The organism is Thauera sp. (assembly GCF_047601425.1).
GTDB lineage: Bacteria > Pseudomonadota > Gammaproteobacteria > Burkholderiales > Rhodocyclaceae > Thauera.
In genome coordinates, this window is sequence record NZ_JASGJL010000001.1 from 2713710 (window position 1) to 2829052 (window position 115343).

Here is a 115343-nt window from a genome sequence, read left to right on the forward strand (position 1 = left end):
TGACCCATTATACAAAAGGTACGCAGTCACCCCTTTCGAGGCTCCCACTGTTTGTATGCATGCGGTTTCAGGATCTATTTCACTCCCCTCCCGGGGTTCTTTTCGCCTTTCCCTCACGGTACTGGTTCACTATCGGTCGATCACGAGTATTTAGCCTTGGAGGATGGTCCCCCCATCTTCAGACAGGATTACACGTGTCCCGCCCTACTTGTCGCACGCTCAGACCCGCCACCGGCTTTTCGCATACGGGACTATCACCCTGTATCGTCGGACTTTCCAGACCGTTTTGCTAAGCTGATGGTTTAGTCGTGCAGGCTACTCCGCGTTCGCTCGCCACTACTTGCGGAATCTCGGTTGATTTCTGTTCCTGCGGCTACTTAGATGTTTCAGTTCGCCGCGTTCGCCTCCTCTGGCCTATGTATTGAGCCAGGGATGACCCTTGCGGGCCGGGTTTCCCCATTCGGACATCGTGGGATCAAAGCTCTATTGCCAGCTCCCCCACGCTTTTCGCAGGCTTACACGTCCTTCATCGCCTGTGATCGCCAAGGCATCCACCACATGCACTTAGTCGCTTGATCCTATAACCTTGGTGCCTCAATGAAGCACCCCTGTCACAGGTCGAACTCGTTTGTGCGGCCCAAACTGTGCTGACAACGCAGTCTGAGCCAATGCAATCACACAACTGCAGTACGCACCGGCTCGATGCGTACTACACTTCTTCCACTTTGTTAAAGAGCAAACCTCAAACCGGCTTCTCGCCGATCAAGAAGTCAGAGATGGTGTCTATCCAAACACCATCTCTGACTTCCCGAAACACACATGACCTGGTGGAGCTGGTCGGGATCGAACCGACGACCTACGGCTTGCAAAGCCGCCGCTCTCCCAGCTGAGCTACAGCCCCCTTGTCTCAAGCAAACTTGATTCGGAGCAACCTAAAACTCTGGTGGGTCTGGTTGGGTTCGAACCAACGACCCCCGCCTTATCAAGACGGTGCTCTAACCAGCTGAGCTACAGACCCTCTCATGCACTTCGAGGCTCTTCGCCTGAACAACCGATAAGTTGTGGATACTTGGCAACCATGACCTCTTTTCTCTTGAAAGGAGGTGATCCAGCCGCACCTTCCGATACGGCTACCTTGTTACGACTTCACCCCAGTCATGAATCTCACCGTGGTAAGCGCCCCCCCGAAGGTTAAGCTACCTACTTCTGGTGAAACCCACTCCCATGGTGTGACGGGCGGTGTGTACAAGACCCGGGAACGTATTCACCGCAGCATGCTGATCTGCGATTACTAGCGATTCCGACTTCACGTAGTCGAGTTGCAGACTACGATCCGGACTACGATCGGCTTTAAGGGATTGGCTCCACCTCGCGGCTTGGCAACCCTCTGTACCGACCATTGTATGACGTGTGAAGCCCTACCCATAAGGGCCATGAGGACTTGACGTCATCCCCACCTTCCTCCGGTTTGTCACCGGCAGTCTCACTAGAGTGCCCAACCAAATGATGGCAACTAGTGACAAGGGTTGCGCTCGTTGCGGGACTTAACCCAACATCTCACGACACGAGCTGACGACAGCCATGCAGCACCTGTGTTCTGGCTCCCGAAGGCACTCTCGCCTCTCAGCAAGATTCCAGACATGTCAAGGGTAGGTAAGGTTTTTCGCGTTGCATCGAATTAATCCACATCATCCACCGCTTGTGCGGGTCCCCGTCAATTCCTTTGAGTTTTAACCTTGCGGCCGTACTCCCCAGGCGGTCAACTTCACGCGTTAGCTGCGTCACTCAGTGCATTGCTGCTCCGAACGACTAGTCGACATCGTTTAGGGCGTGGACTACCAGGGTATCTAATCCTGTTTGCTCCCCACGCTTTCGTGCATGAGCGTCAGTACAGGCCCAGGGGGCTGCCTTCGCCATCGGTGTTCCTCCACATCTCTACGCATTTCACTGCTACACGTGGAATTCCACCCCCCTCTGCCGTACTCTAGCCTGCCAGTCACAAGCGCAGTTCCCAGGTTAAGCCCGGGGATTTCACGCCTGTCTTGGCAAACCGCCTGCGCACGCTTTACGCCCAGTAATTCCGATTAACGCTCGCACCCTACGTATTACCGCGGCTGCTGGCACGTAGTTAGCCGGTGCTTCTTAGTCCGGTACCGTCATCCACACCCTCTATTAAAAGATGCGATTTCTTCCCGGCCGAAAGAGCTTTACAACCCGAAGGCCTTCTTCACTCACGCGGCATGGCTGGATCAGGGTTGCCCCCATTGTCCAAAATTCCCCACTGCTGCCTCCCGTAGGAGTCTGGGCCGTGTCTCAGTCCCAGTGTGGCGGATCATCCTCTCAGACCCGCTACAGATCGTCGCCTAGGTGGGCCTTTACCCCACCTACTAGCTAATCTGACATCGGCCGCTCCAATCGCGCGAGGCCCGAAGGTCCCCCGCTTTCTCCCTCAGGACGTATGCGGTATTAGCACATCTTTCGATGTGTTATCCCCCACGACTGGGTACGTTCCGATGCATTACTCACCCGTTCGCCACTCGCCGCCAGGCCGAAGCCCGCGCTGCCGTTCGACTTGCATGTGTAAAGCATGCCGCCAGCGTTCAATCTGAGCCAGGATCAAACTCTTAAGTTCAATCCTACAAAGTACTCAAAATACTGACTTGCAGTATGAGCACCTAATCATTGTGAAACCGTGGCCGAAGCCACCGAGACCACAACCACCAAGCACCCACACTTATCGGTTGTTCAAGTTTTTAAAGATCCGTGCCGGTCAGCACAGAAGCGAGATTATGATCAACATCCAACAACCTGTCAACCACCCGGGAAACTTTCTTCAACACAACAAAAAAAGAAAACCCGAAAAAAACCGCTTCCAAAACCAACCGCAACCCCCGCAACACCCGCCAAAATCACCCGGGCACCGCGAGAAAGATCGGCATTATAGACACCAACACAAAACCGTCAAGAACTACACGCAACAGAAATATCTATTCAACCATCAGAGGCTCGCAACCCACCAGGCAGCAGACGCAGAATGGGGCGGACCGCACAGGTTGAACGAAGCCAAATCCATCACCGTCCGACCACCTCCACTCCCCGCAAACGATGGGCGTCGCCCGCAGCTCTACCCTATCGTGCCCCGGCCAGCGTCAGAAACCCTGGCCCCCCGCGTAGTTCTCGAAACGCGTGTTCTCGCCGATGAAGGTCAACCGCACCGTGCCGGTCGGGCCGTTACGGTGCTTGCCGATGATCAGCTCCGCCGTGCCCTTGTCCGGCGAGTCCGGGTTGTAGACCTCGTCCCGGTAGATGAACATGATGATGTCCGCATCCTGCTCGATGGCGCCCGACTCGCGCAGGTCCGACATCACCGGGCGCTTGTTGGGGCGCTGCTCCAGACTGCGGTTGAGCTGGGACAGCGCGATGATCGGCACGTGCAGCTCCTTCGCCAGCGACTTCACCGAACGCGAGATTTCCGACAGTTCGGAGGCGCGGTTGTCGCCTTCCCGGGTGCCGCTCATCAGCTGCAGGTAGTCGATCACCACCAGCCCGAGCCGGCCGCACTGCCGCGCCAGCCGGCGCACGCGCGCGCGCAGGTCGATCGGATTGAGGCCGGGAGTCTCGTCGATGTAGAGCGGCGCATCGTAGAGCTTGCCCATCGCCATCGTCAGCCGTTGCCAGTCGTCGTCGGTCAGGCGGCCGCTGCGGATCTTCTGCATGTCGATGCGTCCGACCGAGGAGATGAAGCGGGTCGCCAGCTGCGTGCCAGGCATTTCCATCGAGAAGATCGCCACCGGCAGGCGCTGGTCGATGGCGATGTGTTCGGCAAGGTTCAGCGCAAACGTGGTCTTGCCCATTGCCGGGCGGCCGGCGACGATGATCATGTCCGACGGCTGCAGCCCGGAAGTCTTCTCGTCCAGATCCACCAGGCCGGTCGGCACGCCGGTGACTTCGGACGGATTGTCGCGGTCGTACAGCTCCTGCACCCGGTCGACGACCTGCTTCAGGATGGGCTGGATCGAGACGAAGCCGCTGGCATGGCGCGCACCGGCTTCGGCGATCTCGAACACCTTGGCCTCGGCTTCGTCCAGCAGCGCCTTGGCGTCCTTGCCCGACGGGCTCAGCGCGCTCGCGGCAATCTCGTCGCCCACCGCCACCAGCTTGCGAAGGATCGCCCGCTCGCGAACGATCTCGGCATAACGGCGGATGTTCGCTGCCGACGGCGTGTTGTTGGCGATTTCCGCGAGATAGGCCAGCCCGCCGGCCTGCTCCGCCTCACCGCTCTTTTCCAGCGACTCGTAGACCGTGACGACGTCGGCCGGCCTGCCCTGATCGACCAGCTTGGTGATGTGGCGGTAGATGCGGCGATGGTCGTCCCGGTAGAAATCCGCCTCGTTGGCCAGGTCGGCAACACGCTCCCAGGCCTGGTTGTCGAGCAAGATGCCGCCGATCAGCGACTGCTCCGCCTCGAGCGAATGGGGCGGGAGCTTGATGTGCGCGATCTGCGGATCAGGCAGGTAATCAGGAAAACCGGAAGACGAAGAACTCATCACGAACATCCTTGGGGAGCAGCACCCCGCATTCTATTCACTCGATGCCGCGCCCGCATTGCCTCCCAGCGCGGCGGCGATGCCAGGCACAAACACTGGACCAGGAAGCAAAAAGGGCTGCCCCGAAGGCAGCCCTTTTCATCTGCGCAAGAAAACCCGCAGGAATTACTGCTGATCGCCGACCACGGCAACGGTGATGGTAGCCAGCACATCGGCGTGCAGGCCGATCTCGAGCTGGACTTCACCGACTTGCTTCAGCGGACCGTCCGGCATGCGGATGGCAGCACGATCGATGTCGAAGCCTTGGGCAGCCAGCGCTTCGGACACGTCGGCATTGCCGACCGAGCCGAACAGGCGGCCGTCCATGCCGGCCTTGCGCGCGACCTGGACCGACACGCCTTCCAGCTTGCCGGCCAGTTCCTGGGCGGCGGCCAGCTTTTCGGCCTGGACACGTTCCAGTTCGGCACGGCGGGCTTCGAACTCGGCCAGGTTGGTTTCCGTGGCGCGCTTGGCCTTGCCTTGCGGGATCAGGAAGTTGCGGGCATAGCCGTCCTTGACCTTGACCACGTCACCCAGGGCACCGAGGTTGACGACCTTCTCGAGAAGAATGATCTGCATGTGTTCGCTCCTCTCTTACTGGTGCAGGTCGGTGTAAGGCATCAGGGCCAGGAAACGGGCACGCTTGACGGCGACCGACAGCTGGCGCTGGTAACCCGCCTTGGTGCCGGTGATGCGCGCCGGCATGATCTTGGCGTTTTCGGTGATGAAGTCCTTCAGGATGTCCACATCCTTGTAGTCGACTTCCTCGATCTTCTCGGCAGTGAAGCGGCAGAACTTGCGGCGCTTGAACAGGCCACGACCACCACGGTCATCCTTCTTCTTGAACTTGGACTTGGGCTTGAAAGCCATTTCAGTTTCCTTCCAGATATTCGATTGTATTCAGGTGCAGCACCGGGCTTCGACTGCGCAGGCTCCTCGCCGCGAGGAAGCCGCTGATCCGCACTGCCGCCCCGGGTTTCGCCGCTGCCAGCACGCCGGCGAGATCGCCGACCGCCACCGCCTGCATCTCGACCGAAACGTCGCGGGCCAGGCCCGCCTCGGTCTGCTTCGATTCGTGCGCCAGCACACAGCTTGCAACCGGCACACCAGCAGGGGTTCGACGCAAGGGCAGCAACTCTGCCACGCGCGCGTCGAGGCGCAGTTCGTTCAACCCGGGATCAGGCAACTCAGGCGGCAGCCGCTTCGCTGTCGGCCGGCTTGTCTTCGGACGAAGTGCTCAGCGAGCGCGACTTCTCTTCCTTCATCATCGGCGAAGGCGTGGTGACGGCCTTCTTCATCTTGATGGTGAGGTGGCGCAGCACGGCATCGTTGAACTTGAAGGCGTGCTCGAGTTCGGCCAGCGTTTCGCCGTCGCACTCGATGTTCATCAGCACGTAGTGGGCCTTGTGCACCTTCTGGATCGGGTAGGCCATCTGGCGGCGGCCCCAGTCTTCCAGGCGGTGGATCTGGCCGCTGCGGCCGGTCACGATGGTCTTGTAACGCTCGACCATCGCCGGCACCTGTTCGGACTGGTCCGGGTGGACGATAAAGACGATTTCATAATGTCGCATGCAGACTCCCTTGCGGTTGGTTGTTGCAGCTCCCCGGCATGCGGTCCGGTGGAGCAAGGAAAGCCGGGCAGTCTATCAAGAACGGCTGAAAAATCAAAGTCTGCATCGAAACCAGAAGACAGCGGCTCCTCACACAGGCACATCCCCACGGCTGTCCGACAAAGCCTGCTTACACTCCGCCTCTGCGCCGTAGCCCGCATCTCGCCTACTATCCGGAGCCATATCGGGGCGCGGCCCCGATCACCTGACTGAACGAGGCAGCCCATGACGCCCTCCCTTGCCCGCAGGATCGCCACCACCCTGATCTGCGGCACACTTTTCGCAGCTGCCGGCCAAGCCGTTTCCGGCCCGCCGGTGGTAGTGGCCGAACGCGGCCATCGCCACTGGAACGACAGGCATCCGCCCAGGCCCGACCACGGCTGGGAACGCCGCAACTGGGATCGCCATGACCGGGGCCGCAGCGTGTACCGTGAAAAAATCGTCATCCGCGAGCTGCCTCGCCGCATCCGCGAACGCGAGGTACACCACCACTACTACGCTCCACCTTCCTACTACGATCGCCCTTACCGGGCCTACGGCCACAGCGCTCCGCCCGCCGTGGTGATCGGCATCGACGTTCCGCCCATCGTCATTCCGCTGCGCTGACGAAACGGCAGCCGGCCCTGCTCAACGCGGCCGGCTGTCCCAGATTTTCTGCAGGCGCTTGGCCGATACCGGCATCGGCGTGCGCAACTCCTGTGCATACAGTCCGACGCGCAGTTCTTCCAGCAGCCAACGGAACTCCTCCAGCGCCGGATCCTCCACACCTGCACGGCGGCGAGCCTGGCACTCCCGCTCCCAGGCCTGCGCCAGGCCTTTCCATTCCGCCATCGACTGCGCATCACGCACCGGATTGTTGCGGAGTTTGTCCAGCCGTACCGAGGCGCCTTTCAGATAGCGCGGGAAATGCGCCAGCCGCTCCCATGGGAAGGCCAGCAGGAAATCCTTCGGCAATAGCGCCACAAGCTGAGCCTGGATGTCCGCCACCGCCTCCGGGAAGGTCTTCAAGCCCGCCATGCGCTTCTGCAGGGCCGCATGCTCGGCCAGCAACTGGCCGGTCAGGCGCATGAACTCCTGCGCAATCAGGCTGATACGCGGCTTGGCTTCGGCGCAGCGCCGGGTGAAGTCATCGGCACTCATAGGCATGGGGTCGAGCAGGCAGCAGCGGGCCAGCGTCGCCTCGACCAGGCGCGCCTTCAGTTCGGCCTCGGTGCCGAAGCTCATGTACTGCAAGGCCAGCTCACGCAGGCCGGGCAGGCGCTCGACTGCCTTCACCTGATCCTTCAGATTGAGCGCGAACAAGCGCGCCAGGCCGCGCCGATGCACCCGTGCCGCTTCCTCCGGCGTGTCGTAGGGGCGCAGCGACACGCTGTCACCATCGTCGTGCAAGGCAGGGAAACCGATCACTTCCCGGCCGGCGACACGCACTTCCAGCAATTCGGGCAGATCGCCGAAAGACCAGGCGGTGAAGCCGGAGAGGGTTGGCGCCGGGGTTTCGGCCGCCGCTGCAGAATCCTCTGGCCCGGCGCGCCGCTGCTTGGCGCGCCCCTGTTGCTCCATCCTGTCCGCCGGGGCCTTCCCTGACGCATCCGGCGCCGCAGCCGCTCGCGCCTCGCCCGCCCGGCCGGCCATGGAATGCTGCGCAGCTTTTTCCCCTCTCTGTCCGGCCACCCCCGCCCCGGACAGTGCCTCCGCCATCGCACCGCCGATCTTCGCCGCAGAGAAGCGCGCCGCCACCTGCTCGCGGAAGCGTGCGCGCAGCTCCATCAGGTTGCGCGACTGCCCCATCACCCGGCCGTGCTCGTCAACGATGCGGAAGTTCATGAAGCAATGCGGCTTCAGATTCTCCGGCCGGAAGCTCTCCAGCGGCAGCTTCAGCTGCACGCGCTCCTCGACGAAACGCTGCAGCATCTTCAGCAGGGGCTCGTCGGTATCGAACTCGCCCGCTTCATAGACCGCCATGAAGGCCGCCGCGCTGTCGGGCACCGGCTGCAGGCGGTGGCGGTGCTTCTGCGGCACGGTCTTCATCAGCGCCGCGACCTTTTCTTCCAGCAGGCCGGGCACCAGCCACTCGCAGCGGTTGGCGGGAATCTGGTTCAGCATCGCCAGCGGCACCGCCAGCGTCACGCCGTCGTCGGCCTCGCCCGGCTGGTGCAGATAGGCCAGCTTGAGCTTCTGGCCGAGCACTTCCATCGCGGCCGGGAAGCGGTCGGTGGTGACGCCTTCGGCCTCGTGCCGCATCAACTGCTCGCGCGACAGGTGCAACAGCTTGGGTTCGGCCTTCTCCGCCTTCCTGCGCCAGGCTTCGAAACCGGCCACATCGCAGACATCCTCCGGCAGCTTGCTGTCGTAGAAGGCCTCGATCAAAGCCTCGTCCACCAGCACGTCGGGACGGCGCGACTTGTGCTCCAGCCGTTCGATTTCCTCCACCAGGCGCCGGTTGTGGGCCAGGAAAGCCATGCTGCGCGCGGCGCCGTCGGCGATCTCGCCCTGCACCAGCCCCTCGCGGATGAAGAGCTCGCGGCACAGCGCCGGATCGATGTCGCGGTAGGCCACGCCCCGGCGCGGATAGATCACCAGCCCGTACAGCGTGCCGCGCTCCCAGGCCCGCACCGCGCCGGACGATTTCGACCAGTGCGGCTCGAACACCTGCCGGCGCAGCAAGTGGGCGCCGACCTCCTCGACCCATTCCGGCTCGATGCGGGCGATGCAGCGGCCGAACAGGCGCGAGGTTTCGACCTGCTCCGCCGCCATGATCCACTTGCCGGCCTTCTTCGCCAGCGCCGAACCGGGATGCGGCCAGAACTTGATCCCGCGCGCGCCGAGATAAGAGCCTGCCTGCTGCCCCGAGGCGTCCTCGATGCGGCAGCCGACGTTGCCGAGCAGGCCGGCGAGCAGCGCCTTGTGGATGGCTTCATAGTTGGCCGGCTGGTCGTTCTCCTTCCAGCCGTGCTCGGCACACAGTGTGTGCAGCTGGGCGAACACGTCGCGCCACTCGCGCATCCGCATGGTGTTGAGGAAGTGTTTCTTGCACCAGGCTTTCTGCTTGCTGGACGACTCGTGGCGCTGCACTTCGTCCCAGGCCTTCCACAGCTGCCAGTACCAGAGGAACTCCGATTTCTGGTCCTGCTCGCCGCCGCGGAAGCGGGCGTGGGCCTGGTCGGCCACGCCGGGGCCGTCCTGCGGGCGTTCGCGCGGATCCTGCACCGACAGCGCGGCGGCGATCACCAGCACTTCGGCCAGCGCGCCGCGCTCGCGCGCGGCCAGGATCATGCGGCCGATGCGCGGGTCGAGCGGCAGCTTCGCCAGCTCGATGCCGCTCGGCGTCAACCTGCGCTCATCATCGTCGGTGACCGCGCCGAGTTCGGCGAGCAGCGCATAGCCGTCGCCGATCAGGCGCGAGCCGGGCGCGTCGATGAAGGGAAAATCCTCCACCGCGCCGAGCTTCAGCGACTTCATGCGCAGGATCACGCCGGCCAGCGAGGAACGCAGGATCTCGGGATCGGTGTGCGCCTGGCGGCGCTTGAAGTCGTCCTCGTCGTAGAGGCGGAAGCAGATGCCGTCCATGACCCGGCCACAGCGGCCGGCGCGCTGCTGCGCCGCCGACTGCGCGATCTTCTCGACCTGCAGCTGCTCGACCTTGTTGCGCGCCGAATAGCGCTTGACCCGCGCCAGGCCGGTATCGACCACGTAGCGGATGCCGGGCACGGTCAGCGAAGTCTCGGCGACGTTGGTCGACAACACCACCCGCCGCCCGTTGGACGGCGAGAACACCCGCGCCTGCTCCTGCGCCGACTGGCGCGCGAACAGCGGCAGGATCTCGGTGCCGGGCAGGTGGTGCGCCTTTCTCAGCGCTTCGGCGGCTTCGCGGATCTCGCGCTCGCCGGGCAGGAAGACCAGTACGTCGCCCGGCCCGCAGCGCTGCGCCTCGTCGACCGCATCGACCAGCGCATCCAGCAGATCGCGGTCGCGGCCCCTGCCGCCATCCTCCCGGCGGCGCTCCCCCCTCGCCGCCGCTGGCGCCGCATCGTCGCTCTCCACCGGCCGGTAGCGCAGCTCGATCGGATACAGGCGGCCGGAGACCTCGATCACCGGCGCCGGCCGGCCTGCGGCATCGGCGAAATGTTTGGCGAAGCGCTCCGCGTCCAGCGTCGCCGAGGTCACGATCAGCTTCAGGTCGGGCCGGCGCGGCAGCAGCGTCCTCAGGTAGCCGAGCAGGAAGTCGATGTTCAGGCTGCGCTCGTGGGCCTCGTCGATGATCAGGGTGTCGTAGGCCGCGAGCAGCGGATCGGTCTGGGTCTCGGCGAGCAGGATGCCGTCGGTCATCAGCTTGATGTGGCTGCGCTCGCCGGTCTTGTCGGTGAAGCGGATCTTGTAGCCCACGGCCTGGCCGAGCGGGCTGTTCAGCTCCTGCGCGATTCGGCTCGCGGTGGCGCGCGCCGCCAGCCGGCGCGGCTGGGTGTGGCCGATCAGGCCGGCCACGCCGCGTCCCAGCGTCATCGCGATCTTGGGCAACTGGGTGGTCTTGCCCGAGCCGGTTTCGCCGCAGACGATGATGACCTGGTGCGCGGCCATGGCCGACGCGATCTCGTCGCGCCGCGCCGACACCGGCAGCTCCGGCGGGAAATCCGGCACCGGCAGGGCCGCGCGGCGGGTCGCGAAGGCGGCGCGCGAACGCTCCAGCAGGGCATCCAGATCGGCCTGCAGGCGGGCATGCCGCTCCTGCGCCTTCGGCTCCGCGCCCGGCCGGCGCCCCAGTTCGCGGCTCAGCCGCCGCAGGCGCGGGCGGTCGGCACTGAGGCAGTCGCCGAAAGCCTCGTCGGCTTTCCGCGCGTCGGACGGGCGGCGTGCGCCCCGGTGTTCAGCCCTCATTGGGTGGTCGGTCGTTTTCATCAGGCCGCGCATTATCTCCCGCATCGTCCTCCGCGGGCACGGCGGTGCGACAATGGCGGCGCACCTTCGCCTACAGCTTCCGCGCCCGACCATGACCGCCCACCCGCTCGCCGCCATCGTCTATGCCCCCGCAGACAACATCGAACTGCTGCTCGCCGAGGCGACCCGCCGCCTCGCCGGGCGCGGGGTGAAGCTGGGCGGCGTCCTGCAGCACGACGTCGCGGACGCCAACGCCACCAGCTGTGGCATGGAGCTCGAGAACCTCGAGACCGGCGAACGCATCCCGCTGTCGCTGGACCCGGGCAGCAGCGGCGATGCGGTGGCCTGCCGCCTCGACCCCGACGCACTGGCGCGCGGCGCGGTCGCGGTGCGCAAGGCGCTCGGCCGCGGCGCCCAGCTCATCGTCATCAACAAGTTCGCTTCACAGGAAGTGTCGGGCGCCGGCCTGCGCGACGAGATCGGTGAATCGATGCTCGCCGGCGTACCGCTGCTGACCGCCGTGGGCGAGCGCTTCCTCGACGAGTGGACGGTTTTTACCGGCGGCGAGTACGCCCGGCTGAAGCCCGAGCTCGACGACATCCTGGCGTGGTGGGACGCCGTGCAGGACGGAGCCTGACTTGGAGTGCCGCGCCGGCTGCGCTGCCTGCTGCATCGCGCCATCGATCAGTTCGCCGATTCCCGGCATGGAAGGCGGCAAACCCGCCGGCATGCGCTGCATCCAGCTCGACGAAGACGACCGCTGCCGCCTATTCGGCGACCCGCGCCGCCCCGCGGTATGCGGCAGCCTGCCGCCGTCGCTGGAGATGTGCGGCCGTGACAGGGAACACGCCATGAGCTTTCTTTCCCGGCTCGAAGCGATGACATCGCCCTGAGCCCGGCCGCAGTGCAACATTCCGGACGCTATAATCGCCCGCTTCCTCTCCAGTCCCTCCCCTCAGCCGCATGGACCTCCCTCTCCTCCTCGTCGCACTCATCCTCGGCATCGTCGAAGGCCTCACCGAATTCCTGCCGGTATCGTCCACCGGCCACCTCATCATCGTCGGCGACATGCTTGGCTACAACGACGACACCAGCAAGGTGTTCAAGATCGTCATCCAGCTGGCCGCCATCCTCGCCGTGTGCTGGGACTACCGCGAACGCCTGATCAAGGTCGCCACCGGCCTGCCCACGCAGCCGGCCGCACAGCGCTTCGTCGGCATGCTGTTCGTCGCCTTCCTGCCGGCCGCGATCCTCGGCCTGATGTTCCATTCCACGATCAAGGGCCTGCTGTTCAACCCGATCACGGTCGCCACCGCGCTGGTGGTCGGCGGCCTGATCATCCTGTACGTGGAAAAGCGCGCCTACCACCCGCGCATCAACGACGTGGACGAGATGGGCTGGGGCGACGCCCTCAAGGTCGGCTTCGCCCAGGCGCTGGCGATGATCCCCGGCACCTCGCGCTCGGGCGCGACCATCATGGGCGGCGTGATCTTCGGCCTGTCGCGCAAGACGGCGGCGGAGTTCTCCTTCTTCCTCGCCATCCCGACGATGTTCGCCGCCACCGTCTATGACCTGTACAAGAACTGGGAACTGCTGCGGCTGGAAGATCTGCCGGTGTTCGCGGTCGGCTTCGTCGCCTCCTTCGCCGCAGCGATGTGGGCGGTGAAGAGCTTCATCAAGTTCGTCTCCAACCACACCTTCATCGCCTTCGCCTGGTACCGCATCGCCTTCGGCCTGTTCGTGCTGGCAACCTGGTATTTCGGCTGGGTGGAGTGGTCGGAAGCCTGACGGAGGCTGCACGATGATCGTCTATCTGCACGGCTTCCGCTCGGCGCCGGCCTCGATCAAGGCCCGGGCGCTGAAGGCGCGCATGATCGAATGCGGACTCGGCGAGTATTTCTGGTGCGAACAGCTGCCGGTGTCGCCGCGCGCCGCGATCGCGCTGGCCGAAAGCGCGATCGATCGTGCCCGGGCGGCCGGCCTCGTGCCGACCGTGGCCGGCAGTTCGCTCGGCGGCTACTACGCCACCTGGCTTGCCGAACGCCACGGCCTGCGCGCCGTGCTGGTCAATCCGGCAGTCGTTGCACCCTTGTCGCTGGAAGCCTACGTCGGCATCCAGGACAACCTCTACACCGGCGAGCGCTTCGAGTTCACCCACGGCCACATCGACGAACTGCATGCCATCGAAGTGCCAGCCATCAGCCGGCCCGAGCGCTACTGGCTGCTCGCCGAGACCGGCGACGAAGTGCTCGATTACCGCCATGCGGTCGAGAAATACGCCGGCGCCCGCCAGACCGTGCTCGAAGGCGGCGACCACGGCTTTTCGCGCTGGAACGGCTACCTCGACGCCGTCATCGATTTCGCCGGCCTCGGCGATACCCGGCGCTGATATAGTCTCGCCGGACATGGCTTCGCCCTCCGAACCTTCCTCCGCAGCCGGTTTCGATGCCCGCCGCTTCAAGGCGATGGAGCGTGCCGGCTTCAACCGCATCGCCGCGCGCTATGCCGACGGCGCCCACCTGCGCGCCGAACTGGCCGCGGCACTGCTCGACGCCGCCGCGCTCGAACCCGGCCTGCGCGTGCTCGACCTCGCCAGCGGCCCCGGCCTGCTGGCGCGCGATGCCGCCTTGCAGGTCGCGCCGGGCGGCAGCGTGCTCGCCACCGACATCGCCGAAGCGATGCTCGCCGAAGGCGCCCGCCGCTGCGGCGGGCATGCCGACGCGCCCTGCTTCGCCGCCGCCGACGCCGAACACCTCTGCCTCGCCGACACCAGCGTCGACCGCGTGCTGGCCGGCCTCGCGCTGTTCATCTTTCCCCACCCGGAACGCGCGTTGGCGGAGATGCGCCGCGTGCTCGTGCCCGGCGGACGCGTCGCGCTGTCGGTGTGGGGGCCGCGCGAGAGCGTGCCGCTGATCCACCGCGCCCAGGACTGCATCACCCGCCTGCTGCCGCCGCCCAAGGTGGCCCGGCCCTCGGTGTTCCGCTTCGGCGAAGCACAGGTGCTGCAGGATCTGCTCACCCAGGCCGGCTTCGTCGACATCGAGATCCGCCCCTGCGAATTCAGCTGCCACTTCGACGGCGCCGACGCCTACTGGCAGGCTTTCCTCGATCTCGCCGGCGGCGCGGCCGAAGCCATCGGCCGCCTGCCCGAAGCCACCCGGCAGGCCCTGCGCGCGGCCGTCGCCGACGACCTGACCAGCCATGCCGACGGCCATGGCGGCTTCAGCGTACCGGCCCGCACCCTGGTCGCTGCCGCGCAGCGGCCGGCCTGACTTCCGCACAGGCGTCCGGCTCCTCTTTTCTCCCTTGGCACCCATGACCACTCCCGCCATCGAGCAGGCCGAAAGGCGCCGCGGCATATTGGCCACACTGTCCGCGTTCTCCATCTGGGGCCTGTCGCCGCTGTATTTCAAGGCCATCGGCAGCATCCCGCCGTTCGAGATCGTCGCCCACCGCATTCTGTGGTCGCTGCTCTTCCTTGCCGGCCTGCTCGCCTTCCTGCCCTTCACCGGCGGCTTCACGCGCGTCCGCGAGGTCTGCCGCCAGGCGCGCCTGCTCGGCCTGCTGGTACTCACCTCGCTGCTCACCGCCAGCAACTGGCTGGTGTTCATCTGGGCCATCGACGCCGGCCGCCTGCTCGAAGCCACGCTCGGCTATTTCATCAACCCGCTGGTGAACATCGCCCTCGGCGCCGCCATCCTCGGCGAGCGCCTGCGCCCGCTGCAGCGCATCGCGGTGGCGATCGCGATCGCCGGCGTAGCCTGGCGGGTATGGCAGCTCGGCAGCCTGCCGTGGATCTCGCTCTACCTCGCCGGCACTTTCGGCCTGTACGGCCTGCTGCGCAAACGCGCGCCGATCGAGGCCGTCAGCGGGCTGTTCATCGAAACATTGCTGGTCGCGCCGCTGGCCATCGCCGGGCTGGCCTGGATGCATGCCGGCGGATCGCTCGGCTTCGGCACCGGCGCCATCGCCGACTGGCTGCTGCCCTTGAGCGGCATCATCACCGCGCTGCCGCTGATGCTGTTCACCGCCGGCGCCCGCCGCCTGCCGCTGGCGACCATCGGCTTCATGCAATACCTCGCCCCCAGCCTCGGCTTCATCATCGCAATCAGGATCTTCCGCGAGCCTTTCGACTCCGGCCAGTTGATCGGCTTCCTGCTGATCTGGATCGCGCTGGCGATCTATTCGGTGGACATGGTGCGCGCCGCGCGGCGGCCGCGCTGACATCCGCCCGTGCAACCGCCGCACCGCACGGCGGTTGACACGGCTTTAGGGCAAGCCGCCCGAATCCAGTAAACTACGCAGCTTGCTTTTTTCAGGCGGATGCCGATGTTCGTGCTGTATGAAGAGGACGGGGCCTTCAAGGCCGGTACCATCCTCGCCGACAACCAAGCCACGCTGCAGGTCGAGAACACCCACGGCAAACGGGTGAAGCTCAAGCGTGCCAACGTGCTGCTCGAATTCCGCGAGCCCGGGCCCGCCGACCTGCTGGGCCGCGCCGAGGCCGGCGCCGAGGAACTCGACATCGAGTTCCTGTGGGAAGTGTGCGGCGACGACGAATTCGCCTTCACCGACTTCGCCGCCGAGTACCAGGGCCACCCGCCCAGCGCGGTCGAAGCCGCCACCCTCCTGCTGCGCCTGCATTCGGCGCCGATCTGGTTCCACCGCAAGGGCAAGGGACGCTTCCGCAAGGCGCCGGCCGAGATCCTGCAGGCAGCGCTCGCCGGCCTGGAGAAGAAGCGCCAGCAGGCCGCGTTGATCGAGCACATGCGCGCCGAACTGGTCGAGGGCCGGCTGCCGGCCGAACTGGCGGCGCTGCTGCCGCAGGCGCTGTACCGCCCCGACCGCAACCGCAACGAGATCAAGGCGCTCGAAGCCGCCTGCGTCGACACCGGGCTGTCGGCCGCGCGCCTGCTGCTGAAGTGCGGCGCGCTGGGCTCGAGCTACGACTTCCACTACAACCGCTTCCTGTTCGAGCATTTCCCCGAGGGCGCCGACTTCCCCGCCTTCGCCCCGGCGATGCTGCCGGCCGGACTGCCGCGCGCCGACGTCGCCGCGTTCTCGATCGACGACGCCTCGACCACCGAGATCGACGACGCCTTCTCGATCACGCCGCGCGCCGAAGGCGGCTGGCGCATCGGCATCCACATCGCCGCGCCGGCGCTGGGTTTCGCCCGCGGCACCGAGCTCGACGCGATTGCCCGCCGCCGCCTGTCGACCGTCTACATGCCCGGCGGCAAGATCACCATGCTGCCCGACGAAGTGGTGCAGACCTTCACCCTGAGTGAAGGCCGCGACTGCCCGGCGGTGTCGCTGTACCTCGACATCACCCCCGGCCTGGCCATCGTCGGCGAGGAGAGCCGGGTCGAGATGGTGCCGATCGCCGCCAACCTGCGCCATCACGACATCGAGCCGCTGTTCAACGACGACACCGTGCATGGCGAGGGCCCGGATTTCCCGTGGAAGCGCGAGCTGACGCTGTTGTGGGATCTGGCCACCGTGCTCGAAGCCGGCCGCGGCAAGGCCGGCGGCAACGAGGACCGCATCGACTTCGGCTTCAGCGTCGACTGGAACCAGCACACCGCCGACGGCCCCGGTTTCGTCAGCATCGGCCGCCGCCTGCGCGGCTCGCCGATGGACAAGCTCGTCGCCGAGCTGATGATCCACGCCAACGTCACCTGGGGCCGCCTGCTCGACGAAGCCGGCGTGCCCGGCCTGTACCGCGCCCAGGGCGGCGGCAAGGTACGCATGACCACCGTCGCCGCGCCGCACGAAGGGCTGGGCGTGGGGTGCTACGCCTGGTCGAGTTCACCGCTGCGGCGCTACGTCGACCTGGTCAACCAGTGGCAGATCATTTCGGTACTGCAAGGTACCGAGCCGGCCTTCGCGCCGAAGTCGGCCGACCTGATGGCGGCGCTGCGCGACTTCGAGCTGACCTATGCCGAATACGCCGAATTCCAGCGCGGCATGGAGCGCTACTGGTGCCTGCGCTGGCTGCGCCAGCACGGCCGCGGCGAAGTCGATGCCACGGTGCTGCGCGAGAATGTCGTGCGCCTGAACGAGATTCCGCTGGTATTCCGGGTCCCGTCGCTGCCGCTGCAGATCCCGGGCAGCCAGGTACGGCTGGTGGTCGAGCGCACCGACCTGCTCGACATCGAGGTCGACGCGCGCTTCCAGCGCACCCTGGCCGAACCCGAGCAGCAGGACGAAAGCCAGACCGCGGACGCCTTCGGCCCGCTCTGAGCCCCGGCGATGGCACAGGCCCTAAGCCCCCTCCCTCGAGCGCCATCGGCAGCCGCCATGGACAAAGGCAGCCGCCTGCTGATGGGGGCTTTCGCCTTCTCGCTGGCGGTGCACGCCCTGCTGCTGAGCCTGCAGTTCCGCATGCCGGAGGCCAAGCCGCCCGCCAGGGACAAGGGGCTGGAGGTGGTGCTGGTCAACGCCCGCCATGCCAGGGCGCCAGAGAAGGCCGACGTGCTGGCGCAGGCCAACGTCGATGGCGGCGGCACGTCGGAGCAGCAGGAAGCCCGCCCCACCTCGCCGCTGCCGCCCCAGCCGGCGCAGCGCGAAGGCGATGCACTGGTCGAAGCCAAGCGGCGCACGCAGGAGCCGGTGCGCGAACAGAAGCAGGTCATCACCCGCGAGAAGTCTCCCGCCAAGGTCGCCGCCACGCCGACCACGGTCGAACAGCCCGCCCCGGCGCCCAGGCCCAGCGGCCTCGACCTGCTCGACAGCGCGTCCGCCGCCGCCCGCCTGGAGGCGGAAATCAGCCGCAAGCTGGACGAGATCGCCAAGCGCCCGCGCCGGACCAGCATCGGCTCCAAGGCCAGGGAATACCGCTTCGCCCAGTACGTCGAGGACTGGCGCCTGAAGGTCGAACGCATCGGTACGCTCAACTATCCCGAGGCCGCGCGCGGCCGCATGTATGGCAGCCTGCTGTTCACCGTTGCGATCAAGGCCGACGGCAGCGTGGAGCAGGTCGTCATCACCCGCAGCTCGGGGCACAAGGTGCTGGACGATGCCGCCGTGCGCATCGTGAAGATGGCCGCCCCCTATGCCCCCTTCCCGCCCGACATCCGCCGGGACACGGACATCATCGAAATCAGCCGCACCTGGACCTTCACCAACAACAACCAGGTTCGCGCCAACTGAGACGCCCGCCATGGACCGCTACGCCGTCATCGGCCACCCGATCGCCCACAGCAAGTCGCCGCAGATCCACGCCGCCTTTGCCCGCCAGACCGCGCAGGACCTGTGCTACGACGCCATCCTCGCGCCGCTCGACGGCTTCGCCGCGACGGTGGCGGACTTCCGCAAGGCCGGCGGCCGCGGCATGAACGTGACCGTGCCCTTCAAGCTCGAAGCCTTCGCCCTCGCCGACCGCCTGACGCCGCGCGCGCAGGCCGCCGGCGCGGTCAATACCCTGGCCTTCGGCGGCGACGGCATCCTCGGCGACAACACCGACGGCGCCGGTCTGGTGCGCGACCTGACGATCAACCTCGGCTGCACGCTGACGGGCCGGCGGGTGCTGCTGCTGGGCGCGGGCGGCGCCGCCCGCGGCGCGCTGCTGCCGCTGCTTGCTGAAAAGCCGGCGGTGCTGGCGATCGCCAACCGCACGGCCGGCAAGGCCGCAGCGCTCGCCACCGCCTTCCTGTCCGGCGCGGGGGAGACGCAGCTGTCCGCCTGCGGTTTCGATGCCCTTGCCGGCCGGCATTTCGACCTCGTCATCAACGCCACCGCCGCCAGCCTGGCCGACGAAGCGCCGCCGCTGCCGCCCGGCCTGTACGCCGGCGGCGCCTTCGCCTACGACATGATGTACGGCCGCGGCGACACGCCTTTCATGGCCGCAGCCCGCGCCGACGGCGCCGTCCGCGTCGCGGATGGCCTCGGCATGCTGGTGGAGCAGGCGGCTGAAAGCTTCACCCTGTGGCGCGGGCTGCGACCCGACAGCGCCACCGTCCTCGCCGAGCTGCGACGCCAGCTCGACGCTGGCTGAAATCCTCATGCCCAGCCTGCCGAGCTGGCTCGGAGTGCTCTGGCGCGGGCTGCTCGTGCTCGCGCTGCTGTTGCTGTTCTGGCAGCTCGTGCTGTTCACCCAGGTCATCTGGTGGAGCCGCTTCGATCCGGGCAGCACCAGCTTCATGCGCATGCGGCTGGCCGAGCTGCGCGAGGCCGACCCCAAGGCCACGCTGCGCCACCAGTGGGTTGACTACGAACGCATTTCCATCCACCTGAAACGCGCGGTGGTCGCCGCCGAGGACGACCGCTTCCTCGATCACGAAGGCTTCGACTGGGAAGGCATCCAGCGCGCCCTGGAAAAGAACGAGCGCCAGGGCCGCTTCGCCGCCGGCGGCTCGACCATCAGCCAGCAACTGGCCAAGAACCTGTTCCTGTCGCCGTCGAAGAGCTGGCTGCGCAAGGGCCAGGAAGCCGTGCTGACGGTGATGATCGAGACCACCTGGGACAAGCGCCGCATCCTCGAGGTCTACCTGAACGTGGTCGAATGGGGCAACGGCATCTTCGGCGCCGAAGCAGCGGCACAGCGCTACTACGGCACCTCGGCCGCAAACCTGGGGCCGGCTCAGGCCGCGCGGCTGGCAGTGATGCTGCCCAATCCCCGCCGCTACGAGCGCAACTACGGCCCGCGCCTGGCCGCCCACGCAAACCGCGTCCAGCGGCGCATGCAGGCCTCGCAGGTTCCCTGAGCGGCACTCCCGAGCCGTCGCTCGCTGCGATGCAGCAAATTTGCCACGCGGCCTCGTGCACATATCGCGCGCGTCACATCAAGTCCGTAGAATCCGGGGTCCGTCCCCCGAAGCCGGCAGCCCCCCATGACGCAGGAAGAGGAACTCCATCCCGACGACGTCCAGCAGCACCTGCGTGAAGTGCAGGAGCTGCTCGCGCGCCAGAAGGTCGTCGAGGACCTCGTCCATCGCCAGGACATGCCGCGCCACGACCTGGTCGAGAACCTGGTCCATAAACAGCACGAAGCCGGGCTGCGGGCCAAGCTGGACGAACTGCACAACGCCGACATCGGCTACATCCTCGAAGCGCTGCCACTGGAGCAGCGCCTCTACGTCTGGGACCTGGTCAAGGCCGAGCGCGACGGCGAGATCCTGCTCGAAGTCTCGGACGCGGTGCGCGAATCGCTGATCGAGACGATGGCGCCGGAGGAGCTGAAGGCCGCCGCCGAATCGCTCGACGCCGACGAGCTTGCCGACCTCGCGCCCGACCTGCCGCCCGAAGTCATCCAGGACGTCTTCCAGTCGCTCGACACCGAAGGCCGCGAGCAGCTGCGCACCGCGATGTCCTATCCCGAGGACTCGGTCGGCGCGCTGATGGATTTCGACATGGTGACGGTGCGCGACGACGTCACCCTCGAAGTCGTGCTGCGCTACCTGCGCCGCTTCGACGACCTGCCCGACCACACCGACAAGCTCTTCGTCGTCGACCGCGAAGACCACCTGAAAGGCATCCTGACGCTGGAAACCCTGCTGATCAGCGACCCCGAACAGGAAGTCGCCGACGTGATGCGCTCGGAGACGGTGATCAGCTTCACTCCCGAGGACGAGGCCGACGACGCCGCCCAGGCCTTCGAGCGCTACGACCTGGTGTCGGCGCCGGTCGTCGACAGCGACAAGCGCGTGATCGGCCGCCTGACCGTAGCCGACGTGGTCGACTACATCCGCGAGGAATCGGAAGCCGAGATCCTGAGCAACGCCGGTCTGCGCGAGGAGGAGGACATCTTCGCCTCGGTGTGGGATTCGGTGAAGAACCGCTGGGCCTGGCTGGCGATCAACCTGGTCACGGCCTTCGTCGCCTCGCGCGTGATCGGCCTGTTCGAGGATTCGATCGAGAAGCTGGTGGCGCTGGCGACGCTGATGCCGATCGTCGCCGGCATCGGCGGCAACTCGGGCAACCAGACGACGACGATGATCGTGCGCGCGATCGCGATGGGCCAGGTCGAGCAGTCGGCGATGCAGCGCCTGCTGCGCAAGGAACTGGGCGTGGCGCTGATCAACGGCGTAGTATGGGGCGGGCTGCTGGGCCTGCTGGCATGGTGGCTGTACGACAGCGCGTCGCTGGGCCTGGTGATGACCGGCGCGACGACGCTGAACCTGCTGCTCGCCGCCAGCGCCGGCGTCATCATTCCGATGCTGCGCCAGCGCCTCGGTGCCGACCCGGCGATCGGCGGCTCGGTGATGATCACCGCGCTCACCGATTCGGGAGGCTTCTTCATCTTCCTGGGGCTGGCGACGCTGTTCCTGCTCTGAACGGCTGGGCAGCCACCCCGGGCAGTCATTCCGCGAGGCAGCGGAAACTCCCCGCGGAGCATGTTCCGCCCACCATGAGACAGGAGCTCGACACGCCATGGACGACGACCCGAACCTTGCCAACCTCCACCACCTGATCACCGGGCAGATGGCGGACGCGCTGATCTACGCCGACTGTGACGGCATCATCCGCGTCTGGAATGCCGCCGCCGAAGCCTTGTTCGGCTTCCCGGCCCCGGCGGCCATCGGCCAGAGCCTGGACCTGATCATCCCTGAAAAACTGCGCGCGGCGCACTGGACCGGATACGACCGCGCGCTGGCGGCTGGCGCCACCCGCCTGGGCCGCCGCGCGATGCTGACCCGCGCGCTGAACCAGGCAGGTCAAACGATCTACGTGGAAATGAGTTTCGCCGTCGTCGCCGACCCGGCCAAGGGCGTGCTCGGCTCGGTGGCGGTGGCCCGCGACGGCACCACCCGCCGCGAACTGGAGCTCGCCCGGCGCGCGGCTTCCTAGCCCAAGGCCGCGAACACCTCGCGCGCCGTCGCCACCGTCGCGTCGATCTCGGCCTCGCCGTGCGCGGCCGAGACGAAGCCCGCCTCGAAGGCCGACGGCGCGAAGTAGTGGCCGGCGCCCAGCATGGCGTGAAAGAAGCGGTTGAAGCGATCCTTGTCCGCCGCCATCACCTCGGCGAACGACACAGGCACCCTGTCGGCGAAATACAGGCCGAACATGCCGCCGACGGAATCGGCGCTGAACGTCACGCCCGCCGCCCGTGCGGCCTCGCCCAAGCCATCGGCCAGCCGCCTGGCGCTGGCCGTCAGGCCTTCGTAGAAACCCGCCTCGCGGGTCAGCTTCAGCGACACCAGGCCCGCCGCCACCGCCACCGGGCTGCCCGACAGCGTGCCGGCCTGGTATACCGCGCCGAGCGGCGCGATCCTTTCCATGATGTCGCGGCGGCCGCCGAAGGCGCCCACCGGCATGCCGCCGCCGATGACCTTGCCCAGCGTGGTCAGGTCCGGCGTGATGCCGTACAGGCCCTGCACGCCCTGCGGGCCGACGCGGAAGCCGGTCATCACTTCGTCGAAGATCAGCACCGCGCCGTACTGGGTGCAGATGCGGCGCAAGCCTTCGAGGAAGCCGGGGCGGGGCTTGACCAGGTTCATGTTGCCGGCCACCGGTTCGACGATGATCGCGGCGATCTCGTCGCCACGGGCCTTGAACACGTCCTCGACCTGCTGCAGGTCGTTGAAGTCGAGCACGATGGTGTGCTTGGCGAAGTCCGCGGGCACGCCGCCCGAGGACGGGTTGCCGAAGGTCAGCAGGCCGGAACCCGCCTTCACCAGCAGGCTGTCGGCATGGCCGTGGTAGCAGCCTTCGAACTTGACGATGGCGTCGCGGCCGGTGAAGCCGCGGGCGAGGCGGATCGCGCTCATCGTCGCTTCGGTGCCGGAGCTGACCAGGCGCACCATGTTGAACCGAAGGCAGCAGTGCGCAGATCAGCTCGGCCATCTCGATCTCGGCCTCGGTCGGCGCACCGAAGGACAGGCCCTTCAGCGCCGCCTCGCGCACCGCCTCGACGATCGCCGGATGGGCATGGCCGGCGATCGCCGGGCCCCAGGAGCCGACGTAGTCGATGTAGGCCTTGCCGTCGGCATCCCACACCCGCGCGCCCTCCGCCCGCTCGAGGAAACGCGGCGTGCCGCCGACCGAGCGGAAGGCGCGGACCGGCGAATTGACGCCGCCGGGAATGGTCTGCTGGGCACGCTGGAAGAGGGTTTCGTTACGGCTGGCCATGGGGTCTTCATCCTCGGCTGGATTTGCGAAGGCGGCATTATCGTCCCCGCTGCGGCGCAGGGTCCAGCATCAGGATCAAGGCGGGCAGCCGCCGGCACCGCTCAAGCCAGCCCGGGCTCCGCCTGGAACAAGGCCCGATAGCCAGCGGCACGCGCTGCCGGGTCGGGCGCGGCGAAAACGTCGCCGACCACTGCGATCAGGTCTGCGCCGGCAGCGGCCACCTGAGCCGCGTTGTCGAGGGTGATGCCGCCGATCGCCGCCACCGGCAGACCGAACTCGGCCTTCGCCCGGCTGAGCAGCGCGAAAGGCGCGGGCGGCGCGGTGGGCTTGGTGGATGACAGGAACATTGCGCCGAAGGCGACGTAATCGACGCCGGCGGCAGCACCTGCGCGGGCACGCTCCAGGTCGGCATAGCAGGTCACGCCCAGGATACGGCCGCTGCCCAGCGCACGCCGGGCGGCGGCGAGGTCGCCATCGTCACGGCCGAGATGCACGCCGTCGGCACCGATGTCGAGCGCCAGCGCGAGATCGTCGTTGATGATCAGCGGCACGCCGGCAGCACGGCACAGATCCAGCAGGGCCGCGGCCTGGGCGCGCCGCTGCGATGGCCCGGCAAGCTTGTTGCGGTACTGCAGCAGCGCCGGCCGGCCGGCCAGCACCTGCCCGGCCAGGGCGGCGAGGCGTTCATCGCCGGTTTCGTCCGGCGTCACCGCATACAGGCCACGCAAGCGCCTGGTCTCACTCATCATCTTCTCCTTCGCTGCCGCCCTTGCCGCGTGCCCAGAAGAAACGGTCGGGCAGCGCCCTTCCCATGCCGGCCCGGTAGGCATGGCGCAGGGTCTGCTGGGTGAACTCCTGAGCTTCGCGCACCGCCTCGGGCAGGGCCATGCCGTGCGCCAGCGCGGCCGCCGCGGCGGCGGCCAGCGTGGAACCTGCGCCGAGGAAACGTTCGCCGAGGCGCGGCCAGACGTCGGTACGCAAAGTGCCTTCCTGGCCGATCAGGCGATTGACGACTTCGGCCGTGTGCTCGCCACCGCCGGTCAGCAGGATGTATTCGGTACCGCAGTCGAGCACCCGTTCGATGGCATCGTCCAGCCCCGGCAGTTCGTCGCTACCGTCGTTGCCGCCGGCCACGCCGGCCAGGCGGCACAGCTCGTGCCGGCCGACGACCAGCAGCGTGGTCTGCGGCAGCACGAGATCGGCCAGCGCCGCCGCCATTTCGTCACCGGCCTCGCCCAGGTCGCCGGCGGCATACAGCGCAGGCTCCACGACCAGCGGCAGGCCGGGATAGTCGGACAGCACCTCGGCAATGGCGAGGACATTGTCGACACTGCCGCAGAAGCCGAGCTTGAAGCCTTCGACCGGGATGTCCTCGAGCACCGCGCGCGCCTGCGCGACGACGATCTCGACATCCTGCGGCCATACTTCGTCGGCATTTCGCGTGTCGCGCAGCAGCGCCGCCGTCTGCACCGGCAGGGGGTAGCAGCCCATGCTCGACAGCGTCAGCACGTCGGCCGCGAGGCCGCTGCCAGCCGTCGCATCTCCCGCGCCGAAGCACAGCACGGCCGGCGGCATATCCGGAATTTCAATCGGCATGGGTGAGAAGTCCGTTACGGAGACGTCATTTGGAATGGGTTAAGATGCGGCTGATTTTACCCTCAGCCCCAAGTTGGGTCGAACCGTGGCCGACACTACTTCCGTGACCGCATACAAGACCTGGATGTGCCGGATCTGCGGCTTCATCTACGACGAAGCCGCGGGCCTGCCCGACGAGGGCATCCCGCCCGGCACCCGCTGGGAGGACATCCCGGCCGACTGGACCTGCCCCGAGTGCCAGGCGGGCAAGGGCGACTTCGAGCTGGTCGAGCTCTGAGCCCCGGCACGGTGAAACACGCAAGGATGACTTGAATGGACATTGCCGGACTGAAGGTCATGGTCATCGACGACAGCAACACCATCCGCCGCAGCGCCGAAATCTTCCTCGGCCAGGCAGGATGCGAAGTCCTGCTCGCCGAAGACGGCTTCGACGCCCTGGCCAAGATCACCGACCACAAACCCGACGTGATCTTCGTCGACATCATGATGCCGCGGCTGGACGGCTACCAGACCTGCGCGCTGATCAAGAAGAACGCACGCCTGACCTCCACCCCCGTGATCATGCTGTCGTCCCGCGACGGCCTGTTCGATCGTGCCCGCGGCCGAATGGTGGGCTCGGACGAATACCTCACCAAACCCTTCACCAAGGACAGCCTGCTCAAGGCCGTCTCGACCCACGCCCGTCGCGACGCGACGGGCTGAATCCTTTTCCAGCAGGATTTCAACGATGCCGATCAGCACGATTCTCGTGGTGGACGACTCTCCCACCGAACGCCTGGCCCTGCAGGAGCTGCTGTCCCGCGAGGGCTATCAGGTCCTGACCGCCGAGTCCGGCGAGCAGGCGGTGGAGCGCAGCAAGACCGACAAGCCCGACCTGATCCTGATGGACGTCGTCATGCCGGGCATGAACGGCTACCAGGCGACCCGCACCATTTCGCGCCACGAGAGCACGCGCAAGATCCCGATCATCCTGTGCACCAGCAAGGGCCAGGAGACCGACAAGATCTGGGGCATGCGCCAGGGCGCGCTCGCCTACCTGGTCAAGCCGGTCGACCACGACGAACTGCTCGCCCGCATCCGGGCCATCGGCTGAGGCGACCATGGCCAGACGCAGCAGCCTGCGCGAATTCCAGGAACGCCTCGCCCGCCGCCTGGCCGAAGCCCGCACGGCCGACCGCCGCGGCCTGCTCGGCTTCCAGGCAGGCAGCGAGAACTGGCTGATCGACCTCGCCGAGGCAGGCGAGATCCTGCCGCTGCCGCCGCTGGCCCCGGTGCCGCTGACGCAGCCCTGGTACCGTGGGGTGGCCAATGTGCGCGGCACGCTCTACGGGATTGTGGACCTGGCCTGCTTCCACGGCCAGGCACCGACACCCGTCGGCGGACGCTCGCGGCTGCTGCTGGCAGGCACCCGGCTCGGCATCCACTGCGCCCTGCTGGTCACGGCCTCGGCCGGCCTGCGCAGCGCCGACGATTTCGAAACCGACCTCGAGGGCGACGCACGCCCCTGGGTCGGCAAGCGCCTGCGCGATGCGCAAGGCCACGCCTGGCTGCAGCTCGACGCCGCCAGGCTGCTGACAGCCCCCCGCTTCCTGGACGCCTCGGTCGAATGAATATTCCGGCCACCCGCCCGACTCTCGCTTACCCCACGCACATGGTGGAGCACGCAACATGGCATTGAAATTCTTTGGCAAGAAAACGGCAGCCGCAGACAACGACAGCGCGACCATCATGGAATCGCCACCGGTCCGCAAGGCGGAACCAGCCCCGGCCAGCGCGACGGGCATGCGCGGCTACGGCATCCTGTTCGGAATCTTCGCGCTCACCACGGCCGGCCTTGTGGTATTCCAGCAGCGCGAATCGGCCAACGCCACACTGCAGATCAGCGCATCGAGCGAAATCCAGATGCTGTCGCAGCGTATCGCCAAGTCGGCCCAGCTCGCGCTGCGCGGCAACAACGCTGCCTTCGCCGAACTCGGCAGCAGCCGTGACCGCTTCGCCACGCTGCTCCATGCGCTGGACCAGGGCGGCGACATCGACGCCTCGAGCATTCCGCCGGTACCGGCCGCGATCCGCCCGCAGGTCGAGGCGCTGGCCGCCGCCTGGCAGGGCACCGAGCGCAATGCCGCGCAGCTGCTGTCACAGCGCCAGAGCCTGATCACGCTCGGCAGCGCCGTCGCCACGATCACCAAGGACGACGCCGCGCTGCTGGAACAGAGCGAGCGGATCGCCGGCCAGATCGGTGCCAACAGCGCTGCAGCAGGCCCGCTCAACCGCAGCATGATGCTGAGCCAGCGGATCGCCAAGAATGCCAACGCGCTGCTGGTGGGTGACAGCATCGAGCCGGAAGTCGCTTTCGTCCTCGGCCGTGACATCGAAACCCTGCGCAGCGAAATCGATGCCCTCACGCAGCTTGCCGCCGACGGCGAACTGCGCAACGGCATCGCCGCGCTCGCCACCGCCGCTGCCCCCACCTTCGAAGCCGCCGGCGAGATCCTCGGCAACATCCAGAAATCCGTGCAGGCCAAGCAAGCCGGCAGCCGCATCTTCGGCGACTCGGTACCGCTGCTCGCGCGCAGCACCGAACTGACCGAAAACCTCAAGCAGACCCACAGCGGCCTCGGCCTGCTCCATGCCCTGATCGCCGCCAGCGCACTCGCCAGCGTGCTGGCGCTGCTGGCGATGGCCCGCGCCTACCGCAGCGACATGGCCCGGCGCCGCATCGCCACCGAGCAGCAGCGGCAGGACGCGGAAGACGAGCGCAACCTCACCCAGCAGGCCATCCTGCGGCTGATGAACGAAATGGGCGACCTCGCCGACGGCGACCTCACCGTGCGCGCCACCGTCACCGAGGACATCACCGGCGCCATCGCCGACTCGGTCAACTACACCGTCGAAGAGCTGTCGGTGCTGGTCAGCCGCATCAACGACGCCGCCAGCCGCGTGACCACCGCCACCGAAGCCGCGCAGCGCACCTCTCGCGAGCTGCTCGATGCCACCGAACGCCAGTCGCGCGAAATCGAGGAAGCCGGCGCCACCGTGCAGCGCATGGCCCAGTCGATGACCGATTCGTCCGAACGCGCACTGCAGTCCGCGCAGGTGGCGAGGCGCTCGCTGGACGCCGCGCGCAAGGGCGCGACCGCCGTGGAAAACACCATTCGCGGCATGAACGGCATCCGCGGCCAGATCCAGGAAACCTCGAAGCGGATCAAGCGCCTCGGCGAATCCTCGCAGGAGATCGGCGAGATCGTCGAACTGATTTCGGACATCACCGAACAGACCAACGTGCTCGCGCTCAACGCCGCCATCCAGGCCGCCTCGGCCGGCGAGGCGGGCCGGGGCTTCACCGTCGTTGCGGAAGAAGTGCAGCGCCTGGCCGAACGCTCGGCGGAAGCAACCAAGCAGATCGCTGCCATCGTCAAGACCATCCAGACCGACACCCAGGACGCGGTGGGCGCGATGGAGAACGCCACCCGCGACGTGGTCGCCGGCACCCAGCTGTCCGACGCCGCCGGCCAGGCGCTGTCCGAGATCGACCAGGTTTCGCTCGAAGCCGCCCGCCTGATCGAGCGCATCTCGACCGACACCCAGGAGCAGGCCGCCACCGCCAGCCGCGTTGCCGAGACGATGAAGAACATCCTCACCGTCACCGAGCAGACCACCTTCGGCACCCAGCAGACCGCGGTGTCGATCGGCCAGCTTGCCGACCTCGCCGTCGAACTGAAGGGCTCGGTCTCGGGCTTCAAGGTCTGAACCCGGCCCGGAACACAAGCCATGACACATGCCATCGAGACGGATCTGGGGCCGCTCACCTGGGTCAAGGGCGAGATCGACGCAGCGCTGCGGCGCGCCGCCGACGCCCTGGCCGAAGCCCGTGGTGCCGAGGACGCTGCCGCCCGCCTGCAGTTCGCGCAGACGCACCTGCACCAGGTCCGCGGCGCGCTGTCCATCATCGGCCTCGACGGCCTGACCCAGTTCGCCGACAGCGCCGAGCAGTTGCTCGGCCAGATGTCGCGCGGCGAATGCCCGATCGATGACGGCAACCTCTCGCTGGCCACGCGTGCCGTCGCCAGCCTGGGAAACTATCTCGAAGAAATCGCCCACGGCGCGCCCGACCAGGCGCTCAGGCTGTCACCGCTGTACGAGGAAATCGCCGCCGCCCGCGGCCTGCCGCTGCCCTGCGCCGCCGACCTGTTCCACCCCGACCTGTCGCGCCGGCCGCCAAGGCGGGAGAAAGCGCCGCCCGCGCTGGATGCCACCGTCGCCCAGGCCGCGCTGCGCCATGCGCGCTCGCGCTTCGAACGCGGCCTGCTCGAGTGGCTGCGCGGCGATGCGCGCAAGGGCGCGCAGGTCATGCGCGACGCCATCGCCACCGTCGAAGTCCTGCAGGCCACGCCGGCCCAGCGCAGCCTGTGGTGGGCCTCACTGGCCTTCTACGACGGCCTGATCGACCGCAGCCAGCCGATCGACACGCCGCTCAAGCGCCTGTGCGCCCAGATCGACGCGCATTTCCGCCGCCTGCTCAGCGGCACCCCGACCGCCCCCGACCGGCTGCTGCGCGACATCCTCTACCGCGTCGCGACGATGCCGGCGAACACCGAGCAGCAGCAAGCGGTCCGTGCCTGCTGGCAGCTCGACGCCCTGCTGCCGCCGGATGGCGCCGCCGTCAGCGACATTCCCGTCGGCCCGCTGCTCCAGGCCCTGCGGCAATCGCTGGAAGGCGTGCGTGCGCAATGGGATGAATTCTGCGGCGGCACCGCCATCGCCCTGGCTGCCTTCGACGAAAGGCTGAGCACGCTCGCACATACTGCGCAGCCGCTCGGGCGTCCGGCCACGCAGCGCCTGCTCGCAGGACTGCAGCAGGCGGCGCAATGGCTGCGCCGCGACCCGCTGCAGCACTCGGATGCGCTGGCGCTCGAAATCGCCACCGCGCTGCTTCTGCTCGAAGCCGATTTCGGCGAGCATGTGCCGGACGCAGCCCTGGCCGCGCAGATGGACCAGCGCCTGACGCGGCTGCATGCCCTTCAGCGTGGCGAAACCCCTGTCGCCGACCTTGCCGTCGCCGGCCTCGGCGGCGCCCGCGAGAACCAGGAGAAGCAGGCGCTGGCCCAGCTCTGCCACGAAATGCGCGCCAGCCTCGCCCAGGTCGAGCAGACCCTGGACGACTACTTCCGCAACCAGGCCAGGCACGAACCGCTCGCCCAGCTCCATCAGCCGCTGCAGCAGATCATCGGCGCCCTGAGCCTGCTCGGCGAAACCCGCGCGCTCGAACTGGTGCGAGACGTCAGCGTCCGCATCGCCCATCTCGCCAGCGCCCCGGGCGAAGCCGATCACGCCGCCTTCGAGACCCTGGCCCATCAGTTGTCGGCACTCGGTTTCTACCTCGACGCACTGCCTCTCGGCACCGCCAGGCTGGACGAACTGCTCGACCCCGAACACCGGCTCGCGCCCGATTCAGGCGAAGAACGCGGCACCGACGACAGCACGATCGCAACACCACTACCGATGCCGGCAAGCGAAGCGGCAGTGCCACAGGCCGCCGCACTGCCGCCCGCCACCGGCACGGCACAGCCGGACGGCATCGCCCTGGCCGATGCCACACCTGCTTCATCCGCCCAGGAAGCGGCCCAAGAGCGGCTCGCATCTGGGCTGCAGCCTCCCGGCACCGCACTGGACGAAGCCTCGCTCGAAGAACTCGAGGCTCTGGCCCCTCCCGAACCTGCGCAGGCCGCGGCCCCGCCGGCGCCTGCCATTCCGCCGCCCTCGCTGCCCGGCAGCGACGCCGAGATCGACGCGGAACTGCTGTGCATCTTCATCGAGGAAGCGACCGAAGTCCTCGCCACCATCGACGAGCAGCTCGAACTCGCCCGCAGTGCGCCGCAGCATCTCGAACACCTGACGACGATCCGGCGCGGCTTCCACACGCTCAAGGGCAGCGGCCGCATGGTCGGGCTGAGCGCCCTCGGCGAAACCGCCTGGGGCATGGAACAGACACTGAACCGCTGGCTGCAGCTCGACTGGCCGCTGACACCCGCTGTGCTGCACCTCATCGATGCGGCTCATCAGGTGTTTACAGCCTGGGTCGACGTGCTCCGCGACGGCAGCGGCGCCATCCCGGACACGCAGGCCCTGCTCGCCGAAGCCGAACGCCTGCGCGGCAGCGAAACTGCAATCGCCGAACCTGCGGATATCCAGGCGTCCGCCCACGCAGCCTCCCATCACGATGAGCTTGCCGCAGCAGCAGGCTGGCCCGAATTTCCCACCCTCGACCTGTCGGCAGACGGCGAAATCCTGCCGCTGCCGATCGAAGCCGAAGCCGAAGCCGAAGCCGAAGCCGAAGCCGAAGCCGAAGCCGAAGCCGAAGCCGAAGCCGAAGCCGAAGCCGAAGCCGAAGCCGAAGCCGACAGTGATGGTGCTGCGCCGGACCTCGCTCCGGCAATGGCTGCTGAGGCATCTGCGGCCAGCCCTGCAACGGAAGCACCCGGACGTCTGCCGGAGCAGGATGCTGCGGCCATCGGAGAATCCGCTTCCGCTGCTGCCGAAGCCACTTCCCAGCCGGCCGGCGAAGACGACGGCAAAGAGCCGCCATCCGCAGCCGACAGCGTACGCATCGACGACGTCGACATCTCGCCTGCCCTGTTCGCCCTCTACCAGGCCGAAGCACTGCAGCATGTCGGCACGCTGGCGCAGGAAATCTCGCAGCTTTCACGACACCCGGACGAACCGCCCAGCGAGGCCGCGCTGCGCGCAGCCCACACCCTCGCCGGCATTTCCGGCACGGCACAGCTGCCGCCTCCGCGGGAACTGGCGCGTGCGCTCGAAAATGCGCTCGGCCGCCTGCGCGACCAGGGCAGGACGACCACTCCGGACGAGTTGGCCCTGCTTCACGACACCACCGGCACATTGCGGTCGATGCTGGCCGAGATCGGCATGCAGATCATGCCCGCCCGTGCCGAGTCCCTGGTCGCCGAGCTCGAGGCATGCGGTTATGCCCGCGTCGTGCCGAAAACCGACGATGCGGCCAGGCCCGCAGCGGAACCGGCTCCGGTACCGGAGCCGGTATCGGCCCCGGCGTCCGAAGCCCGCAGCCCAGCTGCGGCAAGCCTGCTCCCGCCGCCGCAGGACGAACTCGATCCGCAGCTGCTGCCGATCTTCCTCGAAGAAGCCGCCGAGCTGTTCGGCACGCTGCATGCCACGCTGCGCGACTGGCAGGCCGCTCCTGACAGCCCTCAGGCGCCCGCGACCATCGCCCGTCTGCTGCATTCGTTGAAGGGCAGCGCGCGCATGGCCGGTGCGATGACGCTCGGCAGCCACCTGCACGAACTCGAATCCCGCCTCGAAGACGGCCTCGCCGACAAGACCGACACCCAGATCCTGGCCGATGACCTGGTCCTCGGCCTCGATGCCGCCGAACAGATGATCGACGGCATCGCCGGCCTGCAGGCCGAGGCACCGGAGCAGCCAGCCACGGACACCGTACCCGCTGCGGCGGGGACGGCACTGCCCGCGGCGGCACCCGCTGCCGAAGCCGAACCGATCGCCGCAGCGACACTTCGCGTGCGTGCCGAACAGGTTGACCGCTTCGTCAACCAGGCCGGTGAAATCGGCATTGCGCGCACCCGCATCGAAGGCGAGCTGCGCACGCTGCGCCGCTCGCTGCACGACCTCACCGAAAACGTCATCCGCCTGCGCAACCAGCTGCGCGAAGTCGAGATCCAGGCCGAAGTGCAGATGCAGTCGCGCATCGCCCAGACCGAATCGCACCACGGCGAGTTCGATCCGCTGGAAATGGACCGCTACACGCGCCTGCAGGAGCTGACGCGGATGATGGCCGAGAGCGTCAACGACGTCACGACCGTGCAGCAGACTCTGCTGCACGACCTCGACGGCGCCGACCTCGCCCTCAGCAGCCAGGCACGCACCACCCGCGAGCTGCAGCAAGGCCTGATGCGCGTGCGCATGCTGCCGTTCGACAGCCTCGCCGACCGCCTCTACCGCGTCGTTCGCCAGAGCGCGAAGGATCTCGGCAAGCGCGCCCGGCTCGACATCCGCGGCGGCCGCATCGAGATCGACCGCAGCGTGCTGGAACAGATGGCGGCGCCGCTCGAACACCTGCTGCGCAACGCCGTCGCCCACGGCATCGAGACACCGGAGGAACGCCGCAAGGCAGGCAAGCCCGAGACCGGCCAGATCGTGCTGAGCGCGACCCAGGAAGGCAACGAGATCGCCATCGAGCTGAGCGACGACGGCCGCGGCCTCGACTTCGAGCGCATCGCCGAACGCGCGCGCGCCAGCGGCCTGATCGGCGCCGATGAACAACCCGACGCCAGGCGCCTGACCAACCTGATATTCCTGTCCGGCTTCAGCACCGCCCGCCAGGTTTCCGAAGTGTCCGGCCGTGGCGTCGGCATGGACGTGGTCAAGTCGCAGACCGCCGCGGTCGGCGGCCGCATCGACGTCAGCAGCCAGAGCGGCCAGGGCACCAGCGTGCGCATCCACCTGCCGCTGACGCTGGCGGTGACACAGGCCCTGCTGGTCCAGGCCTGCGGCCGCAGCTGGGCAATTCCGTCGAATCTGGTGGCCCAGGCGATGGAACTGAAGCCCGACGCCCTGCGCCGCGTGCAGGCCGAGCATGGCACCGACTGGCAGGGCGAGCACTACGCCTACCGCTACCTGCCGCGCCTGCTCGGCGACCGCGAGTCGCAGCCGGAAGAACAGCGCTACAACTGGCTGCTGCTGCTGCGCGCCGGCGCCCAGACCCTGGCGCTGCACGTTGACAGCCTGCAGGGCAACCAGGAAATCGTCGTCAAGAACGCCGGCCCGCAGCTCGCCCGCATCGTCGGCATGGCTGGCGCCACGATCCTCGCCGACGGCGAAATCGCGCTGATCCTGAATCCGGTGGCACTCGCCAGCCGCAGCCTGGGCAGCGAGACCGGCGGCGAAGAGGCCAGCGACGACACCGGCGCCCGGGCGGAAACCTCGCCCGCACCGATGCGCCGCCAGCCCACGGTGATGGTGGTCGACGACTCGCTGACCGTGCGCCGCGTCACCGGCCGCCTGCTGGAGCGCGAAGGCTACCGCGTCATCACCGCCAAGGACGGCGTCGATGCGCTGGAGCAACTGGTTGACATCCTGCCCGACGTCGTGCTGTCGGACATCGAGATGCCGCGCATGGACGGCTTCGACCTGGTCCGCAACATCCGCGCCGACGAACGCACCCGCGCGCTGCCGGTGATCATGATCACCTCCCGCCTGGCCGACAAGCACCGCCGCTACGCCGAGGAAATCGGCGCCAACCACTACCTGGGCAAGCCTTACCAGGAAGAGGAACTGCTGGCGCTGCTGGCAGGCTACACACAGGCGCATACCGAAACCGTCTGAGCTTTCATGTGCCCTGCCCGGCGACACCGGGCAGGGCATGGCGCCGACAGCAGCACACTCCCGGCCGCACCGCAAGGATCGTGAAGCGATTTCACGGAGACCTGCTATTCTCGAATCGGATGGCGGCCGATCAACACCGTCATGCAGCACGCCCGCGTGCCCTTGAGCATTCTCGCCGCCATTCGGGCACCTCTCCTCCCCACCACGAGGATCTGCCACCATGTCCGACGCCAGCCCCCGCGAGATCACCTTCCTGATTCCGGGCCAGCGCCCGGCATCCCGCAGCGGCGACTTCACTGCCGCCTCCGCCTCGCCGGACCTGCCCGGCAGCCGCAAGGACTTCATTCAACTGGCCACGCACCGCGACGGCGGGCCGGTGCTGCGCACCAGCGCCACGGTCGGCGAAGACGTCGTGGTGCTGCACATCGAGGGCGGACCAGAACTGGTGCTGCATCCGGAGGCGGCGCGCGACCTGCTGCTGGCCCAGGCTGACGGGTTGCCGCTCAGGCGCGGCGAGAAGGGCGAACCGCGCTATCCCGGCGAGGTTCCGGTGCCGGCCGAACTGCAGTGGCGCGGGCTGGAGAAGGCGGCGGTCTCACGCGGCCCCGGCTTTCTCGGCAAAGTGCTGCTGCGTGCGGTGGAAATCGTCACCAACGTACTTGCCGATCGCGACACCGCCAGGCGAGCGGCCAAGGCCATCGCGCAGCAGATCGACAGCGGCGTCACGCCCGGCGTCTACAAACTGGACTCCAGACGGCTCGGCAAGCTCAAGGACAGCAGGCCGCTGGACTGCATCGACATTCCGGTGCCTGGGCGGCCGGTGCTGATGCTGCTGCACGGCACTTTCGTCGACACCGCCAGCACCTTCGGCAAGCTCTGGGACCATCACCCGGCACGGGTGGGCGAACTGTTCGCCCACTACGCCGATCAGGTGTATGCGCTCGACCACGCGACCCTGGGCGAGAGCCCGGTCGGCAACGCACTGCAGCTGGTCCGGGCGCTGCCCAAAGGCGTGCCGCTGAAGCTGCACCTGGTTTCGCATTCGCGCGGCGGCCTGGTGGCCGAGGTATTGGCGCGCGTGGCCGCCACACACGCGGTCACCGACGCGGACCTCGAAACCTTCAAGGGCGCAAGCCACCGCGGCCAGCGCGAACAGCTGCAGGCGCTGGCCGCGGCGCTGGCCGAACGCGAAGTGACGGTGGAGCGTGTCGTGCGCGTGGCCTGCCCGGCACGCGGCACGCTGCTGGCGTCGCACAGGCTCGATGCCTATCTGTCGGTGCTGCGCTGGTCGCTGCAACTGGCCGGCATACCGGTGGCGCCGTCTCTGGTGGACTTCCTCTCGGCCGTTGCACGCGAACGTTTCGACCCCACGAAGCTGCCCGGCCTGTACGCGATGACGCCGGAAAACCCGCTGGTGCAATGGCTCAACGATGCCCAGGCGCCAATTCCGGGCGAATTGCGCGTGGTAGCCGGCGACATCGAGGGCGACTCGGTACTGAGCTGGCTCAAGACCCTGCTGGCCGACGCCTTCTACTGGACCGACAACGACATCGTGGTCCAGACCAGTTCCATGTACGGCGGCTCGCCGCGCAAAGCCGGCGCCAGCTATCTGCTCGACAAGAGCGCAGGCGCCACGCATTTCAGCTACTTCCACAACAAGCGCACAGCCGATGCCATCGTCAATGGACTGCTGCACGATGTGCCGGCGGGCTTCGCACCGATCGGCCCCCTGTTGTGGCAAGGCGAAAGCGCAGACGGACTCCGCGCCGCAACGCGCAGCAAACCCGTGCCGATGCCGGAGCAGCCGGCGGTGTTCGTGCTGCCGGGCATTCTGGGCAGCCACATCCAGGTCGACGGCAAGCGCATCTGGCTGGGCTGGCGCGTACTCGGCGGCCTGCTGCGGCTGGCCTACGAACCGGGGCAGCACAACATTCGCGACGATGGGCCGCTCGGCAACTTCTACGACGACCTGATCGACTACCTGGCGCAGAGCCACGAGGTGATCCCCTTCGGCTTCGATTGGCGCCGGCCGCTGGAAGAAGAAGCGCGCCGGCTCGGCGAGCGTGTCGCGGAGGCGCTGGACGCACGCGCGGCCAGCGGACAGCCGGTGCGCTTCATTGCGCATTCCATGGGCGGGCTGCTGGTGCGCACCATGATGCTGGAGTGCCCGGACGTCTGGCAGCGCGTGTGCCTGCACCAGGGCGGCCGCCTGCTGATGCTGGGCACGCCGAACGGCGGCTCCTGGGCGCCGATGCAGGTGCTGACCGGCGACGACACCTTCGGCAATTTCCTGTCGGGGGTCGGGGCGCCGTTCCGCGATCACGAGGCCCGCCAGACGATGGCGCAGTTTCCAGGCTTCCTGCAACTGCAGGCAGGCCTGACGGATCCGCAACTGGCACTGTCGAAGACGGACACCTGGGAGAAGCTGGCGCAGGAGGATCTGGAACGGGTCCGCCAGGCCAGTTGGTGGCATCGCATCTGGGGCAGCGAACCCGCCCTCGGCCCGCAGCTCGCTGCCTACAAATGGGGCATCCCGTCGAAGGAAGTGCTGGACCAGGCCGCCGGCCTGCGGCAGCGGCTGGACGAACAGCGCGACAAGGACCTGCAGCGCTGGGCCGATCGCATGCTGCTGGTCGTGGGGCGTTCGCGCTTCACCCCCGACGGCTACGAATGGGCGGACGAGGGCTTCGTCTACCTCGATGCCGAGAACGGCGGCGACGGCCGCGTGACGCTGGCATCGGCACGGCTGCCCCAGGTGCGGACCTGGACGCTGGATGCCGAGCACGGCAAGCTGCCCTCGCACCGCGACGCCTTCGGCGCGTTCCGCGAACTGCTGGAGAACGGGGACACGGCGCGCCTGAAGCCACTGGCGGCCGGTACGCAGCGCGGTGGCACGGCAGATGCAGCCGAAGCCGTGCCGCACGTACGCAGCCGCCCCTCGCGCGGCCGGCTGGCGGGCGAACGCCCGGCCGACTCGATGGACGCGGTGTTCGCGCTGACGCGCGCATCCCAGGACGGCACAGGCTCACGCCAGACGGCTCCTGCGCTGCGCGTCACGGTACTCAACGCCAACCTCGCCTTCGTCCATCAGCCGCTGCTGGTGGGGCACTACACGGCGTCGCAGCTGTCGGGCGCGGAACTGGCGGTAAACACCCTGGTCGGCGGCGTGATGGAAGATGCGCTGTCGGTCGGACGCTATCCGCAGACGGCCGGCGCAGCGCAGATCTTCCTGAACCACGCGGCACCGCTACACGATGCGCTGATGCCCCAGCCGGAAGGGGTGATCGTGGTCGGCCTCGGCGCCGAAGGCAGCCTGACCGAAGCCAGCCTGGCCGAAGCCGTGTGCCAGGGCGTACTGGCCTGGGCCGAGCGCCAGGCTGAAACCGAACAGTGCCCCGCCGGCATCGAGCTGGCGGCCGTGCTGGCGGGCAGCGGCGGCATCGGCATCCAGCCGGGCAACTCGGCACGCGCCATCGCCCATGGCATACGCGCCGCCAACGGCCGCATCGCGCAATTGAACCAGCGCCGCAAGCGTGCGGCCTGGCCACAGGTCATCCACCTGTGGCTGGTGGAACTGTATCTGGAGCGCGCCGCCGAAGCCTGGCGCGGGCTGCAGGTGCATGCCACGGCACGGCCGGGCGAACTGGACATCTCACCGACGATCGCAAGCGGCACCGCATCCCTGCGCCGGCAGGTGGACTCGGCCTACCGCGGAGCTGCATACGACTTCATCTCCATCACCTCGGTGAACAGCCGCCCGGACGGCCGGAGCGCCGCCCCGCCGCCGAGCGCCGAATCACCGGACAATGCCGACATCCAGTTCCGGCTGGACACCAAGCGCGCACGGACCGAGGTACGAGCGCTGCGCTCGCAGCCGCGGCTGCTGCAGGAGATGCTGCGCCAGGCCTCGAACGACCACCAGTGCGGGCCTCAGATCGGGCGCACGCTGTTCCAGCTGCTCGTGCCGCTGGAGATCGAACCTTTCCTCGCCGGGCGCAGCCAGATGCTGCTGGAGGTGGACAAGGGCACGGCCGTCGTGCCCTGGGAGCTGCTGGACACCGCGCCGGAACAGGGCAGGGAGCACGATCACATGCCCTGGGGCATCCGCAGCCGGCTGATCCGCAAGCTGCGGACCAGCAGCTACCGGGAAGTGGTGCGCGACACCGGCCGCGAGGACTACGTGTTGATCGTCGGCGAGCCGAAATGCGATCCGGCGCGTTATGGCCGGCTCGAAGGCGCGCTGAATGAGGCCCGGGCCGTCGCCAAGCTGATGAAGAGCCGGAGCGGCGTCGGGCCGAACCGTACGTTCGACCTGCTGGGCGGCCACGACGCAACGGCGATCATCAACGCGCTGATGTCCCACCCCTACAGGATCGTGCATGTGGCGGGCCATGGCGAACCCGGACCCGAGGGTGGCGTGGTGCTCTCCGAAGGGACCGTGCTGGGGCCGCGCGAAATCGGCCAGATGCGCTCGGTGCCGGAGCTGGTGTTCGTCAATTGCTGCCATCTGGCCGCGCTGCCGGACCAGCCATTCGCGCAGGCGCCGGCCCCCTTCAGCCGCAGCGACCTTGCCGCCAGCACGGCCGAAGCGCTGATCGCCATCGGCGTGCGCTGCGTAGTGGCCGCAGGCTGGGCGGTAAACGACGGACCGGCCAAGCTGTTCGCGGAAACTTTCTACCAGGCCCTGCTGAACCGCAGGAGCTTCATCGAGGCTGTCGGCGACGCGCGAGAACTCACTTGGCGCAGGCATCCCGGCAGCAACACCTGGGCGGCCTACCAATGCTATGGCGACCCGGAATGGCGGCTGCGTGGCCTGGACGACGGAGACTTCGCCAAACCCGCGCCGACCGCAGACGTGCAGGGCGAGTACAACGGCATCGCTTCGGCGCAGGGCCTGAAGATCGCCCTGGAAAAAATCGCCACCGACGCCAAGTACGGACAGGGCAACCGCGCCGTGCTGCAGGAACATGCGAGGCATCTCGCAGCGCGATTCGGGCCGGTCTGGGGTGACATGGGATCGGTGGCCGAAGCGCTGGGTGCGGCGTGCATCGAAACCGGCCTCGTCGACGAGGGCATCACCTGGTACGAGCGCGCATTGGCTGCCAACGACGCCAGCGCTTCGCTGCAAGTAGCCGAACGGCTTGCCAACCAGCGCGCACGGCGGGCATGGAAGGAGGTTTCGGCGCTGAAAGCCGGCGCGTCGGCCTCGGAACGCGGCGATATCCTGAAGGCCTTCGCCAAGGCGCGGCAGGACATCGAAACCGCAAGGCTGTCGCTCGCAGCCCTGGCCCAAGTGCAGCCCACGATCGAACGCCATGCCCTGATCGGCTCGACCTGCAAGCGCCTTGCGATGGTCGAGCGCACGGCAGCCGACATTGCACGGAAATGGCTGGAATCCGCAGGCGGGGACGAAGCCGCGGGCAAGGATGCACGGCAGCTGGCCGCTCGCCCGGCAGCCGAAGACGAGGCCCTTGCAGCCATGACGGAGGCTTACGGCCTTGGCGAGAAACTCGCCCTGGACACGGGGCATCCGCAACTCTATTACCCTGCCATCAACCGCATGGCGGCCATGCTGGCGCGACCGCAGGAACTCGACAAGGCAGGCTTCACCACCTCAACGGTGGAGGCGGTACGCCAATCGCTGGACCAGCAGCTCGCCCGCCAGGCCGATTTCTGGCTGGCGGCCAGCCGCATCGAGCTCGACCTTTACGTCGCGCTGGCCGGAGGCCGCCTGCAGCAGGTACTGCCGCAGCTCGAAGCGCTGTTCCAGGACCTGCACGATCGCGTGCCCTCGCCCACCATGTGGGCAACGCTGCATGACCAGGAGAAGTTCGTGCTGGAACGCTGGTGCGAGCGGTCAGGGGGGTCAAAAGGGGGCTCGAAAGGCGACATCGAGGCCGCCGGCCGTCTGCTGCAGCTGCTGCAGCGACATGCAGAAGGCAAATGATGCAGCCGTCTTGACGGCCCTAGCCCGTGACGGCCGCCGCCATCCGCCGCAGCGCTTCATCCAGCGTCGCGCGCGGGCAGCCGAAGTTCAGCCGCAGCCAGCCGGGCATGCCGAAGGGGCGGCCGTCCGAGAGGCCGACACCAGCGGCTTCGAAGAAGGCCGCGGGGTCGTCGATGCCGCGCTCGGCCATCAGGCCGCGGCAGTCGATCCAGGCCAGGTAGGTGGCTTCGGGCGAGGTCGTTGCCAGGCCGGGCATCGCCGCCACCGCTTCCAGCACGCGGGCGCGGTTGCCGCGCAGGTAGTCGAGCAGCGCGGCGCGCCACGGCCCGCCGTCGCGGTAGGCGGCTTCGGTCGCCACCATGCCCAGCACGTTGGCGTGCGGTATCAGGCCGCGCATCGCATGCCGGTAGCGGCGGCGCAGCGCAGCGTCCGGGATGACCGCGAAAGCGCAGTACAGCGCGGGGATGTTCCAGGTCTTGGACGGCGCCATCAGCGTGATCGTGCGCCGTGCCGTGGCCTCGTCCAGCGCGGCGATGGGCCGGTGCGGGCACTCCTCGTCGAGCACCAGGCCGCAGTGGATCTCGTCGGCGCAGATCAGCAGATTCCGGCGCTCGGCAAAATCCGCCAGCCGGCGCAGTTCGTCGGTGTCGAACACGCGCCCGACCGGGTTGTGCGGCGAGCACAGCAGCAGCATGCGGCTGCGCGCGTCCGCTGCACGCTCCAGCGCCTCCCAGTCCCATTGCCAGCGGCCGTCGCGCAGCACCAGTTCGCAGCGCTGCAGCACGCGGCCGGTGTTGGCCGGCGCGGACAGGAAAGGCGGATAGACCGGCGTCGCGGTCAGCACGCCGTCGCCCGGCTCGCCGGCCAGCAGGCAGGCGAGGTTGAAGCCCGTCACCACGCCGGGCAGCCACACCAGCCAGTCGGCTTCGATCGTCCAGCCGTGCTCGCGCCGAAGGCCTTCGACCACCGCCTGCTCCAGCGAGGGCCAGGCATCGGTGTAGCCGAACACGCCGTGGTCGATGCGCCGGTGCAGCGCTTCGATGACGGCCGGCGGCGCGGCGAAATCCATGTCCGCCACCCACAGCGGCAGCACGTCGCGGCCGGCGTAGCGGCCCCACTTCTCGCCCGGCATGCTGCGGCGATCGATGATGCGGTCGAAATCAAAAGCTTCGGTTGCGGACAGGTTGGGAGCAGCATCGGTCATGATCGGCGGACTCGGGAAGACATGGCGGACATTGTCCCTCAAGCCGGCCATGCATTCCGGCTTTCGGCCCCCCGGCGGCGGAAACATGGCCGGTACGTCCAGTCACACAAGAACGCGGGCGAAGTGCGTAAAATGGCGGGCATGGAAACACCCACGGCCAACTTCACGCACCACTTCCTGATCGCCATGCCCCACATGGCCGACCCTCATTTCGCGCGTGCGCTGACCTACATCGCCGAACACAACGAGCAGGGCGCGCTGGGCATCATCGTGAACCGCCCGATCGACATGACGCTGGCCTCGCTGTTCGAACGCATCGAAGTGCCGCTCGAAGCCGAAGGCTTCGACACCCAGCCGGTATATTTCGGCGGGCCGGTGCAGACCGACCGCGGCTTCGTGCTGCACCGGCCAGTCGGCGACTGGCATTCGACGCTGAAGGTCAGCGACGACGTCGGCCTCACCAGCAGCCGCGACGTGCTGCAGGCCATCGGCGCCCAGGGCGAGCCGCGCGAGGTGCTGGTCACGCTCGGCTATGCCGGCTGGACCGCCGGCCAGCTCGAACAGGAACTGCTGGACAACGCCTGGCTGACGGTGCCGGCGGACATGTCGATCGTGTTCGAACTGCCGCCCGAGGAACGCCTGGCTGCCGCGATGCAGAAGCTGGGTGTGGACTTCGCCAACCTCAGCGAGGTCGCGGGGCATGCCTGACGCGGCTCCCGCCGCTCCGTCCTCCCTGCCCGCGCGCGGCACCCTGCTCGGCTTCGACTTCGGCCTGGCGCGCATCGGCGTGGCCAGCGGCGAACTCGAGACCGCCCATGCCAGCGCGCTGACCACGCTGCACGACGAATCGAACGACGCCCGCTTCAAGTCCATCGCCAGGCTGATCGCCGAATGGCGGCCGGTGGCGCTGGTGGTCGGCATTCCCGTCCATCTCGACGGCAGCGAACACGAACTCACGGCCCGCTGCCGCCGCTTCGCCAACCAGCTGCACGGCCGCTTCGGCCTGCCGGTCTTCCCCGCCGACGAACGCCTGTCCTCGGTCGCCGCCGAGTCGGAACTTTCACGCGCCGGCCTCAAGGGCTGGAACGAACGCAAGGCGGTGCTCGACGCCGCCGCCGCCCGGATCATCCTGCAAACCTTCCTGGACGCCCATCGCCATGAACATTCTCGATGCTGAAGCCCTGTGCCGGCAGCTCGCCGACCAGATCCGCCCCCACGTCACGCCGGCCACCGCGCTGGTCGGCGTCTACACCGGCGGCCTGTGGCTGGCCGAGCGCCTGCACAAGGAACTCGGCATCAGCCAGCCGCTGGGCGCGATCGACGTCTCCTTCTACCGCGACGACTACGGCAGCAAGGGCCTGCACGCGAAGCCGAAGCGCACCGAGATCCCGTTCAGCGTCGAGAACGCGCACATCATCCTGGTCGACGACGTGCTCTATACCGGCCGCACCACCCGCGCCGCGCTGAACGGCCTGTTCGATTTCGGCCGGCCAACGATGATCGAGCTGGCGGTGCTGGTCGACCGCGGCAGCCGCGAACTGCCGATTGCCGCCCGCTACTGCGCCCACACCCTGCCCGAGGCCCTGCCGCGCGACCAGAACCTGGAGCTGCAGCGCGACGAAGCCGGCCAGCTCAAGCTGGAACTGACCCAGCTCGGCTGATGCCCGATCTGCCGTAACACGCTTCCGACAAAACCCTTACATCCCATCGCCAATCGCTGATTCCGAGGCAAGCCCGATGCGCAACCCCCAGCTCAACAAGCACGGCGAACTTCAGCACCTGCTGACGCTCGACGGTCTTCCGCGCAACATCATCACCGCCATCCTCGACACCGCCGCGCCCTTCACCGAAGTGGCCGAGCGCGAGGTCAAGAAGCTGCCGCTGCTGCGCGGCAAGAGCGTGTTCAACCTGTTCTTCGAGAATTCGACGCGCACCCGCACCACCTTCGAGATCGCCGCCAAGCGCCTGTCGGCCGACGTGGTGAACCTCAACATCAACACCAGTTCGGCCTCGAAGGGCGAGAGCCTGCTCGACACCGTCGACAACCTGTGCGCGATGCAGGCCGACATGTTCGTCGTCCGCCACGCCGCCAGCGGCGCACCGATGCTGATCGCCCAGCACCTGCAGGCCACCGGCCGCGACCACATCCACGTCGTCAATGCCGGCGACGGCCGCCATGCGCACCCGACGCAGGGCCTGCTGGACATGTACACCATCCGTCACTTCAAGCAGGATTTCACCAACCTGTCCGTGGCCATCGTCGGCGACGTGCTGCACTCGCGCGTCGCACGCAGCCAGATCGCCGCGCTGACCACGCTCGGCGTGCCCGAAATCCGCGTCATCGGCCCCAGGACCCTGCTGCCGACCGAAGTCGAAAGAATGGGCGTGCGCGTGTTCCACGACATGCGCGAAGGCCTGAAGGGCGTGGACGTGGTGATGATGCTGCGCCTGCAAAATGAACGCATGAACGGCGCGCTGCTGCCCACGCCGCAGGAATACTTCAAGGTCTGGGGCCTCACCGCCGACAAGCTGGCGCTGGCCAAGCCCGACGCCATCGTGCTGCACCCGGGGCCGATGAACCGCGGCGTCGAGATCGATTCGGCGGTGGCCGACGGCGCGCAGGCGGTGATCCTGCCCCAGGTCACCTTCGGCATCGCCGTGCGCATGGCGGTGATGAGCATGCTGGGCAGCCACTGAGCCCCGGACAGAACAGGCACAAGGATTCGCGAATGAACATCCTGATTTCCAACGGCCGCATCGTCGATCCGGCCCGCCGCATCGACGCGGTGCAGAACGTCTACGTCGCCGGCGGCAAGATCGCCGCCCTCGGCGATGCCCCCGACGGCTTCGTCGCCGAACGCACCCTCGACGCCAGCGGGCTGGTCGTCGCCCCCGGCTTCATCGACCTCGCCGCCCGCCTGCGCGAGCCCGGCTTCGAATACCGCGCCACGCTCGAGTCCGAGATGGAAGCGGCGATGGCCGGCGGCGTCACCAGCCTGGCAATCCCGCCCGACACCGATCCCGCGCTGGACGAGCCCGGCCTGGTCGAGATGCTGACCTACCGCGCCAAGAAACTGAACCGCGCCCACATCTACCCGGTCGGCGCGCTCACCATCGGCCTCAAGGGCGAGCGCCTGTCCGAGATGGCCGAACTGGTCGAAGCCGGCTGCGTCGCCTTCTCGCAGGCCAACGTGCCCATCGTCGACAACGGCGTGCTGATGCGCGCGATGCAGTACGCCGCCACCTTCGGCTTCCGCGTCTGGCTGCAGCCGCTGGCGCCCTTCCTGTCGCGCGGCGGCAATGCCCACGACGGCGAGGTCGCCACCCGCCTCGGCCTCGCCGGCATGCCGGTGGCCGCCGAAACCGTGGCGCTGTACACCTACCTGGAACTGGCCAAGATCACCGGCGCGCGGCTGCACATCACCCGCCTGTCGTCCGCTGCCGGGCTGGAACTGATCGAACGCGCGCGCGCCGAGGGCATGGACGTGAGCTGCGACGTGTCGATCAACCACGTGCATCTGTGCGACATGGACATCGGCTACTTCAACTCCAACTGCCACCTGATCCCGCCGCTGCGCAGCCAGCGCGACCGCGAGGCGCTGTGCAAGGGCCTGGCCGACGGCCGCATCAACGCACTGTGCTCCGACCACACGCCGGTGGACGACGACGGCAAGCAGACGCCGTTCGCCGAATCCGAACCCGGCGCCACCGGCCTCGAACTGCTGCTGCCGCTGACACTGAAGTGGGCGGAGCGCGCCGGCCTGCCGCTGCTCGACGGCCTCGCCCGCATCACCTCGGACGCGGCGAAGATCGTCGGCATCACCAAGGCCGGCCACCTGTCGCCGGGCGCGCGTGCCGACGTATGCGTGTTCGATCCCGCCGCCCACGTCGCCATCACCCGCGACACGTTGAAGAGCCAGGGCAAGAACACGCCCTTCCTCGGCATGGAACTGCCGGGCAAGGTGCGCTACACGCTGGTGGAAGGCCAGGTGATGTACGAAGGCTGAACGGCCAGCGCAGCAGGAACGCTGCCCGCCGCCGGGGCATGCTCCCCGACGGCGGGCGTTATACTTTCTGCAGCCCCATCCGCAAGCAATACATGAGGAGCACGACATGGGCCTGGCTCTGCGCAACGACCGAACCTACACGTATGCCGATTACCTGACGTGGCCGGACGATGTCCGCTACGAGTTGATCGACGGCGTTCCTCATGCCATGTCGCCGGCGCCCTCGCGGACGCATCAGGAAATTCTGCAGCAGATTGCAAGCCAGGTGCTCAACTCACTGGACGGCAAGCCCTGCCGCCCCTTCATCGCCCCTTTCGACGTACGCCTGCCGCACGGCAATGAAGCCAACGGCGACATCGACACCGTGGTGCAACCCGACCTCGTCGTGGTCTGCGACCGCGACAAGCTCGACGAGCGCGGCTGCCGCGGCGCGCCTGACTGGGTGGTCGAGGTGCTGTTGCCGTCCACAGCAGGCCGCGATCTGATCACCAAGCGCCGGCTGTACGAACGTGCCGGCGTGCGCGAATACTGGCTGGTGCATCCGGTCGACCACGTCGTCACCGTGTATCGCCTGCAGGACGGCGCTTTCGGCGCACCCGACATTCACGAACTGAAGGAAACGCTCGCCGTCGGCGTGCTGCCCGAGATCGTCATCGACTGGGAGCGCGCGCTACGCAACGTGGGCTGATCAGCCGCCGAACAGCAGCGGCGCGAAGTTGCCGCGCATGCCTGCCAGCAGCATCAGCACGATCTGCAGCACCAGCAGCAGCACCAGCGGCGACAGATCCACGTTGGCGATCGTCGGCACGATGCGGCGGAAGGGCCGCAGGAAAGGCTCGGCCAGCGAATGCAGCAGCGGCGCCAGCGGTGCATGCGGACTGACCCAGGACAACACCGCCGAACCGAGCACGACCGCGAACAGCAGATACACCATCATGCGGACCAGCTCGATCAGGCCGACACCCCACAGACCCACCAGCACCGCACCCACATTGCCGCTGAACACCGCGCCGCGCAGGCTCAGCTCGATGGCGACCATCGCCACCTGCACCACCCAGGCCGGCAGCAGGCTGGCCATGTCCAGGCCGAACAGGCCGGGCACGAAACGGCGCAGCGGCCGCACCAGCCAGTCGGTGGTGGAGACGACGAACTGGCCGATCTGATTGCGGAAGGAAATGCGCTGCCACTGCATGTAGAAGCGTGCCAGCAGCATCAGCGTCAGGAAACCGCCGGCAGCGTCGAGGACCAGCAGCAGGATGTTGGCGAGCATCGCGGATCAGTCCTTGCCGAGTTCGGCGCCCAGCTCCTGCCCGCGCGACCGTGCCGCGCCGACCGCCCTGACCAGCGCGCCGTGCCAGCCGGACTCGGCCAGGCTGTTCAGCGCCGCCGCGGTGGTGCCGCCCTTGGAAGTCACTTTCTCGCGCAGCACCGCGGGCGAGTCCTCCGAGCCGGCCGCCAGCTTCGCCGCGCCGAGCACGGTGTCGATCGCCAGCCGGCGCGCATCGGCCTCGTCGAAGCCGAGCGCACGCCCGGCATCTTCCAGCGCCTCGATGAAATGGAACACATAGGCCGGGCCGCTGCCGGAAATCGCCGTGACCGCGTCCATCTGGTCTTCGGTATCCGCCCACACCACGCTGCCGACGGCAGACAGGATGCGCTCGGCAGCTTCGCGGCCGTCGGCGTCCACGCTCGGATCGGCATACAGCCCGGTGATGCCGGCACCGATCAGCGCCGGCGTGTTGGGCATGCAGCGCACCAGCCGGGTATAGGGCTGGCCCGGCGCACCCAGCCAGCGGCCGAGGTCGGCCAGGCGCAGGCCGGCGGCAACGCTGATGACGATCTGGCCGTTCAGCCTGCCCGCGATCGGCGCCAGCGCTTCCTTCATCTGCTGCGGCTTCACGGCCAGCATCAGCACGTCACAATTCAGTGCCGCAGCATCGAAGGACTCCACCGCACGCAGGCCGAAGCGCCCGGTCAGCCGCGCACGCGTCTCGGCACCGAGGTCGACGACCTGGATGCCTGCCGCATCGAAGCCGCGCTCGATCATGCCGCCGATCAGGGCCGCTGCCATGTTGCCACCACCCAGGAAAGTGATCTTCATGCTCTCGTTCTCTCTGTGAATGCCGGGCCGGACGCCCGGCTGTCATGCATTGAATCGTGCCGGCTCATTGCGGCGCCGCCGGCCGCATGCGCTCGCCGAAAATCGCCGTGCCCACGCGCACCATCGTCGCACCTTCGGCCACCGCCGGCTCGATGTCATGCGACATGCCCATCGACAAGGTGTCGAGTTCCAGTCCTGCGGCCACCAGCTCCGCCTTCAGCTTGCGCAGCAAGGCGAACCGGGAGCGCAACAGGGCTTCGTCCCCGGTCGGCTCGGGAATGCACATCAGCCCGCGCAGCCGGAGCTTCGGCAGCACGGCCACTGCCTTCGCCAGCGCTACGGCCTCGTCCGGCTCGACGCCGCTCTTGCTTTCCTCGCCGCTGACATTGACCTGGATGCAGACGTTCAGCGGCGGCCGATGCACGTCACGCTGCACCGACAGGCGCTCGGCGATCTTCAGCCGGTCGATACTGTGCACCCAGTCGAAGGCATTTGCCACCGGCCGCGTCTTGTTGCTCTGCAGCGGGCCGATGAAGTGCCATTCGAGCGGTCCGTCCAGCCCCCCTTCCAGCGTCGCCTCGCGCAGCGCCTCGACCTTGGCGACGCCTTCCTGCACGTAGTTCTCGCCGAAGGCGCGCTGGCCCGCGGCGGCGGCTTCGCGCACCGCTTCGGCGGGCCACGTCTTGCTGACGGCGAGCAAGCGGACCGACTCCGGATCACGTCCGGCGGCCTGCGCCGCCGCTGCGACACGAGCCTGCACGGCCCGCAGGCGCTCCTCGATCGTCATCATGTCCGTGGTCTATTTCCTCTGGCTGAAGCGGCGAAAAGTATAACATTCCGCACCGATCGATCTTTTTGGGCTCCGCCCGGCCAGGGACTACGATGGACATCACCGAACTGCTCGCCTTCGCCGTCAAGAACAAGGCTTCCGACCTGCATCTTTCCGCCGGCCTGCCGCCGATGATCCGCGTCCACGGCGACGTGCGCCGCATCAACCTGCCGCCGATGGAGCACAAGGACGTGCACGCCATGGTGTACGACATCATGAACGACGGCCAGCGCAAGCAGTTCGAGGAAACCTGGGAGTGCGACTTCTCCTTCGCCGTGCCCAACCTGGCCCGCTTCCGGGTCAACGCCTTCAACCAGAACCGCGGCGCCGGTGCGGTGTTCCGGACCATTCCGTCCAAGGTGCTGACGCTCGAGGAACTGAACTGCCCGAAGATCTTCAAGGAGATCGCCGACACCCCGCGCGGCATCGTGCTGGTCACCGGCCCGACCGGCTCGGGCAAGTCGACCACGCTGGCGGCGATGATCGACTACATCAACGAGAACGAGTACGGCCACATCCTGACCGTCGAGGACCCGATCGAATTCGTGCACGAATCCAAGCGCTGCCTGATCAACCAGCGCGAGGTGCACCGCGACACCGCCTCCTTCGACAACGCCCTGCGCGCCTCGCTGCGCGAAGACCCGGACGTGATCCTAGTGGGCGAAATGCGCGACCTCGAAACCATCCGCCTGGCGCTGACTGCGGCCGAAACCGGCCACCTGGTGTTCGGCACCCTGCACACCTCGTCGGCGGCCAAGACCATCGACCGTATCGTCAACGTCTTCCCCGCCGCCGAGAAGGACATGGTGCGCTCGATGCTGTCCGAATCACTGCGCGCGGTGATCTCGCAGACCCTGCTCAAGACCAAGGACGGCCAGGGGCGCGTCGCCGCGCACGAGATCATGATCGGCACGCCGGCGATCCGGAACCTGATCCGCGAGAACAAGATCGCGCAGATGTATTCGGCGATCCAGACCGGCCAGAACGTCGGCATGCAGACGCTGGACCAGTGCCTGGCCGACCTGGTCCGGCGCAACATCGTGTCGCCGGTCGAAGCACGCCTGCGCGCGCAGAACAAGGACAGCATCGCCGGCTGAACGCCGGCTGTGATCCTACCCAGGCCAAGCCCCCGACTCCCGACGAGAACACGCACCCATGGAACGCGACCAGGCACTCAAGTTCATGCACGACCTGCTGCGGCTGATGCTGCAGAAGAACGGCTCCGATCTGTTCATCACCGTCGGTTTTCCGCCGGCGATCAAGATCGACGGCCGCATCATGCCGCAGTCCAACCAGGCCATGCAGCCCCAGCACACGGCCGAACTCGCGCGCGCGATCATGAATGACCGCCAGGCGGCCGAATTCGAGGCCTCCAAGGAATGCAACTTCGGCATCTCGCCGGCAGGCATCGGCCGCTTCCGCGCCAATGCCTTCGTCCAGCAAGGCAAGGTCGGGCTGGTGCTGCGCACCATCCCGCAGCGCATTCCCAGCCTGGAGGAGCTGGGCATGCCGCCAGTGCTGAACGAAGTGGCGATGAGCAAGCGCGGCCTGGTGGTATTCGTCGGCGGCACCGGCACCGGCAAGACGACGTCGCTCGCGGCGATGGTCGACCATCGCAACGAGAACAGCTACGGCCACATCATCACGGTCGAGGATCCGATCGAATTCGTGCATCCGCACAAGAACTGCATCGTCACCCAGCGGGAGATCGGCATCGATTCCGACTCGTGGGAAGCCGCCCTGAAGAACACCCTGCGCCAGGCGCCGGACGTCATCCTGATGGGCGAGATCCGCGACCGCGAAACCATGGACTACGCCATCGCCTTCGCCGAGACCGGCCACCTGTGCCTGGCCACGCTGCACGCCAACAGTGCCAACCAGGCGATCGACCGCATCATCAACTTCTTCCCCGAAGAGCGCCGCCAGCAATTGCTGATGGACCTGTCGCTGAACCTGCGCGCGATGATCTCGCAGCGGCTGCTGCCGCTGAAGGAACGCAAGGGCCGCGTGCCGGCGGTGGAAGTGATGCTGAACTCGCCGCTGATCGCCGACCTCGTATTCAAGGGCAACATCCCCGAGATCAAGGAAATCATGAAGCGCTCGCGCGAAATCGGCATGCAGACTTTCGACCAGGCCCTGTTCGAGCTCTACGAGGCCGGCAAGATCACCTACGAAGACGCCCTGCGCAACGCCGACTCCATCAACGACCTGCGCCTGCAGATCAAGCTCCACAGCAAGCTCGGCGAACAGCCGACCGGCGGCGGGCTGCAGGACCTCGGCCTGGTCTGAGGCTCAGCCGCCGCCGTCCGACGGCCCCGCGTCCGGCTCACGCTCCTTGCGCCGGTTGCTGCCAGCGACCATGCGGTATTCGTACAGGCGGCATTCCAATGCGCCATTGAACAAAGGCGTGCGCCTGCTCGCCTTCAGGCCGATCAGCTTCGGCAGCGCCGGATCGGCGCTGAAGAAATGGCAGCGCCAGCCGCCCCAGCGCTGCTTGAGCGCATCGCCCAGGCACGGATAGAAGGCAGCCAGTTCCTCGGCCTCGCCGATGCGCACGCCGTAGGGCGGATTCGCCACCATCACGCCCTCGGCCGCGGGCGGCATACGCTCCAGCACGTCGGCGCGGTCCAGGGTCACGCACTTCGCCAGTCCGCCGGCGTCCAGATTCACCCGCGTGCGGCGCACCCATTCGCCGACGATGTCCGAACCAAAGAGCGGCAGGACACGCGGCGCCTGCCGCCGCGATTCTGCGGCGCGGCGCACCGCTGCCCAGCCGGCCCGGTCGTGGTGGCGGAACTTCTCGAAGCCGAAGCCGCGCCCCAGCCCCGGTGCGATGTCGAGCGCCATCATCGCCGCCTCGATCAGGAAGGTGCCGCTGCCGCACATCGGATCGAGCAGCACCTCGCCCGGCGTCCACCCCGACAGGCGCAGGATGCCGGCGGCCAGGTTCTCCTTCAGCGGCGCTTCGACCGCGGCGGGCTTGAAGCCGCGCTTGTACAGCGGCTCGCCCGAGGTATCGACGTACAGCGTCGCCGTGTCCTCGGTCAGGAAGAGATGGATGCGCACCGCCGGATTCGCCGTATCCACGCTCGGGCGCCGGCCGCTGACGGTACGGAAATGGTCGCACACCGCGTCCTTGACCCGCAGCGTGATGAACTCCAGGCTCTTCAGCGGCGACTTGCGCGCGGTGACGTAGATGCGGATCGTGTCGTCGGCGGTGAACCACTTCGCCCAGGTCACGCTGTAGGCGAGCTTGTAGATGTCGATCTCGGCCCGGTAGCGCCCCTGCGCCACCCGCCACAGCACGCGGGTGGCGAGCCGGCTTTCCAGGTTGGCGCGATGGCAGGCTGCCCAGTCGCCCTGCCAGGCCACCCCGCCATGCACCGCCTGCACGCTTTTGGCGCCGAACGCATGCAGTTCGTCGGCAAGCAGGGCTTCGAGGCCACGTGGACAGGGAGAAAAGAAAGTTTCGGCCATTGCGGGCTCCGGGCAGGGAAGGGGCGCATTGTACCGCCCGCCACAGTTCTGCCGGGCAGAACGCGTCATGTCCGCCCCTGTAAACACGATATGAGCAAGAAGTATGCATTTTGATCTTCCGCATGCTTCTCCACCGGCTCGTGGGGCTATCATTCGCTACGTAGGAAAAAAACATCGGACGACACCGGCTTCAGCATCGTCCACTGCCGCAAGGACTGCCATGGACATCAGACCTCTGCCGCGACCTCCTGCCCTGCGGGCAGCCCGGATGTCGTCCCTCCTGCTCTTCGCCCTGCTCGGCCCCTGCGCTGCAGCCCAGGCCCAACAGGATTTCGACTACATCGTCCAGCCCGGCGACAACCCGTGGAACATCACCACGCGTTATCTCAAGCACATCAACTACTGGCCGAGGATCCAGGCCTACAACCAGATCCTCGAGCCGACCCGGATCCCCCCCGGCACCCGGCTGCGCATGCCGTTCAAGTGGATGCGGACAGAAGCCGTGTCGGCGCGCGTCGTCGATGTGCTCGGCACCGTCCAGCATGAGATCGGCAGCCAGGCCAGCCCGCTCTCGCCCGGCATGATGCTTTCCGCCGGCAGCCTGATCCGCACCGGACATGACGGCAGCGTGACGCTGCAGCTTCCGGACGGCAGCCGCAACCTGATCGAAGCCAATTCCGAGCTGCACATACGCACGCTGCATCGCCTCGAGGCCTCGGATGGGCAGCTTGTCGACTTCGAACTGAAACGCGGCCGCATCGACAACAGCGTACAGTCGATGCGGCACAGCGGCGGCCGCTACACCATCGAGACGCCCGCTGCCGTGGCCGCCGTCCGCGGCACCGAATTCCGTGTCGCGGCACTGGCCGACGGCATGCTGGCGGAAACGGTCAGCGGCGAAGTTTCCCTGCACAACCGTCGCGGCGAAACCCGCCTGGGCGCCGCCACCGGTGCCTATGCGGCGGCAGGCGAAGCGCCCGGGCAGGCCACCGGCCTGCTGCCTGCGCCAAGCGTGGAAGCCGTTCCCGGAGTCATCGACCGCTTACCCTTCCGCCTGCCGATCGAAGCCGTCGCAGGGGCCACGCGATACCGCACCCAGGTCGCCTCGCAGCAGAGCTTCACCGCGCTCGCATCGGATCTCGTCGCCGATGAGCCGGCGGTGCTCGGCAGCGCCGCGCTGGCCGACGGCCGCTACCACATACGCGTGCGCGCAATCGACGGCCGCGGCCTGGAAGGCCTGGGCGCCGAGCGCGAGATCGTCGTCGATGCGCGCCCTGAGCCTCCTTTCCCCAGCCAGCCGGCGGCCGGCGGCTTCGCGGTGGAGGACAGGGTCACCTTCCGCTGGGCCCGCATTCCGGACGCCCGGGCCTACCATTTCCAGCTCGCCGCCGACAGCAGCTTCAGTGCTCCGCTCACCGCTCACGAAACGCTCGACGGCACCGGACTCGTTGTGGATGCGCTGCCTGCCGGCGACTACTTCTGGCGCGTCGCCGTCAGCACGACGGCGGAAGGCCGCGGACCATGGTCCGACCCCCAGCCCTTCCGGCGCCCCCCTGCCGGCCCCACCGCCGCTGCAGCCGAAGTGGACAGCGATCTCCTCCGCCTGCACTGGCGCGCAGGCAGCGAAGGCGACCGCTACCAGGTCCAGCTCAGCCGTGAAGCCGATTTCAGCGCACCGGAACATGAGTTCGACACCACCACGCCCGAAATCGCCCTCCACCAGCCCGAAGCCGGAACCTGGCATGTGCGCATCCGCACGCAAGAGCCCGGCAGCCCGCCCGGCCCCTGGGGCCAGGCGCAGCAGATCGACGTTCCGCACAGCCGCTGGCAAGCGCTCTTCCTGCTGCTACCGGTGATCCTCGCGCTATGACGGCCCTCGCCCCTCCGTCCGCAAGACACGCGCACGCTCCCCATGGCGGCGCGGCGGAGGGGCTTCGCAGGACGCTGGCCTCCCTGCACAAGGCCCCGGCCCCCGACCATGGAGATGAAGGAGGCTAGCGCTGTGAGCCGCAGCCGACTGGCCGAAGTCTCCGGACGCTACCTGCCATGGGCAGTGGCAGCAGTCCTGGCATGCGCCCTGTCGCTGCTTTCCTGGCTGCCGGTGCAGCGTTTCGACCTGCTCGCCTACGACACGCTCGAGCCGCTGTTCCGCGGCAAGAACCGCACGCAGGATTCGATCGTGATCGCGATCGACGACGCTTCACTCCACGCGCTCGGACGCTGGCCCTGGGATCGTGCCGTGCATGCGCAGCTGGTCGACCGGCTCAGCGCGGCCGGCGTCTCCGCCATCGGCATGTCGATCCTGTTTGCCGAGCCCTCCGGCAGCGACCAGCGGCTGGCGGCGTCTATCGCGGCATCCGGCCGCGTCGCGCTGGCAGTTGCGCCACGGGAGGCCGGGGGCTTCGACGGCGGCGTGGCCGACCTGCTGCCCACGCCCGAACTCGGCAATGCCGCCGCCGCACTCGGCCATGTCGATGTCGAACTCGACGCCGACGCCCTGGTGCGGCGCACCTATCGCCGCGCGGGCAGCGGCTCGCCGCATTGGGAAGCGCTCGCCTTGGCAGCCCTGCGCCTGGCGGCCCGAAGCCAGGCAGCTTCGGGCACTCACTGGATGCGCCATGTCGCTTCCAGTCCGCAGTGGGTGCGCGAGGGCGAAATCCTGCTGCCTTATCCCGGCACGAGCACCGCACCTGCCCGCATCCCGTATCACAGCCTGCTCGACCGCCCCGAGCTCGCCGAACGGCTGCGCGGCAAAGCCGTGTTCATCGGCCCCACGGCCTATGGCCTCGATGCCAGCCTGCCCACCCCGGACTCCCGCAACGGCCAGCCGATGGCAGCGGTCGAGTTCCACGCCCGCACCTATGACGCACTGAACAGCGGCCTGATCTATCGCAGCGCGGACAACAGCGCCGCCCTGGGCCTCGGCCTGGCCTTGCTGACGCTTGCCGCCCTCGTCCACGCCCGCCTGCAGTCCCCGCCCACCGCCGCCGCCGCAGTGGCCGGCCTTGCCATGCTTCCGGTTGCCATCAGCGGCATGGCGCTCAATGCCTGGCAATTGTGGATCTCCCCGATCCCGGCACTGGCCAGCCTGCTGTTCGGCAGCCTGCTGTGGTTCGGGCTGTACCTGCAGCGCACCCGCGGCAGGCTGCGCCACGCCCAGCAGGACGCCGACGCCACCCTGCGCTCGATCGCCGATGCGGTCTTCACCATCGACGAAGGCACCCGCGTCACCCTGACCAATCCCGTTGCCGAACATCTGACCGGCCTGAGCCGCGACGAAGCGCAGGGCAGCCTGATCGGGGACCTCGTCCGCGGCCATACCGGCCAGACCCCGCAGATCGTCGAAACCGTGCTCGCCTGCCTGAAGAACCGGCTGCCCATACGCCTGCCGGAACCGATCGAATGGCAGGGTCCGGACGGCAGCAGCTACGCCCTCAAGCTCACCGCGACCCCGGTCGGCGGTGCCGGCGGCGGCGCGGTACTGGCGTTCAACGACGTCACCGACGCCATCGCCGCCACCGTCCGGCTGCAGCACGAAGCCACTCACGACCTGCTGACCGGGCTGCCCAACCGCGCCCTGCTGCTCGACCGCCTGCGCCAGGCGCTGGCCAATGCCTTGCGCCACAGCAACATGCTGGCGCTGCTGTTCGTCGACCTCGACCGCTTCAAGCGCATCAACGACAGCCTGGGACACGACGCCGGCGACGCCGTGCTGCGGGAAGTGGCTGCGCGCCTGCAGGCCTCGGTGCGCCGCGGCGACACCATCGCACGCTGGGGCGGCGATGAATTCATCATCCTGATGGACAAGCTGGAAGACCGCACTGCGGTGATCGCCGTGGCGCTCAAGGTGCTCGAGATTCTCGACCGCGAGTTCGAGGCCGACGGCAACACCGGCCTGCTGCTGTCGTGCAGCATCGGCATCAGCGTAGGGCCGGACGACAGTCCGAATGCCGAAACCCTGCTGTCGATGGCCGACAAGGCCATGTACCGGGGCAAGATCGAAGGCGGCAGCCGCTACACCTTCTACTCGCCGGAGATGAACACCTGGTCGCGCGACCGCCTGGACATGGAAACAGCGCTGCACCACGGCCTCGCCAACGAAGAATTCGAACTGTTCTACCAGCCGCAGATCGAGATCGCCAGCGGCCGCCTGGCAGGCCTCGAATCCCTGATCCGCTGGCAGCGCCCGGGCAAGGGGCGGGTGATGCCGGACGAGTTCATTCCCGCTGCGGAAGAATCCGGCATCATCCGCGGCATCGGCAAATGGGCGATCCACAACGCGATGAGGCAGACCGCGCGCTGGAGCCGCGAAGGGCTGCTCGCAGTACCGCTGGCGGTCAATGTCTCGGCCCGCCAGTTCTCGGACATGGCCATCGTCGACACCATCCGCGAAGGCCTCAGCGACAGCGGGCTCGCGCCATCGATGCTGAAGGTGGAGCTGACCGAATCGACCGCGATGCGCGACCCCGGCTGCGCCGCCGAACTGCTGCGGAGCATCCACGGCCTGGGCGTCAGCATCGCGGTCGACGACTTCGGCACCGGTTATTCCTCGCTGTCGCTGCTCAAGCGCTTCCCGGTCTCGGAGCTGAAGATCGACAGGAGCTTCGTCGGTGACGTCGGCGACACCGGCGACCACGACGCCGCCGCGATCGTGCGCGGCACCATCGCCCTGGCCCACGGCCTCGGCATGACCGTGGTCGCCGAAGGTGTCGAGACCCAGGCGCAGTTGCGTTTTCTCGCCGACCATCGCTGCAACGTTGCCCAAGGCTACCTTTTCGCCCAGCCCCTGCCGTCGGACGAAATCCGCAACTGGCTCAGCGGTCCGCCGCCACACGTGCTGCAGGCCGTCGGCCTGCTCGGCAGCAGGAAGCCGCCCGCGGCCTGACCGCATGGCCGGCAAGCCGCTACAATCGACAGCCTCGCCGACACCTCATTGCCGTCACGATGCCCGCTCCTGCCCCGCGCCCTGCCGACCGCCGCATCACCGGTGTCCTGCTCGCCGGCGGCCAGGGCAGCCGCATGGGCGGCGTAGACAAGGGCCTTGCCGAACTCGCCGGCAGGCCGATGGCCGCACACGTGCTCGCGCGCCTCGCGCCGCAGGTGGATGAAGTCATCATCAATGCCAACCGCAATCTCGAAATCTGGCGCGCCTTCGGCCATCCGGTGTTCGGCGACGACATCGGCGGCTTCGCCGGCCCGCTTGCCGGACTGCATGCCGCGCTGTCGAACGCCCGCCACCCACTGGTCGCCACCGCGCCCTGCGACTCGCCGTTCCTGCCGGCCGATCTCGTCGACCGCCTCGCCGGTGCGCTGCACGCAGCCGGCGCCCAGCTCGCCGTTGCCCGCGCGGCCGGACGCCTGCAGCCGGTGTTCTGCCTGTGCCGGCGCGAGCTGGCCGGGCACCTCGCCGACTATCTCCACGGCGGCGGGCGCGGCGTCGCCCGCTGGCACGACACCCTCGACGTGGCTGAAGCGGCTTTCGACGACGAGGCCGCGGCCTTCCGCAACATCAACACCCCCGAGGAACTTGCGGAGGCCGGCCGCAGCCTGAACCTCGACGGCAACCCGGCCGTCACCGACATCCAGCAAAGGAATCCGACATGAAGCAATACGACTACATCGCCATCGGCGGCGGCAGCGGCGGCGTCGCCACCGCCCGGCGCGCGGCGGAATACGGCGCCCGCGTGCTGCTGGTCGAAGCCGCCCGCCTCGGCGGTACCTGCGTGAACGTCGGCTGCGTGCCGAAGAAAGTGATGTGGTACGCCTCGAACATCGCCCAGGCCATGCGCGACGCCCCCGGCTACGGCTTCGACGCGCCGGAAATCCGCTTCGACTGGAACACTCTCAAGACCCGCCGCGACGCCTACATCGCCCGCCTCAACGGCATCTACGCCAACATGCTGGACAAGGCCGGCGTCGACGTCGTCGAGGGCTTCGCCCGCTTCGTCGATGCCCGCACGATCGAAGTCGGCGGCGAACGCTACAGCGCGCCGCACATCGTCATCACCACCGGCGGCCGCCCGGCGCTGCCGGACATCGAAGGCGCCGAGCTCGGCATCGATTCGGACGGTTTCTTCGCCCTCGACCGGCAGCCGCGCCGTGTCGCCGTGGTCGGCGCCGGCTACGTCGCGGTGGAACTGGCCGGCGTGTTCCAGGGCCTCGGCAGCGAGGTCGACATGCTGGTGCGCGGCCCCCACCTGCTGCGCCCCTTCGACGCCATGCTGCGCGACGAGCTCGGCGAACAGATGCAGGCCAATGGCGTGCGCCTGAACTTCGGCGTCCAGCCCAAGTCGGTCAGCCGCCAGGCCGACGGCAGCCTGCGCATAGCCTGCGATGACGGCAAGGTCTTCGAAGCCGACGCCCTCGTGTGGGCCACCGGCCGCCGCGCCAACACCGACCGCCTGAATCTCGAAGCCGCCGGCATCGCCGCCGACGACAAGGGCGTCATCCATACCGACGCCTTCCAGAACACCAAGGTGGCCGGCATCTACGCCATCGGCGACATCACCGGCCAGGCCGAGCTGACCCCCGTCGCCATCGCCGCCGGCCGCAAGCTGGCCGCCCGCCTGTTCCTGAACCAGCCCGACAGCCGGCTCGACTACGACAACATCCCCACCGTCGTCTTCAGCCACCCGCCGATCGGCACCGTCGGCCTCACCGAGGACGAAGCCCGCAAGCGCTTCGCCGAGGTCAAGGTCTACACCACCCGCTTCACCGCCATGTACCACGCCCTGACCGAGCACCGCCCGCGTACGGCGATGAAACTGGTCTGCGAAGGCGCCGACGAACGCATCGTCGGCGTGCACGTCATCGGCGACGGCGCCGACGAGATGCTGCAAGGCTTTGCCGTCGCCGTCCGCATGGGCGCGCGCAAGGCCGATTTCGACCGCACCGTCGCCATCCACCCCACCAGTGCCGAAGAACTCGTCACGCTGCGCTGAGGGGCCGGACGCCATGCCGATGAGCTACGAACAGCACTTGGACGAAGTCACCACCCTGCTCTACGAACGCTACGAGCAGAGCGAAGAGGCCGCGATCAAGCTCGTCATGGCCGCGCAGGAGGACGACTTCTTCAGCGGCCACGACGACGATCCGTCCATCTGCACGCAGGAACGCGCGGAGGCCGACGCCCGTGCCGTTTACCGGCAATACGGCCAGCCGCGCCCGGCGGCGGCTGCACAAAAGCCGGTGGAGCAGCGGCGGAAGCCGAAACGGAAATGAAGGCTTGATTCGAGATCGGGGCGCCGGATGGTCAGCCATTCAGGCAAGGGCCCCGCTCACTCGGCAAGCCAGTTCTCCACGACGAGCCCCTTCACCCGCCCGAACTCGCGCACATTGTCGGTGACCAGTACGGCGCCAAGCGAAAGCGCCTGGGCGGCGATCCATAGATCGTTGGCGCCGATCGGCGTCCCCTGCTTTTCGAGTTCGGCACGGACACGTGCATAGACACCGCCGACCGCAGCATCGAGCGGCGGCACGGCCAGGCCGGCAAGCACGGCAGCGAGCCGGCTCCGGTTGCGCTCGATCTGCGCACTCTTTTCCACACCGGTTTCCAACTCCCCGAGCACGATCGGCGACAACAGGATTGCTGCCGCCGGCAGCGTTTCCAGCCGAGCACGCACGGCTGGATGCCCCTTCAATGCCGCGATGAAGATGTTCGTATCGAGCAGGTAGCTCATGGACCGTCAGTCCCAATCGGCTACCGGCTCTGCCGGCGCATCGTCAGGCGGGCTCAGATCCAGCCCGCCATCCTCCCAGCACGGCCGGAAGACATCCGCCGCCGAGCGCATCGTATCCGGCACGAGACGAGCGATCACCCGGCCACGCCGCGTGATCGCCACCTCTTCACCATTCTCCACGGCAGCCAGCAGTGCCGAAAAATGGCTCTTCGCTTCGACAACAGCGACAGTACGCATGGCGCACCTCCATAAATGACCACATGGTCACATTCTGGCAGAGGCGGCCATCAGATGCCAACACCGTGCATATCAAGCGGCACCTACTTCAGATCCTTCAGCGAGGCACCGAAGTTGATGTGGAAAGGCTGGCCGTCGATGACCAGCGCCGGCACCGACTTGACGCCGAGGCTTTCGGCTTCGGCGATGCGGGATTTCTGCTCGCCCAGATGCACGACTTCGACCGTATAGCGCGCAGGATCAAGCGCGCTGGCGAACTGCTGCTCCGCGGATACGCAAACCGGGCAACCCGCGTGGAAGAACACAGCCTTGCTCATGATGACTCTCCTCGGTTCAATGGATATTTATGCATCGACTCGATGCATTTTTAGCATAGACCCCACACATCATGCTGGTCAAGTCATGCATCGAGGCGATACATTATCTTCATGAGCACCGCCACCCTGTACCTCGAACGCCTGAGCACACTGTTCCAGCAGGCCGTGCGGGAGGACGCCGCGCGCCACGGCCTGCTGCCGATCCACATCCAGGTGTTGCAATACCTCGCCCAGGCCAACCAGTACAGCGACCTGCCGATCGCCATCGCCGATTACTTCGGCATCACCCGCGGTACCGTGTCACAGACCCTGGCCGTGCTCGAACGCAAGGCGCTGATCATCAAGCAGGCCGACGCACGCCACGGCAAGCGCATCCACCTGAAGCTGACGCCTGCCGGCATGGCGGTGATGCAGGACAGCTGGGCCGAGCGCATGCAGCGCGCGCTCGACATGCAGGCCGACGGCGCCGCGCTCGCCGACACCCTGCGCGACATCCTCGTCGCCCTTCAACGCCTCAACGGCCAGCACGCCTTCGGCATCTGCCGGCAATGCGCCCACTTCCGCACCGACGGCGACACCACGCGCTGCGGCCTGACCGGCGAAACGCTGGCCGTCGAGCAAACCGGGAAAATCTGCCGGGAATGGGCAACGTCCGCCTGACGGCGAGATTCCCGTATCAGTTCTGCCGAAATGCGCTACGGCCGGATCGGCAAAAAGAGACTTCCTCTCGTCACAAGAACAACGCACGCGAGTTTTGCAGTATCTCCCGGTGATCCAATTGTCAAAAGTTGACACTCCAGCTCTCCGCTTTGTCACATCCCGCCTAGTCCTGCTGTCAACCAGCGGTAAAAAATCACGGAAACTTGCCCTAACTTGCGCTCCTGAACCTGGCACGGCTTTCGCTATGTACATGTCAAGCGGATCACCGCCGTACTCAAAGGAGCAAGGCAAATGAAAAAGATTCAGAAAGGTTTCACCCTGATCGAACTGATGATCGTCGTGGCGATCATCGGCATTCTGGCAGCCATCGCGATTCCGCAGTTCAACGAGTATCGAGCGAAGGCCAACGACACTTCCGCAGTGGCTGATGCCAAGAACGGCATCACTGCAATCATCTCATCGCTGCGCTGATCTGATCTGGAATTTGGAGATACAAGATGAAAAAGCTTTCTGTTCTGCTGATTGGTTTGATGGCATCGGGCCTGACTTTTGCACAAGTTGCTACAGGAACTGTACCGCTTGCAGGATCCGGCCCCGTTACAATCGACCAATGTGGTCTGCTCAATGAGAATGTAACCATCAATCTGTCAACTGGGGTGAATGCCGGCGTCAACTGCACCGCAACACGCGTTGCCATCAGTGCTTGCCACCTTGGTGGCCGAACGGTCGCGCGGCAGGTGGACCGGCCTACCCCAGAAGGATGCGGTGTTCCCGACCCGGATACAGGAGATGTCACTGAATGCACCGGAACTGAACGGGTAACTGCCACCGGAGCAGCTATGGCAACCGCAACCACGCTAGCTGGTACCGTCATACCGGTATATCCCGGTCAAGCATGCAGTGCCAATCAGGCCGCAACAACAGCAAGTGAACAACGCCAATAGGAGCAACAAGATTGAAGCATAAGCAAATCCAATCTTGTTAAAATCTGCTTGATCTTGATCCTCTTAAAGCCGCTGTAAACTTTTGTCACAGCGGCTTCCACTTTTAGAAAATAAACCTTCTTATTCTGAGAAATCGATTGAATTGATTTTCATATAAAAAATCCACGATTCTGAAAATTATCCTTTTGAGTTTTCAATGAATTTATTTTCGGATTTTCGCGTAGCTGTCCACCTCATCCTCAGCGCCCGCTTTCTCACCCTGTTCCTCTGGCTTTCCATCGCCTTGGTCACGATCGGGCTAATAGCGGCCCAATTCAGTGCTCGCCAGCCCGCCACCGTGACACTGGACCTTGGCCTGACGGTGTTCCGCATCGCACTGCCGGTTGTCGCAGTGCTTCTACTCCAGGAACTACTATCACGCGAATTCGACCGAAAACTGTTCCTGAGCTCACTAACCTATCCTCGCCCACGTTACCGTTTCCTAATCGGCCGCTTCGCTGCCATCTTTGGATTGCTATTAATCGTACTGGTGGTCTTATCGGCCCTACTCAGCGGTCTAATCACATTTATCGGTAATGGCTACGCCCAGTCCACGCCTCCCGACCTCGGCCTGCCCTATCTCGTCACCCTCGCTTTCATCGCCCTCGACCTGCTGGTCGTGCTCACCATCGGCACCCTGATCGCCGTCACCACCACCACACCTAGCTTCGTCCTCATCGGCACCCTCGGCTTCATGCTGGTGGCGCGCTCCTATTCGGCCATCGTCGCGCTGCTGACGCGCGACAGCACGCTGGTCGGCAATGCCGACACTTACCAGTCGTCGCTGAGCCTGCTCGGCTACCTGTTGCCCGATCTGGCTGCGCTGGATGTGCGGATGATCTCGCTCTACGGCCAGTGGCAGTTCCTGCCCGAGGACTGGGCGCTGCGCGTGGTCTCGGCGCTGGCTTATGCGGCGGCCCTGCTGGGTCTGTCGGTGTGGGCGCTGAACCGCAAGAAGTTCGCATGATGGATAGCAGGAACCTCGCTCCGCTGGCGGTCGCGGTAGCCGGCTTCGGCCTGTTTGCCGCGATCTGGGCGACGCGTCCGTCCGTCAGTGCTGCACCGCCGGCCGAGGTGTTCGACCGCGTGGTGCTGTCGGCGCCGGTGCAGTTGCTGCTGACCGGCGGTGACCGCTTCCTGGCGGCGAACTTCGAGTCGATCCGTGCCGTCGCCACCGCCAGTGATGCACCCGAGGCGGCGGAAGCCAATGCCTCTTTCGCCATCCGTGCGCGGCGCGTCGTGGCGCAGTTGAATCCCTGCCACGAGGACAACTACTACCAGGGCAATGCATTGCTGACCTGGGGCGGCGCGGTGGCCGAGGGCAACGACTTGCTCAAGCGCGCGACCGATTGCCGCTTCTGGGACGAGGTGCCGCCCTTCTTCTACGGCTTCAACCAGTATTTCTTCCTGCACGACGTTGACGGTGCCCGCGCGGCGCTGGAGACGGCCGCCGAACGTGCCACCGACAACGCGGCCGGCTTTCGCAAGTTCGCCATCATGCTGGCCGCGGGCGAGTTGAAGGACGACAGCGCGGCGCTGGAATTCCTGCAGCGCGAGCGCGCGCAGACGAACGACCCCAAGCTGCAGGGCATGCTCGACAAGCGCATCGCCCGGCTGCAGGGCCTGATGGCACTGCGCGCCGCCCAGCAGCGCTACGAGGCGCGCTTCGGCCAGGCGCTGGCCGATCCGCAGGCACTGATCGACAGCGGCGAACTGGACGCCTTCCCGGACGATCCCTTGCGCATCGGCTATGAGTTCGCCGAGGGGCGTTTCCGCTTGCGGGAGCTGAAGATCGCCGGGCTCGAAAGGCCGTAGGCAGAGCTGTTCCAACCGTCCTTGCCACAGAACGAGGCACCCGCCCAAGCTACCGGCATCGCCGACCTTCTCTTGGCGGCAAGCTCGATTTGCTACCGAGCGCTTGCCTTCAGGCTAGAATCAAGGCGTCAACTCTGTACAGCGACCACCATGACCATCACTGCACGAGACATCGTTTCGCTGACCACCGCCCGCGCCCAGTTGTCTGAGCTGGCGGACCAGGTCAAGGCAGGCGCGGAGAAGATCATCACCAAGAATGGTGAGAGCTATGTCGCACTGATCGATGCACAGCGCCTGGACCACTACCATCGGCTCGAACGCGCGCACATCCACATGCTGCTGATCGACGATGCCGCAAGCGGCTTGCGAGACGTTGCCGAGGGCCGCAGCCGGGACGCCCGCACGGCGATCGCCGATTTCAAGGCACGCCGCGCCAAGGAATGAGCAGGATCGCTGCCGTCCTCGTCACCCGAAGCTTCGAGCTTCATCTCGAAGCCATCGAAGGCTTCCTGGATGGGACCGATTCGTCCGGGCATTTCGATACGCTGCTCAATACCCTGCACGACGTGGTGATCCCGAACCTCGAGCGCCACCCGGACATGGGCCGTGATTTCCTCACCCGCCCTGCGCAATCCATCGAAGCGGCCTCACAGCTCGAGCGGCTCGTCTCACAGCTTGAAAAACTGGACCCCGCGGCCAGCCTGCGGGAATACGTGACGGCACAACATCTGGTGCTGTATGCGCACATCGGCGACACCGTGCATCTGCTCGCCATCCGTCACCATCGCCAGCTATCGTTCGATTTCGAATCGCTGGGCATGTGGAGTAGCCAAGGAAACCACCCATGACATCCGCTCTCGAATTCCGCTCCGTCGGCAAGACTTTCCATTCGCGCGGCAAGACCGTGCAGGCCCTGCGCGACGTCAGCTTCGAGGTCAGCGAAGGCGAGGTCTTCGGCTTCGTCGGCCCCAACGGCGCGGGCAAGTCGACCACGATCAAGGTCATGCTCGACGTCATCAACGACTACGAAGGCGAGGTGAAGCTGTACGGGGTATCGGCGCGCGAAGCGGCGTCGCGCAAGGGCATCGCCTACGTGCCGGAATCGCCCGCACTGTACGAGCAGTTCACGCCGATGGAAATCCTGCGCATGGCGCTCGACATGTACGACATCCGCCGCGCGGATGCCGAGGCCTGGTGCATGCAGTGGCTGGAACGTTTCTCGGTGGCGCAGAATGCCCGGCGCCGCATCCGCGAGCTGTCGAAGGGCAACGTGCAGCGGGTTGCGCTGGCCCATGCGCTGGTCGTCAGCCCGCGCCTGCTGGTGCTGGACGAGCCGCTATCGGGCCTGGACCCGGTGGGACGCAAGGACGTGGTGGACATCCTCGCCGACTACAAGCGCGACGGCGGCGCGATCTTCTTCACCTCGCACGTGCTGCACGACGTCGAGCGCATCGCCGACCGCTTCGGCTTCATCCACCAGGGCGAGCTGCTGACCACGCGCTCGCCGCGCGACCTGGTCAGCGAACGCGCCGACCGCTTCATCGTCCGCTACCAGGCCAATGCGCCGCTCGACGGCGAACACGCGGTAATCCGCGAAGGCGAGTACGAACAGGAGTTGGACGAGTCCGCCCTGCCCGCCTTCCTCACCCGCCTGCAGACTGCCGGCGGCCGGCTGGTGACGGTGAAGCCGGCGGTGTCGCTGGAGACGGTGTTCTTCAAGATTCTGGAAGAACGGCAGCCGGCCTGAAGGGCAGCCGGCCTGAAGGGCAGCGCGAGCCTAAGCCCCCTTCACGCCTTCGAATACCTCGGCCACCGGGCAGCGGAAATCTACGCTGGCCAGTTCCAGCTCTTCATTCGCTGCAAACGGATAGAGCACCCAGTGCCCGGTGGCATCGCGGCGGAACACTTCGACGCGGCGCTGCTCCACCGAAACCAGCACGTACTCCTGCAATGAGGGCAGCGTGCGGTAAGCAGCGAACTTGTCGCCACGGTCGTAGGCTTCAGTGGTGGGCGACAGCACTTCGACGACCAGCACCGGATGGCGCTTGACGTGGCTTGCCTCGGGCGTGCGGTCGCGCGGGTCGCAGGTGACGAGGATGTCCGGGTAGTAAAAGCTGTTTGCTGCTTCGACATGGACCTTCATGTCGGAGATGAAGGTCTTGCAGGGCTTGCCACGCAAAAGAGCATGCAAGCCGGCAAACAGGTTTCCCGCCACCGTGCCATGCGCGTCGGAAGCACCGCCCATGGCGAACACTTCGCCGTCCACGTATTCGCTGCGGAAAGGCTGTTCGCTTTCCCAGGCCAGGTAATCGTCTGGCCCGAACGGAATCTTGGGCTGGAGCAGGCTCATGATCTTTCTCGTAGCAGGCCGGGGATCGAAGCACTCGCCGGGCCAGTTTAACAGCGCAAGCAGGTCCGGTTGCAGCGACCACATTCACCAGAGTGTGCGGGTTCCAAAATGCTCGAACGCAGGGTCGCGCGTAAGCAGCACAAGTTTCTCCAGTTGGCTCTGTGCAGCAAGCATGCGATCGAAGGGATCCCGATGCTCGACGGCATAAGCACCTGCTGTCAGACAATGGTAGTAAGTGATCGGAAGGTGCTCGAAACCATCTGCCGATACCAATTCGGCAAACCTGCCGACCGCCTCATCGGCTTCACCCAGTTTGCCGAGCCGATGCTTCGTCGCCAGTTCCCAGGCGCTGGCTGCACTGACGAAAACCGGGTTGGCTGGATCGGCAATTGCCCGCCGGGCAGGGGCCGAAAGCCTTGGATCATCGAGCCACCACCACAACAGCGTATGAGTATCGAGCAACAGGCTGGTCATCGCCATCATTCCCAGGAGGAAAGCTCTTCGTCGGACAGAGGCTCGAAAAAAGCCTCATCGAGTTGCTTGCCTGCCAGCCGGCCCGGTTCGACGTATGCAAGTCTCGGGCGCCAGCGGCATCAGGCGCGCATAAGGCTTGCCCGCCTTGGCGAGGATGATCTCCTGTCCGGCATGGGCCTGCTCGAGCAGGCGAGACAATTGCGTCTTGGCCTCATGGACATTGACGGTGAGCGGCATGACCCCTCCAATCGAACTAAGTCACTGGACCAAGTCTAGCTTAAAACGCTTCATCGGCGTGACTCCTGGATTCAGAACGGCTTGAACACCACGAGATAGACCACCACTGCGAGCACGAGCACCGGAATCTCGTTGAACACTCGGAACCACTTGTGGCTGCGGGTGTTGCGGCCTTCGGCGAAGGCGCGCAGCAACTGGCCGCAGTAGAGGTGGTAGAGGATCAGGAAGACGACCAGCAGGGTCTTGGCGTGCAGCCAGCCGCCGGCGAAGCCGTAGCCGAACCACAGCCAGAGGCCCAGCCCCACGGCGAGGATGCCCAGCGGAGTCATGAAGCGGTAGAGCTTCATTTCCATCATCGCCAGGCGTTCCTTGGTGGCGGCGTCCTCGACCATGGCGTGGTTGACGAAGATGCGCGGCAGGTAGAACAGGCCGGCGAACCAGCTCACGACGAAGATGATGTGCAAGGCCTTGATGGTCAGCATGTCGTTGAAATCTCGATGATGAAAAAAAAAGCGGCTCAGCGCCGATCGGTCAGGGCACGCAGTCCGTCCGCGACCGCCGGGTAGCGCAGCGCGGTGCGCAGTTCACGCTTGATGCGGCGGTTGTCCAGACGGCGCGATTCGCTCATGAAGGACAGGGTCAGCGGCGACAGGCAGCGGACGATTTCCTCGCGCGGCAGGCGAGGCGGCCGCGGCAGTGCCAGTGCATCGGCAACTGCGTCGAAATACTCGCCCATCTTCAGGCCGGAATCGTCGCTGGCGTTGTACACACGCCCGGCACCGGCACGGAACATCGCCATACAGGCCAGCCGGGCCAGATCGTCGGCATGGATGTGGTTGGTGAAGACGTCGTCCGCGGCCACCAGCACCGGATCACCGCGCTGCAGGCGCTCGCGCGGCAGGCGGTCCGCGGCGTAGATGCCCGGCGCCCGCAGCACGCTGACGCGCACGCCGCTGCGCCGTCCGAAGCGGCGCAGCTGGCGCTCGGCATCCACGCGCCTCAGAGCCCGTGCGGTGCTGGCGCGACAGGGCCGTGTCTCGTTGACGGCCGCACCTCCACAGTCGCCGTAAACCCCTGTCGTACTTATGTATACAAGGCCCTGTGGTAGACTCCGGGCCGCTCCAGCCGCGGCCAGAAAGCACTTCATCCGGGCATCCGCCACCCCCTGCGCGGGCGGCGGAGCGAAGTACAATACGACATCGGCAAGCCCGGCAAGCCTCGCCAGACTCCTGCGGTCGTCGAGATCAGCCCGGACCGGCACGGCGCCCGCCGCGCGCAAGCCGTCGGCCGCTTCGGCATGGCGCACGAGAGCAAGGACACGGAAGCGCTGCGTCAGCCACGGCAGGCAGCGGGCGGCGACATCGCCACTGCCGACGATCAGGACTCTTTTCATCCCATCATTATCACACGCACCATGAGCTACCGGATTTCCCTCCAGCCTGGCGGCCATTCGTTCGACGCCGCCGACGGCCAGACCGTCCTCGAAGCCGCGCAGGATGCCGGCCTGCTGCTGCCCCACAGCTGCCGCGACGGCGCCTGCGGCGCCTGCAAGGGCAGGATCGTGCAGGGCACGGTGGATTACGGCAGATACTCCGCCGGCGCGCTGAGTGCCGCCGACCAGGCGGAAGGCTATGCGCTGTTCTGCTGTGCCAGGCCGCTTTCCGATCTGGTGCTGGAGGCACGCAACGTCACCCGCGCCGGCGACATCCCGGTCAGGAAACTGCCCAGCCGGGTTCAGAAGCTGCAGCGGCTGGCCGACGATGTGATGCTGATCGACCTCAAGCTGCCGGCGAGCGAAACCTTCCGCTTCAAGGCCGGCCAGTACATCGACATCCTGCTCGCCGACGGCCAGCGCCGCAGCTTCTCGATCGCCAACGCGCCGCACGATGCCGGCCACATCGAGCTGCACGTGCGCCGCATCGACGGCGGCCATTTCACCACGCGTGTCTTCGAGGCCATGAAGGAGAAGGAGATTCTGCGCATCGAAGGCCCGCTGGGCAGTTTCTGGCTACGCGAGGACTCGCCGCGCCCAATCGTTTTGATCGCGGGCGGCACCGGCTTCGCGCCGATCAAGAGCATCGTCGAGCATGCGATCGAGACCGGCCTGCAGCGCCCGATCACGCTGTACTGGGGCTCGCGCGACCGTGCCGGCCTGTATCTGGACGAACTGGCACGCAGTTGGGAAAGCCGTCTGCCAAACCTGCGCTACATTCCGGTGCTGTCGGAGGAAAAACCGGGCGACGCCTGGGACGGCCGCCGCGGCCTGGTGCACCAGGCCGTGCTGGACGACTTCGCCGATCTGTCGGACCACGAGGTTCTACGCCTGCGGCGCACCGGCAATGATCGAAGCGGCGCGCACCGGCTGCTGTAGCGGGCGCGGCCTGCCCGAGGACGCCTTCTTCGCCGACGCCTTCACCTTCGCCAGCCCGGCAAACTGAGCCACTCACCGGAGCCGCAATGAGCCAGACCGTCCTGCTGACCCGAGAACCGGTGGTCAACAAGCGCCACGCGATCACCGCGAACCGCATCATCGTCCACGGGCCCAACGTCGCGGCGGTGGTCGAGGCACTGAACGCACAGGCCGCGGCCTGGCCGGCCCATCACACCGTCTTCGTCAGCCTCGGGCGCCTGGTGCCGACACCGGAACTGATGAACTGGCAGATGCCGGACAACGCCACGATCGAGATTCCTGCCCAGACGCTTGCCCATCCGCAGACGCAGGCGCTAATGGCCCAGCTGCAGGAAGCCGGCCGGCCGATGAACCTGACCTGGTATACGCCCGGCACCGCCCTGCCGGCCGGCATCGACTGGCGATTCGTGCTGATGGACGCCCGCCGTGTCACCTCTCCGGCCGGCGCACCCGGCCTCAAGCTGGCCTGGGGCCTGAGCGAAGCCGGCGGCTTCCCGGCAGCGATCGGCGCCGGCTTCGACGGCGCATCCGGCTGGTTCTTCCTGCACGGCCATCCGCCCGCCCAGGAGCTGTCGCCAAGCCATGCCCAGATCATTCGCCTGCTCAACCTGGTGCGCAACAATGGCGAGGTCCATGACATCGAAGCCGTGCTGAAGCAGGACGTCGCGCTGTCCTACAAGCTGCTGCGCTACATCAACTCGGCTGGCTTCGGCCTGATGTGCGAGATCCAGTCCTTCCGCCACGCGGTCAGCATCCTCGGCTACACCACGCTCAACAAATGGCTGTCGCTGCTGCTCGTCACCGCCAGCCGCAACCCGAGCGCGCCGGCAATGATGCAGACCGCGATCGCCCGCGGCCGCTTCATGGAAGAAATCGGCGCCGGCTATTTCGATGCCACCGAGCGCGACAACCTCTTCATCACCGGCGCGTTCTCGCTGCTGCCCCTACTGCTCGGCACCTCGATGCAGTTGGTGCTCGACGAGATGAACCTGCCGGCCAGCATCACCGATGCGTTGACGCACGGCCAGGGCGAATTCGCCCCCTTCCTGCGGCTGGCGCAACAGTGCGAGAACTTCGACGGCACCGGCCTGGCCAAGGCCGTCGCCGACCTGCATCTGCCCTGCGAGCGCGTCAATCACGCCCTGCTGACCGGCCTGGGCTTCGCCGACAGCCTGCAGGCCTGAGCCCGTCACCGTCCCTGCCAACTCGGTCACACGCGGAACCGGCACCGCCGGGCCAGAATCTCCCTGGCCTGCCGGGGCCGCGCAACCAGTCCGTTTCCGCCTCGGCAAGGCCGGATGGGGGACAGCGGCGCCATCTTCCGGATTCTTCTGCCACTGGAACAATCGGCCGGAGTACTGCATCATGCTGCGACAAATAACATTTAGAGATGATTTTGACGACTCATGTCGATTCCGGGCGATAAACCTTTCCAACCCCCAAAAGGCCTCGGCCCCACGGAACCCGACTTCCGCATCCTAATCGTCGATGACGATCCGGTGCTGCGCCGCACCTTCCCCCACGTCCTTGCCCATCCCGGCCGCAGCTTCGACGAAACGGGCAGCATCGCCGAGGCCGTCATCCGGCTGGAACAGCAGCATTACGACCTGGTCCTGCTCGACTACCGGCTGCCGGATGCTTCAGGCCTCACCCTGCTCGACTGGCTGGTCGAGCGCCGGCGGGACGAAGCGGTCATCATCATCAGCGGCGAGGATGCCATCGATGCCGCGATCGGCGCGCTGCGCCGCGGCGCCGACGACTACGTGCGCAAGCCCTACCACGTCGCCCAGTTGCAGCGGGCTGTGGAAAGCACCCTGCACAAGGGTGCGCTCGAGAAGGCCAACCGCGCGATGAGCCAGCGCCTCAGGGCCTCCGAGCAGCTGCACCGCTACCTGGTCGAAAGCTCGCCCGACCTCATCTTCACTCTCGATGCCGAAGGCCGCTTCAGTTACATCAACCCGCGCATCAAGCCCCTGCTCGGCTTCGAGCGCAACGCGCTGATGCGGCGCCCGTTCACGACCCTGGTCATGCCCGAGGACATCGACCGGATCTGCAACCTGCTCAACCAGCCCAGCCGGATGCCGGGCGAGAGCTTCAACGTCGAACTGCGCCTGCGCTGCAATCGCGGCAGCGGCTTCGACGACTGCGTCACCGTATCGCTGACCGGCCTGCCGATGCTGGCCCAGCCCGGCGACGGCCGCAGCAGCGGACTGTACGGCGTCGCCCGCGACATTTCGGAACGCAAGCGTGCCGAGGAGATCATCTCCTTCCAGGCCTATCACGACCAATTGACGCATCTGCCGAACCGGGTGCTGTTCAAGGACCGCCTCGAACTGGCGATCGCGCAGGCGCAGCGCCGCACCGGCGCGCTGGCGGTGATGTTCATCGACATCGACCGCTTCAAGCTGGTCAACGACACCTACGGCCACGCCGAAGGCGATGCCCTGCTGCGCGCGATCGCGGCCCGCCTGTCGGCCACGCTGCGCCGTGGAGACACCCTGGCCCGGCTTGGCGGTGACGAATTCACGATCCTGCTGCCCGACATCAAGGTTCCCGAGGACGCCGAGGTCATCGCCACCAAGATCCTCGACACCCTGGCCGCGCCGATCAGGCTCAGCCAGGGCGACTACCGCGCGACCATGAGCATCGGCATCGCCCTGTACCCGCGCGACGGCACCACCGCCGAAGACCTGACGCGCCATGCCGACATCGCCATGTACCAGGTCAAGCGCTCGGGCAAGAATGCCTTCCGCTTCTTCGACCCGGCGCTGAACACCCACCACCACGAGCGCATCGCGCTGGAAAACGACCTGCGCAACGCCCTGCTGCGCGATGAGTTCGAGCTGCACTACCAGCCGCAGGTCAGCGTCACCCGCCGCCAGATCGTCGGCATGGAAGCACTGCTGAGGTGGCAGCACCCGGTGCTCGGCCCGCTGTCGCCCAACGCCTTCATCCAGGTTGCCGAGGAACTGGGGGTGATCGGCGAGATCAGCCGCTGGGTCATGAACGAGGCCTGTACCCAGCTGGCAAGCTGGCGCGCACAAGGCCACACGGGACTGCGCATGTCGGTGAACCTGTCGCCGCTGGATTTCGACAAGCGCGACATCGTCGGTTCGATCACCGATTGCCTGTCCCGCCATGCGCTGCCGCCGGGGCAGATCGAGCTGGAGATCACCGAAAGCCTGATGATGAACGACACCGCCGATGCCGCCGCCAAGGTGCGGGAATTGCGCAGCGCCGGCCTCAGCGTCGCCATCGACGACTTCGGCACCGGCTACTCGGCACTCGCCTATCTGCAGAAATTCCCCATCAGCACGCTGAAGATCGACCGCAGCTTCGTCCGTGACCTCGACGGCCCGAACACCAATCCGATCATTTCGGCCATCACCGGCATCGCCCGCGGTTTCGCCCTCGACATCGTCGCCGAAGGCGTGGAGCAGCCCGAGCAGGCCGCAGCCCTGCAGCTGCTGGGCTGCGACGTCATGCAGGGGTACTGGTTCGCACGGCCGGCACCGGCACATGAAGCCCAGCAATGGCTGTCCCAGCCGGCACAGCTGTTCGCCGGCCACTGATCGACGAAAAAAAGCCGGCATCGCTGCCGGCCTGCGCAACGGCGCCACCTTCAGGCGGCGCCCATCATCCCGAAAACGAGCTCATTTCTGCGACAGGATCCACTCCACCAGCGTCCTCGCATCGGCGTCATTGACCTGCGGGTTGGGCGGCATCGCCAGCACCTTGTTGCCCCAGTTGCCCGTGCCGCCCTTCTGCACCTTGTCGATCAGCATGGCAACGGCATCGGCCTGGCCGGCATACCTGGCCGCGACGTCCTTGTAGGACGGGCCGACCCGCCTCGTCTCCACCGCATGACAGCCCATGCAGTTCTTGGCCTTGGCCAGCTCGGCAGTGGCGGAGGCTGGCGCGCTCGAAAGCAGCCCCGCGGCAAGCGCGGCAGCGACGAACAGTTTCATGCTTCTTACCTCGTTGATGGTGTTGGGCCCTGCGGGGACGTCCGATGTTGAGCCGGCACCTGCCCCCTGCGTTCCCGGGCCCCGGCCCCCGGCCCCCGGCCGTCAAAACAGCATTCCCCAACGAAAACCCTGGAGCCGGGCCGTGGATTTGACACGCTTCAAAACCGCCGGCGCTACTGCCTGACCTCCATGCCCTCGTCCGCCCGCAGGCCTTCGCGGCTGGCGCGGAAAGGATTGATGTCGAGCCCGCCGCGGCGCGTATAGCGCGCCCACACCGCCAGTTCGCGCGGCTTGCAGCGTGCCATCAGGTCGCAGAACACGCGCTCGACGCACTGCTCGTGGAATTCGTTGTGGCCGCGGAAGGACACGATGTAGCGCAGCAGGCCCTCACGCTCGATCGCCGGCCCGCTGTAGCGCACCACCAGCATGCCCCAGTCGGGCTGGCCGGTGACCAGGCAGTTCGATTTCAGCAGGTGGGAATACAGGGTCTCCGTCACGTCCTCGCCGCCAGCGCACAACTGCCCGGGCGCAGGCTGGTAGGTGTCGATGTCGAGTTCCAGACCGTCGAGGCAGGTCCCGTCCGGATAGGCCGAAGTCCGCTGCGGGCGCAATGCCAGGGGTTCGATACTCACCTTCACTTCGGCGCCGGCGGCGGCCGACAGGTCGCGCGCAATGAGGCGGCGCACCTCGTCCGCATCCGTGCAGTGCTGCTGATTGAAGGCATTGAGATAGAGCTTCAGCGACTTCGACTCGATCAGCCGCGGCGAGGACGCCGGCACGCGAAAACTCGCCAGCGCCACCACCGGCTTGCCACGCGGATCGAGCCAGGACAGTTCATAGGCGTTCCACAGGTCTTCGCCGACGAAAGGCAGCGCATCGGGCCTCAGCCCCAGTTCGTCGCGCTTCAGTTGGCGCTCGATCGGGAACAGCAGTTCGGGCGCATAGGTGTCGCGGTAGGCGACGGCGCGGCCGAGCGGAGAGGATTCGGCACCGTGCGGACGGCTGCCGGCGGGGTTCGTGGAGGTATTCATCGGCATGGTCATTTCGGCAGGGAGTGATCGAACAGGGCGTCGAGGTCGCAGGCGGCTTCGACCGCGTCGGCCAGACGGTCCAGGTCGGCTTCGCGGCGCGCCGCCAGGTTGACCTGCTGCGCATCGTTGAGGCCAGCCCAGGCGAGCAGCGCAGCCAGCGCCTCGGGCGCATCGAACAGACCGTGCAGATAGGTGCCCAGAATCTGGCCGTCTTCCGACAGCGCGCCGTCTGCACGGCAGCCTTCCGCCCCGTCCAGCCACAGCGCAGGCCGCAGCAGCGCCGGGCCGGCGGACACGCCCATGTGGATTTCGTAGCCGCGCACCGGCGCTTCGCCGCCGAGCGCGGCATCGAGCCGGCCGCCGGCATTGACGAGCTGCTTGTGCGCTTCCAGCCTCGTTTCCATCTCCAGCCAGCCCAGCCCGGGCGCCGTCCCAGGCGCGCCTTCCAGCCCCAGCGGATCGCCCAGTTGCCGGCCCAGCATCTGGAAGCCACCGCAGATGCCGACGACTTTGCCGCCATAACGAAGGTGGCGGCGTATCGCCTCCTCCCAGCCTTGCGTCCGCAGCCAGGCCAGGTCGGCACGCACGCTCTTGGAACCGGGAAGTACGATCAGGTCGGCCGGCGGAATCGCCTGCCCCGGCCCCACCCAGCAGAAATCGACCTGCGGATGCAGGCGCAACGCGTCGAGATCGGTATGGTTGGAGATGCGCGGGTACACCGGCGCCACCACGCGCAGCGCCCCCTCGCCGGCACGCACGTCGGCCGCGCCATCGGCCAGTGCATCTTCGGCATCGAGGAACAGGCCGTGCAGATAGGGCAGCACGCCGAACACCTTGCGCCCGGTGCGTGCCTCCAGCCAGTCGAGGCCCGGCTGCAGCAGGCCGATGTCGCCGCGGAAGCGGTTGATGATGAAGCCCCGCACCCGCGCCTGCTCGGACGGCGACAGCAGTTCGAGGGTGCCGACCAGATGGGCGAAGACGCCGCCGCGGTCGATGTCGGCCACCAGCACCACCGGCACGTCCGCCGCCTCGGCAAAGCCCATGTTGGCTATGTCGCGGTCGCGCAGGTTGATCTCGGCCGGGCTGCCGGCACCTTCGACCAGCACCGCATCGTACTTCGCGCACAGGCGGCCCCAGCTCTGCAGCACCGCCGCCATCGCGGTGGGCTTGTAGGCGTGGTAGTCGCGCGCCGACAGGTTGGCGACCGCGCGGCCGTGGATGATGACCTGGGCGCCGATATCGCTGGACGGCTTGAGCAGCACCGGATTGAAGTCGGTATGCGGCTCGACGCCGGCAGCGGCGGCCTGCAGCGCCTGGGCACGGCCGATCTCGCCGCCATCGACGGTGACGGCGGAATTAAGCGCCATGTTCTGCGGCTTGAACGGCGCCACGGCCAGGCCTCGGCGGCGCAGCGCACGCGCCAGCCCGGCGACCAGCGTGCTCTTGCCGGCATCGGAGGTGGTGCCCTGCACCATCAGGGTGATCGGAAGGGACATGGCGTAGAATCCGGGGTCCTCGGGTAAAGGGGGAGTGCCTGGCCAGGGGCGCGAAGCGCGCGGCCGAAGGCCAGGCGCGGGATTATCGCCGATGCCGCCGCCGCGCGCAGTGCCGGCCCCAGGCTCCTCCTGCCTTGCCCTGTCTTCATTCTCGTCACCGATGCTGCTCTCACTCCCGATCGTCCTTGTACTGAAGATGGCCGCCGGCCTGCTCGCCGACCGCCTGTTCGGCGAAGTGCGCCGCTTCCATCCGCTGGTGGGCTTCGGCCGCTGGGCGCGCGCGGTCGAAACCGCGGTGCGCAGTCTGCCCGGCGAGCACCGCCTCGCCGGCCTGCTGGCCTGGGCGCTGGCGGTGCTGCCCTGGGTGGCGCTGGCGCTGTGGCTGCGCGGCCTGCATCCGCTGGCGCACTGGCCGGTTGACATCGCGCTGCTGTATTTCGCCCTCGGCGGGCAGAGCCTGGCCGAACACGCCGAAGCCATCGCCGCGCCGCTCGAGGCCGGCGACCTGGAAGAGGCACGCCGGCGCGTGGGCTGGATCGTCAGCCGCGACACCCGTGCGCTGGACGCCGAGGGCGTGGCTCGCGCAGGCACCGAGTCGGTGCTGGAAAACGGCAACGACGCGGTGTTCGGCGCGCTGTTCTGGTTCCTGATGGGCGGCGGCGCGGGCGTGCTGCTGTTCCGCCTGGCGAACACGCTGGATGCGATGTGGGGCTATCGTACGCCGCGCTACCTGCGCTTCGGCTGGGCGGCGGCGCGCCTCGACGATCTGCTCAACGCCCTGCCCGCCCGCCTCACCGCGCTGACCTATGCCGCGCTCGGCAACACCCGGTGCGCGCTGGCCTGCTGGCGCGCGCAGGCGCCGGCCTGGGACAGCCCCAATGCCGGCCCGGTGATGGCCGCCGGCGCCGGTGCGATCGGCGTCGCGCTGGGCGGCGCAGCGGTTTACCACGGCCAGCTGGAGCAGCGTCCGCCGCTCGGCGAAGGCCCGCCGCCGGACGCCCGCGCCATCCGCGCTGCGGTGGCGCTGGTGCGGCGCGGCGTGCTGCTGTGGTGGATCGCCGCCGCGGCGATGGCGCTCGCCTTCCAGTTCGTCTTCCCTCCCCTCTTCCCGTTCGCAGGCCTGCCCCATGCTTGAGCACGGCGGACGCCTGCGCCGTGCCGCGCAGCAGTACGGCATCCCGCTGGACGGCTGGCTCGACCTGTCGACCGGCATCAACCCCAGCGCCTATCCCGTACCCGGCATCCCGCTGTCGGCCTGGCACCGCCTGCCCGAAGACGACGATGGCCTGGAGGCCGCCGCCGCACGCTACTACGGCAGCGACGCGCTGCTGCCGGTGGCCGGCTCGCAGCCGGCGATCCAGGCTTTGCCGGCCGTGCTGCCAGGAAAGCGCGTCAGTCTGCTGGCGCCGAGCTACGCCGAGCACGCCCACGCCTGGCGCGGGCGCGAACCGCACTGGTTCGGCGGCTACGGCGCTGCTGCCGAGACGGCGGTGGACACCAGCGACATCGTCGTACTGGTGCAGCCCGACAACCCCAGCGGCCAGCTGTTCGAACGCAACCGATTGCTGGACTGGCACGCCCGCCTCGCCCGGCGCGGCGGCTGGCTGGTGGTGGACGAGGCGTTCATCGACACCATGCCCGAGGCCAGCCTGGCGCCGGAAGCCGGCATCGACGGCCTGGTGGTGCTGCGTTCGCTGGGCAAGTTCTTCGGCCTGGCCGGTGCGCGCGTCGGCTTCGTTTTTGCCCCGGCGGCAGTCCGCCGACAGCTCGCCGAAGCCCTTGGTCCATGGACGGTCAGCGGCCCAGCACGCCATGCGGCGAGTGCAGCGCTGGCCGATACGGCCTGGCAGGCGCAGGCGCGCACACGGCTGACGACAGGCGGCGAACGCCTCGCCAGACTGCTGCACGCCGCCGGGCTGGGCCGGCCCAGCGGCCCCAGCCTGTTCAAATGGCTGCCGACCCCCCTCGCCGCCGACCTGCACGATGCCCTCGCCCGGCATGGCATCCTCGTCCGGCTGTTCGACGGCACGCCGCCCGGCGGCGCCCTGCCCGCCGTCCCGCCTTCCCTGCGCTTCGGCCTGCCGCCCGATGAAACAGGCTGGCAGCGACTGGAACACGCGCTGAACGGCTGCGCACCGGAGCGTTCCGCACCATGACCTTGCCACGCCTGCTCGCTTCCCTCGCCGCCATGGCCTGCCTGAGCGCTGCCCATGCCACCCCGGACAGCGTCGAAACAGTTGACGACATCGGCACCGTCATCAGGCTCGAACGCCCGGCGCAGCGCATCGTCAGCCTCGCCCCCCACATCACCGAGCTGCTGTTCGCCGCGGGCGCCGGCCCCCGGGTCGTCGGCGTGGTCGCCTACAGCGACTTTCCGCCCGAAGCGAAATCATTGCCGCAAGTCGGCGGCTACACCCAGGTAAATCTGGAGGCCGTAGCCGCGCTGAGGCCCGACCTCGTCGTCGCCTGGAGCAGCGGCAACCGCGACACCCATCTCGACCGCCTGCGCGCACTGGGCATCCCGGTCTTCATCAATGAACCGCGCAACCTCGACGACGTCGCCCTCAGCCTTGAAAAGCTCGGCCGCCTGGCGGGCACCGAAGCGACGGCAACCGCCGCGGCGCGGGCCTTCCGCATCCGCCATGCGATCCTCGCCGCGCGCTACCGCGACCGTCCGCCGGTGAGCACCTTCTATCAGGTCTGGAACGAACCGATGGTGACGATCAACGACGAACACCTGATCGCCGACGTCATCCGGCTGTGCGGCGGGCGCAACGTGTTCGGCAGCCTGGCCGCCCTGGCACCGAAGGTCGGCATCGAAGCGGTGCTGGCCGCGAATCCGGAAGCGATCGTCGCCAGCGGCATGGGCGAGGCGCGTCCCGACTGGCTGGACCAGTGGAAGCGCTGGCCGGATCTGGCCGCCAACATCAACGGCCATCTGTTCTTCGTGCCGCCCGATCTCCTGCAGCGCCACACGCCCCGCATCCTGGACGGCGCCACCCGCCTGTGCGAACAGCTCGAATCCGTGCGCACCGACCGCGGTGATGCACCGGCAGCCCGGGCCAACTTCCCGTAGGCGCGGCGTCAGCCACGATGCGACCCGAGGCGGCCCCTGCTCCCATGGGAGCAGGGTGTCGATGGAGCACGCATCAGCGCCCCCTGGCACAACCGACAGCGAAGGAAATCAGTTTTCGTTAATATTCTGCGCACGGACAACACACGCAGGAGACGCCCGATGCACACGCCGCACGCTGACTCACCCTCGCCCTGTCGCTCGCGCCGGCGCCTCCTGCAGGCAGGGCTCGCCGGCGCTGCCGCATTCGGCCTGGCCGGCAACTGGTCCCGGCTGTCGGCCTTCGCTGCCGACGTCGACAACTTCGTCCGCGGCCCTGCCGTAGCGGACGTCGCCCCCACACAGTTGTCCGAGCACGTCTGGATGATCTGGTCGAAGGACGGCTTCCCGACGCCCGAGAACCAGGGGATGATGAGCAACATCACCTTCGTCCTCAGCCGCAAAGGCGTGGTGGTGATCGACACCGGGGGCTCGGTGCAGATCGGCGAGATGGCGCTGCGCATGCTCCGCCGCATCACCGACAAGCCGGTGGTGGCGGTCTTCAACTCCCACTACCACGGCGACCACTGGCTGGCGAACCACGCTTTCGAAGACGCCTTCGGCAAGGATCTGCCGATCTACGCCCACCCTGTGTCGAAGCAGGAGATCGAAGGCATCCAGGGCAGCATGTGGCACAGCATGATGGAACGCTGGACCAACCGCGCCACCGCCGGCACCCGCATCGTGCCGCCGACGCACACCGTCGAGCACGGAGCCGAGTTCGACTTCGGCGACGTCACGCTGCGCATCCACCATTACGGCACCGCCCACACGCCGGGCGACATCTGCGTCGAAGTCGTGCAGGACGGCCTGACCCACGTCGGCGACATCGCCATGGACCGCCGCATCGCCAACATGGACGACGGCTCCTACGTCGGCACGCTCGCGTTCTACGACGAACTGGAGAAGAACGCGCCCTCGCGCATCTGGGTCCCCGGCCACGGCCATCCCGGCGCCGAGGTACTGAACTGGAACCGTGCCCTGTTCGAAGGCATCTACGAAAACTGCGTGAAGGCGGTCGAGGGCGGCCGCGACGTTACCAGCGCGCGCGAGGCGGTGCTGAAAGACCCCCGCGTCGCCAGCCGGGCCAACGACACGGCGGGCTTCGAATCGAACATCGGCAAGTACGTCAGCCTGGCTTATCTGGAAGCCGAACAGAACGCGTTTTGAACCGCATGCGCGCGCTCCGACCCACCCTGCCGGCTCTCCCCCGGCAGGCGCCTGTCAGCCTTCGAACATCTCGTAGCGCCTGCGCCTGTTCTTGCGCCACGCCCGCCACCAGGCACGGTCGAAGGACATGGCCAGGCTCTGCAGCATCGGCGCGAAGAAATGCACGGCGGCCGAAGTGCCCTCGCCTTCGGGAACCCGGCAGGGGACACGCAGCGCGCTCAGGCGCTGCTGCAAGGATGGATGGAAGGCGAAGCGCTCGCCCAGGCTCTCTTCGATCGCCACCGCATGGTCGGACACCGTGCGCATGAAACCCGCTTCCACACCGAGCGCCATGTCGCGGAAGGGCCACAGTGCCGGCCGGGTGCGGCTGGCGTTGTAGGCCTCGATCTGGGGCCAGAAATCGTGTTCCAGGAAATGCGACTTCAGGCTGACTTCGACCAGCGCCTCGCCCATCAGATCGTGGCCGACGAGTTCGGCGGCAATGGCATCCGCTTCGAACTCCTCGATGCGCGCCAGGCGCAGCATCTGGATGCAGAAGCCGACCGATTTCTCGTCCAGCCAAGGCGCGATGCAGGCAAACCCGGCGCTCGCACGGTCGAGCGTCCGCGCCCACCATGCGCGCAGCGCACCGGCGACGCCAGCCCAGCCGCGCCGCTGGGCGGAAAGATGCCCGAGCTCATGGGCCAGTACCGCGGTGAACTGCGCCGGCGACAGGCTGTGCGCAAGCGGCAGGCCAATCATCAGGCAGGTATTCAGCGGCCCGGCCACGCCCCAGGCAAAGCGCTGGTGAATGTGCGCGTTCATGTCCTCGGTGATGAACACATGCTGGATCGGTTCGATATCCAGCCGGGCGGACATGGTGTCGAGCAGCGCAAACAGACGTCCGGCAGTGTCGCGCGTCACGCGGATGCCCTGTGGCCGGGGTGGTGCGCTGAACAGCACGTCGGCGAACGCTGCACTGCACAACGACAGCAGCACCGCACTCAGGCTCCACAGGCCGCTGGCGAAGGGATGGCCGCTGACGACCGCGTCCCAGCTGCTGGTCAACGCATGCACCACGCCACCGAGCAGCGCGGCGAGCAGCAGCAGCCCCCCGGCAAGGCCGGCCAGGGCGAGCAGGGTCAGGCGCCGGGCGAGGCGTGCGCGCAATACGAACAGCCTTCTGCCGGAAGCGGGTGAATTCACGAGAAATGGAGTACCTGAGAGCATAGAGCACCATCCTGGACCAGGAACTTTACCGCATTCCGCACACGATTCTCACCCCGCGATCCGGCTCCGCCGCCGCTACAGGTCACCGTCTGCACCCCTGGCCTGCGAAACGGCTCAGCATGCCTGTCCTCCCACACTCCATTATTCACGCCGTTTCAAGGAGCTTTTTGATGCCATTTAATTATTCAATATCGATTTTCGATTTGCAATATATTTTATTTACATATTTTTCCTTGCGCCGGCCCGCACCTGCAAACCCTGTATCCTGGACACAACAGGTACCGCCGTCACTTTTCTGACGATGATTCCGGCGCAGGCGGCGAAACCCCCTGCCACCTGCAATCACGCTGCTGTGCACAAAAAGCTCGCATCGAACCCGCATAGCCTCTATAGTGCCGGCTCGCCGCGAGTTTGACCGATCGATCGCGGCGTCTCCTGCAACGATCCGGCCGGCGCCTGCCCCGGATCTCTCCCGCCAGCCCGGATTGGTGCCGCCACGAATGCGCGGCGGACTGGCGCCGGAACCCATCGAATGAATTCCGAAGTCGTCTCCTTCGCCAGCCTCGGGCTGGCCGAACCCATCCTGCGCGCCATCGGCGAAGCCGGCTATGCCTCGCCGACGCCGATCCAGGCCCAGGCCATTCCGCAAGTGCTCGCCGGCGGCGACCTGCTCGCCGCTGCCCAGACCGGCACCGGCAAGACCGCCGGCTTCACGCTGCCGCTGCTGCACATGCTGTCGCAGACCCACGCCCACCCGCACCCGCCCGGCCGCCCGCGCTGCCTGATCCTGACGCCGACGCGCGAACTCGCCGCGCAGGTCGAGGAGTCGGTCAAGACCTACGGCAAGCATCTGCCGCTGACTTCGCTGGTGATGTTCGGCGGCGTCAACATCAACCCGCAGATCGGCGCGCTGAAAAAGCGCGTGGACATCCTGGTCGCCACTCCCGGCCGCCTGCTCGATCACGTCGGGCAGAAAACCGTGGACCTGTCCGGCGTCGAGATCCTGGTGCTGGACGAAGCCGACCGCATGCTCGACATGGGTTTCATCCGCGACATCCGCAAGGTGCTTGCGCTGCTGCCGAAGAAGCGCCAGAACCTGCTGTTCTCGGCCACCTTCTCGGACGAGATCCGCCAACTGGCCCACGGCCTGCTGCACGATCCGGCCACGGTCGAGGTCGCGCCGCGCAACACCACCGCCGAACGCGTCGACCAGGCGGTTCTACATGATCGGCCAGAAGCAGAAGCGCGAACTGCTCGCCCACCTGATCAAGGAAAAGCAGTGGTTCCAGGCGTTGGTGTTCACCCGCACCAAGCACGGCGCCAACAAGCTGGCCGAATACCTCACCAAGCACGGCATCGCCTCCGCCGCGATCCACGGCAACAAGAGCCAGGCGGCGCGCACGCGGGCGCTGGCGCAGTTCAAGGACGGTTCGCTGCCGGTGCTGGTGGCGACCGACATCGCCGCACGCGGCCTCGACATCGACCAGTTGCCGCAGGTGGTCAACTTCGAACTGCCCAACGTGCCGGAAGACTACGTGCACCGCATCGGCCGCACCGGCCGCGCCGGCGCCGCCGGCAACGCCATCTCGCTGGTCGATGACGAAGAGATCAAGCTGCTGACCGCGATCGAGCGCCTGATCAAGCGCCGCATCGACCGTGCCGTGGCCGAGGACTTCGTGCCCAGCGCCGGCGCCGAAGCCGCCCACGACGCCGACCACCAGCGCGAACCCTTGCAACGTCGTGGCGGCGGCCGTCCCGGCCAGGGCCGCAATGGCGCCCAGCCCGGCGCACCGCGCGGCGATCGTGCCAACGCCGGCGGACGCGGCACCGGCCAGGGCAAGCCGGGCAGCCGTTCGCAGCCTCGCCGCGGCGAGGCGGACGGCAACCGCGCACCGCGCAGCAGCGAAACGCGTGAGGTCAACGGCAACCGCATGCAGCAGCAGCGTCCCGACGTGGATGGCAACCGTATTTCGCAGGCTCCCCGCCGTGGCGAGGTCAATGGCAACCGTGCCGCCGACAACCGCCGCACCGACGTCGATGGCAATCGCGCCCGCGCCAGCCGTCCCGCCGCGCCGCGTGCAGCCCTGTTCTCCGCCAAGCCCGGCAGCGGCAACCGCTGAACATGAAGCGCCGGGGGCAGCGCGCCCCCGGCCCACTCCCACCCGGCTCGCGGCTTGCCAAACCCCCGGCCCTCACTTAAGCTTCGCGCGCATTCGATCCAGGTGCCCTGCTACGCCATCGCGGACAGGGTGAAACGGGAAGTCCGGTGACGCCGCCGACAGCGGCCATTCCGGCGCAGCCCCCGCTGCTGTAGTCCTGACGGATTCCGCCCCCTGCCACTGGGCTTGCCCCGGGAAGGCCGCGGACATCCGGAAGAAGGAAAGCCAGAAGACCGGCCTGGTCGATTGAAGGTCACTGCCCCGGGGTGCGGGCGATCGCCGTCTGGCCTGCCGTCCCGGCTTTGGCCTTCCGTTCTCCGTCCCCAGGCCGATCGTCGCCACAGCCGCAGCCATGGACCAGGACAACAAGCACCACGACCTCTCTTCTTCCCACGCCTTCGGGGCCGGCACGGCGCAAGCGCCCGCCGCCGGCGGCTGAGATGGCCGTGCGCCTGCTCGCCGCGCTGCTGGCCATGCTGCCCGGCACTTTCGCCTTCGCTGCGTCCAGCGCAGCACTGCCGCGCGTGATGTCAACCAACCTGTGCGCCGACATGCTGGTGCTCGGCCTCGCCGACCCGGCGCAGATCGTCTCGGTGTCGCGCAAGAGCCAGGACCCGCGCCGTACCGACATGTACGAACAGGCTCGCCGCCATCCCGTCAACGACGGCAGCGCCGAGGAAGTGCTGGCCCTGCGCCCCGATGTCGTGCTGGCGTCGCGGCGCTGGCAGGCACGCCACCAGGCCGCGCTGTTCGAGCGCCACGGCATCGAGATCGTCACCGTGCCCTACCCCACCGACTGGGACGGCATCTTCGCCAGCACCCGGCAGATCGCCGGTCGGCTCGGCCGCAGCGCCGCCGGCGAAGCGCTGGTGGCGAACGTCCAGGCCCGCATCGCCCACCTGCAGGCGAGCACGCATCCGGCCCGCGCGCTCTACCTGCGCCCCAACGGCGGCACTGCCGGCGCCGACACCTATGTCGACGCGGTGCTCCAGGCCGCCGGCGTGCGCAACCATGCCGCCGAGTCCGGCCGCCGCGGCTGGGGCCGGGTCGCGCTGGAGGACGTGATCACCGACCCGCCCGATGTCTTCGTCGTCAGCAGCATGCTCAACGACACCGCCTATGCCCGCTCCGGCTTCGCCCGCCATCCGCTGATGCGGACGCTGCTCGCCAAACGCCCGGTGGTGCGCATGGACGGCAACGACTGGGGCTGCAGCAACTGGCAGCTCATCGAGGCCGCCGAAGACATCGCCGCACAATTGGCCCGCCTGAGCCCGCCGGCCCAGTTGTCCCTGAGCCGGGCGCCCCCCTCCCCAAACGACGAAGGGGGTGAGGGGGAAAGTGCAAACGCCACACGGCAAATCACGGCCTCACCGACACAGGTGCCGCAATGACGGCCGGCCAAGCCACATCCCGCACACCGCTGCCGCGCACCAGCCAACGCGCGCTGCCGCTCAACGGCCTGCTCGCGCTGGCCCTGCTTGCGCTCGCACTGGTCTCGCTCGGCATCGGCCCGGTGCAACTGGCGCTGACCGAGGTCGCCGCCGCGCTGCTGCCGGTCGGCGATGGCGCGTCCGAAGCGCTGGCCCGCCAGCACGCCATCGTCGCCGAGATCCGCCTGCCGCGCGTGCTGCTGGCGATCCTGGTCGGCGCCTCGCTCGGCATGTCGGGCGCGGCGCTGCAGGGCCTGCTGCGCAATCCGCTCGCCGAGCCGGGCCTGCTCGGCATCAGCTCCAGCGCCAGCCTGGGCGCGGTGCTGTGCCTGTACTTCGGCCTCGCCCAGTTGACGCCCTGGCTGCTGCCGGCGGCGGCGATGAGTTGCGCCGGTCTGGCGACGTTGGTGCTGTACCGCATCGCCCGCCGCGGCACCGGCAACCTGACGCTGATCCTGGCCGGCGTGGCGCTGTCCTCGCTGGCCGGCGCGCTGACTTCGCTGGCGATCAACCTCGCCCCCAACCCGACCGACGTCCAGGACATCGTGCTGTGGCTGCTCGGTTCGCTGGCCGACCGCAGCTTCGACGACATCCGCCTGTGCCTGCCTTTCGTGCTCGCCGGCCTGGCCCTGCTGGCCGCCTGCGGGCGCGACCTCGACGCGCTGTCGGTGGGCGAGGATGAAGCCGCCAGCATGGGCGTCAATCTCGCCCGCCTGCGCGCGCAGGTGGTCGTCGGCACCGCGCTGTGCGTCGGCGCCAGCGTCGCCGTGACGGGGGCGATCGGCTTCGTCGGCCTGGTGGTGCCGCACATGCTGCGCCGCGCGGTGGGTTACCACCCGGCGCGCCTGCTGGTGTCGAGCGCGCTCGGCGGCGCGGTGCTGCTGCTCGCCGCCGACGTCGTGCTGCGCCTGGTCAGCGGCGGCTTCGAACTGATGCTGGGCGTGGTCACGGCGCTGATCGGCGCGCCCTTCTTCTTCGTGCTGGTGCTGCGCGAACGGCTGGGGCGGGCATGACGCGGCTGCTCATCGACTCCCTCTTCGTGCGCCACGGCAGCGCGACCCTGGTCGACGGCGTCTCCGCCGAAATCGGCCAGGGCGAACTGTTCGGCCTGATCGGCCCCAACGGCGCCGGCAAGAGCAGCCTGCTGCGGGCGGTGGCGCAGTTGCTGCCGCACCAGGGCGCGATCCGGCTCGACGGCACACCGCTGGCCGCGCTGTCGCCGCGCCAGCGCGCCACCCGGCTGGCCTATCTCGCCCAGGGCGACCATGCCGCCTGGCCGCTGACGGTGCGCGACTTCGTCGCCCTCGGCCGCCTGCCGCACCGCCCACGCTGGCGCGCGGCGCCGAATGGCGACGAGGTCGTCACCCAGGCGATGGCCCAGATGCGGCTGGAAGCGCTGGCCGAGCGCCGCCTCGACCAATTGTCCGGCGGTGAACGTGCCCGCGCCCGGCTGGCACGCGCCCTGGCCGTCGATGCGCCGCTGCTGCTGGCCGACGAGCCGGTCGCGGCACTCGACCCCTTCCACCAGTTGAGCGTGATGGAACTGCTGCGCGAGCAGTGCGCGCTCGGCCGCACGGTGATGGTGGTGCTGCACGACCTGACGCTGGCCAGCCGCTTCTGCCACCGCGTGCTGCTGATGGACCACGGCCGCGCCGTGGCCTGCGGCGCGCCGCGCACTGTGCTCACCGCTGCCAACCTGCAGCGTGTCTACCAGGTGCAGGCGATGCTGGGCGAACACGAACGCCAGCCCTATGTCGTGCCCTGGCGCTGCCGGCCCGAAGGCGCGGCACAGGCACCTGAAAACGATGTGGGCGCATCGGCGTCTGCACCCTCCAGCAAAGATCCGCATGCCGGAACAGCTGCTCCGCCCGCAAGCGCATTCGCATCCCCCAGCCGCTGAATTCCCGACCTTCCAGGAGAAACTCCATGTCCGTCCAGGCCAGAATCCCCGCCACCATCGTCACCGGCTTCCTCGGCAGCGGCAAGACCACGCTGCTGCGCCACATCCTGAACAACGCCGAGGGCCGCCGCATCGCCGTGATCGTCAATGAGTTCGGCGAACTCGGCATCGACGGCGACATCCTGCGCGGCTGCGGCATCGGCTGCGACGAGGACGGCCAGGAACGTCCGGGCGAACTATTCGAGCTGGCCAACGGCTGCCTGTGCTGCACCGTGCAGGAAGAGTTCTACCCGGTGATGCGCGAACTGATCGCGCGCCGCGGCGACATCGACCACATCCTGATCGAGACTTCCGGCCTGGCCCTGCCCAAGCCGCTGGTGCAGGCCTTCAACTGGCCCGAGATCCGCAACGCCTGCACCGTGGATGCGGTCGTCACCGTGGTGGACGTGCCCGCCGCCGCGTCCGGCCAGTTCGCCGCCAATCCGCCGGCGGTCGATGCCCAGCGCCGCGCCGATCCCAACCTGGACCACGAATCGCCGCTGCACGAGCTGTTCGAGGATCAGTTGTCGGCCGCCGACCTGGTCGTGCTGTCCAAGACCGACCTCGCCGACGCCGAGGCCCGCGCCCGCGTCGAAGCCCTGGTGCGCGAGGAGCTGCCGCCCGAAGTGAAGATCGTCGCCGCCGACCAGGGCCGCATCGACCTCGGCATCGTGCTCGGCCTCGGCGCCGCCTCGGAAGAGAACATCCACCTGCGCCAGAGCCACCACGATCACGAGGAAGGCGAGGAGCATGACCACGATCACGACGCCTTCGACTCGGTGGTCATCGATCTGCCGCTGGTCGAGCGCGAGCGCCTGCTCGAGATCCTGCACACGCTCACCGCCGAGCACGCCATCTACCGCGTCAAGGGCTTCGTCGCCCTGCCCGGCAAGCCGATGCGCCTGGTGGTGCATGGCGTCGGCCGCCGCTTCGACAGCTACTTCGACCGCCGCTGGCTGGCCGACGAGACGCCGCGCACCCACCTGGTGCTGATCGGCGAAGATCTGAACCCCGACACCTTGCGCAACGCGCTGGAAACCGCAATCGCCCCCGCCGGAGCCGCCTGATGCACCTGCTCGCGGCCCAGCCCGGCGGCTTCGTCGACGACGCCTCGATCATCACGCGCATCGCGCAGGATCCGGCCGACATCGTCGTCCTCAGCGCCGCCGACACCACGCTGGCGCTGCTCGCCGCCGCCTGGCCGGCCGCGAGCGAGGGCATCGAAGGTTTTCCGACCCTGCGGCTGGCCAACCTGCTGCACCTGCGCCAGCCGGCTTCGGTCAACCTCTACCTCGACGACGTGCTGCAGCACGCCCGCGTCATCGTCATCGACCACCTCGGCGGCGAAAGCTACTGGCCCTACGGCACCGAGCGCATCGGCGAACTGTGCCGCGCGCGCGGCATCGCGCTGGTGATGTTCTCCGGCGACACCACCGAAGACAGCAACCTGCTGCAGAAGAGCACTGTCGATGCCGACACCTGCCGCACGCTGTGGCGCTACCTGCGCGAAGGCGGGCCGGCCAACGCGCGCGCCTTCCACCAGTTCCTCGCCGCGCAGTTCTTCGCGCTGCCCTTGCCGGTGCCGCCGCCGCGGCCGCTGCCCTCGGTGGCGGTGTTCCACCCGCGCCAGGAGCTCGGTTCGGTGGAAAGCTGGCGCGGCGACTGGCAGCCCGGCGCGCCCTGCGTCGCCGTGCTGTTCTACCGCGCCCACCTGCAGGCCGGCAACACCGCGGTGTTCGCCCATCTGTGCGACACGCTGGCCGCGCACGGCATGAACCCGCTGCCGATCGCGCTGCTGTCGCTGAAGGACGCGCTGTGCGCCGACACCCTGCGCCGGCTGTGCCGCGAGCACGAAGTGGCGCTGATCCTCAACACCACCGCGTTTTCGCAGTCCGCGCTCGACGATCCCGGCGACCATGCGCTGGTCGACGACATCCCGGTGCTGCAGCTCATCCTGTCCGGCGGCAACGAGGAAGGCTGGCGGAGCGATCCGCACGGCCTGGCGCCGCGCGACATCGCCATGCACATCGCCCTGCCCGAAGTGGACGGCCGCATCATCAGCCGCGCGGTCAGCTTCAAGGGCTTGTCGCACCGCTGCGAACTGACCCAGTGCGACGTCGTGCAATACCGCCCGCAGCCCGAGCGCATGGCCTTCGTCGCCGAACTGGCGCGGCGCTGGTGCCGGCTGCGCGCGCTGCCCAACGCCGACAAGCGGCTGGCGCTGATCCTGGCCAACTACCCCAGCCGCGAAGGCCGGCTGGGCAACGGCGTCGGCCTCGACACCCCGGCCTCGGTGATCACCATCCTCGAACGCCTGCGCGACGAGGGCTATGCCACCGAGGCCATCCCGGCCGACGGCGACGCGCTGATGCTGCAGTTGAAGGAAGGCATCACCAACGACCCCGAGCAGTGGGCCCTACGTCCGGCGCGGCAGAGCCTGGCGCTGGAGACCTACCTCGCCTTCTTCGAGCGCCTGCCGCAGGCGGTGCGCAACGCGGTGAACGAACGCTGGGGCCCGCCGGCCGACGACCCGATGACGCGCCAGGGCCGCTTCATGATCGCCGGGCTGCGCTGCGGCCAGGTCTTCGTCGGCATCCAGCCCGCGCGCGGCTACGAGCTCGACGCCCAGGCCAGCTACCACGACCCCGACCTGGTGCCGCCGCACCACTACCTCGCCTTCTACTGCTGGCTGCGCGAAGTGTGGCGCAGCGACGCCATCGTGCACGTCGGCAAGCACGGCAACCTCGAATGGCTGCCGGGCAAGAGCGTGGCGCTGTCGGACGAATGCTGGCCCGACGTCGCCTTCGGCCCGCTGCCCCACCTCTACCCCTTCATCGTCAACGACCCCGGCGAAGGCACCCAGGCCAAGCGCCGCGCCCAGGCGGTGATCATCGACCACCTGATGCCGCCGCTGACCCGCGCCGAAAGCTACGGCCCGACGCGCGACCTCGAGCGCCAGGTCGACGAATACTACGAAGCGCTGATGCTCGACCCGCGCCGCGCCGAACTGCTGCGCCGCCAGATCCTCGACCACATCCTGCGCCACGACCTGCACCGCGATCTCGGCTTCGACGAGCCGAAGACAGCCGAAGAGGAACAGCGCCTGCTCAACCGCACCGACGCCTACCTGTGCGACCTGAAGGAAGCGCAGATCCGCGACGGCCTGCACATCTTCGGCCGCTCGCCCACCGAACGGCTGCGGCGCGACACCCTGCTCGCGCTCGCGCGCCATCCGGTCGGCGACGGCCGCGGCGGCAAGGAAGGCCTGACCCGCGCGCTGGCGACCGACCTCGGCCTGTGCAGCGAAGGCTTCAACCCGCTCGACTCCGACTGGGGCCAGCCCTGGCACGGCCCGCGCCCGGCCGTGCTCGCGGAACTCGGCGACGGCCTGTGGCGCAATGCCGGCGATACCCGCGAACGGCTCGAACTGCTGGCATTGCAGGTGCTGGAACAAGGCCTGCCGGCAAGCCACGACTGGCCGCTCGCCGGCGCCGTGCTCGAACGCATCGACCACGAACTGCGCCCGCGCCTGGACGCCTGCGGTGAACAGGAACTGCTGCAACTCACGCGCGGCCTCGCCGGCCGCTTCGTGCCGCCGGGCCCGAGCGGCGCCCCCACTCGCGGCCGCCCCGACGTGCTGCCGACCGGGCGCAACTTCTACTCGGTCGACACCCGCGCCGTGCCCACCCAGACCAGTTGGGCGCTCGGCCTGAAGTCCGCCGCGCTGCTCGTCGAACGCTATGTGCAGGAGCACGGCGACTACCCGCGTGCGATCGGCCTGTCGGTATGGGGCACGGCGACGATGCGCACCGGCGGCGACGACATCGCCCAGGCCTTCGCGCTGATCGGCGTGCGGCCCAAATGGGCCGACGGCAGCCACCGCGTGGCCGACTTCGAGATCCTGCCGATGTCGCTGTTCGACCGTCCGCGCATCGACGTCACGCTGCGCGTGTCCGGCTTCTTCCGCGACGCCTTCGCCAACGTCATCCGCCTGTTCGATGCTGCGGTGCAGGCCGTCGCCGAGCTGGACGAAGCCGAGGACGTCAACCCGATCCGCGCCCGCATCCTGCGCGAAGCCGCCACACTGGCCGCCGAAGGCATGGACGCGAGCGAGGCCCGCCGCCACGCCGGCCACCGCATCTTCGGCGCCAAGCCCGGCGCCTACGGCGCCGGCCTGCAAGGCCTGATCGACGGCCGCAACTGGGACGACGACGCCGACCTCGCCACCGCCTGGCTCGAATGGGGCGGCCACGCCTACGGCCAGCACGACTACGGCAGCGAGGCCCGCGGCACTTTCGCCCGCCGCCTGTCCGGCATCGACCTGGTGATGCAGAACCAGGACAACCGCGAGCACGACCTGCTCGACTCCGACGACTACTACCAGTTCCAGGGCGGCATGACCGCCGCGGTGCGCCACCTGTCCGGCAGCCAGCCGGCGGTGTATTTCGGCGACCACGCCAACCCGCAGGCACCGGTGGTGCGCTCGCTGGAGGAGGAAATCAGCCGCGTCGTGCGCTCGCGCGTGACCAATCCGAAATGGATCGCCGGCATCAAGCGCCACGGCTACAAGGGCGCGTTCGAGATGGCGGCCACGGTCGACTACCTGTTCGCCTTCGACGCCACCGCCCGCGTCGTCCGCGACGACCAGTACGCCCGCGTCGCCGACGCCTACATCGAAGACACCCACACCCGCGACTTCCTGCAGCGCCACAACCCCGACGCGCTGCGCGAGATGTGCGAACGCCTGCTCGAAGCCATGCAGCGCGGCCTGTGGCAGGAACCCGGCGACTGGCGCGAACGCATCGAACAGCACCTGCTCGCCGCCGAACAGCATCTGGAAAAACGATGAACGCCTCCACGACCTCCGCCGTGCCCCAATATCCTTTCGCCGCGCTGCACGGCCAGCCGCGCCTGCGTACCGCGCTGCTGCTCGCCGCCGTCGACCCGCTGATCGGCGGCGTGCTGATCGAAGGCCCGCGCGGCACGGCCAAATCCACCAGCGCACGCGCGCTCGCCGAGCTGCTGCCGAAGGAGCAGGGCGGCGGCCGCTTCATCGACCTGCCGCTGGGCACCAGCGAAGAACAGCTCGTCGGCTCGCTCGACCTCGAAGCCGCGCTGCAGGACGGCCAGGTGCGCTTCCGTCCCGGCCTGCTGGCCCAGGCCCACGACGGCGTGCTCTATATCGACGAAGTCAATCTGCTCGCCGACGGCCTGGTCGACCTGCTGCTCGACGTCTGCGCCAGCGGCATCAACCGCGTCGAGCGCGACGGCGTCTCGCACCAGCACCCGGCAAGGCTGACCCTGGTCGGCACCATGAACCCGGAAGAAGGCGAGTTGCGCCCGCAACTGCTGGACCGCTTCGGCCTGTTCGTGCGCCTGGACGAGGCCATCGCCCCGGCCGCACGCCAGGCCATCGTGCGTGCCCGGCTGGCCTTCGATGCCGACCCGGCCGGCTTCGCACGCCGCTTCGAGGCCGAACAGCGCGAGCTTGCCGGGTGCATCGCCCGCGCCCGCACGGCACTGGCCGGCATCGGCTTCAGCGACGCGACCCACGACCGCGTCGCGACGCTGTGCCATGCCGCGCAGGTCGAAGGCGTGCGCGCCGACCTCGTGATGCTGCGCGCCGCGCGTGCCCATGCTGCGCTCGACGGCCGCGACGAAATCACCGATACCGACATCGACGCCGTGGCCGAACTGGTACTCGCCCACCGCCGCAAGGCGGCCGAGGATGTTCCGCCGCAGCGCCGTGACGAATCGGCGCGTAACGACACCCCCCAACGCAAGGATGCCGCGAACGATCAAGCTGATTCGGGCAACTCCAAGAACTCCGGCCAGCAAGACCAACAGGACCAGCAGAACGACTGGGGCGCCCTGCCGCCGCAGCCGGTGCCCATCCAGGCGGTCAAGAACGTCAGGCCGCTACGCCCAAAAAAGCCCTGACGCGTCCGGCGGCCGCGCCCGGCAGGGCGACCGCCGGACGCGTTGCCAGCCCGACCAGGAAAGGCCGTCCCGGCCCGCTCGCCAGCACGCGCATCGACTGGCCGCGCACGCTCGCGGCCAAGGCGAACGCGACACTCGCACCCGCCCACCTGCGCTGGCGTCCGCAGCCGGCCGGCGGCGGCGTGCTGCACTGCATCCTGCTCGACTGCTCGGCCTCGATGCTGCGCGGCAAGCGCCTGTCGCTGGCCAAGGGCCTGCTGCTGCGCTGGACCGCCGAGTTCTACCGCCGCCGCGAAGACCTCGCCGTGATCGGCTTCTCCGGCGAGCAGGCGCGCGTGCTGCAGCCGCCGCGCAAAGCCGTCGCCTTCAACGAAGCCTGGATCGCCGCCATCCCCGGTGGCGGCGGCACCCCGGCGCAGTCGGCCGTCGCCCTTGCCGACGCCCTGCTGCGCAAACGCCGCCGCGCCGTGCCCGAACAACACGTCGCGCTGTGGCTGCTGACCGACGCCCGCTTCGACGACATCCCGCCACGCCCGCTCGACGCCGACATCTGCACGGTGGTGGATTTCGACGATGCGGCAGTCGCACTCGGCCGCGCGACACGCATCGGCGCAGCCTGGGATGCGGAAGTGGTCCGCGCAACCGATCTGCTCTGAAGCCGATGAAACACACCGCCCTCGCCTGTAGATAGCAGCACCTGCCCACCATCCTTGCCAAGGAGAAAACCATGCACATCGAACCCGGAATCGTCGAAGGCTCCAAGATGCTCCTGAGCTACGGCACCGCCGCCGCCGCGCTCGCCTACACCGCCAGGACCGCGCTAGACACCATCAAGCGTGACGGCATCACCTCGCTGCTGCTGCGCGCCGCACTGGCCAGCCTGCTGGTGTTCTGCTTCTTCGAGGTCTTCCCCCACCACCCGGTCGGCGTCTCGGAAGTCCACCTGATCCTCGGCACCACACTGCTGCTGATCTTCGGCCTCGCCCCGGCGGCGATCGGCCTGGCCGGCGGCCTGCTGGCGCAAGGCCTGCTGTTCGCGCCCTTCGACCTGCCGCAATACGGCATCAACGTCACCACCCTGCTGGTGCCACTGTTCGCCACCGCCGTGCTGGCGAAGAAGATCATCCCCGCCGATACGCCCTACGTGGACATCCGCTACGGCCAGGCGCTGAAGCTCTCGCTCGCCTACCAGGGCGGCATCGTCACCTGGGTCGCTTTCTGGGCCTTCTACGGCCAGGGCATCGGCGCCGCCAACCTGGCGGAAGTCGTCTCCTTCGGCGCCGCCTACATGACCGTCGTCATCGTCGAACCGCTGATCGACCTCGCCGTGCTCGCCGCGGCCAAGTTCCTCAACGGCCTGCGCAACACGATGTTCGTGGAGAAGCGGCTGTACAGCGGGACGCAGGGGTAAACGACAGGGCGGCGGGCACACGAAACGCCCGCCGCGCATTGATCGAGGACACAGGATGAGTGGTCAGCCCGCTGGACGCTCCGCGAACTGCGGCAGGGAATCGCAGATTTCGTACCAGTCTGCCTTGGAAGCAACGAAGATATGTGCCGATGGGCGCGCGGACACCAATGGTGAATCAAGCGTGCCGAGTCGCAACCGAAGCACACCGGGCATGCTGTCTCGCTTGCTGAAGATCGGCGAGCCGCAAGTGGAACAGAACAAGCGATGGACGCCCTCCGGCGTACTGAACGACTTCAGCAAATCCTTCCCGCTCGCGAGTTCGAACGCGGCCTCATCTACAGTGGCATTCGCTGCAAACACCGAGCCGTTGGCCTTGCGGCAACGAGCGCAATGACAGAAAGCCGCGGCACGAAGATCGCCACGAATCACATACTTGACCGAACCACACAAGCAGCTACCTTCGTGCATCGAAACCTCCTCATTCAGTTGGACATATCCAGGAATTCAACCAGCCCAGGGGTCGATGACCTGAATTCCGCAATCGCTGAAATCCGTAAGGTTGCGGGTAGCCACGAAGGCTCCCCGCGACTTGGCAATAACCGCAATCATCGCGTCGAACTGGCTGATCGACTTTCCGGCCGCGTTGCAACCGCTTCACGTGACGGCAACTCCAGTTCCACACCACCGAGATCCTCCACGCGCGCACGAATGGCCGCCACCAGCGAAGCACCACGCTCCGTCTCGACCGACAAGGCACCATGCAAAATGTCACGCACTTCGTCTTCCATCGAGCGGCCATGTTGCGCCGCCCGGATCCGAAGCCGGGCCTTCAGCCCCTCATCGATGTTGCGGATGGTCATCGTTGCCATGGCCGCCTCCAGTTTGTAGCAATCGCTGCAAACTAAGGCTAATCACTGACAGACAGGCCGACAAGCCATACCGCAACGACCAGCCATCCTCCAAGCCCATCACCTTATACCGAAGGCCATCCAGCCCGATCCCCACTCATTGTTGCCGATGGGCACGAGCAGTATCTGCTCGCCGTCCGCCATATAGGTGATCGGCCCGCCGGTGGTGCCGGCCGGAATGGGGCTCTGCCAAAGTGTGTCACCGGTCGTCTTGTCGTAGGCGCGCAGCCAGGTGTTCTCCTTGAGTCCGGCTTTGCCGTACAAGGCGTCCGAAGCGTCGCCGAGGAACAGCAGCGACTTCGTCACCAGCGCCACCGGCCGGCCGATGTTGCCGAGCGGCGGCAGGTTCAGGTCCTTCAGCAGCGGATGGTTGCGGGGGCCGTCGCCATTGGCCACCGTCCACAGCTTGTCACCCTTGTTCATGTCGAATGCGGTGATGCGTCCATAGGGCCCTTTCAGCAGCGGCAAGCCGTCCGGGCCAGGACCATAGGCCGACATGATCTCCCTTGGCGGCCTGCTTACCCGATAAGCGATCTTGTCCTTGCCTTCATCCGTCACCTTGGTCAGGGCCAGCACGGCCGGCAGGGTCATCGACACCGCGTAATAACGCCCGGTCTCGGGATCGAAGGCGCCGGTGTTCCAGTTGCCGCTGCCCCAGCCGCCCGGCATCAGCAGCGTGCCCTTCTTGCCGCCGTTTGCGCTTTCGTCGAGCGAGGGCGGCATGAACAAGGGGCCGTGGTTGAAGCCGGCCAGCAAGGCCTTGGCCTTCTCCTTCAGTTCGGGCGTGTAATCGATCAGCTCATCCTCGCTGATGCCCTGGCGGTCGAAAGCGGGCGGTTTGGTCGGAAAGGGCTGGGTCGGAGACAGCTGCTCACCCGGCGTCGTCGATTGCGGCACCGGCCGCTCCTCGATCGGCCACACCGGCTCGCCGTTTCGACGGTCGAACACATAGAGAAAACCGGTCTTGCCAGGCTGGATCACCGCCGGGATGCGCTTGCCGTCCACCTTCAGATCGGCCAGCGTCGGTGGTGCAGCGACGTCAGAATCCCATACATCGTGATGAACCAGCTGGAAATGCCACACCAGCTTGCCGGTTCTGGCGTCGAGGGCGACCAGGCTGTTGGCATAGAGATTGTTGCCTGGCCGATGCCCCCCATAAAAGGCGTTGGTGGGCGAGGACAGCGGCACATAGACGATCCCCAGCTCCTCGTCGGCGGCCAGCGGCGCCCAGGCGCCCATGTTGCCGGTATAACTCGCGGCCTCCGGCGTCCAGGTCTCGTAACCCGGCTCGCCCGGTCGCGGCAGGATGTGGAAGGTCCACAACTGCCTGCCGGTGCGCACGTCGTAGCCGCGGATGTCCTCCGGCCGGGCCTCCTTGGTGTCGCCGCCATCGGCATAGCCGCCACCGGCCTTGCCGCCGCCTTGTCCGCCGATGACGATGACGTCGCCGACGATGATCGGACCGTTGAAGCCGAAGAAAGGTGCCTCGTCGGGCGTATTGCGGTTGAGCGAGACGCGGCCCTGGTCGCCGAAGCTGGCGATCGGCGTGCCGTCACCGGCGTCGAGCGCATAAAGATACTCGCCGCGGACCGAGATGATCCGCTTGTCTGCACCCTGCTCCCAATAATCGACGGTGCGGGTGCTCTGCCCCGAGGCCTCCTTGAGCGTGTTGGCGAAGGGCTGCTGCACCCACTTGGTGGCGCCGGTCGCCGGATCGAAGGCCTCGACCAGGCCGACCGCGTTGGGCGCATAGAGCACGCCGTTGATCAGAATCGGAGTGCCGCGCAGATAGCCAGATGGCGTGAGATCGGGGAACGCGTCCTTGATCGATGCATCCAGCCCCGGTCGCGTCCACAGCGGCTGCAGGCGCGACACGTTGTCCTTGTCGATCTGGCCGAGCGGTGAATAGCGGTCGAAGCGCTTGCTGCCGCCGAAGTAAGACCATTCGCTTCCGGCACTCTCCGACGAGGCAGCAAAGCTCGCTCCGGCCAGCAGCAGCGCCATCGCCAGCGGGGCCAACAGACTTTTCCTACGCATTCAGGAATTCCTTCCGATCAGCTTGTTCATATTCGAAGACATCACGTGCTCAGTCGCTTGGCTCGGTCATCGTCACCGCATCCAGCTCGTTCGCGTCGGCATAACCGGCGGCAGGCATCAGCTGCCTGTTGGCACCGAGAATGAAAGCGGTGATATCCACCACCGTCTTCGCCTCCAGACTGCCCGGATCATCCAGCGGCATCGTGCTGATGATCCGGCCATAAAGCTGGCGCGCCGACTTTCCTTCCCACGACGCCCAGAACGCCTCGCCGGCAAGGTCCGGCGCGTGATCCGTGCCGGCCAGGTCGCTGCCATGACAGGCCGCGCAGTGTTTGGCATAAGCCGCAGCGCCTGACATGACCTGGGGCAGCCGCGCCGTGGTGGATTCAGCCATCAGCGCCGTATTGCCGGCGGCGATCGAAGGCATGGCCACGATTGTCGCGATGAGCGTTCCCAGCCGGAATTTCGATTGAGTCATGGCACCGCTTTGCAAAAAACATCGAACACCCGTCGCGGCCTTGCGATCCGCCTCGCAACGTGGCGCTGCCCTATGGCAACAGGCAACACGCCAGGGAGACGATGCGGTATCACGACAAGGACACATCACGAATATTCCATTCCAAATGCACGTTGCTCCCATTGGCATTGCAATGCGATCAACATCGAAGGAAACCGTGGAATACGACACCGGCTGGCCGGCACCAGGTGAATGCCCGACCTGTACAGAATCACCACCCCCTCCCCCCGCCTGAAACAATGTTTCCCGGGGGGAGGGTTACACGAGCTCAATAACTGATTTCTAGAACCTTACGCTCATGCCGACAGTGAATCTTCTGCCATCAAGCAATTGCCCGTAAGTGGCATTGGTGATTTTCTTGTTGGCTGCATTATAAACGCCAGCCTGGAAGCTCAGATCTTCCTTGGCCCTGAATACGACACCCGCATCAAAGGTGCCATATCCTGGCGCACCTTCGCTGTTATTGGCGCCACTTTTCTTGCCCCTGTAATTATATGTCGTCCAGGCATTCCAGGCATCTGAAACATCCCAGTCGAGTCCAACATTCACCATGTTCTTCGAGATGTCATTCAAAGGCTTGCCTTTGTACTGCCCGCTTTTTTGCTCGGAGTCGGTATATGTGTAACTTGTTCTTACGGTCAAGTTGTGAAGAATATCGTAGTCCAGGCTGAACTCGACACCCTTCAGTTCAGCCTTGTCGATATTCTCGCTTGTCTGCAGGAAATAGTAGTTGTTTGGCCCGTACCTGCAATTCCAGGCGGCGGGGTTGTTTCTGTTCGCACTTCCTGTCACATCGGTCTGGCAAAGATTCTTGGTGGCTATTTTGTCCTTGAAGTCCGTGTGGAAAAGCGTCAGGCTGCCAAACAGGCCGATATCGTGGTTCGTGTAGTTGAGCCCGATTTCAGTGCTCGTGCTTTTTTCCGGATCCAGGTCTTCGCTACCCAGCAACAATCCTCTGGGGTATGCCGCCGGCGAACCACCGCCTCCCGTTCCCTGTCCGAAGTTCTCCAGGGTTTGCGCAATTCTTGGCTGCTTGTATCCAGTACTGACACCGCCCTTTACGGTCCAGGTATTTGTCAAATGATAAACACCGTAAATTCTGGGCGTAATATGGTTGCCGAATACTTCGTCCTTGATGTACCTAAGCCCCGTCGTCAAGGCAAAGTCATCTGTAAGACCCCACTCATCTTCCACGAACAGTGCCATTTCCCATCTGTCGGCACTGGCCTGGCCAATGGGGTTCCAGTTGTTTCCGTTCGTGAGTTTTTCCTTCTTGTACTCCCCGCCAAAAGTGATGACGTGGTTTCCTGCAACGAGAGACGACTGTGTATTCAATGTATCGACGGCCTCTTTTATCGGCCCCTGATTGAAGAATGTTTCCGTTTCTTCTCGCTGGTAATATGTTGTCGTAATAAAATTATTGAATCGCCCGCTATGGGAAATCAAATAATCGGTTTTCTCGATTTCGCTGCTCGAGCCTGTCGCCGTTTGGGCTATGCTTTTGCCCGGAGTCGTCGTGTAATCCTGTTTTGTATGCCCATACCTGAGGCTCAGGTCATTTTTCTCATTCAAGTTCCAGGTAAGCTCAGCGCCGAGCTTCCTGACTTTTCTCTCTTCTTTGCCGCCGCTGATATTTCTACTGCTCAACTCGCTTTCATCATTTCCTTGCAAGGTGCCATCCACGCTCAGAGCCAGCCTATCCTTGATCAGCGGCCCGGTCAGGTACAGGCTCGTACCCCATTCATCCTCGGATATGTCGTTGTCGGATTTCGTGTATTCGGTGGTTATTCCACCTTTCCAGGCATCGCTCGACGCTTTTTTTGTGATGATGTTTATGACCCCGCCCATCGCGTCGGAGCCATACAGGGATGACATGGGCCCCCTGACCACTTCCACTCTTTCGATCATCTCGATGGGAGGCAGGTAGTTGGATACATTCCCGTAATTTCCGGTATTCGCCCAGATGTTTCGTCCCTGGCTTACCGGCTTGCCGTTGATCAGGAATTTCGTGTAGAGATAGCTCATGCCTCTGATGTTTATCTCTTGCCTATTTGCGCTGCCAGACACAAATACACCCGGGATGTTTTTTACGGCATCGGTGACATCCCTATACGCTTTCTTCTGCAACTCTTCGCCAGTGATTACCGAGATGGACGCAGGTGCATCAGCGATTTGTTGCTCGAATCCGGACGCCGTAATGACGACAGTATCCAAAGCCCTGTCTTTATTCTCCGTTTCAGCAAATGCCTGAACGTTCGCCAACATTAATGCTGCAGCAACGGACGATAGACGTGCTGTGTGCGTATCCATTTATACAATTCCTCGAACTGGGGGATTGAAACATTATTCCACACTAGATAAATGCAGATGATAATGATTATTGTCTGCATTAAAAATTTACCTTTTTTGGGTGCAAGAGTCAAGATGGCAGCCATGTTCCTGATGCTGCCTGGATTCTGGATTGCAGCACTGGGATGGGTCGGCTTTCGTGCTGGGCATGCCATTCAAGACATGGCTGAATACACTAAAGGAGGCTCACAAGCTGGCGGTAAAGGCGCCAGCTTCATGACGGACGCAGGCGAATCCGGTGGCGCGATCAAGCTGGTGCGCAAGCGGCCCGCGGCCGACTTCCAGGCCCACGTCGAAGCGCAACTGGGCTCATGGGATGGCAAGCATGTGGCGGGCAACATTTCCGGCCCGCAGGTGGAGCCGGATGCCATTCGTGAACGGTTGATGGCCGTGGTGGATCGTTCCGATTCCTTCGTGGATCACATGCACGAGTTCTGATGCAGCGCGTGCAACCCGCGTTCCGGGCTGTGCACGAAGAAGCTGTACCGGGCGGGCATTCATGCCTGCCCTTGAATCACCGTACAGTCCCTGCGGCACTCGTGTGGCCGAATACCTGCCCGATGGAGACCGCGCCCGGCGCGTAGGCGGACATGGCAGCGCCGAGGATGGCGACAAAGACCGCCGTTGCGGCAAACGGGACGATGGTGCGGCTGACGGCACTCGTGAGCCAATGCTGGGGATCGTGACCGCGCAGATGGCGGAACAGGGCGTAGGAAAGCGCACCATCCACGAGGACTTCGGCAAAGACGACCGGCGCGATGTAGATGACGTAGAGCGATGCAATGGCGAGGCCAGCGGCAAGCGCCAGTGCGACGAGCGGAATTGCGAGTTCGTCCGCATCTTCGATGGGGCTGAGCACCTCTTTGAATGGTGCGCTGGTGCCCGTGGCCAAACCGTCTGGAGGGATTGCGATCACATCGCTTGCACCAGATGAGGCCTCGAAGGAGGCGGATGCCCCACCGCCACCGAAATCACCGCCTTCGCCACTGCGGAACTCCGGTGCCGAAGAGCCTTGCCCGTGGCCCGTATTGCCGAAACCCGGCGAGAGATCGGGCAGATCCAGATAATCCTCGGCGTTGGTGCGAAGCCAGAGCCAGACAAGGAACAGAAAGCACAGGTAGGCGCAGCAAACCGCGAGCGGGTAGCGAATAGCCATGCTGTCCAGGCCGAGCTGGAGCATCACGAAGGAGCTCAGCAAACCGAAGCCACCGGTCAAGGCTGCGATGAGCGTCATCTGGGCGCGGGGAAAGGACCGATCGAGCAGTCGCTGCCTGACCCGGGCCACAGCCACGGAACGGAGAAAGGCGGGAGAACGCTGTCGCATCTGCTGAATTCTTCATTGGCCGCGAGGCCGGCTCAGCAGATCGTCGAGGTGCGCGCGCACCTCCGGCCATTCACCCTGGTGCAGGCTGTACATCACCGTGTCGCGGATACTGCCGTCGCGTCGCAGCGCATGGCCGCGGATCACGCCATCCTTTTTCGCACCCAGGCGCTCGATCGCACGCTGGCTGGCAAAGTTGAAATTGTCGGTGCGCCAGCCGACCACGTTGCAGCCCAGGGTATCGAAAGCATGTGTCAATAGCAGCAGCTTGCAGACGGTATTGACGTGCGTGCGCTGCACCCGCTTTGCGTACCAGGTGTAGCCGATTTCCAGCCGCCTCACGGCAGGCAGGATGTCGTGATAGCTCGTGGAGCCGAGAACCGTGCCGCTGACCTCTTCGATGACGGCAAAGGCAAAGCGGTGACCTTCCTCACGGCTTTTCAAGGCTGCTTCGACATACCCGCGTGTCTCATCGGGTTCAGGCACCGACGTAACACGCAGTTTCCACAACTCTCCGTCAGCGGCGGCGGCACGCAGGCCGGCTTCATGCTCGAGAGCGAGCGGGCGGAGCTGCACGCCGTGAGCAGCGAGAACAACGGGTTCGACAAAAGCCATATGTGCGCTCGAATGTCTTCCTGAATCAAACCGGTCCGGCCTGTGATCCAGTCATGGATGACGGGACTGAGCCAATGCGATCGCAGCCTGGATCGCAGCCCGAGCCTGGGGGCTGTTCTTCCAGCAGGTGGAGCCGACGATGGCCGAGGCTCGAGAAACGATATCCAGCGCATTCGCTTTACTCAGATGGACCAGGGACTCGAACCCCATCTGCTCGAGGCGGGCCACCACCGTGGGGCCTACTCCCTTCACGCCCAGCAAGGCCTTACGTTCTTCAGGCGAAAATGGCACGGTATTTCTCCATCGAAGTGCAGCAGTTCCTCAATTGCTCTCTTCTTGCTGCACAGCCGGCTCCAGCACCGGCAACGCCCCTACCAGGCACGATGTCAGCCACGAAACGGCTCCTGAGTGCGCGGAGCATCCGGCGCCTGCTCGTCCAGAGACTCACGATACCTGATGCAGCCACGCATGAAGTGCTGCCACTCTGGAACGGCTATCCTGGGTTCCACTTTCTCCGGCAGGAGCGCCCACAGCGCCGGATGGTGCCAGCACAGATCATGGCCGGTACTGTCCCTGTGCGCGCGGATGCCTTGACGCAGCTTGAGAACCTCCACGATCAACTGCTCTCGCGACATATCCTGCAGGTCGGCGTCCATTGTCTTTCCAGTATGGCCTCAGTTGCCGGACGCCCATGGCGCCCCTTTCAGCTCGACGACAGTTCCTTCCGGATCGCTTACATAGATCGACGGCCCCTGGCCCTCCGCCCCATAGCGGGATTCGACGGCCCCCGGCTCGACGCCTTTGCTCTTCAAGTGGCGAACGATCTCCTCGGCATCGAAGGGGTCGATGCGAAGGCAGAAATGATCCAGGTTCCTGCCTGTCTTCCCTGGCGCCGCTCCGCCCATGCTGCCCAGGCGGCCATCCACGGGAATCAGGTCTATCAGCGAATCGCCAGCCCTGAGCTGGTACAGGCCAAGCTCATCCTGGACTCTCTCCAACGAGCAGCCAATCACGCCGACGTAGAAATCGAGCATCGCCCGGACGTCGGCCACCCTGAGCACGAGGTGGTCTATATGCCTGATTTTCAGCATCTCCGTGCTCCTTCAGATAAACACAAGGAAAGGCCGATTGCGATTACCGCATCACCACTGTAAACCTTTCACCCCGGTTACGCTGCACTCACCGCCTCGAATCACCCTCACCCCGATACACGCAACACTCCTCATCCACCGTCCCTTGATCCAGATGTTGGTCGACGATGCGGTCGATGGCCGCCTCGTCCAATTTTCCGTACCAGGTTCCATCGGGATAGACGATCATCAGCGGCCCGTGGTTGCAGGGATACTGGCAACTGGTCTGCAGCATCATCACGGTTTTCTGCAGTTTGCCGCTGGCGCGCAGGCGGTCGCCGAGGTGCTGCCAGAGCGTCGCGCCGCCGAGCGCGGCGCAGCGCGGCCCGAGGCAGAACAGCACGTGGCGTTTGTGGGGCGGAATGTTCGACCAGGCGATGGGATCGCGCTGCCAGTCGCCGCCCGCCGTATCCGCCACGTCGGGCAACGGGTGGACAGCGCAGGCCTGGCGGGCGAGCAACGCCGGGAGCTCCGGCAGGCTGCCGAGCGCTGGGGCAAAGGCGATCTCCGGCAGCGCCCGATCCACCGGCTGGCGGGCGCGCCAGCGCATCGCGACCTTGTGCAGCCAGCGCAGCAGGGATTTGTCGCCGGGGATGAACACCGGCAGCACGACGATCCTGCGCACGCCGGCGCAGGCATCCAGCGCTTCCGGCAGCGAAGGGGCTTCGCGGTCGACGAAAGCGGGTTCCACCCGGGTGCCGGGCAGGGTCGCGCGCACGCCTTCGATCATGGACTCCATTTCTTCCCTGGCGGCGGGGCCGAGGCCGCCGCGGCCGAGCAGGATGAGGGCAGGCGGCGTTTGCGAAATATCAGACGGGTTCATCGGGCATGAATTCGATCAAGGGCCTGCCGGTTCGCGGATGCAGGCGGATGGTGGCGCGGACGCCGTATACGCGGGCGATGGTTTCTTCGGTCAGCACCTCGACGGGCGTGCCGCTCGCGGCGAGGCGACCGTTCTGCAGCAGGTAGAGCCGGTCGCAGTAGTGCGCGGCGATATGCAGCTCGTGCAAGGCGGCGATGGCGGTGACACCCAGGCTGCGGATCAGGTTCATGATCTCGAACTGGTAGCGCACGTCGAGATGGTTGGTCGGCTCGTCGAGCACCAGCAGGCCGGCCTGCTGGGCGAGCGCACGAGCCATCAGCACGCGCTGCTTCTCGCCGCCGGACAGGGTGGCGAAGCTGCGTTCGGCCATGGCCAGCACGCCGGTGCGCTGCATTGCGGACTGCACGATGTCGGCATCGTGCCGGTCGTCGCGGGCAAAGGGCGATTTGTGCGGCGTGCGCCCCATGAACACCATTTCACGCACGCTGAAGCCGCCGAAATCACCGCCGGCGTCGGAACTGCCGCCCTGCTCCTGCGCCAGCACCGCCATCAGGCGGGCGTTTTCGCGCGCGGAGATGTCCCATACGTCGCGGCCATCGATCGACACCGCGCCCGCCGTCGGCCGCAGGATGCGGTAGATCATGCGCAGCACGGTGGATTTGCCGCTGCCGTTGGGGCCGATCAGGCCGACCAGTTCGCCTTCGCCGACGTGCAGCGACACGTCCTCGACGATCGTCCGCGCCGTACCGGAATGGGGTGGACGCCAGCGCAGATCACTGGCCTGCAGCTTCATCGCCCCACTCCGGGCGACATGCCGCGCCGATACAGCATCCAGACGAAGAAGGGACCGCCGATCAGCGAGGTGATGATGCCCACCGGCAGCTCGGTGGGCGCGAAGGCGATGCGTGCTCCCGCATCCACCCACACCAGGAAGATGGCGCCGACCAGCGCCGCCACCGGCAGCACGCGACGGTGCTCGGTGCCCACCAGCATGCGGGTGACGTGCGGCACCATCAGGCCGATGAAGCCGATGGCGCCGCTGACGGCCACCATCACGCCGGTCAGCAGCGACACCAGCACGAACAGGCCGCGCCGCATCCGCGTCGTATCCACGCCCAGGGTGCTGGCGGTTTCGTCGCCGGCGAGCAGGGCATTCAACCCGCGCGCCTGCAGCAGCAGCCAGGCGATGCCCGCGACCAGCACCAGCGCCGGCAGGCCGAGCTCGTCCCAGCGCGTGCCGGCCAGGCTGCCCAGCGTCCACGACAGTACCGCATTGGCCAGTTCCCGCTGCCCGGCGGTCAGCGTGACGAGGCTGGTGATGCCGCTGAGGCAATAGCCGATCGCCACCCCGCCCAGGATCAGCCGTGGCGCCAGCAGCCTGCCGCTGCTGTGCGCCAGCCAATACACCGCGACGCAGGCCAGCAGCGCACCGGAGAACGCGCCCAGCGGCAAGGCATAGATGCCGGCGAAGCCCAGCACGCCATAGGCCAGCACCATCACCGCACCGACCGAGGCACCGGACGACACGCCGAGCAGATAGGGGTCGGCCAGCGGGTTGCGCACCATCGCCTGCATGGTCACGCCGACCACCGCCAGCCCGGCCCCCACCAGCGCAGCCAGCAGCACGCGCGGCATGCGTATCAGCCACACGATCTGATGCTGGGCATGCGTCCATTCACCCGGCGCCGAGCCCAGCCCCAGCCGCAGCGCAAGCTCGTGGCCGGCGATGCGCCAGACGCTGGCCGGCGAGATATCCACCGGCCCCAGGGTGATGCCGAAGGTGATCGAGAGCAGCAGCAGACCGGACAGCGCAAGCATCAGCACCGGCATGCACCGCTGCCGTGCGGAAAGGACGTCCGCGGCTTCCCCGCTTCGGACTGGCAGTACGTCCTGCTGCCTCACTGCATCCGTCCGGGATGGAAGGCCTGCGCCAGCGTGCGCACCCGCGCGACGTTGCTCGGCCCCGGCGTGGCCTCGGCATAGGTGAGGACGACGAAATTCCCGCGCCGGATCGCTTCGACTTCGGACAGCTCGGGCCTGGAGCGCAGGAAGTCGATCTTGCCCTGGGGATCGGGGTGGTCGTAGTCGATGATCACGATCCACTCGGGGTTGCGCTCGACGACGTCCTCCCAGTTGCCGCGCGGCCAGTTGCTGGGAATGTCGTCGAAGATGTTGCTTCCCCCGGCGGCCTCGATCATGGCATTGGGCATGCCGAAGCGGCCTGCGGTGGTGAATGCGTCGGTGCCGCCGTCATAAACGAATACCTTCGGGCTCGATTCGATGCCTTCCAGGGCATCGGTTATGGCCTGCAGCTCGGCGCGCTGCTGCTCGACCAGAGCCTGGGCGCGCTGTTCGATGCGGAAGATCCGGCCGAGATTGAGCATGTCGTTGAAGGTGTCCTCCAGCGACACCTGGCTGCGCGCCACCTTGCGCACGCAGGACTCGGTCAGGATGTAGGACTGGATGCCGAACTCCCGCAAGGCCGCCGGCGTCACCTCGCCTTCGCGGAAGCCGTAGCTCCAGCCGGCGAAGACGAAGTCGGCGTGGGCGCCGACGATCGCTTCGATGTTCATGCCTTTCCGGGACAACTCGGGCACCTTGGCCAGTTGCTCGCGATATTCCGGCGCGATGTTCTTGTTGCCGCGGATGCCGCTGTAGCCGACCAGGGTATCGCCGAGGCCGAGATACAGGAACATCTCGGTGATGTTGACGTCGTGCGTGACGACCCGCTGCGGCACGCTGTCGTAGCGCAGCGTTTCGCCGCAGACGTCGATGCTGACCGGCTGCACCCGATCTTCGGCCACCGGCGGCGCCGACACGGCCGGCGGCGCATCCGGCGCGCAGGCGGCCAACGCACTCGCACCAATCACCAGCAGAAAACGATTGATCCACATAACTGCTTCCCAAACGGCCGTGCCGCTACTGGCCGTGCCGGCACGATACCGGCACGGCCGCAGGCATCAGAACTTCATTTCGGCAATCAACTCCACCCGACGGTCGTCGCCCATGACGAAGTTGCCGCCATAGGAAGCCGCCGCATAGACCTTGTCGGTCAGGTTGCGGCCGAGCAGCCGCAGTGTGGTGTTCTGGTCGTATTGCCAACTGATGGCGGCGTCGATCACGGTGTAGGACGGCAGCGTCAGCGAGTTGGCGTTGTTGGCGTAGCGCTTGCCGACATAGCGCGCACCCAGCGAAGCCTGCCAGTCGCCGATCAGGTAATGCCCCCACAGGTTGGCGATGTTGCGGGCCACATTGGCAGGCCGGTTGCCGGCGCGGTCGGCGCCACCGGCTTCGACCAGTTCGTCGAACTCGGCATCGGTCAGCGCATAGTTGCCTTCGAACATCAGTTGCCGGGTCGGCCGCAGCACTGCGCTCAGTTCGATGCCCTTCGAATGCTGGCTGCCGCCCTGCACCGAGATCGCCGGCTGCACCGGGTCGCGGGTGATGATGTCGTCCTTCTCGATGCGGTAGATCGCCGCCGTCCATTCGCCGAGGCCCTGGCCGAACTGCTGCTTCAGGCCCACTTCGACCTGCTTCGCCGACGCGAGCTTGAACGCACTGTTGGCCAGGCTCAGCGACAGCATGTTGTCGATCGGGTCGTAGCCCTTGCTGAGCTGGCCATAGACGCTGAGATCGTCGCTGACGAAGTGCGTCACCCCCAGCCGCCACGAGGTGCCGGACAGTTTCTTGCCGAAGGACACGCCGGTCAGTATGTCGCGACGGTCGTAGTCGCTCATGTCGCGGCGCACGCCGAACAGCAACTGCCACTTGTCGCTGAAACGCCAGGCATCCTCGAAATAGAAGGCATTCTGGGTGGTGTCGGTATCGGTCTTGGGCTGGGTGACGCCCGGATTCACCCACAGGCCATGGATCGGATCGCGCGCCGAGACGCTCGACGAACCGCCGTAAGGCGCGTTGTTGGAAAGCCGCAGGTCGGCCTGCGAGTATTCCCAACCCAGCACGGCCTTGTGCTGGCCGGCAGTGATGGTCGCTTCCAGGCGGTTGCCCGTCTGCTCCAGGTCGTGGAAGATTTCCAGGTAGTCGGAGCGCGACACCCTGTCCGTCGCGGGGTCGTAGCGATAGCCCTCGACGTTCTTCCAGTGCCGGTCGGAAGCGAAGTGATAGACCTCGTTGCGGATGCTCAGCCATTCGTTGGCCGTCCATTCGGCCCGCGCGCGCAGGCGGGTGTCCTTGTAGCGGACGACGCCGTCGGTGACGTTGTAGTTCTCGTGGCGCAGATGCTTCATCACCTTGCCGTTGTAGGCCGGCGTGCCCCAGTAGTCCCCCGGCTTCTGCTCGCTGAAGTCGGCCAGCAGCTCGAAGCGCAGATCGCTCGACGGCTGCAGGCGCAGCGTGCTCATGATCTTGCCGCCGTGCGAACGCGCATAGTCGCGCTTGGCGTCCGACTGATAGCCATAGACGTCAACGCGGTAGCTGGCGATTTCGCCGACGGGGCCGGTGGCGCCCAGGCCGAGGCGGTAGGTGTCGTACTGGCCCAGGCCCAGCATCAGTTCGCTGGAACGCTCGCGGCTGGGCTGCTTGCGCACCGCATTGATGACGGCGCCCGCGGTACCCGCACCCGAAACGATCGAAGCCGGGCCGCGCAGCACTTCGATGCGCTCGTAGCCCCAGCTGGAGTTCGGGTAGTTGATCGTGCCGGCGGCGGTGCCGATGCGTGCGCCGTCTTCGGCGACGCCGACCGAGTTGACGCCCGCGAAACCGCGCGCGGAGAACGACAGGCCGCCATTGCCGCCGGTGCCCTGCGACGTCAGGCCGGTCGTGCGGGTGACGGCCTCGACGACGCCGAAGTCGCCGCGCCGGCGCATCGTGTCGGCATCCATCTGCTCCAGGCTGGCGGGCAGCTCCTGCGCGGACAGGCCGGTGCGGCTGCCGGTGGCGGAGGGCAGGTTCAGGCCGAGGCTGCCGTCGGGCACGGCCGTCACCTCCACCGGTGACAAGGTGGTCTGCGCCACGGCGGGCGCGGACAGGAATGCCGCCAGCAGGGCGAAGGAAACGGGACGAAGCTTCGCCGGGCTACGGCGGGAAACACAAGATTGGGTGAGTTTCATGGTCAGATCGCAGTGCTGACCGTCCGGACATGCGCAGCGGCACACCACGACTCCGCTGCGCTCGACGCCCGGAAATTCCTGGAGCCACCACCTGCTTCCCCGCAGACGGTCTGTTGCCGAATGCCGCACATCCAACATGGAATGCGCGACGCCAACAGGCCGGTCTCCGGGCTTGCACAGCGCATCCGGGCGCAAAGCGCGCCGGATACCGGACCCACCGCCTTCCCGATGCGTTCGCGCGCTTCCTTGGCGGAAGCCACGTGGCGCATCAGTGGCTGGCCCGGGCGTCGATCGCTCGACGGCCGGAGCCGGGGTGAATCCCCATGTACTTACCGTTGCGGGGGCAGCCAAGGCCTTGCACCACCGAAGCCATCATCGCTCCGGCGCACGCACCTTGTTCCCGTTTAACCAGGCGGTCCCACGAGGGAAACCGCGCCGGCACCTGTAGTTCTCGTCGATGGCAGCATACGCAGCCGCATCGACGCGGCAGGCAGTATATAGCAGCCGGTCACATCGGTTGCGCACATGCGCCGATGTCCATGCCGCTTGACAGGCCTTTGCCGATACCCAATAGTCGCGCCCAGCATTGCGCGCCCGCTTCCGTCGCCGGAAGCATCGGGCTGAAAAGGGAACACGGTGTGAATCCGTGGCTGTCCTCGCAACTGTAAGCGCCGAGCGGATCGTCGGCATACCACTGCCCGAGTACGGGTGGGAAGGTGACGATCAGCGTTGAGGCGTGAGCCAGGAGACCTGCCAATGCCAGTTACTGCGCCATCGAGCGAGGGCTCTGGGTGGACGGCCATGCCGCTGCAGTAGCGTAAACATTTGTTTTGTTTACACTTACCGCAACGGATGGCATCGATCTCATCTTGTTCGCAGTGTTGTTCCGCATCGTCCGGCCAGCGCCGGGCAACATGGCTATGGGCACAGCCCGTGGCCGGGAATGCCTGCGAAACCATTCCGTCGCGGCAAGTTCCTCCTGGAGCCTGACCCGATGAGACATCCCCTGCTGAGCGCCGCCACCGCGCTCCTTCTGCTGCCGGCCGCGCATGCCGCCGACACCGCCCTGTCCAGCGTTGTGGTGGAAGCCACCAAGCTGGAAAAATCGCAGTTCACGATGACCCAGTCCGCCTCGGTGGTCGAGGAAGAAGACATCGTCCGCGGCGGCTATACCGACGTCACCGAGGTGCTGCGCAGCCTGGCCGGCATCGAGTTCAAGCAGGTCGGCGGCCCCGGCCAGTACACCTACCTGCGCATGCGCGGCTTCGGCGCCGGCCACGTGCTGGTGGTGGTCGACGGCATGACGCTGAACCAGGCCGGCTCGGGCGACGTCGGCAGCCTGCTGGGCCAGCTCGACCCGTCGATGATCTCGCGCATCGAAGTGCTGCGCGGCCCGCAGGCCGTGCTGTATGGCGCCAACGCGACTGCCGGGGTGATCTCCATCACCACCAAGCGCGGCAGCCAGGAACCCAGGCTGTCGATCGCGGCCGAGGCCGGCTCGCTCGGCTGGCGCAAGCTCAAGGGCAACTGGCAGCATGTGGTGGAGCTGGGTGAGGGCCAGTTGAGCAGTTCGCTGTACGCCTCCAGGACCGACAGCGACGGCGTGCACCGGCACGAGGAATTCAAGGACGAAGAGCTCCAGCTCGCACTCGACTACCGCTCGGCCAGCTTCGACGCCGGACTGTCGGCCTGGCACGCCGACAACCGCTTCAGCTTCGCCCAGCTGACCGAAGTCACCCGCAGCAGCGGGCATCCGACCTACTGGGCGAGCCAGCTGCCCGACCCCAACGCCTGGAACGACACCCGTACCCGCGTCGTCAGCGCCTACCTCGAACACCGCCTCAGCGACAATCTCAGCCACCGCCTCGAAGCGGGCTGGACCGAGTCGCGGCGCAAGACGCTGGACCGCGACGATGGCCTGCTCGGCTACGTCACCGCACCGTGGGACGGTTTCTCCCCCGACTGGATGAACTTCTACAACCGCGGCGATGCGGTACCGATCTTCGACAACGGCAGCCCGCAAGCCGCCTATTACAAGGACAAGAGCACCGAGTTCGACTACAGCCTGCGCTACAGCGCAAACGGCCTGAAGGCGCTGGCCGGCGTCGAGCTGTACGAATCGGACGCCAGGCAGTGGGGGCAATACGGCGAGCTGGACGGCGATACCGATCGCAAGTCCTTCTATCTGAACGGCGAGTACGCGGTGGGCTCGAGCGGGCTGACGCTGGCTGCCGGCCTGCGCCACGACGACTACGACGTCTGGGGCGACAAGACCACCGGCAGCGTCGGCGCCAGCTACCAGCTCGGCTCGATGACGCTGTTCGCCAACCACGGCACCAGCTACCGCGCACCGACGCTGCAGCAGTTGTTCAACCCGACCTACGGCAGCACTTCGCTCAGCCCCGAAAGCGGCCGCAGCACCGAGATCGGCATCCGCCAGCTGGTGCCGGACACCGGCTTCAGTTGGGAAGCCACGGCCTGGCATTCACGTATCAAGGACGTCGTGATCTACGACGCCAGCATTCCCAACCCGAAAAACCCCTTCGGCGGTTTCGGGCTGTACGCTAATGCCGACCAGCAGCGCACACGCGGCCTCGAACTGAGCTTCGCGTGGGCGCTGGACCAAGCGTGGACGCTCAAGGGCAACTACACCTACACCGACTCGCACACCCGCAAGGCCGGGGCCGACTACGCCCGCACCGTGCTGATCGCCCGCCACAAGGCCAACCTCGGCGCCTTCTACGCCAGCGGCCCGCTGAGCGCCGGCGTCAACGCCTATTACACCGGCCGCCGCCTGGACTGGACGCAGCGCGACTGGGTGGATAACTACCTGCGTATCGATGTCTCCGCCCGCTATGCGCTGAACAAGGATGCCGCGGTGTACGCCCGCGTCGAGAATCTGTTCGACGCCGACGTTTCCGAAGGCCTCGGCTACGAGCAGCCCGGCGTCTACGGCGTCGTCGGCATCGAGTACCGCCTCTTCTGACGCGGCTGCCCGCCACCCGCGGCGCGGGCCTGCCCCGCGCCGCTTCGAGGACCACGACATGAACCATCCAATGACACCGCCAATGCCGGCCGTGATCGACGAACCAGGCCTGGGCCGCGTCCAGGCCTGGCCGCTGCCCACCGACGAGAACACGCTGTGGATGCTGGTGAAGGACATTTTCCAGGGCCACTGGCGCGACATTCATTTCGGCACCCTGGTGCCCGGCACGGTGTGGGAAATCCGCGCGCCCAACGCGCCGGTCAACATCGGCCTGCTCGACGGCTATCTCACCGTCAACTTCGGCGCCTGGCATTTCCACCTGTGCATCGGCCACTTCAGCGGCACCACGCCTGAACAGGCCGCGCAGCGGCGCACCGGGCGCGCCGAGTTCTACCGCGTGCTCGGCAACGACGACGCGCCCAAGTCCTGGGGCGTGCGCATGTTCACCGCTGCCGGCGACCAGCAGATGACGGTCTTCCTGCCCAACCCCTTCCTCAACGACGAAGGCCGCCTCGCTGCCGAGCCCGACTGGTCGAAGCTGGCGGCCTGGGACGAGCTGCGTCTCGCCTACCTCGACCTGCCGCCCGATCCGCTCGACCGCAGCGGCTGCGGCCTGGTGTGCGGCGGCTGAGGCGATGCATCTGTTCATGAGGTGCTTGCGCCGGCTGGCATCCGGGCTTGCGCGACGTCTGCCGCTGTTCCTGCTGGCTGCGGTCTGGCTCGGCATGCCAGCCGCCGCCGCTGCGCCTGCTGCCAAGCCGCAGCGCATCGTGTCGCTGAACCTGTGCACCGACCAGATCCTGCTGCAACTGGTCGAGCGCGAACGCATCGCCGCACTCTCCTACATCAGCCAGGACGCCTTCAGCACCGCGCTGCACGAACAGGCCCGCGGCCTGCCGATCGCCTACGGCAGCGCCGAGGAAGTGCTCGCCCTGCAACCGGATCTGGTACTGGTCGGCGTCTACACCACCCGCCACACCACGGCCATGCTGCGCCGCTTCGGCATTCCGGTGCTGATGGTGGCGGGCGCCAACGGTTTCGACGACGTGGCGGCGGAACTGCGCGGCGTGGCGCGCGCCGTCGGCGAGGAAGCACGCGGCGAAGCCATCATCGCCCGCTTCGCCGAACGCCTGGCCGAACTCGAAGCCAGCCACCGCGAACCTCGCCCGCTCACCACCCAATTCACCTCGGGCGGCTACAGCGCCGGCAGCAACACGCTGTACCACGACATCTTCGCCGCCGCCGGCCACGACAACGGCGCCGCACGCGCCGGCCTCGCCGGCTACGGCATCCTGCCGCTGGAAAAGCTCGTCGAGCATGCGCCCGACGTGCTGATCGGCAGCGACTACCGCCGAGGCACGCCGACGCTGGGCAACCGCCTGCTGCAGCACCCGGCGATCGCCGGGCTGGGCGCGCGTGAAGTGGCGCTGCCGGCACGCCTGACCGTGTGCGGCGGCATCTGGAATCTCGACGCCGCCGCCCTGCTCGCGGCCGCAGGGGGGCATCGATGAGCTCGCCGCACAATTACCGGCTGGCGGCGACGGGCCTTGCGGCGGCGTTGGCCGGGCTTGCGGCACTGTCGCTGATGATCGGCTACGTCGACCTCAGCCCGCAGCGCCTGATCGCCGGCACCCTCGCCGGCGACCTGGTGCCGCAGCGCATCCTGCTCGACATCCGCCTGCCGCGCACCGTGCTGTGCCTGGCAGTAGGCGCGGCGCTCGGCATCGCCGGCGCCGCGATGCAGGGCCTGCTGCGCAACCCGCTGGCCGAACCCGGCCTGCTCGGCATCTCCAGCGGCGCCGCGCTAGGCGCGGTGCTGGCGCTGTACACCGGCTTCGCCGACGCCTTCTACCTCGCGCTGCCGCTGGCCGGCTTCGCCGGCACGATCGTGGCGGTGGCCTTCATCTTCGCCCTCGCCGGCCGCCACACCGGCGCCACCACGCTGGTCCTCGCCGGCGTGGCGGTGTCCTCGCTGTGCGGCGCGCTGATCTCGCTGGTGCTCAACTGGTCGCCCAATCCCACCGCGATGAGCGAGATCGTGTTCTGGATGATGGGCTCGCTGGCCGACCGCAGCAGCCGCGACGTCGGCCTCGCCCTGCCTTTCATCGCCGCCGGCGGCGCGCTGCTGCTCGGCTGCGGCCGCGGCCTGCGGGCGCTGACCCTGGGCGAGGACACCGCCCGCTCGCTCGGCATCGACCTCAGCCGGCTGCGCTTTCGTATCCTCGTCGGCAGCGCAGCGGCGGTCGGTGCGGCGGTATCGGTGTCCGGTGCGATCGGCTTCATCGGCCTCGTCGCCCCCCACCTGATGCGCCCGCTTGCAGGCGGCGATCCCGGCCGCCTGCTGCCGCTGTCGGCGCTGGCCGGCGCAGTGCTGCTGACGCTGGCCGACATCGGCGTGCGCCTGCTCCACGGCGGCGGGCCGGAACTGAAACTCGGTGTGCTCACCGCACTGGTCGGCGCGCCCTTCTTCCTGGTGCTGATCCTGCGCACCCGCAGGGAGATGCCATGAGCGTGCTGTCCGGCAAGGATCTGAGCGTCACGGTGCGCGACCGGCAACTGGTCGAGGGCATCGACTTCGAACTGCGGGCGGGCGAACTGACCGGCATCGTCGGCGCCAACGGCGCCGGCAAATCCACCTTGCTCAAGGCGCTGGCCGGGCTGCTGCCGTGCAGCGGCCGGATCGTGCTCGACGGCCAGCCGCTGCACGACCATTCGCCGAACGAGCGCGCCCGCCGCCTCGCCTATCTCGCCCAGGGCCACAGCGCCCACTGGCCGCTGCCGGTACGCGAGGTCGTGGCTTTGGGCCGGCTGCCGCATGGACGCGGCAACAGCCCGGAGGACACCGCCATCGTCAACCGCGCCCTGCGCGCGACCGATTCGCTGGCGCTGGCCGAACGCAACGTGCTGACGCTGTCGGGCGGCGAACGAGCGCGCGTGATGCTGGCGCGCGCGCTGGCCGTCGCACCGCAGGTGCTGCTGGCCGACGAGCCGCTGGCCGCGCTCGACCCCGCCCACCAGATCAGCATCATGCAGCTGCTCGCCGCCGAAGCCGCTGCGGGGCTGGCGGTCGGCATCGTGCTGCACGACCTGACGCTGGCGGCCCGCTTCTGCAGCCGCCTGGTGCTGCTGCACCAGGGCCGTGTGCTGGCTGCCGGCGCGCCGCACGAAGTGCTCGACGACGCCCTGCTGGCCGAAGCCTTCGGCATCCGTGCGCTGCGCTTCGAGCACGACGGCCTGCGGCTGCCGATACCGTGGCTGCTTACCGCGGAGGCCGGCAGAACTGCCGGCGGCGCCCCAGTGGCAGGCGGCAATGCAACCGCGTGACGGCGACGCAACGACACTGCGTATCCGGCCCATGCCACGACGAGCGCTGCGGCATGCGTCCCGACATGGCCCAAACATCCGTGCAGCCCAAAATCCACGATGCTAGAGTGGTTAACGGGCCTGGTGCCTGCAAACAAACAATATCGATGATCCGCTGGAGGAAGACACAATGACCTTGCCGACTCGTGTACAGGCGCACAAGCTGTCCCCGAACGCTTCCCTGTGCGTTCCCGGTTTCAACCTGATCGGCGCGGACTCGCCCGCCGTCGAGGCGATGACCGATTTCACCCGCGTCAACGCAGTCACCATCACCACCGAGGATCCGGTCAGCGAAGCCAATACCCGCATGATCTCGCGTGGCGTCCGCCTGCTGATGGTGCTCGACGGCCAGGAACAGCTTGCCGGCCTGATCACGGCACGCGACATCCTCGGCGAAAAGCCGCTGCAGATCGCCCGCTCGCGTTCCTGCAGGCATGACGAACTGACGGTCGGCGACCTGATGACGCCGATCGCCACCATCGACACGCTGTATCTCGGGGAAATCCTGAATGCCCGCGTGGC

General features: G+C 67.0%; 102 protein-coding genes, 2 tRNA genes, 2 rRNA genes, 4 pseudogenes and 3 riboswitches (2 of these 113 cut by a window edge). Of the genes and pseudogenes, 65 read left to right on the plus strand and 45 right to left on the minus strand.

The window, feature by feature from the left end; translation table 11 throughout:
• From QM748_RS13205 to rpsF, 9 genes are all read right to left on the minus strand, one after another.
• Positions 1-578: ribosomal RNA gene (locus QM748_RS13205) — 23S ribosomal RNA — on the minus strand (it extends 2307 nt beyond the left edge of the window).
• A 247-nt stretch (positions 579-825) separates the two neighbouring features.
• Positions 826-901, minus strand: a tRNA-Ala gene (locus QM748_RS13210).
• 40 nt (positions 902-941) lie between these two features.
• Positions 942-1018 (minus strand) — tRNA-Ile (locus QM748_RS13215).
• Positions 1019-1096: 78 nt separating this feature from the next.
• Positions 1097-2632, minus strand: a 16S ribosomal RNA gene (locus QM748_RS13220).
• Together the 16S and 23S rRNA genes with 2 tRNA genes alongside form the textbook arrangement of a ribosomal RNA operon.
• 517 nt (positions 2633-3149) lie before the next feature.
• Positions 3150-4556, minus strand: coding sequence for a replicative DNA helicase (gene dnaB / locus QM748_RS13225; protein ID WP_415247393.1), 1407 nt, complete (start codon positions 4554-4556; stop codon positions 3150-3152).
• A gap of 156 nt (positions 4557-4712) precedes the next feature.
• The gene (gene rplI, locus QM748_RS13230; RefSeq protein ID WP_415247394.1) at positions 4713-5165 is read right to left on the minus strand and encodes a 50S ribosomal protein L9; all 453 of its coding nucleotides are present in this window, start codon (positions 5163-5165) and stop codon (positions 4713-4715) included.
• A gap of 15 nt (positions 5166-5180) precedes the next feature.
• Complete coding sequence (rpsR, locus tag QM748_RS13235; RefSeq protein ID WP_002933051.1) at positions 5181-5456, minus strand: 30S ribosomal protein S18; 276 nt, start codon at positions 5454-5456, stop codon at positions 5181-5183.
• Between the two features lies 1 nt (position 5457).
• Positions 5458-5772, minus strand: a complete 315-nt coding sequence (gene priB / locus QM748_RS13240; protein WP_415247395.1) for a primosomal replication protein N — start codon at positions 5770-5772, stop codon at positions 5458-5460.
• Position 5773: 1 nt separating this feature from the next.
• The gene (gene rpsF, locus QM748_RS13245; protein ID WP_415247396.1) at positions 5774-6157 is read right to left on the minus strand and encodes a 30S ribosomal protein S6; all 384 of its coding nucleotides are present in this window, start codon (positions 6155-6157) and stop codon (positions 5774-5776) included.
• A gap of 264 nt (positions 6158-6421) precedes the next feature.
• Between rpsF and QM748_RS13250 the strand changes: the two genes are divergently transcribed.
• On the plus strand, positions 6422-6802 hold the full coding sequence (locus QM748_RS13250) for a hypothetical protein (protein WP_415247397.1): 381 nt from the start codon (positions 6422-6424) through the stop codon (positions 6800-6802).
• A 21-nt stretch (positions 6803-6823) separates the two neighbouring features.
• Here the strand turns inward: QM748_RS13250 and hrpA are convergent, their stop codons facing one another.
• Positions 6824-11068 carry an ATP-dependent RNA helicase HrpA gene (gene hrpA / locus QM748_RS13255; protein ID WP_415248070.1) on the minus strand — a complete coding sequence of 1415 codons (4245 nt, stop codon included), beginning with the start codon at positions 11066-11068 and terminating at the stop codon, positions 6824-6826.
• A gap of 112 nt (positions 11069-11180) precedes the next feature.
• Here hrpA and QM748_RS13260 point away from each other — a divergent pair, with 112 nt between their 5' ends.
• The 12 genes from QM748_RS13260 (at position 11181) to QM748_RS13315 (ending at position 21856) form a co-directional block, all read left to right on the plus strand.
• Positions 11181-11705: a DUF2478 domain-containing protein gene (locus QM748_RS13260; protein WP_415247398.1), complete on the plus strand. Its 525-nt coding sequence runs from the start codon at positions 11181-11183 to the stop codon at positions 11703-11705.
• Position 11706: 1 nt separating this feature from the next.
• Complete coding sequence (locus tag QM748_RS13265; protein ID WP_415247399.1) at positions 11707-11961, plus strand: YkgJ family cysteine cluster protein; 255 nt, start codon at positions 11707-11709, stop codon at positions 11959-11961.
• 70 nt (positions 11962-12031) lie between these two features.
• Positions 12032-12856, plus strand: a complete 825-nt coding sequence (locus QM748_RS13270; RefSeq protein ID WP_415247400.1) for an undecaprenyl-diphosphate phosphatase — start codon at positions 12032-12034, stop codon at positions 12854-12856.
• A gap of 13 nt (positions 12857-12869) precedes the next feature.
• Positions 12870-13457: a YqiA/YcfP family alpha/beta fold hydrolase gene (locus tag QM748_RS13275; RefSeq protein ID WP_415247401.1), complete on the plus strand. Its 588-nt coding sequence runs from the start codon at positions 12870-12872 to the stop codon at positions 13455-13457.
• 16 nt (positions 13458-13473) lie between these two features.
• Positions 13474-14340 carry a methyltransferase domain-containing protein gene (locus QM748_RS13280; protein WP_415247402.1) on the plus strand — a complete coding sequence of 289 codons (867 nt, stop codon included), beginning with the start codon at positions 13474-13476 and terminating at the stop codon, positions 14338-14340.
• 43 nt (positions 14341-14383) lie between these two features.
• Positions 14384-15292: an EamA family transporter RarD gene (gene rarD, locus QM748_RS13285; protein ID WP_415247403.1), complete on the plus strand. Its 909-nt coding sequence runs from the start codon at positions 14384-14386 to the stop codon at positions 15290-15292.
• Positions 15293-15397: 105 nt separating this feature from the next.
• Positions 15398-17311, plus strand: coding sequence for a ribonuclease catalytic domain-containing protein (locus QM748_RS13290; protein ID WP_415247404.1), 1914 nt, complete (start codon positions 15398-15400; stop codon positions 17309-17311).
• A 57-nt stretch (positions 17312-17368) separates the two neighbouring features.
• The gene (locus QM748_RS13295) at positions 17369-18220 is read left to right on the plus strand and encodes a TonB family protein (RefSeq protein ID WP_415247405.1); all 852 of its coding nucleotides are present in this window, start codon (positions 17369-17371) and stop codon (positions 18218-18220) included.
• A gap of 10 nt (positions 18221-18230) precedes the next feature.
• Entirely contained in the window at positions 18231-19064 is an 834-nt protein-coding gene (gene aroE, locus QM748_RS13300; RefSeq protein WP_415247406.1) for a shikimate dehydrogenase, read from the plus strand.
• Between the two features lie 7 nt (positions 19065-19071).
• Positions 19072-19773: a monofunctional biosynthetic peptidoglycan transglycosylase gene (gene mtgA / locus QM748_RS13305; protein WP_415247407.1), complete on the plus strand. Its 702-nt coding sequence runs from the start codon at positions 19072-19074 to the stop codon at positions 19771-19773.
• Positions 19774-19899: 126 nt separating this feature from the next.
• Positions 19900-21342, plus strand: a complete 1443-nt coding sequence (mgtE, locus tag QM748_RS13310; protein WP_415247408.1) for a magnesium transporter — start codon at positions 19900-19902, stop codon at positions 21340-21342.
• A gap of 97 nt (positions 21343-21439) precedes the next feature.
• Complete coding sequence (locus QM748_RS13315) at positions 21440-21856, plus strand: PAS domain S-box protein (RefSeq protein WP_415247409.1); 417 nt, start codon at positions 21440-21442, stop codon at positions 21854-21856.
• Here QM748_RS13315 and hemL read toward each other — a convergent pair.
• From hemL to thiD, 3 genes and pseudogenes are all read right to left on the minus strand, one after another.
• Positions 21853-23137 (minus strand): annotated as a pseudogene (gene hemL / locus QM748_RS13320) (glutamate-1-semialdehyde 2,1-aminomutase). The gene QM748_RS13315 and the pseudogene hemL sit on opposite strands and share 4 nt — an antisense overlap.
• A gap of 101 nt (positions 23138-23238) precedes the next feature.
• Positions 23239-23883 carry a thiamine phosphate synthase gene (gene thiE, locus QM748_RS13325; RefSeq protein ID WP_415247410.1) on the minus strand — a complete coding sequence of 215 codons (645 nt, stop codon included), beginning with the start codon at positions 23881-23883 and terminating at the stop codon, positions 23239-23241.
• The gene (thiD, locus tag QM748_RS13330; protein WP_415247411.1) at positions 23876-24733 is read right to left on the minus strand and encodes a bifunctional hydroxymethylpyrimidine kinase/phosphomethylpyrimidine kinase; all 858 of its coding nucleotides are present in this window, start codon (positions 24731-24733) and stop codon (positions 23876-23878) included. Before thiD ends, thiE begins: the two co-directional genes overlap by 8 nt.
• A 124-nt stretch (positions 24734-24857) precedes the next feature.
• On the opposite strand from thiD, the gene QM748_RS13335 reads away from it, so the two are divergent.
• The 7 genes from QM748_RS13335 (at position 24858) to QM748_RS13365 (ending at position 40058) form a co-directional block, all read left to right on the plus strand.
• On the plus strand, positions 24858-25010 hold the full coding sequence (locus tag QM748_RS13335) for a rubredoxin (protein ID WP_415248071.1): 153 nt from the start codon (positions 24858-24860) through the stop codon (positions 25008-25010).
• A 35-nt stretch (positions 25011-25045) separates the two neighbouring features.
• The gene (pilG, locus tag QM748_RS13340) at positions 25046-25435 is read left to right on the plus strand and encodes a twitching motility response regulator PilG (RefSeq protein ID WP_415247412.1); all 390 of its coding nucleotides are present in this window, start codon (positions 25046-25048) and stop codon (positions 25433-25435) included.
• A 25-nt stretch (positions 25436-25460) separates the two neighbouring features.
• Positions 25461-25826, plus strand: a complete 366-nt coding sequence (locus QM748_RS13345) for a response regulator (protein ID WP_415247413.1) — start codon at positions 25461-25463, stop codon at positions 25824-25826.
• A gap of 7 nt (positions 25827-25833) precedes the next feature.
• Complete coding sequence (locus QM748_RS13350; RefSeq protein ID WP_415247414.1) at positions 25834-26343, plus strand: chemotaxis protein CheW; 510 nt, start codon at positions 25834-25836, stop codon at positions 26341-26343.
• Between the two features lie 58 nt (positions 26344-26401).
• Positions 26402-28483 (plus strand): methyl-accepting chemotaxis protein, encoded by a 2082-nt coding sequence (locus QM748_RS13355; RefSeq protein WP_415247415.1) that lies wholly within the window; start codon positions 26402-26404, stop codon positions 28481-28483.
• Positions 28484-28504: 21 nt separating this feature from the next.
• On the plus strand, positions 28505-34111 hold the full coding sequence (locus QM748_RS13360; RefSeq protein ID WP_415247416.1) for an Hpt domain-containing protein: 5607 nt from the start codon (positions 28505-28507) through the stop codon (positions 34109-34111).
• A gap of 220 nt (positions 34112-34331) precedes the next feature.
• The gene (locus QM748_RS13365; RefSeq protein ID WP_415247417.1) at positions 34332-40058 is read left to right on the plus strand and encodes a CHAT domain-containing protein; all 5727 of its coding nucleotides are present in this window, start codon (positions 34332-34334) and stop codon (positions 40056-40058) included.
• 19 nt (positions 40059-40077) lie between these two features.
• Here QM748_RS13365 and QM748_RS13370 read toward each other — a convergent pair whose 3' ends face one another.
• Positions 40078-41262, minus strand: a complete 1185-nt coding sequence (locus tag QM748_RS13370) for a MalY/PatB family protein (protein WP_415247418.1) — start codon at positions 41260-41262, stop codon at positions 40078-40080.
• 132 nt (positions 41263-41394) lie between these two features.
• On the opposite strand from QM748_RS13370, the gene QM748_RS13375 reads away from it, so the two are divergent.
• The 6 genes from QM748_RS13375 (at position 41395) to QM748_RS13400 (ending at position 45957) form a co-directional block, all read left to right on the plus strand.
• A complete protein-coding gene (locus QM748_RS13375; protein WP_415247419.1) occupies positions 41395-41970 on the plus strand; it encodes a YqgE/AlgH family protein in 576 nt (191 codons plus the stop codon).
• A complete protein-coding gene (gene ruvX, locus QM748_RS13380; RefSeq protein ID WP_415247420.1) occupies positions 41963-42439 on the plus strand; it encodes a Holliday junction resolvase RuvX in 477 nt (158 codons plus the stop codon). The genes QM748_RS13375 and ruvX overlap by 8 nt, the downstream gene beginning before the upstream one ends.
• On the plus strand, positions 42420-42923 hold the full coding sequence (gene pyrR / locus QM748_RS13385; protein WP_415247421.1) for a bifunctional pyr operon transcriptional regulator/uracil phosphoribosyltransferase PyrR: 504 nt from the start codon (positions 42420-42422) through the stop codon (positions 42921-42923). Before ruvX ends, pyrR begins: the two co-directional genes overlap by 20 nt.
• Before the next feature lie 76 nt (positions 42924-42999).
• Complete coding sequence (locus tag QM748_RS13390; protein WP_415247422.1) at positions 43000-43959, plus strand: aspartate carbamoyltransferase catalytic subunit; 960 nt, start codon at positions 43000-43002, stop codon at positions 43957-43959.
• A gap of 32 nt (positions 43960-43991) precedes the next feature.
• A complete protein-coding gene (locus QM748_RS13395) occupies positions 43992-45269 on the plus strand; it encodes a dihydroorotase (RefSeq protein ID WP_415247423.1) in 1278 nt (425 codons plus the stop codon).
• A gap of 106 nt (positions 45270-45375) precedes the next feature.
• Positions 45376-45957 carry a Uma2 family endonuclease gene (locus QM748_RS13400; RefSeq protein WP_415247424.1) on the plus strand — a complete coding sequence of 194 codons (582 nt, stop codon included), beginning with the start codon at positions 45376-45378 and terminating at the stop codon, positions 45955-45957.
• On the opposite strand, the gene QM748_RS13405 is transcribed toward QM748_RS13400, so the two are convergent.
• From QM748_RS13405 to QM748_RS13415, 3 genes are all read right to left on the minus strand, one after another.
• Entirely contained in the window at positions 45958-46539 is a 582-nt protein-coding gene (locus tag QM748_RS13405; RefSeq protein ID WP_415247425.1) for a YggT family protein, read from the minus strand.
• Positions 46540-46545: 6 nt separating this feature from the next.
• On the minus strand, positions 46546-47370 hold the full coding sequence (proC, locus tag QM748_RS13410; protein WP_415247426.1) for a pyrroline-5-carboxylate reductase: 825 nt from the start codon (positions 47368-47370) through the stop codon (positions 46546-46548).
• Positions 47371-47434: 64 nt separating this feature from the next.
• Positions 47435-48160, minus strand: coding sequence for a YggS family pyridoxal phosphate-dependent enzyme (locus tag QM748_RS13415; RefSeq protein ID WP_415247427.1), 726 nt, complete (start codon positions 48158-48160; stop codon positions 47435-47437).
• Between the two features lie 92 nt (positions 48161-48252).
• Here QM748_RS13415 and QM748_RS13420 point away from each other — a divergent pair, with 92 nt between their 5' ends.
• Complete coding sequence (locus QM748_RS13420; RefSeq protein WP_415247428.1) at positions 48253-49296, plus strand: type IV pilus twitching motility protein PilT; 1044 nt, start codon at positions 48253-48255, stop codon at positions 49294-49296.
• 58 nt (positions 49297-49354) lie between these two features.
• Positions 49355-50488 carry a PilT/PilU family type 4a pilus ATPase gene (locus QM748_RS13425; RefSeq protein ID WP_415247429.1) on the plus strand — a complete coding sequence of 378 codons (1134 nt, stop codon included), beginning with the start codon at positions 49355-49357 and terminating at the stop codon, positions 50486-50488.
• Positions 50489-50491: 3 nt separating this feature from the next.
• Here QM748_RS13425 and QM748_RS13430 read toward each other — a convergent pair whose 3' ends face one another.
• Positions 50492-51676 (minus strand): THUMP domain-containing class I SAM-dependent RNA methyltransferase, encoded by a 1185-nt coding sequence (locus QM748_RS13430; protein WP_415247430.1) that lies wholly within the window; start codon positions 51674-51676, stop codon positions 50492-50494.
• A 268-nt stretch (positions 51677-51944) separates the two neighbouring features.
• Between QM748_RS13430 and QM748_RS13435 the strand changes: the two genes are divergently transcribed.
• The 5 genes and pseudogenes from QM748_RS13435 to QM748_RS13455 all read left to right on the plus strand — a co-directional run.
• Positions 51945-53546, plus strand: coding sequence for a FecR domain-containing protein (locus QM748_RS13435; RefSeq protein ID WP_415247431.1), 1602 nt, complete (start codon positions 51945-51947; stop codon positions 53544-53546).
• Between the two features lie 132 nt (positions 53547-53678).
• Complete coding sequence (locus tag QM748_RS13440; RefSeq protein WP_415247432.1) at positions 53679-56561, plus strand: EAL domain-containing protein; 2883 nt, start codon at positions 53679-53681, stop codon at positions 56559-56561.
• A gap of 59 nt (positions 56562-56620) precedes the next feature.
• Positions 56621-57280: a molybdenum cofactor guanylyltransferase MobA gene (gene mobA / locus QM748_RS13445; protein ID WP_415247433.1), complete on the plus strand. Its 660-nt coding sequence runs from the start codon at positions 56621-56623 to the stop codon at positions 57278-57280.
• Positions 57277-58617 (plus strand): glutathione-disulfide reductase, encoded by a 1341-nt coding sequence (gene gorA / locus QM748_RS13450; RefSeq protein ID WP_415247434.1) that lies wholly within the window; start codon positions 57277-57279, stop codon positions 58615-58617. Before mobA ends, gorA begins: the two co-directional genes overlap by 4 nt.
• A 13-nt stretch (positions 58618-58630) precedes the next feature.
• Positions 58631-58834: pseudogene (locus QM748_RS13455) on the plus strand (hypothetical protein); the annotation flags it as partial.
• 119 nt (positions 58835-58953) lie between these two features.
• On the opposite strand, the gene QM748_RS13460 reads toward QM748_RS13455, so the two are convergent.
• The 3 genes from QM748_RS13460 to QM748_RS13470 form a co-directional block, all read right to left on the minus strand.
• Positions 58954-59355: a type II toxin-antitoxin system VapC family toxin gene (locus tag QM748_RS13460; RefSeq protein WP_415247435.1), complete on the minus strand. Its 402-nt coding sequence runs from the start codon at positions 59353-59355 to the stop codon at positions 58954-58956.
• A 6-nt stretch (positions 59356-59361) separates the two neighbouring features.
• The gene (locus QM748_RS13465; protein WP_415247436.1) at positions 59362-59592 is read right to left on the minus strand and encodes a type II toxin-antitoxin system Phd/YefM family antitoxin; all 231 of its coding nucleotides are present in this window, start codon (positions 59590-59592) and stop codon (positions 59362-59364) included.
• 83 nt (positions 59593-59675) lie between these two features.
• A complete protein-coding gene (locus QM748_RS13470; RefSeq protein WP_415247437.1) occupies positions 59676-59909 on the minus strand; it encodes a thioredoxin family protein in 234 nt (77 codons plus the stop codon).
• 111 nt (positions 59910-60020) lie between these two features.
• Here QM748_RS13470 and QM748_RS13475 point away from each other — a divergent pair, with 111 nt between their 5' ends.
• The 8 genes from QM748_RS13475 to QM748_RS13510 all read left to right on the plus strand — a co-directional run bounded on the left by QM748_RS13475 (position 60021) and on the right by QM748_RS13510 (position 65114).
• Complete coding sequence (locus QM748_RS13475) at positions 60021-60569, plus strand: MarR family winged helix-turn-helix transcriptional regulator (RefSeq protein WP_415247438.1); 549 nt, start codon at positions 60021-60023, stop codon at positions 60567-60569.
• 291 nt (positions 60570-60860) lie between these two features.
• Positions 60861-61040, plus strand: a complete 180-nt coding sequence (locus QM748_RS13480) for a prepilin-type N-terminal cleavage/methylation domain-containing protein (protein ID WP_004335670.1) — start codon at positions 60861-60863, stop codon at positions 61038-61040.
• Between the two features lie 26 nt (positions 61041-61066).
• On the plus strand, positions 61067-61513 hold the full coding sequence (locus QM748_RS13485; protein WP_415247439.1) for a hypothetical protein: 447 nt from the start codon (positions 61067-61069) through the stop codon (positions 61511-61513).
• Between the two features lie 196 nt (positions 61514-61709).
• Complete coding sequence (locus QM748_RS13490; RefSeq protein ID WP_415247440.1) at positions 61710-62519, plus strand: hypothetical protein; 810 nt, start codon at positions 61710-61712, stop codon at positions 62517-62519.
• Positions 62516-63367 carry a hypothetical protein gene (locus tag QM748_RS13495; protein WP_415247441.1) on the plus strand — a complete coding sequence of 284 codons (852 nt, stop codon included), beginning with the start codon at positions 62516-62518 and terminating at the stop codon, positions 63365-63367. The genes QM748_RS13490 and QM748_RS13495 overlap by 4 nt, the downstream gene beginning before the upstream one ends.
• Positions 63368-63517: 150 nt before the next feature.
• Complete coding sequence (locus QM748_RS13500) at positions 63518-63811, plus strand: type II toxin-antitoxin system Phd/YefM family antitoxin (protein WP_415247442.1); 294 nt, start codon at positions 63518-63520, stop codon at positions 63809-63811.
• Positions 63808-64215: a type II toxin-antitoxin system RelE/ParE family toxin gene (locus QM748_RS13505; RefSeq protein WP_415247443.1), complete on the plus strand. Its 408-nt coding sequence runs from the start codon at positions 63808-63810 to the stop codon at positions 64213-64215. Before QM748_RS13500 ends, QM748_RS13505 begins: the two co-directional genes overlap by 4 nt.
• Positions 64212-65114, plus strand: a complete 903-nt coding sequence (locus QM748_RS13510; RefSeq protein ID WP_415247444.1) for an ABC transporter ATP-binding protein — start codon at positions 64212-64214, stop codon at positions 65112-65114. Before QM748_RS13505 ends, QM748_RS13510 begins: the two co-directional genes overlap by 4 nt.
• 30 nt (positions 65115-65144) lie before the next feature.
• On the opposite strand, the gene QM748_RS13515 is transcribed toward QM748_RS13510, so the two are convergent.
• The 5 genes from QM748_RS13515 to QM748_RS13535 all read right to left on the minus strand — a co-directional run bounded on the left by QM748_RS13515 (position 65145) and on the right by QM748_RS13535 (position 67821).
• Positions 65145-65717 carry a Uma2 family endonuclease gene (locus tag QM748_RS13515; RefSeq protein ID WP_415247445.1) on the minus strand — a complete coding sequence of 191 codons (573 nt, stop codon included), beginning with the start codon at positions 65715-65717 and terminating at the stop codon, positions 65145-65147.
• A gap of 84 nt (positions 65718-65801) precedes the next feature.
• Positions 65802-66191, minus strand: a complete 390-nt coding sequence (locus tag QM748_RS13520; protein WP_415247446.1) for a type II toxin-antitoxin system VapC family toxin — start codon at positions 66189-66191, stop codon at positions 65802-65804.
• Positions 66192-66245: 54 nt separating this feature from the next.
• Positions 66246-66428, minus strand: coding sequence for a type II toxin-antitoxin system Phd/YefM family antitoxin (locus QM748_RS13525; protein WP_415247447.1), 183 nt, complete (start codon positions 66426-66428; stop codon positions 66246-66248).
• Positions 66429-66499: 71 nt separating this feature from the next.
• Complete coding sequence (locus QM748_RS13530) at positions 66500-66910, minus strand: CopD family protein (RefSeq protein WP_415247448.1); 411 nt, start codon at positions 66908-66910, stop codon at positions 66500-66502.
• 35 nt (positions 66911-66945) lie between these two features.
• Positions 66946-67821, minus strand: coding sequence for an NAD(P)H-binding protein (locus QM748_RS13535; protein WP_415247449.1), 876 nt, complete (start codon positions 67819-67821; stop codon positions 66946-66948).
• Positions 67822-67842: 21 nt separating this feature from the next.
• Between QM748_RS13535 and QM748_RS13540 the strand changes: the two are divergent.
• The 3 genes and pseudogenes from QM748_RS13540 (at position 67843) to QM748_RS13550 (ending at position 72410) form a co-directional block, all read left to right on the plus strand.
• Positions 67843-68866 (plus strand): annotated as a pseudogene (locus tag QM748_RS13540) (CDP-6-deoxy-delta-3,4-glucoseen reductase).
• A gap of 19 nt (positions 68867-68885) precedes the next feature.
• Positions 68886-70022 (plus strand): EAL and HDOD domain-containing protein, encoded by a 1137-nt coding sequence (locus QM748_RS13545; protein ID WP_415247450.1) that lies wholly within the window; start codon positions 68886-68888, stop codon positions 70020-70022.
• Between the two features lie 222 nt (positions 70023-70244).
• Positions 70245-72410 (plus strand): EAL domain-containing protein, encoded by a 2166-nt coding sequence (locus tag QM748_RS13550; RefSeq protein ID WP_415247451.1) that lies wholly within the window; start codon positions 70245-70247, stop codon positions 72408-72410.
• A gap of 81 nt (positions 72411-72491) precedes the next feature.
• On the opposite strand, the gene QM748_RS13555 is transcribed toward QM748_RS13550, so the two are convergent.
• From QM748_RS13555 to QM748_RS13565, 3 genes are all read right to left on the minus strand, one after another.
• On the minus strand, positions 72492-72806 hold the full coding sequence (locus QM748_RS13555; protein WP_415247452.1) for a c-type cytochrome: 315 nt from the start codon (positions 72804-72806) through the stop codon (positions 72492-72494).
• A gap of 173 nt (positions 72807-72979) precedes the next feature.
• Positions 72980-73837, minus strand: coding sequence for an NADPH-dependent 7-cyano-7-deazaguanine reductase QueF (gene queF / locus QM748_RS13560; RefSeq protein ID WP_415247453.1), 858 nt, complete (start codon positions 73835-73837; stop codon positions 72980-72982).
• A gap of 8 nt (positions 73838-73845) precedes the next feature.
• Entirely contained in the window at positions 73846-75333 is a 1488-nt protein-coding gene (locus QM748_RS13565; protein ID WP_415247454.1) for a cobyric acid synthase, read from the minus strand.
• A gap of 160 nt (positions 75334-75493) precedes the next feature.
• On the opposite strand from QM748_RS13565, the gene cbiB reads away from it, so the two are divergent.
• The 4 genes from cbiB to QM748_RS13585 all read left to right on the plus strand — a co-directional run bounded on the left by cbiB (position 75494) and on the right by QM748_RS13585 (position 79615).
• Entirely contained in the window at positions 75494-76468 is a 975-nt protein-coding gene (cbiB, locus tag QM748_RS13570; RefSeq protein WP_415247455.1) for an adenosylcobinamide-phosphate synthase CbiB, read from the plus strand.
• Complete coding sequence (gene cobD, locus QM748_RS13575; protein WP_415247456.1) at positions 76461-77489, plus strand: threonine-phosphate decarboxylase CobD; 1029 nt, start codon at positions 76461-76463, stop codon at positions 77487-77489. The genes cbiB and cobD overlap by 8 nt, the downstream gene beginning before the upstream one ends.
• Positions 77486-78409, plus strand: coding sequence for a cobalamin-binding protein (locus QM748_RS13580; RefSeq protein ID WP_415247457.1), 924 nt, complete (start codon positions 77486-77488; stop codon positions 78407-78409). The genes cobD and QM748_RS13580 overlap by 4 nt, the downstream gene beginning before the upstream one ends.
• Positions 78410-78568: 159 nt before the next feature.
• Positions 78569-79615, plus strand: a complete 1047-nt coding sequence (locus QM748_RS13585; RefSeq protein ID WP_415247458.1) for an MBL fold metallo-hydrolase — start codon at positions 78569-78571, stop codon at positions 79613-79615.
• 54 nt (positions 79616-79669) lie between these two features.
• Here QM748_RS13585 and QM748_RS13590 read toward each other — a convergent pair whose 3' ends face one another.
• Positions 79670-80764, minus strand: coding sequence for a M48 family metallopeptidase (locus tag QM748_RS13590; protein WP_415247459.1), 1095 nt, complete (start codon positions 80762-80764; stop codon positions 79670-79672).
• Positions 80765-81356: 592 nt separating this feature from the next.
• On the opposite strand from QM748_RS13590, the pseudogene QM748_RS13595 reads away from it, so the two are divergent.
• The 10 genes and pseudogenes from QM748_RS13595 to QM748_RS13640 form a co-directional block, all read left to right on the plus strand.
• Positions 81357-81899, plus strand: a pseudogene (locus QM748_RS13595) (DEAD/DEAH box helicase); the annotation flags it as partial.
• A 148-nt stretch (positions 81900-82047) separates the two neighbouring features.
• The gene (locus tag QM748_RS13600; protein WP_415247460.1) at positions 82048-82944 is read left to right on the plus strand and encodes a helicase-related protein; all 897 of its coding nucleotides are present in this window, start codon (positions 82048-82050) and stop codon (positions 82942-82944) included.
• Positions 82945-83027: 83 nt separating this feature from the next.
• Positions 83028-83240, plus strand: a riboswitch (cobalamin riboswitch).
• A gap of 183 nt (positions 83241-83423) precedes the next feature.
• The gene (locus QM748_RS13605) at positions 83424-84374 is read left to right on the plus strand and encodes an ABC transporter substrate-binding protein (RefSeq protein ID WP_415247461.1); all 951 of its coding nucleotides are present in this window, start codon (positions 83424-83426) and stop codon (positions 84372-84374) included.
• The gene (locus tag QM748_RS13610) at positions 84371-85426 is read left to right on the plus strand and encodes a FecCD family ABC transporter permease (protein ID WP_415247462.1); all 1056 of its coding nucleotides are present in this window, start codon (positions 84371-84373) and stop codon (positions 85424-85426) included. The genes QM748_RS13605 and QM748_RS13610 overlap by 4 nt, the downstream gene beginning before the upstream one ends.
• Complete coding sequence (locus QM748_RS13615) at positions 85423-86313, plus strand: ABC transporter ATP-binding protein (protein WP_415247463.1); 891 nt, start codon at positions 85423-85425, stop codon at positions 86311-86313. Before QM748_RS13610 ends, QM748_RS13615 begins: the two co-directional genes overlap by 4 nt.
• Positions 86314-86339: 26 nt before the next feature.
• On the plus strand, positions 86340-87419 hold the full coding sequence (gene cobW, locus QM748_RS13620; protein WP_415247464.1) for a cobalamin biosynthesis protein CobW: 1080 nt from the start codon (positions 86340-86342) through the stop codon (positions 87417-87419).
• A complete protein-coding gene (cobN, locus tag QM748_RS13625; protein ID WP_415247465.1) occupies positions 87419-91201 on the plus strand; it encodes a cobaltochelatase subunit CobN in 3783 nt (1260 codons plus the stop codon). The genes cobW and cobN overlap by 1 nt, the downstream gene beginning before the upstream one ends.
• Positions 91198-92292 (plus strand): ATP-binding protein, encoded by a 1095-nt coding sequence (locus QM748_RS13630; protein ID WP_415247466.1) that lies wholly within the window; start codon positions 91198-91200, stop codon positions 92290-92292. The genes cobN and QM748_RS13630 overlap by 4 nt, the downstream gene beginning before the upstream one ends.
• 182 nt (positions 92293-92474) lie before the next feature.
• Complete coding sequence (locus tag QM748_RS13635; protein ID WP_415247467.1) at positions 92475-92948, plus strand: vWA domain-containing protein; 474 nt, start codon at positions 92475-92477, stop codon at positions 92946-92948.
• Positions 92949-93019: 71 nt separating this feature from the next.
• Complete coding sequence (locus QM748_RS13640) at positions 93020-93703, plus strand: energy-coupling factor ABC transporter permease (RefSeq protein WP_415247468.1); 684 nt, start codon at positions 93020-93022, stop codon at positions 93701-93703.
• Positions 93704-93766: 63 nt separating this feature from the next.
• On the opposite strand, the gene QM748_RS13645 is transcribed toward QM748_RS13640, so the two are convergent.
• From QM748_RS13645 to QM748_RS13665, 5 genes are all read right to left on the minus strand, one after another.
• Positions 93767-94171 (minus strand): GFA family protein, encoded by a 405-nt coding sequence (locus tag QM748_RS13645; protein ID WP_415247469.1) that lies wholly within the window; start codon positions 94169-94171, stop codon positions 93767-93769.
• Positions 94172-94308: 137 nt separating this feature from the next.
• Positions 94309-94572 (minus strand): FitA-like ribbon-helix-helix domain-containing protein, encoded by a 264-nt coding sequence (locus tag QM748_RS13650; RefSeq protein WP_415247470.1) that lies wholly within the window; start codon positions 94570-94572, stop codon positions 94309-94311.
• Between the two features lie 99 nt (positions 94573-94671).
• The gene (locus QM748_RS13655) at positions 94672-96648 is read right to left on the minus strand and encodes a PQQ-binding-like beta-propeller repeat protein (RefSeq protein ID WP_415247471.1); all 1977 of its coding nucleotides are present in this window, start codon (positions 96646-96648) and stop codon (positions 94672-94674) included.
• Positions 96649-96697: 49 nt separating this feature from the next.
• The gene (locus QM748_RS13660; RefSeq protein WP_415247472.1) at positions 96698-97126 is read right to left on the minus strand and encodes a c-type cytochrome; all 429 of its coding nucleotides are present in this window, start codon (positions 97124-97126) and stop codon (positions 96698-96700) included.
• Positions 97127-97447: 321 nt separating this feature from the next.
• Positions 97448-99475 carry a TonB-dependent receptor domain-containing protein gene (locus QM748_RS13665; protein WP_415247473.1) on the minus strand — a complete coding sequence of 676 codons (2028 nt, stop codon included), beginning with the start codon at positions 99473-99475 and terminating at the stop codon, positions 97448-97450.
• A gap of 63 nt (positions 99476-99538) precedes the next feature.
• Between QM748_RS13665 and QM748_RS13670 the strand changes: the two genes are divergently transcribed.
• Positions 99539-99952 (plus strand): hypothetical protein, encoded by a 414-nt coding sequence (locus QM748_RS13670; protein WP_415247474.1) that lies wholly within the window; start codon positions 99539-99541, stop codon positions 99950-99952.
• Positions 99953-100028: 76 nt separating this feature from the next.
• On the opposite strand, the gene QM748_RS13675 is transcribed toward QM748_RS13670, so the two are convergent.
• The 10 genes from QM748_RS13675 to QM748_RS13720 form a co-directional block, all read right to left on the minus strand.
• Positions 100029-100748 (minus strand): hypothetical protein, encoded by a 720-nt coding sequence (locus QM748_RS13675; RefSeq protein ID WP_415247475.1) that lies wholly within the window; start codon positions 100746-100748, stop codon positions 100029-100031.
• Between the two features lie 102 nt (positions 100749-100850).
• Entirely contained in the window at positions 100851-101450 is a 600-nt protein-coding gene (locus QM748_RS13680) for a GNAT family N-acetyltransferase (RefSeq protein ID WP_415247476.1), read from the minus strand.
• A 51-nt stretch (positions 101451-101501) separates the two neighbouring features.
• Complete coding sequence (locus tag QM748_RS13685) at positions 101502-101741, minus strand: hypothetical protein (protein WP_415247477.1); 240 nt, start codon at positions 101739-101741, stop codon at positions 101502-101504.
• A gap of 95 nt (positions 101742-101836) precedes the next feature.
• Positions 101837-102106, minus strand: a complete 270-nt coding sequence (locus QM748_RS13690; protein ID WP_415247478.1) for a hypothetical protein — start codon at positions 102104-102106, stop codon at positions 101837-101839.
• Positions 102107-102124: 18 nt separating this feature from the next.
• Entirely contained in the window at positions 102125-102541 is a 417-nt protein-coding gene (locus tag QM748_RS13695) for a VOC family protein (RefSeq protein WP_415247479.1), read from the minus strand.
• Positions 102542-102629: 88 nt separating this feature from the next.
• Complete coding sequence (locus QM748_RS13700) at positions 102630-103403, minus strand: CbiX/SirB N-terminal domain-containing protein (protein ID WP_415247480.1); 774 nt, start codon at positions 103401-103403, stop codon at positions 102630-102632.
• Positions 103390-104196, minus strand: coding sequence for an ABC transporter ATP-binding protein (locus tag QM748_RS13705; protein ID WP_415247481.1), 807 nt, complete (start codon positions 104194-104196; stop codon positions 103390-103392). Before QM748_RS13705 ends, QM748_RS13700 begins: the two co-directional genes overlap by 14 nt.
• Positions 104193-105233, minus strand: a complete 1041-nt coding sequence (locus QM748_RS13710; RefSeq protein ID WP_415247482.1) for a FecCD family ABC transporter permease — start codon at positions 105231-105233, stop codon at positions 104193-104195. Before QM748_RS13710 ends, QM748_RS13705 begins: the two co-directional genes overlap by 4 nt.
• Before the next feature lie 68 nt (positions 105234-105301).
• Positions 105302-106297, minus strand: a complete 996-nt coding sequence (locus QM748_RS13715; RefSeq protein ID WP_415247483.1) for an ABC transporter substrate-binding protein — start codon at positions 106295-106297, stop codon at positions 105302-105304.
• A gap of 66 nt (positions 106298-106363) precedes the next feature.
• The gene (locus tag QM748_RS13720; RefSeq protein ID WP_415247484.1) at positions 106364-108472 is read right to left on the minus strand and encodes a TonB-dependent receptor; all 2109 of its coding nucleotides are present in this window, start codon (positions 108470-108472) and stop codon (positions 106364-106366) included.
• A 139-nt stretch (positions 108473-108611) separates the two neighbouring features.
• Positions 108612-108921: riboswitch (cobalamin riboswitch) on the minus strand.
• A 134-nt stretch (positions 108922-109055) separates the two neighbouring features.
• Positions 109056-109245: riboswitch (cobalamin riboswitch) on the plus strand.
• A gap of 221 nt (positions 109246-109466) precedes the next feature.
• Here QM748_RS13720 and QM748_RS13725 point away from each other — a divergent pair.
• The 6 genes from QM748_RS13725 to QM748_RS13750 all read left to right on the plus strand — a co-directional run.
• Positions 109467-111458: a TonB-dependent receptor plug domain-containing protein gene (locus QM748_RS13725; RefSeq protein WP_415247485.1), complete on the plus strand. Its 1992-nt coding sequence runs from the start codon at positions 109467-109469 to the stop codon at positions 111456-111458.
• 58 nt (positions 111459-111516) lie between these two features.
• Positions 111517-112089, plus strand: coding sequence for a hypothetical protein (locus QM748_RS13730; RefSeq protein WP_415247486.1), 573 nt, complete (start codon positions 111517-111519; stop codon positions 112087-112089).
• A 16-nt stretch (positions 112090-112105) separates the two neighbouring features.
• Positions 112106-112969, plus strand: coding sequence for an ABC transporter substrate-binding protein (locus QM748_RS13735; RefSeq protein ID WP_415247487.1), 864 nt, complete (start codon positions 112106-112108; stop codon positions 112967-112969).
• Entirely contained in the window at positions 112966-113967 is a 1002-nt protein-coding gene (locus QM748_RS13740; protein ID WP_415247488.1) for a FecCD family ABC transporter permease, read from the plus strand. Before QM748_RS13735 ends, QM748_RS13740 begins: the two co-directional genes overlap by 4 nt.
• Positions 113964-114782 carry an ABC transporter ATP-binding protein gene (locus tag QM748_RS13745; protein WP_415247489.1) on the plus strand — a complete coding sequence of 273 codons (819 nt, stop codon included), beginning with the start codon at positions 113964-113966 and terminating at the stop codon, positions 114780-114782. Before QM748_RS13740 ends, QM748_RS13745 begins: the two co-directional genes overlap by 4 nt.
• Positions 114783-114951: 169 nt before the next feature.
• A protein-coding gene (locus tag QM748_RS13750) for a CBS domain-containing protein (RefSeq protein ID WP_415247490.1) crosses the window boundary here: on the plus strand, positions 114952-115343 show its 5' portion. It continues 193 nt past the right edge of the window; only the first 392 of its 585 coding nucleotides appear in the window; its start codon is at positions 114952-114954; its stop codon lies off the right edge, out of view.

Coding starts and splice junctions, on each gene's coding strand:
- dnaB (WP_415247393.1), bottom strand. CDS start 4,556: ATGTTCGTGATGAGTTCTTCGTCTTCCGGTTTTCCTGATTACCTGCCT.
- rplI (WP_415247394.1), bottom strand. CDS start 5,165: ATGCAGATCATTCTTCTCGAGAAGGTCGTCAACCTCGGTGCCCTGGGT.
- rpsR (WP_002933051.1), bottom strand. CDS start 5,456: ATGGCTTTCAAGCCCAAGTCCAAGTTCAAGAAGAAGGATGACCGTGGT.
- rpsF (WP_415247396.1), bottom strand. CDS start 6,157: ATGCGACATTATGAAATCGTCTTTATCGTCCACCCGGACCAGTCCGAA.
- QM748_RS13250 (WP_415247397.1), top strand. CDS start 6,422: ATGACGCCCTCCCTTGCCCGCAGGATCGCCACCACCCTGATCTGCGGC.
- hrpA (WP_415248070.1), bottom strand. CDS start 11,068: ATGAGGGCTGAACACCGGGGCGCACGCCGCCCGTCCGACGCGCGGAAA.
- QM748_RS13260 (WP_415247398.1), top strand. CDS start 11,181: ATGACCGCCCACCCGCTCGCCGCCATCGTCTATGCCCCCGCAGACAAC.
- QM748_RS13270 (WP_415247400.1), top strand. CDS start 12,032: ATGGACCTCCCTCTCCTCCTCGTCGCACTCATCCTCGGCATCGTCGAA.
- QM748_RS13275 (WP_415247401.1), top strand. CDS start 12,870: ATGATCGTCTATCTGCACGGCTTCCGCTCGGCGCCGGCCTCGATCAAG.
- QM748_RS13280 (WP_415247402.1), top strand. CDS start 13,474: ATGGCTTCGCCCTCCGAACCTTCCTCCGCAGCCGGTTTCGATGCCCGC.
- rarD (WP_415247403.1), top strand. CDS start 14,384: ATGACCACTCCCGCCATCGAGCAGGCCGAAAGGCGCCGCGGCATATTG.
- QM748_RS13290 (WP_415247404.1), top strand. CDS start 15,398: ATGTTCGTGCTGTATGAAGAGGACGGGGCCTTCAAGGCCGGTACCATC.
- QM748_RS13295 (WP_415247405.1), top strand. CDS start 17,369: ATGGACAAAGGCAGCCGCCTGCTGATGGGGGCTTTCGCCTTCTCGCTG.
- aroE (WP_415247406.1), top strand. CDS start 18,231: ATGGACCGCTACGCCGTCATCGGCCACCCGATCGCCCACAGCAAGTCG.
- mtgA (WP_415247407.1), top strand. CDS start 19,072: ATGCCCAGCCTGCCGAGCTGGCTCGGAGTGCTCTGGCGCGGGCTGCTC.
- mgtE (WP_415247408.1), top strand. CDS start 19,900: ATGACGCAGGAAGAGGAACTCCATCCCGACGACGTCCAGCAGCACCTG.
- QM748_RS13315 (WP_415247409.1), top strand. CDS start 21,440: ATGGACGACGACCCGAACCTTGCCAACCTCCACCACCTGATCACCGGG.
- thiE (WP_415247410.1), bottom strand. CDS start 23,883: ATGAGTGAGACCAGGCGCTTGCGTGGCCTGTATGCGGTGACGCCGGAC.
- thiD (WP_415247411.1), bottom strand. CDS start 24,733: ATGCCGATTGAAATTCCGGATATGCCGCCGGCCGTGCTGTGCTTCGGC.
- QM748_RS13335 (WP_415248071.1), top strand. CDS start 24,858: ATGTGCCGGATCTGCGGCTTCATCTACGACGAAGCCGCGGGCCTGCCC.
- pilG (WP_415247412.1), top strand. CDS start 25,046: ATGGACATTGCCGGACTGAAGGTCATGGTCATCGACGACAGCAACACC.
- QM748_RS13345 (WP_415247413.1), top strand. CDS start 25,461: ATGCCGATCAGCACGATTCTCGTGGTGGACGACTCTCCCACCGAACGC.
- QM748_RS13350 (WP_415247414.1), top strand. CDS start 25,834: ATGGCCAGACGCAGCAGCCTGCGCGAATTCCAGGAACGCCTCGCCCGC.
- QM748_RS13355 (WP_415247415.1), top strand. CDS start 26,402: ATGGCATTGAAATTCTTTGGCAAGAAAACGGCAGCCGCAGACAACGAC.
- QM748_RS13360 (WP_415247416.1), top strand. CDS start 28,505: ATGACACATGCCATCGAGACGGATCTGGGGCCGCTCACCTGGGTCAAG.
- QM748_RS13365 (WP_415247417.1), top strand. CDS start 34,332: ATGTCCGACGCCAGCCCCCGCGAGATCACCTTCCTGATTCCGGGCCAG.
- QM748_RS13370 (WP_415247418.1), bottom strand. CDS start 41,262: ATGACCGATGCTGCTCCCAACCTGTCCGCAACCGAAGCTTTTGATTTC.
- QM748_RS13375 (WP_415247419.1), top strand. CDS start 41,395: ATGGCGGGCATGGAAACACCCACGGCCAACTTCACGCACCACTTCCTG.
- ruvX (WP_415247420.1), top strand. CDS start 41,963: ATGCCTGACGCGGCTCCCGCCGCTCCGTCCTCCCTGCCCGCGCGCGGC.
- pyrR (WP_415247421.1), top strand. CDS start 42,420: ATGAACATTCTCGATGCTGAAGCCCTGTGCCGGCAGCTCGCCGACCAG.
- QM748_RS13390 (WP_415247422.1), top strand. CDS start 43,000: ATGCGCAACCCCCAGCTCAACAAGCACGGCGAACTTCAGCACCTGCTG.
- QM748_RS13395 (WP_415247423.1), top strand. CDS start 43,992: ATGAACATCCTGATTTCCAACGGCCGCATCGTCGATCCGGCCCGCCGC.
- QM748_RS13400 (WP_415247424.1), top strand. CDS start 45,376: ATGGGCCTGGCTCTGCGCAACGACCGAACCTACACGTATGCCGATTAC.
- QM748_RS13405 (WP_415247425.1), bottom strand. CDS start 46,539: ATGCTCGCCAACATCCTGCTGCTGGTCCTCGACGCTGCCGGCGGTTTC.
- proC (WP_415247426.1), bottom strand. CDS start 47,370: ATGAAGATCACTTTCCTGGGTGGTGGCAACATGGCAGCGGCCCTGATC.
- QM748_RS13415 (WP_415247427.1), bottom strand. CDS start 48,160: ATGATGACGATCGAGGAGCGCCTGCGGGCCGTGCAGGCTCGTGTCGCA.
- QM748_RS13420 (WP_415247428.1), top strand. CDS start 48,253: ATGGACATCACCGAACTGCTCGCCTTCGCCGTCAAGAACAAGGCTTCC.
- QM748_RS13425 (WP_415247429.1), top strand. CDS start 49,355: ATGGAACGCGACCAGGCACTCAAGTTCATGCACGACCTGCTGCGGCTG.
- QM748_RS13430 (WP_415247430.1), bottom strand. CDS start 51,676: ATGGCCGAAACTTTCTTTTCTCCCTGTCCACGTGGCCTCGAAGCCCTG.
- QM748_RS13435 (WP_415247431.1), top strand. CDS start 51,945: ATGTCGTCCCTCCTGCTCTTCGCCCTGCTCGGCCCCTGCGCTGCAGCC.
- mobA (WP_415247433.1), top strand. CDS start 56,621: ATGCCCGCTCCTGCCCCGCGCCCTGCCGACCGCCGCATCACCGGTGTC.
- gorA (WP_415247434.1), top strand. CDS start 57,277: ATGAAGCAATACGACTACATCGCCATCGGCGGCGGCAGCGGCGGCGTC.
- QM748_RS13460 (WP_415247435.1), bottom strand. CDS start 59,355: ATGAGCTACCTGCTCGATACGAACATCTTCATCGCGGCATTGAAGGGG.
- QM748_RS13465 (WP_415247436.1), bottom strand. CDS start 59,592: ATGCGTACTGTCGCTGTTGTCGAAGCGAAGAGCCATTTTTCGGCACTG.
- QM748_RS13470 (WP_415247437.1), bottom strand. CDS start 59,909: ATGAGCAAGGCTGTGTTCTTCCACGCGGGTTGCCCGGTTTGCGTATCC.
- QM748_RS13475 (WP_415247438.1), top strand. CDS start 60,021: ATGAGCACCGCCACCCTGTACCTCGAACGCCTGAGCACACTGTTCCAG.
- QM748_RS13480 (WP_004335670.1), top strand. CDS start 60,861: ATGAAAAAGATTCAGAAAGGTTTCACCCTGATCGAACTGATGATCGTC.
- QM748_RS13485 (WP_415247439.1), top strand. CDS start 61,067: ATGAAAAAGCTTTCTGTTCTGCTGATTGGTTTGATGGCATCGGGCCTG.
- QM748_RS13490 (WP_415247440.1), top strand. CDS start 61,710: ATGAATTTATTTTCGGATTTTCGCGTAGCTGTCCACCTCATCCTCAGC.
- QM748_RS13495 (WP_415247441.1), top strand. CDS start 62,516: ATGATGGATAGCAGGAACCTCGCTCCGCTGGCGGTCGCGGTAGCCGGC.
- QM748_RS13500 (WP_415247442.1), top strand. CDS start 63,518: ATGACCATCACTGCACGAGACATCGTTTCGCTGACCACCGCCCGCGCC.
- QM748_RS13505 (WP_415247443.1), top strand. CDS start 63,808: ATGAGCAGGATCGCTGCCGTCCTCGTCACCCGAAGCTTCGAGCTTCAT.
- QM748_RS13510 (WP_415247444.1), top strand. CDS start 64,212: ATGACATCCGCTCTCGAATTCCGCTCCGTCGGCAAGACTTTCCATTCG.
- QM748_RS13515 (WP_415247445.1), bottom strand. CDS start 65,717: ATGAGCCTGCTCCAGCCCAAGATTCCGTTCGGGCCAGACGATTACCTG.
- QM748_RS13520 (WP_415247446.1), bottom strand. CDS start 66,191: ATGACCAGCCTGTTGCTCGATACTCATACGCTGTTGTGGTGGTGGCTC.
- QM748_RS13525 (WP_415247447.1), bottom strand. CDS start 66,428: ATGCCGCTCACCGTCAATGTCCATGAGGCCAAGACGCAATTGTCTCGC.
- QM748_RS13530 (WP_415247448.1), bottom strand. CDS start 66,910: ATGCTGACCATCAAGGCCTTGCACATCATCTTCGTCGTGAGCTGGTTC.
- QM748_RS13535 (WP_415247449.1), bottom strand. CDS start 67,821: ATGAAAAGAGTCCTGATCGTCGGCAGTGGCGATGTCGCCGCCCGCTGC.
- QM748_RS13545 (WP_415247450.1), top strand. CDS start 68,886: ATGAGCCAGACCGTCCTGCTGACCCGAGAACCGGTGGTCAACAAGCGC.
- QM748_RS13550 (WP_415247451.1), top strand. CDS start 70,245: ATGTCGATTCCGGGCGATAAACCTTTCCAACCCCCAAAAGGCCTCGGC.
- QM748_RS13555 (WP_415247452.1), bottom strand. CDS start 72,806: ATGAAACTGTTCGTCGCTGCCGCGCTTGCCGCGGGGCTGCTTTCGAGC.
- queF (WP_415247453.1), bottom strand. CDS start 73,837: ATGAATACCTCCACGAACCCCGCCGGCAGCCGTCCGCACGGTGCCGAA.
- QM748_RS13565 (WP_415247454.1), bottom strand. CDS start 75,333: ATGTCCCTTCCGATCACCCTGATGGTGCAGGGCACCACCTCCGATGCC.
- cbiB (WP_415247455.1), top strand. CDS start 75,494: ATGCTGCTCTCACTCCCGATCGTCCTTGTACTGAAGATGGCCGCCGGC.
- cobD (WP_415247456.1), top strand. CDS start 76,461: ATGCTTGAGCACGGCGGACGCCTGCGCCGTGCCGCGCAGCAGTACGGC.
- QM748_RS13580 (WP_415247457.1), top strand. CDS start 77,486: ATGACCTTGCCACGCCTGCTCGCTTCCCTCGCCGCCATGGCCTGCCTG.
- QM748_RS13585 (WP_415247458.1), top strand. CDS start 78,569: ATGCACACGCCGCACGCTGACTCACCCTCGCCCTGTCGCTCGCGCCGG.
- QM748_RS13600 (WP_415247460.1), top strand. CDS start 82,048: ATGATCGGCCAGAAGCAGAAGCGCGAACTGCTCGCCCACCTGATCAAG.
- QM748_RS13605 (WP_415247461.1), top strand. CDS start 83,424: ATGGCCGTGCGCCTGCTCGCCGCGCTGCTGGCCATGCTGCCCGGCACT.
- QM748_RS13610 (WP_415247462.1), top strand. CDS start 84,371: ATGACGGCCGGCCAAGCCACATCCCGCACACCGCTGCCGCGCACCAGC.
- QM748_RS13615 (WP_415247463.1), top strand. CDS start 85,423: ATGACGCGGCTGCTCATCGACTCCCTCTTCGTGCGCCACGGCAGCGCG.
- cobW (WP_415247464.1), top strand. CDS start 86,340: ATGTCCGTCCAGGCCAGAATCCCCGCCACCATCGTCACCGGCTTCCTC.
- cobN (WP_415247465.1), top strand. CDS start 87,419: ATGCACCTGCTCGCGGCCCAGCCCGGCGGCTTCGTCGACGACGCCTCG.
- QM748_RS13630 (WP_415247466.1), top strand. CDS start 91,198: ATGAACGCCTCCACGACCTCCGCCGTGCCCCAATATCCTTTCGCCGCG.
- QM748_RS13640 (WP_415247468.1), top strand. CDS start 93,020: ATGCACATCGAACCCGGAATCGTCGAAGGCTCCAAGATGCTCCTGAGC.
- QM748_RS13645 (WP_415247469.1), bottom strand. CDS start 94,171: ATGCACGAAGGTAGCTGCTTGTGTGGTTCGGTCAAGTATGTGATTCGT.
- QM748_RS13650 (WP_415247470.1), bottom strand. CDS start 94,572: ATGGCAACGATGACCATCCGCAACATCGATGAGGGGCTGAAGGCCCGG.
- QM748_RS13655 (WP_415247471.1), bottom strand. CDS start 96,648: ATGCGTAGGAAAAGTCTGTTGGCCCCGCTGGCGATGGCGCTGCTGCTG.
- QM748_RS13660 (WP_415247472.1), bottom strand. CDS start 97,126: ATGACTCAATCGAAATTCCGGCTGGGAACGCTCATCGCGACAATCGTG.
- QM748_RS13665 (WP_415247473.1), bottom strand. CDS start 99,475: ATGGATACGCACACAGCACGTCTATCGTCCGTTGCTGCAGCATTAATG.
- QM748_RS13670 (WP_415247474.1), top strand. CDS start 99,539: ATGATTATTGTCTGCATTAAAAATTTACCTTTTTTGGGTGCAAGAGTC.
- QM748_RS13675 (WP_415247475.1), bottom strand. CDS start 100,748: ATGACGCTCATCGCAGCCTTGACCGGTGGCTTCGGTTTGCTGAGCTCC.
- QM748_RS13680 (WP_415247476.1), bottom strand. CDS start 101,450: ATGGCTTTTGTCGAACCCGTTGTTCTCGCTGCTCACGGCGTGCAGCTC.
- QM748_RS13690 (WP_415247478.1), bottom strand. CDS start 102,106: ATGGACGCCGACCTGCAGGATATGTCGCGAGAGCAGTTGATCGTGGAG.
- QM748_RS13695 (WP_415247479.1), bottom strand. CDS start 102,541: ATGCTGAAAATCAGGCATATAGACCACCTCGTGCTCAGGGTGGCCGAC.
- QM748_RS13700 (WP_415247480.1), bottom strand. CDS start 103,403: ATGAACCCGTCTGATATTTCGCAAACGCCGCCTGCCCTCATCCTGCTC.
- QM748_RS13705 (WP_415247481.1), bottom strand. CDS start 104,196: ATGAAGCTGCAGGCCAGTGATCTGCGCTGGCGTCCACCCCATTCCGGT.
- QM748_RS13710 (WP_415247482.1), bottom strand. CDS start 105,233: ATGCCGGTGCTGATGCTTGCGCTGTCCGGTCTGCTGCTGCTCTCGATC.
- QM748_RS13715 (WP_415247483.1), bottom strand. CDS start 106,297: ATGTGGATCAATCGTTTTCTGCTGGTGATTGGTGCGAGTGCGTTGGCC.
- QM748_RS13720 (WP_415247484.1), bottom strand. CDS start 108,472: ATGAAACTCACCCAATCTTGTGTTTCCCGCCGTAGCCCGGCGAAGCTT.
- QM748_RS13725 (WP_415247485.1), top strand. CDS start 109,467: ATGAGACATCCCCTGCTGAGCGCCGCCACCGCGCTCCTTCTGCTGCCG.
- QM748_RS13730 (WP_415247486.1), top strand. CDS start 111,517: ATGAACCATCCAATGACACCGCCAATGCCGGCCGTGATCGACGAACCA.
- QM748_RS13735 (WP_415247487.1), top strand. CDS start 112,106: ATGAGGTGCTTGCGCCGGCTGGCATCCGGGCTTGCGCGACGTCTGCCG.
- QM748_RS13740 (WP_415247488.1), top strand. CDS start 112,966: ATGAGCTCGCCGCACAATTACCGGCTGGCGGCGACGGGCCTTGCGGCG.
- QM748_RS13745 (WP_415247489.1), top strand. CDS start 113,964: ATGAGCGTGCTGTCCGGCAAGGATCTGAGCGTCACGGTGCGCGACCGG.